Here is a 115,027-nt window from a genome sequence, read left to right as displayed (position 1 = left end):
GATCCCGGGCGCAGCGATCTCGTCGGTACGCATCGAGGGCGTGCTCCATGAGTTCTCGACGATCCCGAAGGTGACCGAGGACGTCACCGACATCATCTTGAACCTGAAAGACCTCGTGATCCGCTCCGAGGCAGAGGAACCGGTCAACGTGTACCTGAAGGCGAAGGGTCCCGGTGAGGTGACGGCCGGCGACGTGGCGCCCCCCGCCGGCGTCGAGATCCTCAACCCCGACATGCACATCGCGACCTTGGGCAAGGGCGCGAGCCTCGAGATGGAGATGGTCGTCGAGCGTGGCGTCGGCTACGTCTCGGCCGAGAAGAACAAGAAGTCGCGTGACCCGATCGGCGTGATCCCCGTCGACTCGATCTACTCCCCGGTGCGCCGGGTGAGCTACGCGGTCGAGAACACGCGCGTCGAACAGATGACCGACCGCGACAAGCTGGTCTTGGACGTCGAGTCCGACGGTTCGCTCAGCCCGCGCGAGGCGCTCGCGTCGGCCGGCGGCACGCTGCTCGAGCTCACCCAGCTGTTCGGCGATCTCGCCGAGGCGGACTCCGTCGCGGTGGGCCCGGCCGAGGACGACTCGGCCCCGAGCGACTACCAGATCACGATCGAGGAGCTGAACCTCTCGGTGCGCTCGTACAACTGCCTCAAGCGCGAGGGCATCAACAGCGTCGGCGAGCTCGTGACCAAGAGCGAGCAAGAGCTGATGGACATCCGCAACTTCGGCCAGAAGTCGATCGACGAGGTCAAGGACAAGCTCATCGAGCTCGGCCTGGGACTCCGGGAGGACTGAGCACCGATGCCGACCCCGAAGAAGGGACACCGACTGGGCTCCGGCCCGGCGCATCAGCGCTTGCTGCTGTCGGGGCTGGCCGGCCAGCTGTTCATCCACGAGGGCATCACGACGACCGAGGCCAAGGCCAAAGCGCTGCGACCGTACGCGGAGAAGCTGATCACGTTCGCGAAGAAGGGCGACCTCCACGCGCGCCGGCAGGTGCTCAGGGAGATCACCGACCGCGACATCGTGGCGCGGCTGTTCACGGACATCGGTCCGCGCTTCTCCGAGCGCAACGGTGGGTACACGCGGATCCTCAAGCTCGAGCAGCGCAAGGGCGACGGCGCGCCGATGGCCCGGATCGAGCTCGTCGAACGAACCCAGTAGAGCTCGTCGTGCCGGGTCGTTCCCAGCGATGAGCCGAGTCGTTCGGTTGCTCCTGGCCTACGACGGGACGGGCTTCCGCGGGTGGGCTCGCCAGCGCCGGGATGTTCGCACCGTGCAGGGCCTGCTCGAAGAGGTGCTCTCGCATGCGATCGGTGAGCCCGTCGCGCTGAGCGTCGCGGGGCGGACCGATGCCGGGGTGCATGCGACGGGGCAAGTGGCCTCGTTCGTAGCGCCGCAGCAGTGGCCGGACACGCGAACCCTGGACGGTCTGCGGCGGCGGGTGAACGCACAGACCGCCCCCGAGGTCGTCGTGCGCGAGGCGTCGTGGGCGGCGGAGGGGTTCGACGCGCGGTTCTCGGCGACGGCTCGGGTGTATCGGTATCGGATCGACACGGGAGATGCGCCGGATCCGTTCGCGGCACGGTTCACCTGGCACCGGGTCGGGGCGGTGGGGTTGGGAAGGATGCGTGCGGGGGCTCGGCACCTGGCGGGGGAGCACGACTTCGCGTCGTTCTGCCGGGCACCCCAGGGCGAGGGCACCACGGTGCGCCGGGTCGAACGGCTGACGGTGTCGCGCTCGGGCGAGGTCGTCGAGGTCGTCGTGCGAGCGAACGCGTTCTGTCATCAGATGGTGCGGGCCCTCGTCGGAACGCTGGTGGCTTCGGGGGCCGGCACGCTCGATCCGGAGTCGGTTCCGCGGATCATCGAGGCCCGCGATCGGCACGCGGCACCCCAGATCGCCCCGCCGCACGGGCTCACCCTCGAGCGGGTCGTCTACGCGGGACGATGAGACACGATCGGGCCGACCATGGCCGGTTCCGGCCGGTTCGGGAGACCCCCGACCGAGCCCTTCCGGGCTTTGACGCCGGAGCGTTCCCGCAGGTAGCATGGGGCGTCGGCCCATCCCGGCCGGCATTCTTTCTGTCATGAAGACCTACGCCCCGAAGCCGCGCGACATCCAGCGCCGTTGGTATGTGATCGACGCCGACGGTGCTGTTCTCGGGCGTCTGGCGACGGAGGTCGCGAGCATCCTCAAGGGCAAGCACAAGCCGATCTACGCCCCGAACGCCGACACGGGCGACCACGTGATCGTGATCAACGCGAAGGGGATCCGTGTCACCGGCGGCAAGGAGAGCAAGAAGATCGCCTACCGCCACTCCGGCTACCCGGGCGGTCTCACCGAGACCGGCTACGACGTCCTGTTGAGGACCCGCCCGGCGTTCGCGATCGAGAAGGCCGTGAAGGGGATGCTGCCGAAGAGCTCCCTCGGTCGCTCGATGCTGCGCAAGCTCAACGTGTACGAAGAAGGTCAGCACCCTCACGCGGCGCAGCAGCCGGAGACGATCTCGCTCGGGCAGGTCCCGACCTGGGACGGCCTCCCGGTCCCCGAGGCGGTGAAAGCGCCCGCGACCAAGCCGCCGAAGAGGGCCACCGCGACCAAGCCCGCCGCGGCCGAGCCCGCGGCTGCGCCTGCGAAGAAGTCCACCGCGAAGGCTGCATCCTCGAAGAAGTCCACCGCCAAGGCTGCGCCCGCGAAGAAGTCGACCGCCAAGGCGAAGTCGGCGGCGAAGACGAGCACTAAGAAGCCTACGGCGAAGAAGACCTCGACCGCCAAGCGTTCCACGAAGAAGTAGGGAGACCGAAGTGGCCACACGGACCGTCGCGAAGAGCCCCGTCACGCAGACCACAGGCCGCCGTAAGGAGGCCGTCGCTCGCGTCCGTCTCGTTCCGGGAACCGGCGAGTTCGACATCAACGGCCGCTCGCTCGACGAGTACTTCGGGACGCGCGCGCATCGCATGATCGTGACCGAGCCCCTGCGCCACGTGGGCAAGGAGAAGGACTTCGATGTGGTCGCTCGGATCCACGGCGGCGGCGTCAACGGCCAGGCGGGGGCACTGCGCCTGGGCATCGCCCGTGCGCTGATCGAGATCGAGCCCGAGCTGCGCGGCACGCTGAAGGCTGAGGGGATGCTCTCGCGGGACGCACGCGAGAAGGAACGTCGCAAGTACGGCCTGAAGAAGGCCCGCAAGGCGCCGCAGTACTCCAAGCGCTGAGCGCTGAGCCCCACCCCCCGCGCCGCCGGCTGTTCGGCCCCCCGGCGCGAGCACCGAACGGCCCGCATCCACGATCGTGCGACCAAGACATTGACGATCATCGATGTCCGTGGCACGCTTCCATCAGACATCGACCGATATCGATATCTCGAACGACCACGAGGAGGCCAGGTGAGCGGTTCGACCCGCATCCGCGCGGATCTTCCGGTCGCCCAACGGGCGCCGGCCGTGTGCTGCTCGCCGCTGGCGCAGCCCGACATGACCGGCGCCGAGGCCGAGGTGACGGCGCGTCTGTTCAAGGCGCTGTCGGACCCGAGCCGCGTGCTGATCGTGAACCTGCTCGCCAACAGCGATGGCGCCGTCTGTGTGTGCGATCTCAACGTGCAGATCGATCTGTCGCAGCCGACCCTGAGCCATCACCTCAAGAAGCTGGTCGCGTCCGGGTTGCTGACCCGGGAGCAACGCGGAGTGTGGGCGTTCTACGACGTCGACCGGGCGGCACTCGCCCGGCTCGGCACGGTGTTCCAGATCGATCGTGCGACCGAAAGGAGCCTGACGTGAACGAAGTGCGGGAGCAGGTGCGGCGGAACTACGCGGAGGCGGCCAAGGCCGCGGCGAGCGGGGCGGCCGCCTCGTGCGGCCCCGGGGGTTGCGGGTGTTCGGATCCAGGGGTGGATGCCGGCGAAGGGTTCGGCGCGCAGCTCTACCAGGCCGGCGAGCTCGACCGGCTCCCCGATGCCGCCGGCCTCGCGAGCCTCGGATGCGGCAACCCGATCGGGGTCGCCGAGCTGCAGGAGGGCGAGACGGTGCTCGATCTCGGTTCGGGCGGAGGGATCGATGTGCTGTTGTCGGCCCGCCGGGTCGGCCCCACGGGTCGCGCGATCGGTCTCGACATGACCGACGAGATGCTCGAGCTGGCGCGACGGAACGCCGCCGAGGCCGGCGCGGAGAACGTCGAGTTCCTCGAAGGAGCGATCGAGCAGATCCCGGTCCCCGATGCAAGCATCGACGTGATCATCTCCAACTGCGTGATCAACCTGTCGACCGACAAGCCGCGGGTGCTCTCGGAGATGTTCCGCGTGCTGAGCCCCGGCGGGCGACTCGGGATCACCGACGTCGTCGCGGACGACGCGCTCACGCCCGACCAGCGGGCCGAACGGGGAAGCTTCGTCGGCTGCGTCGCAGGCGCGCTCTCGATCGGCGAATACGAGCGCGGGCTGCGCGAGGTCGGGTTCATCGATGTCGGGGTCGAGGTCACCCACGACGTCGCCGACCGAATGTACTCGGCGATCGTGCGCGCCAAGAAGCCGCCCGAGACGGAGGGTGCCCGTTGAGTGCCGCTCCCCAGGTGCTGTTCGTGTGCGTCCACAACGCCGGACGCAGCCAGATGGCGGCGGCCCTCCTCGAGCGCTACGCGGGCGATCGGGTCGACGTGCGATCGGCCGGGAGCGCTCCGTCCGACGAGATCAACCCGGCCGTGCTCGAGGCGATGCGCGAGGTCGGGATCGATCTCGCGGGACGGCGGCCGAAGGCGCTCACCACCGAGGCCGTCGAACGCTCCGACGTCGTGATCACGATGGGCTGCGGTGATGCGTGTCCGGTGTTCCCGGGGGTGCGCTACCTCGACTGGGAGCTCGACGACCCGGCGGGCCGGGAGCTCGAGGAGGTTCGGCCGATCCGCGACGAGATCGATCGCCGCGTTCGTGCCCTGGCGGAGGAGCTCGTCGCCGCGGATGCGTGAGGGAGACCTCGGGCGGCGCGTGCTCGCAGAGGCGCTCGGAACGGCTCTCCTGCTGATCGCGATCGTCGGATCCGGTATCTCCGCGCAGCGACTGACCGATGACGTCGGCGTGCAGCTCCTCGTGAACGCGGCGGTGACCGGGATCGCGCTCGCCGTGCTGATCTCGGTGCTCGGGCCGATCTCCGGGGCCCATTTCAATCCGGTCGTGACCGGCGTCGACCGGATCCTCGGCGGGATCGAGACGATACCCGCGAGCGCCTACGCCGTAGCGCAGGTCGGCGGCGCGATCGCGGGCACGATCGTCGCGAACGTGCTGTTCTCCCTGCCGGGGGTCGATGCCTCGTCCACGGTCCGAACCGGCGCCGGCCTGTGGCTCGGCGAGGTCGTGGCGACGTTCGGCCTCGTGATGGTGATCTTCCTCATGGTGGGAACGCGACGCTCGACCGCGATCCCGTTCACGGTCGGCGGCTATGTCGCGGCGGCGATCTGGTTCACCTCGTCGAGAGGCTTCGCGAACCCTGCGGTCACGATCGGACGCATGTTCACCGATTCCCTCACCGGCATCGCGCCACGTTCGGTCCCCGCCTTCGTCCTCGCCCAGGCGCTCGGCGGTGCCCTCGCTCTCGCCACCGTGCTGGTTCTCCGGCCGGGGGTGCGCAGGGTGGCGGCCGAGGTCCTCGTCGACGGGTAGGGCTGTCACAGGACTAGGCTCGACCGACATGAACCTGCGTCGACGGAACATGAGGAGTTCTGATGGTGGAACGACGTATCCGAGCTTCGATCGTGACGGTATTGCTCGCGTCCTCGCTCGTGACGGTCGGGGGAGGGCCCGCCTCGGCGGCGTGCGCGCATCCCGAACGGACGCTGGGTGAGATCATCGACAGCGGAGATACGGGGAGCACCTACAGCGACACGCTCTTCGTCGGACGCGTCCGACAGCTCCGGAGGGCGAGGGACGGCATGGTGCCCGCGCGGTTCCGCGTTCGGGCCGTCGCCGCGGGACACGCCGCGGACCGCGTCACGGTCTGGGGCGCAGACCCCGATGACAACATGTCGATGTCGGAAGAGGTCGTGTTCCGTGACGGTGGGCGTTACGTGGTTCAGGGTCACAAGCTCCGGTCCGGAGGGTTCACGACGAGCGCCTGTACCCATACCCGGCGTATCTCCCGGGAACGGATGCGCGAGCTGCTCCGCCGCATCCGGCACGCGTAACCCGGAACGCGGTGTAGCCTTCGGCTCCACATGGGAGAACTGCTCTTCGGCACCGACGGTGTCCGCGGCCTCGCGGGCAGCGATCTGACCAGGGAACTCGCGTTCGATCTCGGGCGTGCTGCCGTCGGCGTGCTCGGCCGTCACGGCGAGGGTCGTCCCACGGTGGTTGTCGGTCGCGATACGCGTGGATCCGGGGAGTGGCTCGAGGATGCCCTCGTCGAGGGCATCCTGGCCGCGGGGGGAGACGCGATCCTTGCCGGGGTCGAGCCGACCCCCGCGATCGCCTACCTCACGACCTCGCTCGGAGCCGCGGCCGGGGCGGTGATCAGCGCCTCGCACAATCCGCCCGAGTACAACGGGATCAAGTTCTTCGACCGTTCCGGAACGAAGCTGCCCGACGCGCTCGAGGACGAGATCGAGACCGCGCTCGGTACGGCGGTGCCCGGAGGGATCGAGCCGGGTTCCGTCCGCCAGATAGACGGTTCGGAGCACACCTATCTCGATCACCTCGTCTCGGCGTCCGAGGCGCGCCTCGATGGGATGACCGTCGTCGTCGACTGCGCGAACGGCGCGGCGTCGGCCGGCGCTCCGCAACTGTTGCGGCTGCTCGGCGCTTCGGTGCACGCGATCTATTCGTCGCCCGACGGGACGAACATCAACGATGGCTGCGGTGCGCTGCACCCCGAGGTCGTGGCCGCCGAGGTGGTGCGTATCCAGGCGCACGCCGGCGTCGCGTTCGACGGAGATGCGGATCGCGCCCTGTTCGCCGACGGCGAGGGGAACGTGATCGACGGGGACCAGGTCCTCACCGCGTGCGCACTCGATCTTCACGAGCGAGGCGCCCTTGCGAACGACACCCTCGTGGTGACGGTGATGTCCAACCTCGGGCTTTTCAAGGCGATGGAGCGGGCGGGGATCGACGTGATCGCGGCGAGCGTCGGGGATCGCTACGTGCTCGAGGAGATGCAGCGCACCGGTGCGGAGCTGGGCGGAGAACAGTCGGGACACGTGATCTTCTCGCGACACGCGACCACGGGTGACGGGCTGCTGACGGCCGTTCGTTTCCTCGGGCTGTCCGCGCGTACGGGCGCCTCGCTCGCGGACCTCGGCGCCCGCATGCATCGGTTCCCCCAGGTGCTCGTGAACGTGGAGATCGCCGATCCGAGTAGGAGCGAGGCGTCGCCCGAGGTGGCCGAAGCGGTGCGAGCGGCCGAGAAGGACCTGGGCGCGGGCGGCCGTGTCCTCGTCCGGCCGTCGGGAACCGAGCCGCTCGTGCGTGTCATGGTCGAGGCCGAGGCGGAGGCGGTTGCCCGGCGCCACGCCGAGACGATCGCCGACCACGTTCGCAGCGCGCTCGGCTGAGACCGTCGCCTCCCACCGGGTCCGGAGGGTGTCCCGCAGGCTCGTACCGGGTCCTAGTACCGGGTCCTAGTACCGGGTCCTAGTACCGGGTCCTAGCCTGAGGGATACACAGCGCCGGTTCCGTTGCGCGGGTACGCGACCCAGGCACGACCCACTGGTACGCTCGACCTCTATGTGCGGCATCGTCGGGTACGTGGGTTCCGACGAGGCGCTCCCGATCATCCTCGAGGGCCTTCAGCGGCTCGAATACCGTGGGTACGACTCCGCGGGCGTGGCGTTGGTCGAGGACGACCTCACCGTGATCAAGCGCGCGGGCAAGCTCGCCGAGCTCCGAGGTGCGCTCGATGGCGAGTCCCACCCGGCCAAGATCGGCATGGGTCACACCCGCTGGGCCACCCACGGCGAACCGAACGACGACAACGCCCACCCTCACCTGGACTGCACCGGACGGGTCGCGGTGATCCACAACGGCATCGTCGAGAACCACGGCGAGCTGCGAGGCCGGCTCGAGAAGCAGGGCCACTCCTTCCGCTCCGACACCGACACCGAGGTCCTCGCCCACCTCGTCGAGGAACACCTTTCCGCCGGCGCCTCCACGGTCGCCGAAGCCGTCCGCCGGACGCTCGCCGAACTCGAGGGCGCCTATGCACTCGTCGCGCTGCTCCTCGACGAGCCGGGAACGATCGTCGGTGCCAAGGTGAGCTCACCGCTCATCGCGGGCGTCGGCGACGGCGAGAACCTCCTGGCCTCCGACATCCCCGCGGTGCTCTCGCGCACCCGCACCGTGATCCCGATCGAGGAGGGACAGGTCGTCGAGGTCCGCGCCGACTCCGTGCGGATCACCGACTTCGACGGCAACGAGCTCCCGGTCGAGCCGCTCGAGGTCGACTGGGACGTCGCTCAGGCTCAGAAGGGCGGTTACGACGACTTCATGCTGAAGGAGATCCACGAGCAGCCCCACGCGGTCCGCGACACGCTCGTCGGGCGCACCGACGCGAGCGGCAGGCTCGTGCTCGATGAGCTGCGGATCCCCGACGACGTCTTCCGCGAAGTGCACAAGGTGTTCGTCGTGGCGTGCGGCAGCGCGTTCCACGCGGGGCTCGTGGCGAAGTACGCGATCGAGCACTGGACACGTCTGCCCGTGGAGATCGAGATCGCCTCGGAGTTCCGCTACCGCGACCCGGTGCTCGACCCGACCACCCTGACCCTCGCGGTCAGCCAGTCGGGCGAGACGATCGACACGCTCGAGGCCGTCCGCCACGCGAAGGACCAACGCTCTCGGGTGCTCGCGATCACGAACACGGTCGGCTCGTCGATCGCGCGCGAGTCCGACGGCGTGCTCTACACGCATGCCGGGCCGGAGATCGGCGTCGCCGCGTCGAAGACGTTCTCCACGCAGATGGTGGCGCTGCACCTGACGGCGCTGTTCCTGGCGCAGGTGCGGTCGCCGTCGATGTTCCCCGAGGAGGTCGCTCGCGAGGTCGCACGGCTGCACGAGCTCCCGGAGCAGATCGAACGAGCGCTCGCCCTCGATCCCCAGGTGCGCGCACTCGCCGAGCGGTACGTCGGCCACGACGACGTGCTGTTCATCGGACGGCACACAGGCGTTCCCGCCGCGCTCGAGGGTGCGCTCAAGCTGAAGGAGATCAGCTACGTGCACGCGGAGGGCATCTCGGCCGGCGAGCTGAAGCACGGAACGATCGCGCTGATCGAACCCGGGTTCCCGGTCGTGGCCGTCGCGACGCAGAGCCACGTGTATCGCAAGCTCCTGTCCAACATCGACGAGGTGAAGGCTCGCGGCGCCGACGTGATCGCGGTGGCCTCCGAGGGCGACCGCGAGATCGAGTCTCACGCGGACCATGTGCTCTTCGTCCCGCAGACCCCGGAGCTGTTCAGCCCCGTCGTCGTGAGCGTGCCCCTGCAGCTCTTCGCGTACCACGTCGCCAAGCTCCGCGGCTGCGACGTCGACCAGCCTCGCAACCTGGCCAAGTCCGTCACGGTCGAGTAGCCGGCGCCCGCCCCGCAGTAGGCTCACCCCGTGGAGATCGTCGGGCTCGGGGTGGACATCTGCGAGATCGCCCGGATGGAACGGGCCCTCGCCCGGCACCCGACGATGGCCGAACGGGTGTTCACGCCGGAGGAGCGCGCCTACTGCGATGGCAAGGCGAGGCCGGCGGAAAGCTATGCGGGCCGGTTCGCCGCGCGGGAGGCGACGATCAAGGCACTCGGCGGCTACCGGGGGCGCGGATGGCAGGACATCTCCGTGGCCCGCCATCCCAGTGGCAAGCCGGTGATCTCGCTGACCGGCAACGCGAAACGTCGCGCGGACGCGATCGGCGTCACCGACGTGTTGATCACCTTCACCCACGAGAAGACGAACGCGGTCGCGTTCGCGGTGGCGGTCCGCTCATGAGGCCGCTCCTCTCGCCCGATCAGGCCCGCGAGCTGGACCGCGCCACGCAAGAACGGGGCACGTCCGCGGACACCCTGATGGAACGCGCCGGGCGCGTCCTCGCGCGTGCCGCGCTCGACCTGACCGGCGGTGGATACGGACGCCGGGCGGTGCTCGTGTGCGGACCCGGGAACAACGGGGGGGACGGGTTCGCCGCGGCGCGCCACCTCGCGCGCGAGGGGATGCGGGTAACCGTCGTGCTCGTCGAACCGGACCGCGCTCCCGCCGGGCCCGCGGCCTCGAACCTCGCACGGTTGTCCGAGGCCGATGTCCGCGTCCGGCACTGGTCCACCTCGACTACGCCAGTAGAGCTGGCGCGTGCCGACGTCGCGATCGACGCGATCCTCGGAACGGGGTTCCGCGGGGAGCCCGAGGGCGCCTACGCGGAGGCGATCGACGCGTTGAACGACGCGCCGGCCCCGGTCGCGGCCGCGGACATCCCGTCGGGCGTGGACGGCGCGACGGGCGCGGCGGGCACGGCGGTGGCCGCCGACGTCACGATCACGTTCGGGGCCGAGAAGGCAGGGCTCGTCCTGTTCCCGGGCGCGGCGCTGGCCGGGTTCGTTGAGATCGCCGATATCGGCTTCGCCCCAGAAGAGGTTCCGCGCGGCCTCGGGGTGATCGAGGCCGCGGACGTCGCCGCCGTCTGGCCCGCCCGCTCGGAGGAGTCGCACAAGCGCTCGTCGGGCGTCGTCCTGGTGATCGCCGGTTCCCGCGACATGACCGGAGCGCCTCGACTCGTCGCCCGCGCCGCCGCCCGGGTGGGAGCGGGGCTGGTCCAGGTCGCAGCGCCGACAAGCGCCCTCCCGGCGATCCAAGCCGGGCTCGTGGGCGCAACCTTCCTCGCTCTGCCCGAGACCGAGGACGGCACCCTCGCACCGGGAGCGATCGAGGCTCTGAAGGAACACCTCGAAGGCGCCGACGCGGTGGCGATCGGCCCGGGTCTCGGCCGCCACCCCGACACCGACGGCACGGTCCGGGACCTCGTCCAGGCCCACACCGTTCCCACGGTCGTCGACGCCGACGCGCTCAACGCGTTCGAGGGCCGCGTCGGCGCGCTGATCACCAACCGGTCGGGGATCGTGCTGACGCCCCACGCCGGGGAGGCTTCGCGCCTGCTCGGCGTTCCGGCCGGCCAGATCGACGCCGACCGTGTGGGGTCCGTGCGCGCTCTGGCCAACCACGCGGAGGCGGTCGCGTTGCTGAAGGGGAGGCGCACGGCGATCGCAGAGCCGGCCGGAAAGACACGGATCAACGAGACGGGAACGCCGGTGCTCGCGACCGGCGGGACGGGAGACGTGCTCACGGGCGTGATCGCCGGCCTGCTCGCGCGTGGGACGTCCTCGCTCGATGCGGCGAGCGCCGGAGCGTTCGTCCACGGGATCGCGGGCCGGCTCGCCGGCGAGGAGCTCGGGGAGGGCACGACCGCCGAGGATCTCGTCGAGCTGCTCCCGGCGGCGGTCGAGGAGGTGCTCGCGCCGTGGTGAGCCCTCCGCCACGCCGGTACCGGCCGACCGAGGCCGTGATCGACCTCGACGCGATCCGCGCGAACGTCCGGACGCTCACCCCGCCCGGGGGCGCGTTGCTCGCGGTCGTGAAGGCCGACGGGTACGGCCACGGCGACGTCGAGGTCGCTCGCGCCGCGCTCGAAGCCGGCGCCTCCCGGCTCGGGGTGGCGCTCGTCGAGGAGGGCATCCGGCTGCGCGAAGCCGGGATCGACGCACCTGTGCTCGTGCTCTCGGAGCTGCCGCGGGGCTCGGAGGTCGACGCCCTCGCGCACACGCTCACCCCGACGGTCTGCACGCCGGACGGGCTCGCGGCTGTGGCCGTCGCGGCCGACGCCGCGGGGCGGGACCGGGGTGCGGTCCCGGTGCACATCAAGGTGGACACGGGGATGCATCGCATCGGGCTGTGGCCGCCGGATCTCCTCGGGGCCTTCGCCGGCGACGTGGCCGGCACCGGGCTCACGCTCGAGGGTGTGTGGACCCATCTGGCCCGTGCGGAGGACGACGAGGCGACGACGAAGGAGCAGCTCCATCGGTTCGACGAGGCGCTCGCCGGTCTGCCGACGCGCCCGCCAATGCTCCACGTGGCGAACAGCGCGGCCACGATCGCGTACCCCGCCGCGCACTACGATCTCGTGCGGCCCGGGATCTCGATCTACGGGATCGAGCCCGCGCCCGGGATCGGCGAAGGCTTGGGGCTGCGCCCGGCGCTGTCCTGGCGATCCGCGGTCGTGATGACCAAGCGTCTGTCCGCCGGCGAATCGATCTCCTACGGGCACAGCTACACGCTCGACCGCGAGGCGACGATCGCGATCGTCCCGGCCGGGTACGCCGACGGGTATCCGCGCCGGCTCTCCTCGATCGCAGAGGTGTTGATCGGGGGTCGGCGCCACCGGGTCGCCGGTACCGTCACGATGGATCAGCTCATGGTCGATTGCGGTGATCACGAGGTTCGGCAGGGCGACGAGGTCGTGCTGCTGGGACGCAGCGGCGACGAGGAGATCACGGCCGCCGAGCTCGCCCAGCGATCGGGCACGATCGCCTACGAGATCCTCACGTCGGTCGGTGCGCGCGTTCCCCGCGTGTACACGGGGGCGTCCGGGTGATCACGCGCGTGCCGGGTATCCGGGTCGGGCAGGTCACCGACCTGGAGGGAGGAACGGGCTGCACGGTCGTGCTCGCACCGCCGGAGACCGTCGGGTCGGGTGAGGTCCGGGGCGGCGCGCCGGGCACCCGTGAGACCGACCTGCTGCGCCCGGGCATGCTGGTGGACCACGTGCAGGCGGTACTGCTCACCGGCGGCAGCGCGTTCGGCCTCGCCGCCGCGGACGGTGTGATGCGCCGGCTCGAGGCGGCCGGTCTCGGGTTCGACGCCGGTCTCGCCCGGGTGCCGATCGTTCCCGCCGCGGTGGTGTTCGATCTCGGGCTCGGCGACGCGTCCGCCCGTCCGACCTCGCAGGATGGGGAACGCGCGGTCGACGACGCCGCAGACGGGCCCTTCAGCGAGGGGAACGCCGGCGCGGGGACCGGCGCGACCGTGGCGAAGCTCTACGGACCCGAGTACGCGGTGAAGGGCGGTCTCGGGTCCGTCGCCCTCGAAGGGGACGACGGGGTGCTCGTCGGAGCGCTCATGGTCGTGAACGCGGTGGGCGAGGTCCTCGACGAGGCGGAGGGCGTGCTCGCCGGCTCGCGCGCCCCAGCTGATGCCCGCCCGGACGCGCCCGAGTCGGTCGCGGGCAACACCGTGATCGGCGTCGTCGTCACGAACGCGCGCCTGTCGAAGGAGCGCGCGAACCTGTTGGCGATCGCCGGGCATGAGGGGATCGCGCAGGCCGTTCGCCCGTCCCACACGCGCCATGACGGCGATACCCTGTTCACCCTCGCCACGGGCGAGGTGGACGCCGAGCAACCGGCGGTCGAGGCGCTCGCCGAACGCGCGGTGGCCGAGGCGATCCGCCGGGGGGTCCGTCTCGCGACCGACCTGCACGGCGTTCCGGCGATCGGGGGAGGCGACCGGACGTGACCGAGACGCTCGAAGAGCTCGCGGCAGAGGCCGCGACGTGTACGCGGTGCCGCCTCCATGAGACGCGCACCCAGGTCGTGTTCGGCGTCGGGAACCCGTACGCCGACCTGCTGTTCATCGGCGAGGGTCCGGGGTTCCACGAGGACAAGCAGGGGGAGCCGTTCGTCGGCGCCGCCGGCCAGCTGTTGAACCGGATGCTCGGTGAGATCGGCCTGCGGCGCGAGGACGTCTACATCGCGAACGTCGTGAAGAGCCGTCCGCCGGGCAACCGCGATCCGCGGCCGGACGAGATCGAGGCCTGCACCCCCTGGCTCACCGAGCAGATCCGATTGATCGATCCACGGATCGTGGTCACCCTCGGTAACTTCGCGACCCGCTACATCCTCGACACGACGGCTTCGATCAGCCGGGTGCGGGGCCAGCGGTTCGACTGGCGGGACCGGACCGTGATCCCTACGTTCCACCCCGCCGCGATCCTGCACGGGGGCGGGGAGAAGTCGCGCCAGTTCCAGGCGCTGCAGGAGGACTTCGCCGAGGTCCGCCGCGCGCTCGACGAGCCGATCGTGGTGCCCGAGGCCGCCCCCGAGCCCGAGCCCTCGAGCCCGGGCGAGGACGCCGGGTCCGAGCAGCTCGGCCTGTTCTGAGGCGTGCGTCGGTGCGACTCGAGCTCCACTCCGTCTCCGCGGACCGGACCCGGGCGATCGGGGAAGCGATCGGGGAGCTGGTTCGCGCGGGCGACGCGATCGCGCTGACCGGCGAGCTCGGAGCGGGAAAGACGACGCTCGTCCAGGGCCTGGCCCGGGGTCTGGGGATCGACGATCAGATCGTGTCGCCCACCTTCACCCTCGTGCGGGAGTACCGGGGGCGGCTGCACCTGCTGCACGCCGACGTCTACCGGCTCGAGCGCGTGCAGGACGTGATCGACCTCGGTCTCGACGAGGACCTCGCCGAGGACGGTGTGCTCGTCGTGGAGTGGGGCGACGCGATCGACGCTCTGTTGCCCGAACACCACCTGACGATCGAGCTGACGACCGCCGCGGCCGACGGGTCCGCGGGCTGGCAGGACGAGCCCCGACGGCTCGTGCTCGCGGGCGAGGGCTCGTGGGACGAACGCCTCACCGGGCTCGCCGGGACGTTCGAGGGAGGAGGCCGCCGCCCGTGATCGTGCTCGCGATCGAGACCTCCACACCGCAGTCGTCGGTCGCGTTCGGAAACGAGTCCGAGATCCTCGCCCAGGTCTCGATCACCGGCCGCACGCATCAGGAATCGGTGTTCCCGGCGCTCGAGCAGCTCCGGAGCTGGGCCGGGGTCGAGCTCGATCAGCTCGGCGGGATCGCGGTGGGCGTCGGCCCCGGGCTGTTCACCGGCCTGCGGGTCGGGATCCAGGCGGGCAAGTCGCTCGCACAGGTCCTCGGCGTCCCGATCGTCGGCGTCACCTCTCTCGACGCGCTCGCGTTCTCAGTGCGGCACACGGATCGAGCGATCTGCGCGGTGATCGACGGGCGCCGGGGCGAGGTGTTCCACGCGCTGTACCGGCCGGTGCCCGGAGGGGTGGTGCGCCAGACCGAGCCGGCGGTCGCCGCTCCCGACCACCTGATCGCCGACCTCGAGGCCCTCGGCGAAGAGGTGTTGCTCATCGGGGATGGTGCCATCCTGTATCGGACAGAGATCGAGGAAGCCCTCGGCGCAGAGGTCGACCTGGCCTCCGACCTGCGGCAGCGCCCGCAGGCGGCGGCGCTCGTCGAGCTCGCGGTGCCGCGGTTCCTCCGGGAGGAGCACGACCGTCTGACCGACGTCGTGCCCCTGTACCTACGGAGATCGGATGCGGAGATCGCTTGGGATCAGCGAGCCCGAGGCGCCACGTCTTGAGGTCGCCCGGATGCGCCGCCGCCACCTGCGCGGCGTGATGGCGATCGAGCGGCGCGTCTACCCGCGTCCGTGGAGCCCGAACCTGTTCCTCAACGAGATGATGGAGACCTCGAACCGCTGCTATCTCGTCGCGCGCGTCGACCGCGCGATCGTCGGGTACGGGGGGTTGATCTCCTACGGCGACGAGGCGCACGTCACCAACATCGCGGTCGCGCCGGAACAGCAGCGCCACAAGGTCGGGACGCGCCTGCTGCACGACCTCGTGTTCGGGGGGATCGAGCTGGGTGCCGAGGCGATCTCGCTCGAGGTGCGCGTGTCGAACTGGGGTGCCCAGCGGCTGTACGGATCGTTCGGGTTCCGTCCAGTCGGGATCCGCAAGAACTACTACCAGGAGATCAACGAGGACGCGCTGATCATGTGGGTCGACGACATCCGCACACGCGTCTACGCGGAACGGCTCGAGGCGATCGCCGCGGAGCTGCCCGAGGGCGTCCGTCCGTGACGCTCGTGCTCGGGGTCGAGACCTCGTGCGACGAGACGGCGATCGCGATCGTCGAGGACGCCTTCGTGGTGCGCTCGAATCTGATCGCGAGCCAGGTCGATCTGCACGGCAAGTTCGGCGGCGTCGTTCCGGAGGTGGCCGCACGCGCGCACGTCGAGGCGCTCACGCCGCTGACCGAGCAGGCGCTTGACGAGGCCGGCGTCCGGTTCGGCGATCTCGACGGGGTCGCCGTCACGGTCGGGCCGGGACTGGTCGGTGCCCTGCTCGTCGGGATCGCCGCGGCCAAGTCGATCGCGATCGGTACGGGAGCGCCGCTGATCGGGGTGAATCACCTCGAGGGGCACGTGTGGGCGAACTTCCTCGTCCACGGGCCGCCGGAACCGCCCTATGTCGCGCTGATCGTGTCGGGCGGCCACACGATGATCGTGCACATGCCCGACGATCATCGGTTCGAGGTGCTCGGCCAGACGGTCGACGACGCGGCGGGTGAGGCGTTCGACAAGGTCGCCCGGCTGCTCGGCCTCGGGTTCCCGGGCGGCCCGGCGGTCGACGTGCTGGCCCGCGAGGGCAACCCCGACGCCGTGCGGTTCCCACGGGCGATGGCCGACTCGCTCGACTTCTCGATGTCGGGACTGAAGACGGCGGTGCTGCGGCACGTGAAGGCTGAGCAGGCGGCGGGACGCGAGATCGACTCCGCGGACCTGGCGGCCTCGTTCCAGGAGGCCATCGTCGACGTCCAGGTCACCAAGACGATCCGCGCGGCCACCGAACGAGGCGTGGGAACCGTGCTGCTGGGTGGCGGTGTCGTGGCCAACTCACGCCTCCGCGAGCGGATCGAGGCCGACGGGACCGGCGCCGGATTGCGGGTGCTGTTCCCGCCGATCGAGCTGTGCACCGACAACGGGGCGATGATCGCGAGCGCCGGGGCGCACCGGCTCGCGCGCGGGGAACGCACCTCGCTCGACGTCGGCGCCGACCCGAACCTGAAGCTGGCCTCGTGAGGGCCGATGGCACCGATCACCGGGTGTCCCGGTTCCGTTGCGTGACAGTGCCCGTGGATGCGGGCAGGATGGGACGATGACGACGATCCTCGTGACCGGCGGCGCGGGGTTCATCGGCTCCCACCTCTCGGATCGACTCCTCGCCGAGGGGCACCGCGTGATCGCGGTCGACGACCTGACGACGGGCCGCATCGCGAACCTCGGCGAGGCCCGCGGCTACGGCAAGGAGTTCACGTTCTTCAACATGGACGTGCGCGCCGACGGCCTGTTGCCGATGTTCGAGCGCCATCGTCCCGAGTTCGTGATGCATCTCGCCGCTCAGTCGGGGGTCCGTCCGTCCCTGACCGATCCGGTGACCGACGCCGACATCAACGTGATGGGACTGTTGAACGTGCTCGAGTGCAGCGTCAAGGTCGGGGTGCGCAAGGTGATCTACGCCGCCAGCGGCGGCACCCTCTACGGTGACGCGCGACGGATCCCGGTGAAGGAGAGCGCCGCCCAGGGCTCGCGCCCCGCCTCGCCCTACGGCGTCAGCAAGAAGGTCGCGATCGACTACCTGAGCTACTACTCGCGGTTCCGGGGGCTGGATGCGACCTCGCTGGCCCTCGGGAACGTCTACGGCCCGCGCCAGGACCCGCACGGGGAGGCGGGCGTCGTCTCGATCTTCGCGTCGAAGCTGCTCGCCGGCGAGACTCCCGCGGTGTTCGGCGACGGGAACCAGACCCGTGACTTCGTGTTCATCGACGACGTCGTCCACGCGTTCGCGCTCACGCTCGAGCGCGGCTCGGGCAAGCTCGTGAACATCGGGACGGCCCTCGAGACGACCGTGAACCACCTGTACCGGATGATCGCCGACATCGTCGGCGTCTCGACGGACCCGCAGCAGGGTCCGCCGCCGCCGGGGGAGATCCGCAGGATCGCCCTCGACAACGCGCTCGCCGCCCAGGCGCTGGGCTGGCGCCCCTGGACCCACCTCGAAGACGGCCTCGGGGAGACGGTCGCCTACCTGAAGGGGATCTGACCCGGTGGGCGGCGAGCTCGCGGGTGCCGAGGGACGACTCGACTCGCTCGTCGCCCGTCACGTCGCCGCGCACGGAGCTCCGGGCGTCGCGGCCGGAGTGGTCGTCGGCGACGATCTCGCGTGGGCTGCCGGACACGGGTTCGCCGAGCTCGAGGGAGCGAGCCCGGTCGATGCGGACACCCTGTTCCGCGTCGGGTCGATCACCAAGACCTTGACGGGGACCGCGATCGTTCAGCTCCGAGACCAGGGGTTGCTCCGCCTGGACGATCCGCTCGTCGCCCATGTGCCGGAGTTCGCGGGTGCGACGAATCCGTGGGGGCCGATCGAGGAGGTCACGCTGCGGCGGCTGCTGACCCACGAGGCCGGGCTCCCGGTCGAGGCGCCCACGCTCGATTGGCGAGCGGGCACGTTCCCGACGATCGACGAGGTCGTCGCCGCGCTCGACCGGGTCGAGCTCGCGCTCGCTCCCGACGCCGGGGCGAAGTACTCCAACCTCGGATACCAGCTGCTCGGCGAGGTCGTCGCGCGGGTCGCCGGCCGGCCCTATCGCTCGCAGGTTCGCGAGGCGCTCCTCGACCCGCTCGGGATGCGTCGCAGCGGGTTCGAAGGCGAGCTCCCCGGCGAGGCTCCCCGCGCCAGCGGGCACTACCCACGGACGTTCACCGACGCGCCCCCGGTCTCGCCGACCCGGATGAAGGGGACCGACGCCGAAGGCGGCTTGGTCTCGAGCGTGCGCGATCTCGCGTGCTGGGCGTCGGCGCAGTTCCGCACCGACGCGGCCGAGCGGCGCGGCGATCGGGTGCTGGTGGGAACCTCTCTCGCCGAGATGCACCGGCCGCGACGGATCGTCGACGCCGCCTGGACCGAGGCACAGGGCTTGGCGTGGTACTGCACCCGCACCGACCACGGTGTCGTGGTCGGCCACGCCGGTGGAACGTTCGGGTTCAGGAGCCGACTCGTGTTCGATCCTCGGACCCGCGTGGCCGCGATCGCGCTCGCGAACGGCGAGGGTCCCGCGGGAACGCTCGCACTCGAGCTCCTCGAGGTCGCGGCCGATGCCGTCGAGGCGCATGCGGTTCCCGTGCCGAGCGTGCCCGTACCCGTCCCGGAGGCGTACGTGGAGCTGCTCGGCCTCTACGCCTGGGAGGACCTCGGAGAGCCCGCGCGCGTGGTGTGGCGCGAAGGGCGGCTGGCACTCGCGTGGTCGCCGGACGACCTGCAGACATTGGAACCGACCGAGGCTCCGCTGGAGTTCGTCGTCCGGGGCGGGTCCGAGTCGGGGGAGCGATGCGCGTTCCGGCGCGGGGTCGACGGAACCGTCACGGGGTTGCAGATCTCGGGCTGGCCGCTCGTGCGCCTGCTTCCCGCGGAATAGCCGGGTCCGGACGTGCGGAGGGCCCGAGCGCGCGGCCCGGGCCCTCCGGATCGATCGGCGGTCTCAGGCGTTGGGCGCGTGCTCGATCCGCGGCTTCGGGATCGCCTCGAGGTCCGGAACCTTCCCCGTTCCGTTGAAGGGAACGAAGATCACTTCGATCGAACGGCTCGAGGCACTGAGGCCCTTGTTCGCGTCGATCATCAGCCGGACCGTGTGCTGGCCAGAGGGAACGACCCAGCCGACGTTCGTGCTGCAGTCCTCCTCGTTGTTGCCGGTGGCGTGCTCCATCCAGCGGCCGGACCCGTCGATGAAGGCCCCATCGATCGTGATCCAGCACTGGGTCGTGTTCGGGATGTCCCCTCGCCGCGCGAAGATGCCGGCGAACACGTCCGCTCCGGCGGTCACCATCAGGTAGCCGCGCCGCGGCGCCGTCACCTTCGTCTGGATCAGCTGGGCGCCGTCGCCGCCACGCAGCGCGGTCACCTTCGCGAGGCCGCCGGTGTGGTTCGCGGAGCCGCGGATCAGCTCGTTCGCCTTCCGTCCTTCGAGCTTGTCGGCGTTGATCACCTGGCCGGCGACGGCGACGCCTCCGGCGGTCACGGCGGCGGTCACGAGTGCCACGACGACCGTCGTCAGGTTCTTCCGGAGCAGTGCGAGCATGCAGCCCTCCTGTTTCCTCGGCGTCGGCGGCGGGCGCCGCCGCGTGCGAGGGAAGTGTCCGGGGGCAGATGGTCGGCCGCAAGCACCCCGCCACGAACGACGTGGACAGGAGCGTGGTCGCCGGCGTCCGGGGGCTCGCGTTGACCCTTGGCACTCGGCTGTCTATGCTGTTAGCACTCACAGCAGCAGAGTGCTAACCCGCTCCGACCCGTACGGACCAAGCACAAGGAGGCAAGGCATGGCGGACTTCAACCTGAAGCCCCTGGAAGACCGGATCGTCGTGAAGCCCGGCGAGGGCGAGGAAACGACCTCCAGCGGCATCGTGATCCCCGACACCGCGAAGGAGAAGCCCCAGGAGGGCGAGGTCGTCGCGGCGGGCCCCGGCCGGTTCGAGGACGGCACCCGCGTGCCGCTCGACGTGGCCGTCGGCGACAAGGTGATCTACTCGAAGTACGGCGGCACCGAGGTCAAGGTCGAGGGCCAGGAGTACCTGATCCTGTCGGCCCGCGACGTCCTCGCCGTCCTCAACAAGTAACCCGAGCAAGCGAAGGAGCCACCGTATGGCAGCCAAGCTTCTGAAGTTCAGCGAGGAGGCCCGGCGCGCGCTCGAGGCCGGCGTCAACAAGCTCGCCGACGCGGTCGCGATCACGCTGGGGCCGAAGGGCCACAACGTCGTCCTCGACAAGAAGTGGGGACCCCCCACGATCACGAACGACGGCGTGACGATCGCGAAGGAGGTCGAGCTCGACGACCCGTGGGAGAACATGGGCGCCCAGCTCGCCAAGGAGGTCGCGACGAAGACCGACGACGTCGCGGGTGACGGCACGACGACGGCGACCGTGCTCGCGCGGGCGATGGTACGTGCCGGCATGAAGAACGTCGCTGCGGGTGCGAACCCGATGGCGCTCAAGCGCGGGATCGAGAAGGCCGTCGTGAGCGCCGTCGAGGCGATCGAACAGCAGGCCAAGGAGGTCGAGGGTCGCGACGAGATCGCGAACGTCGGCGCCATCTCCGCGGCCAGTGCCGAGGTGGGCGACGTGCTCGCCGAGGCGCTCGACAAGGTCGGCAAGGACGGCGTCGTCACGGTCGAGGAGTCGAACACCTTCGGCATGGAGCTGGAGTTCGTCGAGGGTATGCAGTTCGACAAGGGCTACATCTCGCCGTACTTCGTCACCGACCAAGAGCGGATGGAGGCTGTCCTCGACGAGCCGTACATCCTGATCGTGAACAAGAAGATCTCGAGCGTGCAGGAGGTCCTGCCGGTGCTCGAGAAGGTGATGCAGGCGGGCAAGCCGCTCGTGATCATCGCCGAGGACATCGAGGGCGAGGCCCTGGCCACGCTCGTGGTGAACAAGATCCGCGGCACGTTCAACGCCACGGCCGTCAAGGCTCCGGGGTTCGGCGACCGCCGCAAGGCGATGCTCGAGGACATCGCCGTTCTCACCGGAGGCGAGGTCGTCTCCGAGGAGGTCGGCCTGAAGCTCGAGAACGCGGGACTCGAACTGCTCGGTCGCGCGCGCAAGGTGGTCGTCACCAAGGACGACACGACGATCATCGAGGGCGGGGGCGACAACGAGAAGGTCAAGGGCCGCGTCGGGCAGATCAAGGGTGAGATCGACAACACCGACTCCGACTGGGACCGCGAGAAGCTCTCCGAGCGCCTCGCGAAGCTGTCGGGCGGTGTCGCGATCGTCCGCGTCGGCGCGGCGACCGAGGTCGAGCTCAAGGAGAAGAAGCATCGGATCGAGGACGCCCTGCGCTCCACGCGCGCGGCGATCGAGGAGGGGATCGTTCCCGGAGGCGGCGTGACGCTGCTGCGGGTCGAGTCCTCGCTCGACAAGCTCGACCTCGAGGGCGATGAGGCCACCGGCGCGAGGATCGTACGCTCGGCGCTGTCCGCGCCCGCGCGCGTGATCGCCGACAACGCCGGCTACGAAGGCGCGGTGATCGTCCAGCAGATCCGCAGCGAAGGCGACTCCGGCCAGGGCTTCAACGCCGCTACCGGCGACTGGGTGGACATGGTGAAGGCCGGGATCATCGACCCGGCCAAGGTCACCCGCTCGGCGCTGCAGAACGCGGCGTCGATCGCTGCGCTCGTGCTCACCACCGAGAGCGCGGTCGTCGAGAAGCCGGAAGAGGACGAGTCCGCCGCTGCAGGTGGCGACGGACACATGCACTGAGCGTCGTTCCGAGACGTGCACGACCTTCGAGGGGGCCGGGGAACCGGCCCCCTCGACGCGTTCCCGGCGTCGGGGTCGACATCGTTGGCGTGGGTGGGCGATGCTGCGTCCATGACCGATCCGGTGCTCCGCGACTGGGACGGCGAGTCGCTGACCGTGCGCCGCGTCCCATCCACGGGCGTGTGGATCGTGGTCGCGGTGCATTCGACCGCGCTCGGCCCCGGGATGGGCGGAACGCGCATGAAGGTCTATCCGGGCGGGGTCGACGAGGCGGTCGGCGACGCGGTGCGCTTGTCCGGGGCGATGACCGCGAAGAACGCGCTCGCCGAGCTGCCTTTCGGCGGCGGCAAGGCGGTGCTCGCCGTCCCGCGGATCCCGGAGGGAGACGACCGACGCGCACTGCTGCTGCGCTACGCGGACGTGCTCGGATCGCTCGACGGCAGCTACGTGACGGCCTGCGACATGAACACGACCGAGACCGACATGGACGTGATCGCGGAGCGCACGTCGCACGTGCTGGGCCGCTCGTCCGGCAACGGTGGATCGGGCACCAGCGCCCCCGCCACGGCGATGGGCGTGTTCCACGGGATCCGCGCGTGCCTCGAGCACGCGTTCGGCTCGCCCTCGCCCGCGGACCGAACCGTGGTCGTGCAGGGAGCGGGAGCGGTCGGGTCCGGGCTCTGCGAGCTGCTCGCCGAAGCGGGAGCGCAGGTGTTCGTGTCTGACGTCGTGGCCGACCGCGCAACCGCGCTCGCCGACCGGATCGGCGCGAAGGTCGCGGCGCCCGACGACGCGCTCGTTACGCCGTGCGACGTCCTCTCGCCCTGTGCGACCGGCGGGATGCTGAACGAGGAGACCGTGCCGCTCCTGCGCTGCCGGGTCGTCGCCGGCGCGGCGAACAATCAGCTCGCGACGCCCGAAGACGCTCGTCGCCTGCGCGAGCGCCACATCCTCTACGCGCCGGATGCGGCGATCAGCGCTGGCGGCGTGCTCGCGCTGGCCGGTCGGGAAACCCTGGGCTGGAACGAGCCGCAGCTGACCGCGCGCCTGGAGCGGATCGGCTCGACCCTCCGGGAGTTGTTCGCCCTCGCCGATCTCCAGGGTCTGACGACCGACGAGGCCGCCGCGTTCGTCGTGCGGCAGCGGCTCGCCCAGGCCCGCGGCGACCGCTGAAGGTCAGTCCTCACCCACCTGCACGTCGGGAGGCCGTTCGATGCCGGCTCGCCCGATCGCCCACAGCAGCATCCCCGCGAGCGCGACCGCGATGAGCCCGAGCAGCCACCACGAGAGCGAGGACGCGCCGTCGGGGACGCCGAAGGCGGCGTTGAACACCGAGATGGTCGCGGTCCCGGCGAACACGACGCAGAACGCCCAGGCCCACCACCAGCGATCCTCGACGTTCTGACCGACGAGCACCATGAGCAGCGCGATCCCGATCGCCTGAACGCCTCCGATCCGCATCCACGCTCCGTCCGGGTGTGGCGCCTGATCGAGCACGTCGACGAACAGGACGCCGGGGGCGATCACGAGCGCCGCACCGAGCAGCGCGAGGGCGACCGCCTCCCAATACAGGACCCGTCGCAGGAACGTCATCGCCGGGCATCCTAGCGGCCGGGGACGCGACCGGGCTGCGACCTGCGGGTTTGGTAGGCTACGCGCCGCTGTATCGGGCATCGAAGGCGGCTCCCCCCGTGCGCCGGGCCCGTTCCGTAGTCAGACCCTCTAGTCCACGAGGTGGATGCATGACGAACGACCTCCGTGTCGCGGTGATCGGTATCGACTGCGGCGCGCCTCAGCTGCTGTTCAAGGATCTCGCGGCCGAGGTTCCCAACATCGCGAAGCTGATGGGCGAGGGGATGTACGGCACACTGGCGAGCATCACGCCTCCCATCACCGTTCCGGCATGGGCCTGCGCGATGACCGGATCGACCCCCGGACAGCTCGGGATCTACGGGTTCCGCAACCGCAAGGACCACACCTACGACGGCCTGTCGATCGCCCACAGTGGCTCGATCAAGGAGCCCGCCGTATGGGACAAGCTCGGCGAGGCGGGCAAGCGCTCGGTGCTGATCGGCGTTCCCCCGAGCTTCCCCCCACCGAAGGAGTTCCCCGGCTGGCGGGTCGGATGTTTCCTGACCCCGCCCTCTGCCGAGCATTTCGCCTACCCGCGGGAGCTCGAGGTCGAGATCACCGACGAGCTCGGCCCCGACAACCCCTACATCTTCGACATCCCGAACTTCCGCAAGGCGGGGTTCGACGTCACGCTCGACCAGGTCTTCAAGATGACCGAGCGCCGGTTCCAAGTGGGGCGTCGGCTGATCCAGAACAAGCCGTGGGACTTCTTCATGATCTGCGACATCGCGCTCGACCGTCTGCATCACGTGTTCTGGCAGTACTTCGACCCACGCCACCCCCTGTACGAAGAGGGGAACCGGTACGAGCAGGTGTTCCAGGAGTACTACCGGTTCCTCGACCAGCAGGTCGGTTCGTTGCTCGAGCTGATCCCCGACGACGCGGTGACGATGGTGATGTCCGACCACGGCGCGCGTCCGATGATGGGTGGCCTCTGCTTCAACGACTGGCTGATCCAGGAGGGCTACCTGAAGCTCGCCGAGCCCGTCTCGGAGCCCACGCCGATCTCGAAAGCCTCGGTCGACTGGACGAACACCGCAGTCTGGGGCGACGGCGGCTACTACGGGCGCTGTTTCCTCAACGTGAAGGGCCGCGAGCCCAACGGCACGGTCGACCCGGCCGAGTACGAGAACGTGCGCGACGAGCTGATCCGCAAGCTCGAGGCCGCGCCCGGACCCGATGGGCAGCCGCTCGGTACGAAGGTGTTCAAGCCCCAGGACGTCTATACGGAGGTGAAAGGCGTGGCACCGGACCTGATCGTCTACTTCGGGGATCTGGAGTGGCGGTCGGTCGGCTCGGTCGGCAATCCGAGCATCTACACCTACGAGAACGACACCGGTCCCGACGGGGCCAACCACGACCGTGACGGCATCTTCGTCATGGCCGGCCTGCCGGACCAGAAGACCGGCGAGGTCTCCGGACTCAACCTCGTGGACGTCGGCCCGACGATCCTCGACCTCTACGGCATCGAGGCGCCCGCGGGCGCCGTCGGAAGGAGCTTCCTGTGAGCGAGCAGCAAGGGTTCACCGTCTGGTTCACCGGCCTCTCGGGGTCGGGCAAGTCCACGATCGCCGAGATGCTGCTGCACGAGTTCCAGGCGCGCGGACTGAAGGCGGAGATCCTCGACGGCGATGTCGTTCGTCAGAACCTGTCGAAGGGGCTCGGCTTCTCGAAGGAAGACCGCGACACGAACATCGCGCGGATCGCGTTCGTCGCCGACCTGCTGACCCGCAACGGCGTCGCGACGATCTGCTGCCCGATCTCCCCGTACAAGGCGACACGCGACGACGCGCGCGAGCTGATCGGCGAGTTCGTCGAGGTCTACGTGCACGCGACGGTCGACGAGATCGCGGCCAACCGCGACCCGAAGGGCCTGTACAAGAAGGCGCTGGCCGGCGAGATCACCGGCTTCACCGGGGTGGATGACCCCTACGAGGTCCCCGAGAACCCCGAGCTCGTGGTCGACACGCTCGCCGAGAGCCCCGAGGACTCGCTGCAGAACGTGCTCAAGAAGCTCGCCGAGCTCGGCCGGATCGACGACGCCACCGTGCTCGTGGAGGGCGATCGGGCGCACTCCGGCCAGACCGACCTGCGCGTCACCGACTCGGGGAACGTCAAGAAAGAGCACTGACCGAGCGCAACCACCGGCGGGGTCTCTCCGCTGGTACCGTTGCACTATGGAACGCTTCGACGCCCGCCCGAGCCTGGGTGGGCGTTCTGCGTTCGTGGGTGGGTAGACGGCGAGCACGGGGGAGATGCCTGGCATGGAGTACGAGATCGGGATCGGCAAGACGGCGCGACGCGCCTACGGGTTCGACGAGGTCGCGATCGTGCCCAGCCGCAGGACCCGCGATCCCGACGACGTCGACATCTCCTGGCAGATCGACGCCTACAAGTTCGAGCTGCCGATGATGGCTTCGGCGATGGACGCCGCCGTCTCGCCGGCCGCCGCGATCGAGGTCGGCAAGCTCGGCGGCCTCGCGTGCCTCAACCTCGAGGGCCTGTGGACCCGCTACGAGGACCCCGACGCGGTCTACCAGGAGATCGCCGAGCTCCCGGAGGAGAAGGCCACGCGGCGGATGCAGGAGCTGTACGCCGAGCCGATCAAGGAGGACCTGATCGGGCGCAGGATCCGGGAGATCAAGGATGCGGGCGTGATCAGCTGCGCGTCGCTGACGCCCCAGCGGGTCGAGGCGTTCTCCAAGCTCGTCCTCGAGGCCGAGCTCGACATCCTCGTGATCCAGGGAACGGTGGTCTCGGCCGAGCACGTGTCGACCCACACAGAGCCGCTGAACCTGAAGCAGTTCATCGCGACGTTCGACCTGCCGGTGATCGTCGGCGGCTGCGCGAGCTATTCCACCGCCCTGCACCTGATGCGGACCGGCGCGGTCGGGGTGCTCGTCGGCGTCGGTCCGGGCAACGCGTGCACCTCGCGCGGCGTGCTCGGGATCGGCGTTCCCCAGGCGACGGCGATCGCCGATGCGGCGGCCGCCCGGCGGGAGCATCAGCACGAGACCGGCCGCTACTGCCACGTGATCGCCGACGGCGGGATGCGCACCGGCGGCGACATCTCGAAGGCGATCGCCTGCGGCGCCGACGCGGTGATGATCGGGTCGCCGCTCACCCGCGCCTACGAGGCGCCCGGTCGCGGGTACCACTGGGGTATGGCGACGTTCCATCCCACCTTGCCGCGCGGCGCTCGAGTGAAGACGAACCAGGTCGCGAGCATGCAGGAGATCCTGTCCGGCCCCGCCCACGAGAACGACGGGACGCTGAACCTGTTCGAGGCCCTGCGCACCTCGATGGCCACGACGGGCTACGCGAACGTCAAGGAGTTCCAGAAGGCCGAGCTCGTCGTCGCTCCCTCGATCAAGAGCGAGGGCAAGACCTATCAGACGGCACAGAACATCGGGATGGGCCACAAGACGTGAGCGACTCGTGAGCGACGCGCCGCGGCCGATCCTCGTCGTCGACCTCGGTGCGCAGTACGCCCAGCTGATCGCGCGGCGTATCCGTGAGTGCCACGTGTACTCCGAGATCGTCCCGCACGATGCGACCGCCGACGAGCTCCGCGCGAAGCGCCCGGCGGGGATCGTGCTGTCGGGAGGTCCCGCGTCGGTCTACACCGAGGGCGCGCCGGCCGTGGACCCGGAGGTGTTCGGGCTCGGGGTACCCGTCCTCGGCATCTGCTACGGACACCAGTTGATGGCGCGCGATCTCGGCGGCGAGGTCGCCCCGACGGGCCAGCGGGAGTACGGCGGCACGCGCATGCAGGTCGAGATCCCCGGCGTGCTGCTGGCGGACCAGGCGGGAGAGCGGACCGTGTGGATGAGTCACGGCGATGCGGTGACGCGCGCCCCCGACGGTTTCCGGGTCACGGCCCGAACCGAGCAGATCCCGATCGCCGCGATGGAGGATCCCGAACGCGGTCTGTACTCGGTGCAGTTCCACCCCGAGGTCTCCCACACCGATCGCGGGCAGGAGGTCTTCAAGCGGTTCTGCTACGACGGGTGCGGCCTGCTGCCCGACTGGACGCCGACGAACATCATCGACGACGCCGTGGAACGGATCCGCGCGCGGGTCGGTGACGCCGAGGTGCTCTGCGCGCTGTCGGGCGGCGTCGACTCCAGCGTCGCCGCACTGCTCGTGCACCGGGCGATCGGCGAGCAGCTCACCTGCGTGTTCGTCGATCACGGGCTCAACCGCGAGGGCGAACCCGAACAGGTCGAAGAGACGTTCGCCCGCCACTTCAAGGTGCCGCTCGTCCATGTGAAGGCCGCCGACCGATTCCTGGCCAAGCTCGCCGGTGTCACCGATCCCGAGACCAAGCGCAAGCTGATCGGCGAGGAGTTCATCCGGGTCTTCGAGGAGGTCGCGCGAGACCACACGGGGGCTCGGTTCCTCGTGCAGGGCACGCTGTACCCGGACGTGATCGAGAGCGGGTCGAAGACCGCGGCGAACATCAAGAGCCACCACAACGTGGGCGGGCTGCCCGAGGACATGGACTTCGAGCTGATCGAGCCGCTGCGCGACCTGTTCAAGGACGAGGTGCGCACTGTGGGCTCCGAGCTCGGTCTCCCCGAGGAGATCGTGCAGCGCCAGCCGTTCCCGGGCCCGGGCCTGGCGGTGCGGATCGTGGGCGAGGTCACCCCGGCGAACCTCGCGATGGTTCGCGGCGCCGACCACATCGTCCGTGAGGAGATCCGCCGCGCCGACCTCGAAGGAGCGACGTGGCAGGCGTTCTGCGTGCTCCTGGCCGACGTGCAGTCGGTCGGCGTGATGGGGGACGGGCGCACCTACGAACATCCGGTGATCGTGCGGGCGGTGACGAGCGAGGACGCGATGACGGCCGACTGGGCGCGGCTGCCCGCCGAGGTGCTCGACACGATCGCGAACCGGATCGTCCGCGAGGTTCCCGGCGTGAACAGGGTCGCCTACGACGTCACGAGCAAGCCACCCGGCACGATCGAGTGGGAGTAGCTCGCCTAGGTCACCCGGTCGGCCGTGACGATCAATCGCTCGGCGCTGGAGAACATCGGATGGCAGGTCGTCAGCACCAGGGTCGGTTCCTCAGTTTGCTCCAGTACCCGTCCCGACCCCTCGGACGGGATCACGAACACCCGTGTCACCTCGTAGTCGAACGTTCCGAACCGCGTCCGCAGACGGATCGCGTCGCCCCGGTCGAGGTCATCGAGGTCCTGGAACGGATGCAGGTACGTCGTTCGGTGACCGGCGATCCCTACCCTCCCACGGTCCTCCCAGGGCATGGCCGTCTCGACGTAGTGTCCGGGACCCTTCTTCAGGTCCTCGATGCCGGTTCCCTGCACGACGACCATGTCGAGGTCGATCTTCGGGATCTGGATCTGCGCGACGGCGCTCCCGGGTGGGGGTCTGCTCGCGTCCGTGCCGGGCGCCGGAACGGTCGGATCGTCGACGATCTGTTGTTCGAAGCTCGAGCGGAGCTCCTGTTGCGCGGCCGCGGTCTCGATCCCGGTCCCGTACAGGACCCACCACACGTACCCGGCGATACCCGCCGCGGCGATCAGCAGGGCGGAGCCGATGATCCGCAGCCAGAAGCCGGGCGGTCGGGGCGCCGGACGAACCGAGGGTCCGGGCGCCGGTAGCACGTCGGGATCGGCCGACACGGCATCCTCGAGGGTCGTGGTCGCGTCTGGAGGTTCGCGACCTGGAGGAACGAGGGTACGAGGGGCGGTCCACGAGGGCAACGGATCGTCCCGGCTCCTCCCCGGTTCGTCCCTGCCCGCGGGGTATCGTCGCCGCGTGCGGAGCCGAGCACGATGAGCGCCCAACACCCTGCGATCGAGCCGACCGACGGGCCGCAGCCGGCCTGGATCGAGCGGTGGCCCCCGCCCTCCTACTGGGTCCGGGTCTCGGTCGCGGTCGGCCTGACGCTGTTCGTGTTGTCCCGGGTCCGCGACGCCGAGCACGTCGTGATCCTGCTGCTGGTCGCGATCGTCCTAGCGGTGGGCATGGACCCCGCGGTCCGGATCCTGTCCCGGCGGGTGCATATGCGCCGTGGACTCGCGGTGCTCACGATCTTCATCCTCGCGTTCGCGGCGATGACGCTGTTCGCGTTCCTCGTGATCCCTCCGTTGATCAGCCAGATCACCGAGCTCGCCAAGAGCATCCCGCACATCGCCGGCGACCTATCGAACGCGGGCGGGCCGATCGACGACCTGATCGGCAGCGACAAGGTGCAGCAAGAGATCCAGTCGTTCGTCGACAAGGTTCCCTCGCTGATCTCGAGCTCGTTCGGATCGATCCTCGGCATCACCGGCAAGATCGCCGGCGCGATCTTCAACGTGCTCACCCTGTCGATCCTGACGATCTATTTCATGCTGATGCTGCCCAAGATGCGATCGGGCGCGGCGCTGCTGTTCGCCCGCCCCCGGCGCGCCCAGGCCGAGCGCATCATGGACCGGTCGATCCAGCGGATCGGCGGCTACGTGTCGAGCATGGTCGTCCTGTCGGTGGTCACCGCGATCGTGACGGGAGTGGTGCTCGAGCTGCTCGGGGTGCCCTACGCGGTGCCGCTCGCCCTGTGGGCCGGGATCGCCAGCGTGATCCCGGTGGTCGGGGCCTACATCGGCGGGATCCCGGCGATCGCGGTCGCGTTCAGCGGCTCGACGTTCGACGGGATCGCGGCGATCGCGTTCTTCCTCGTGTGGCAGCAGGTGCGCGACTACGTGATCAGTCCCCGGATCCAGGGCGACAGCGTCGATCTGTCGGCGGCGGCCGTGGTCGTCGCGACCTTGATCGGCGGAAGCATCGAGGGCTTCCTCGGCGTGTTGCTCGCGCTGCCGATCGCGGCGACCCTGAAGGTCGTGATCAACGACGTGTTCCTCGACCGCCGTCGCCGCGAGGCCGAGGCCGACGCCGACGCCGACGCTGACGCTTCCGACGGCATCGCGACCGACCCGGCCGCGCCCGACACTGGCTGACCCGGCGTCCGACACGGGCTGACCCGGCGTCCGACACGGGCTGACCCGGCGTCCGTCGCATCCGGGCGCGTCCCTCGCCGCGCGTAGGATGGGCGCGTGACCCCGGAAACCCCCCAACCGTCCCTCGAGGGCATCGGCGTGGACGAAGGCCGTCGGAGCCCCCTGCTCGACGGGCTCAACGATGTGCAGGCCGAGGCCGTCTTGCACACGGAGGGGCCGGTGCTGATCGTCGCGGGCGCCGGCTCGGGCAAGACCCGAGCCCTGACCAACAGGATCGCCTATCTGATCCGCGAACGGCGTGTCTCGCCCGGTTCGGTGCTCGCGATCACGTTCACGAACAAGGCGGCGAACGAGATGGCCTCGCGTGTCGAGGGCCTGCTCGGCGGGCGCGTGGCCAAGGGCATGTGGATCCTCACGTTCCACTCCGCGTGCGCACGGATGCTGCGGCGCGAGCACGAGCATCTCGGGTTGCCGTCGAGCTTCACGATCTACGACGACGGCGACACCGAACGATTGCTCGCACAGGTTCTCAAAGATGCGAACGCCGACCCCAAGCGGTTCGCGCCCCGTGCCGTCGCCGCGGCGATCGGACGGGCGAAGGACAACGTGACCGACGCCGAGACCTACGCCCGTGCTGCCGGGACCTTCTTCGAGCAGGTGGTGGCCGAGGCCTACACCGAGTACGAGAAGCGCAAGCACGCGGCCGGCGCGCTCGACTTCGACGACCTGATCGCGCTGGTCGTGCGCCTGTTCCGCGAGCACCCGGAGGTGCTCGAGCACTACCAGGAGCGGTTCCGCTACGTCATGATCGACGAGTACCAGGACACGAACCGAGCGCAGTACGAGCTCGTGAACCTGCTCGCCGCGAAGTACCGCAACGTCTGTGTAGTGGGCGACGCCGACCAGGGTGTCTACAGCTGGCGCGGGGCGACGATCGCGAACCTCCTCGACTTCGAACGCGACTATCCCGACGCCGCGGTGTTCCTGATGGAACAGAACTACCGGTCGACGCAGAACATCCTCGCGATCGCGAACGCGTTGATCGAGCACAACGTGCAGCGCAAGCCCAAGAGCCTGTGGTCGGAGATCGCAGGCGGGGATCTGGCGGTGCGCTACCTGGCCAACGACGAGCACGAGGAGGCCGCGTTCGTCGCCGAGGAGGTCCAGCGCCTGAGCACCGAGGAGGGCCATCGGTACGCCGACATCGCGGTCTTCTACCGGATCAACGCGCAGTCGCGTGTCCTCGAGGACACGTTCCTGCGCGCGGGCATCCCCTACAAGGTCGTCGGGGGCGTGCGCTTCTACCAGCGGCGCGAGATCAAGGACGTGCTCGCCTACCTCCGGTTGCTCGTGAACCCGCAGGACGTCGTGTCCGCCCGGCGCGTGATCAACGCTCCCAAGCGCGGGATCGGCGACGCGACGGTCGCCGCGCTGGAGTCGTTCGCCGCCGACGAACAGATCCCGTTCCTCCTGGCGTGCCGGCGCGTGGACGAGATCTCCACGCTCGCCGCTCGTGCGAAGGGCGCCGTCGCGGGGTTCGTCGAGATCATGGACAAGCTCGCCGCGGCGCACGCCGACGGCGCCGGTCCCGCGCGGATGGTCGACGCCGCGTCGGAGGAGTCCGGCTACCTGTTCGAGCTTCAGGCCGACCGCACGATCGAGGCCGAGGGACGTATCGAGAACCTCCGCGAGCTCGTCGGGGTCGCGGCCGAGTTCGAGCAGCGCGACCCGGACGGATCCCTGCCGGACTTCCTCGAGTCGGTCGCGCTGGTCGGCGAGCAGGACGAGTACGACGGCGACACCTCGACGGTGACGCTGATGACGATGCACAACGCGAAGGGCCTGGAGTTCCCGATCGTGTTCATCGTCGGCCTGGAGGACGGCGTGTTCCCGCACTACCGGTCGATGGGCGACGCGAACCAGCTCGAGGAGGAACGTCGCCTCGCCTACGTCGGCGTGACCCGCGCACAGCAGCGTCTCTACCTCTGCCACGCGTGGAGCCGCACGCTGTTCGGACAGACGAGCTATAACCCGCCGAGCCGGTTCCTCGGCGAGCTGCCGGAGGACCTCATCGAGTCGATCGAGTCCGAGAGCACGAGCCGTACCTGGGGGCGCCGCGACCCCGAGCCCATCGCTCAGCGTTCCGGAGGCGGCGGGATGAGCGGACTCGCGGGAACCTTCAGCGCGGCGAACGCCGTCGCGTCCGGCCGTGGTGTCGCTCAACCCAAGCGCGAGGTCGTCGACGTGGCAGCCGGCGATACGGTCGTCCACGAGCGCTGGGGGGAAGGCGTCGTCCTGGACATCCAGGGCCGCGGACAGGAGGTCCAGGCCACGGTCCGGTTCGAGCAGGTGGGGGAGAAACGCCTGCTCCTCGCCTACGCCCCGATCACGAAGAAGGCGGACTAGCCCCGGAGGGCGAAGAAGCCGGCGACGAGGATCAGGATGCCTGCGACGAGCGGGGCGACGACCCAGGCGACGCCCATCCGCCCCCGGAACGGTCCGAGCGTGCCGACCTTCGTGGTCTGCTTGAGCCCGGGTGGTCGGAAGCGGATCCGTTTGCTCCCCATGGTGGCGAGTGTACGAGCGGACGCCTAGGCCGACAGGCGGTCGAGGACGTTGCGGGTGATCCGTCGCACCGCTGCGTCTCCGCCCTCGATCCCGTAGGCCCAATCGGTGCAGCCCGCGGTGAACACCGTGCCGCCGTTCGGGACACCGAAGGTGCCGATCACCGCATGGTTGTTCGTCACGTGTCGCGCGTGCTGCTCCCAGTCCTCGCCCCACAGCGCCATCGCGACGTGCTCGAGCTCGCCGGGCTCGTGGGAATAGCGGCTCGGTTGCTCGTCCTGCTTCCAGAGCCGGGCCGGCGCGGTCGCGAGGACCTCGAGGCTCTCGGGGGCCGCGTCGGCGTGGGTGGGAACGGGCAGACCGTCCACCAACTGGAGCTCGCAGCCGTCCAGCTCGTAGGCCGCGATGGTGTCGGCCCCGCCGAGCAGATCGCCGTAGCGGAGGTCGGATCCCTCGAAGGCCCAGTGATCCGGACGCCACACCGTGAAGCCGCCGGAGGCCCGCGGGACGCCGAGCCCGTAGCGCGAGTACCCGCCGCGGGTGAACGACAGCCCCGTCATCGCGTTCTCGGGACGGGCGATCCGGCGGTCGGACCATGCCCCCGAGAGCCGCCGCTCGTCGTCCGTGCCGATCACGGGGTCGTCGTCGGCCCCGTATTTGAAGCAGGTCATCGCGCGGAACCCGTCTGCGGGGCGAACCTGCCAATAGGACGTGTTCCCCGTGAGGAAGACGGCGTTCCCCCCGTCCGCAACGAAGCCCTCGACCGCGTCGCGCATCGCCCACGACCAGTACTCGTCGTGGCCGACCGACGCGTAGAGTCGGTGGCCCTCCAGTACCTCGGGATGCAGCTCGAGGTCCTGCGAGACGGCGATGTCGACCGCGAATCCCTCGGCCTGTGCCCACGCCAGGAACGGTCGTTCCCAGTTCCACCACCCGCTGCCACCGCTCCACACCGACAGGCCGTTCGGTTCGGCCCATTCGAAGTAGTAGCGGGCCTCGCGGTCGGGATCGGGCTGGGTCTTCTTGCGCGCCGGTTCGGGTTTGTGGACGAAGCCGGTCGCGAGCGGGCGGTCGAACGAGACGCGTGTTCCGCCGGTGTACAGGGACGGCCCGCCCCAATCGTTGTAGGCGTTGTAGGTCGCGGTGGACAACACGAGCACGATCGGCGCCGGGTCCGCGGGATCGGGTCGGACGACGAAGAACGTCTCGGCCCGCTCGTCGCCCGCCGAGACGGTCACCGTGTACATGCCCGAGCGGTCCGGCGCCTCGACCGAGGCGGCCGGCTCCCAGTCGCAGCCTCCGGCCGAGGCGTCGTCCGGGATCGCCTGCGGCGCTGCCACGATGCCCTCGAGCTGCCGGACGATCTCGGGCGTGGCTCCTTCACGGCGGACGGCGACATCGACCCGGTCCGCGTCGCTCGAGATCCGCAGACCGACGCGTTCCCCGGGGCGGTAGCTCTGCGGCCAGACGTAGGCTTCAACCATCGGCGAGGAGTCTAGGGCGTTTCGCTACACTGCCCGCGCCATGCCCCGGCGCACCCGAGTGATCGTCGCGAAGCCGGGCCTCGACGGGCACGACCGCGGGGCCAAGATCATCGCGCGCGCCCTGCGTGACGGAGGCTTCGAGGTGATCTACACAGGTCTGCACCAGACGCCCGAACAGATCGCCGAGACCGCGATCCAGGAGGACGCCGCCGCGGTCGGCCTTTCCTCGCACTCCGGCGCGCACATGACCCTGTTCCCGAAGGTGGTGCAGCAGCTCCGCGCGCGCGGCGCCGAGGATGTCGTGGTGTTCGGCGGAGGGATCGTCCCCGCCGAGGACATCGAGCAGCTCGAGACCGCGGGGATCGAGAAGATCTTCACCCCGGGGGCCAGCACCACCGACATCGTGGACTGGCTGCACGAACGCCTCGACTAGGAGACCGATGGACCTCTACGAGCATCAAGGCAAGGAACTCTTCGCGCGGCACGGGATCCCCGTTCCCCGCGGCATCGTGGCCGAGGCCGTCGACGAGGCCCGCGCGGCCGCCCGCGAGCTGGGTGGCGGCGGCGTCGTCAAGGTGCAGGTGCAGGCCGGCGGCCGGGGCAAGGCCGGGGGTGTCGTCGTCGCCGGGACGGTCGAGGAAGTCGCCGACGCCGCGGGAACGATGCTCGGCACCGAGTTCAAGGGTCTGCCCGTCACCCGGGTCCTCGTCGAGGAGCTGCTGCCGATCGCGCAGGAGTTCTACACGTCGATCCTGCTCGACCGATCGACGAAGGACTACCTCGCGATGCTCACGGCCGAGGGCGGGATGGACATCGAGACCCTCGCGGAGGAACGGCCCGAGGCGATCCGGCGCGTGCACATCGACGCGATGCTGGGCCTGCGCGGTTACCACACGCTGCGGCTGACCGGAACCCTGCCCACCGAGGCGCGTGCGGGGGCCACCGACATCCTCCACCGCCTGTGGTCGGTGCTCCGCGACGCGGACGCGACCCTCGTCGAGGTGAACCCGCTCGTCCTGCTGACCGACGGGCGGGTTGTCGCGCTCGACGCGAAGGTCACCGTCGACGACAACGCGCTGTACCGCCAGGCGGAGATCGAGGGGTTGAAGGACTCGTTCCCGGTCGATCCCGTCGAGCAGCGGGCGCAGGACGCCGGTCTGCAGTACGTGAAGCTCGACGGCACGGTGGGGATCATCGGCAACGGCGCGGGTCTGGTTATGTCCACGCTCGACGTCGTCGACCAGGCGGGAGCCAAGGCCGCGAACTTCCTCGACGTCGGGGGCGGCGCGAGCGCCGAGTCGATGGCGACCTCCCTCGAGGTGATCCTGTCCGATCCGAGCGTGCGGTCGGTCTTGATCAACATCTTCGGCGGCATCACGCGGGGCGACCTGATCGCGCACGGGATCCTCGGGGCGCTCGAGAAGGTCGAGGCGAAGGTGCCCCTGGTGGTTCGGCTGGACGGCACGAACGCGGAAGAGGGACGGCGGATCCTCACGGAGGCCGCGAACCCGAAGATCGTTCCGGCCGCCACGATGCTCGAGGCGGCGCAGCAGGCCGCCGATCTGGCGAAAGCGGGGGTGTGAGCGATGGCGATCCTGATCGATCGGTCGACCCGCGTCGTGGTGCAGGGGATCACGGGCCGGGAGGGAACGTTCCACACGCTGCGCAACAGGGACTACGGCACGAACATCGTGGCGGGGGTCACCCCCGGCAAGGGCGGGCAGGACGTCGAGGCCATCCCGGTCTTCGACACGGTCGCCGACGCCGTGGCCACAGCCGAGGTGAACACCTCCCTGATCTTCGTTCCTCCGCGCTTCGCGGCCGAGGCGATCCGCGAGGCGGCCGATGCCGGCGTTGAGCTGATCGTGTGCATCACCGAGGGCATCCCCGTCACCGACATGGCCGATGTCGCGAGTTACCTGCGGGGCAAGGGATCGGTGCTCGTCGGACCGAACTGTCCCGGGCTGATCTCGCCGGGCAAGGCGAACGTCGGCATCATCCCCGGCGAGGTGTGTACGCCCGGCCGCGTGGGTCTCGTCTCGCGTTCGGGAACGCTCGTGTACCAGATCGTGAACGAGCTCACGCAGCGGGGGCTCGGGCAATCCACGTGCGTCGGGATGGGGGGCGATCCGGTCAACGGGATCGACCATATCGGCTCGCTGGCGCTGTTCGAAGACGACCCCGAGACCGATCTGATCGTGATGGTCGGCGAGATCGGCGGCGATGCGGAAGAACGCGCTGCCGCCTACATCTCCGAACACGTGACGAAACCGGTCGTCGGCTACATCGCCGGGTTCACGGCCCCGGCCGGCAAGCGGATGGGGCACGCCGGTGCGATCGTCACCGGGTCGTCGGGAACGGCGCAGGCCAAGGCCGAGGCGCTCGAGGGGTCGGGCGTGCGGGTCGGGCGGACACCCACCGAGGTCGCCGAGCTCGTGGCGTCGACGACGGGGTGAAGCCGGCCGCCGTCCCGCGATGGATGCGGACGGCGCTGGTCCGTGGCGCGCTCGCGTTCGCCGCGGTGACCCTCGTGGGCCAGGCGGTCGCGCTCGCGGTGTGGATCGGCGGTGGGCCCGGTTCGCTCGGCACCACACCCAGGATCGGCTGGCTCTACACGTGTTCCTTCCTGGCCGTGCCGCTCGACCTCCTCACCCGCGCGAGCGGGGCCCAGGCGGCGCCGCTGTCGGGGGGCGTGGCCGTCACCCTGCTCACCGGAACGGCGGTGCTGGTGTGGGCGGCGTGGGATTCGGGCCGGCGGGCCGCCCGCGTCGCGGGGGAAGGGTGGGTACGGGTGGTCGCCGGGGCGTCGGTCGGTCCCGTCGTCGGCGTCCTGACCCTGGCGGGCTGCGTCGTGGTCGGGCACCTGATCGGGATCTCGGTCTCCTTGCCGCGGAACCCGGTCATCAACGACGTGCAGGTCCAGCCCGAGCTCCTGGCTGCGTTCGTGTGGCCGACCCTGCTCGCCGGCCTCGCGGGCGCGGCGGGCGGGCTCTCGGCGACCTCGCCTCGCGGTGGGGACGGGCGAGCTCTCCTGCGTGTCGCCGTGGAGGCGGGAACGAAGATGCTTCTGATCGCGATGCTCGGCGCCCTTGGCTTCGCGCTGCTGATCGCGGCGACCCGTCCGGACGCGACGGCTGCGTACGTTCGGACGGTGACCGGCTCGTCGGGGGCGGTGACGGCGGCCGCGGTGGGTCATCACGTGCTCGCGCTTCCGAACCAGTCGGTCTGGCTGCTCGCCGTCGCCACGGGTGGCTGCGACGAGATCGTCTCGGCCCGCGTGAACATCGACGCGGTGTGCCTGGACACGCTCCCCGAGGAGATCTCCCTCGATCTGCTCACGCCGGGAACCGGGAGCTCGCCGGCCACCCGGGGCGCGCCGTGGGAGTTCCTGCTGCTGCCGCTCGTGCCGCTGGCGGCCACGGTCGCGGGCGGGGTGCACGCCGCACGCGCGAGTTCCGCGCGCTGGCCGCCGGCCGTGCCGGGAGCGGCGGCGGGCGTGGTCTTCGGGCTCACGCTCGGCGTCGCGTCGCTGCTGAGCGGCGTGACCCTGTCCGGAGCGCTGCTCGCCGGCGTGGACGGATCGGTCCGCTACGGGCCGGACCCGTGGATCGCCTCGATCCTCGGGCTCGCGTGGGGTCTCGTCGGAGGCGGGGCCGGATCCTGGCTCGCCGCGCGGTACCGACCGCAGCGTTGAACGGCCGCTCGCGACCTCACCCGCCGATCCCGACCTCCACGCTGTTCGGCTCCCACGCGACGAACTCCTGCCAGGCTTGGCGCCATCCGGCGTCGGTGCGCGGGTAGCGGCGCACCGGCTCGGAGAGCTGGTTGCGGTCCCAGATCCCGAAGAAGTCGCCCCCGTAGCCGAGTAGGTAGCGCTGCCCGGAGTGGGTGTACTGGGTGGCGGCCGATCCACTCGTCTGGGACACGCCCGCCGACTGGATCGGCGCCGTCGCCCCTCCGGCGGGACCTCCGCCCGCGTTCCCCACGATTGCGGCGGGGTCGGTCGTCGTGGCGGGCTGTGCGGTGCCGGTCGTCGGGGTGGCCTGGGTCTGCTCGACGGCGACGTTCCCGGGTTCGAGAGCGGCGTACCGCTGCCAGGCCTGCCGCCAGCCGTCGTCGGTCCGGGGGAACCGTTCGGCCGGGGTATCCGGTGTCTGCCGGTCCCAGATCCCGAAGTGGTCGTCTCCGTAGCCGAGCACGTAGCGCTGTCCGGTGTGGGTGTAGGTGATCGTCGCGCCGGGTCCCTCGGCGGGTGAGGCCGCGGCCGTGCCGGCGCTCTTGACGCCCCACATCTCATCGCCGGTGCCCGCGCCGGTCACGCCGGTCGCGGTCGCCCCGGTTGCCCCGGAGGTCGAGGCGCTGGGGGTCACCGGACTCTGCGTCGTGGGGCTGTCACCCGGTTGCGCCGCCGGCTCGGTGGATGTGGCGTCCGACGTCGAGGTCGGTGTGGTGGTCCCCCACGAGGTTCCCGATGGCGCCGCGGCTCCCCGGCCCGTTGCGGCGGGGGGTGCGGTCGCAGGGCCGCCGCCGGCGGCGGGCGCGGTTCCCTTCCCCTGGGGGAACGGGGCCGACAGATCGCTGTGGCAGTAGCGGCACAGGATCGCCTCGTCCTGGATCTCCTCTGCGCAGTACGGACACTTCTTCACGGTCGGGTCCCTTCCGTCGCGGTGCGGTTTCCGTGCATGAGGCTACCCCAGGCGGGGCCGCCGAGGCGCGCCGGCACGGCGACGCGCCGCGATCGCCGCCCCGAGCGCGATGACCCCGGCCGCCAGCGCGACGAGGTGGCCGAGCCAGGGTCGAGCGAACGCCGGAGGTCGCACCAGGGCGAGCACCGAGGCCGCCACCCCCGTCGCCGCGAGGACGAGCAACGCCTCCGCGATCCGGGCCGACGCGATGCGTCCCGGGCGGGAGCGGTCCACGACCCACACGAGGGCTCCGAGCGCGAAGGCGATCGCCGCGACGCCCGCCCAGGTGGGGTTCCAGGCCCCGAAGATCCCCGATCCTCGGCCGAACCGGGTCCAAGGAAGGAACGTCGCTAGCGTGGCCACGCCGAGCGCGATGCCCGCGAGGCGCAGGGCCGGGTCCGAGGGTGGGCGAGGTGCCGGGGACTCGGTCCGTGCGTCGGCGACGTCCGCGGGCAGGCACTCCGCACCGTAGACCAGCCCTCGGACGGGGGTGGCGCAGGCGATACAGAGGGCTCGGCCGCATCCGTCGCAGGACGCGACCGACTGCGTTCCCGGATGCTCGCTGCAGCGATCGGTCCGGCCGGCGGTGACCCGGTTCTCGGTCGGCATGGTGCTCATCGTACGGGGCGTCCGGTCGTGCGTGCCGGCGTGGCGTTGACGCCCTCTCACTCGCCCGCCTAGCGTGCGCTGCGTGGACGAACCGAAGATCGCGGTCCTCGCCTCCGGGAACGGGACGAACCTCCAGGCCGTGCTCGACGACCCCGTGGTCGGTGCGTGGGTCGTGCTGGTCGTCTCCGACCGCCCCGACGCTCGGGCGCTCCGGCGGGCCGCCGATCGGGGGGTGGAGGCGGTGCACGTGGATCCCGAGGCGCATCCGGGGATCGACGCGTACGCCGCGGCCCTGGTCGAGGTCCTGCGCGAGCGGGAGATCGGTTTCGTGGCGCTCGCGGGATTCATGCGGGTCCTGGGACCCGAGGCCGTCGAGGCGTACGCGGGACGGATCCTCAACGTGCATCCGTCGTTGCTCCCGGCCTTCCCCGGTGCGGACTCGGTCGCCGATGCGCTCGCGTGGGGCGTGAAGATCACCGGCGTCACGGTGCACCTGGTCGACGAGCAGGTCGATCACGGTCCGATCGTGGCGCAGGAGGCGATCGTGGTGCGCGGCGACGACGTCTGGTCCACCCTCGAGGAACGCGTTCACGAGGTCGAGCATCGGTTGCTCCCCGCCGCGCTCCGCGCGCTCGTGGAGGGGCGGATCGACGTGGACGACCGCCTCGTCCGGGTCGCGGAGCCGTCGACGGGGGCGGGGACGTGAACGACATCGTGCAGGTCCGGCGCGCCCTCGTCGCCGTCGCCGACAAGGCCGGGCTCGAGCGGCTCGGGCCGGCGCTCGCGGAGCTCGGCATCGAGATCGTCTCCTCCGGCGGAACCGCGGAGGCCCTGCGCGGGCTCGGCGTGCCCGTGACACCCGTACCGGAGGTGACCGGGTTCCCCGAGATGCTGTCGGGGCGCGTGAAGACGCTACATCCGAACATCCACGGGGCGATCCTCGCCGACCGTCGCAGCGACGAGCACCTCCGCCAGCTCGAGGAGCACACGATCGCGCCGATCGATCTCGTCGTCGTGAACCTCTATCCGTTCCGCGAGACGGTCGCGTCGGGCGGCGAACCGGACGAGGTCGTGGAGAACATCGATATCGGTGGTCCGGCGATGGTGCGCGCCGCCGCCAAGAACTTCGAGTCGGTCGGCGTCGTGGTCGATCCCGCTCGCTACGACGGGCTGATCGACGGGCTCCGTCGCGAGGGCGGACTCGGCCGGGCGGCCCGCCGGGGCCTCGCGGCCGAGGCCTTCGCGTATACGGCGGCCTACGACGTTGCGGTCGCGGCGTGGTTCGCACGGCAGCACTCCGGGGACGGGCCGCCCGAGTCGCTGGCGCTCGCGTTCACCTCGGTCGGCCGGCTGCGGTACGGGGAGAACCCGCACCAGCGCGCCGCGCTCTACGCGGAGGTCGCCGGAGCCGGCCCGCTCGGCGGGGCGGAGGTGCTCGGGGGAAAGGAGATGTCCTTCAACAACTGGCTGGACGCCGAGTCGGCGGCCGGGCTCGTCGCGGAGCTGCCTGCGCCGGCGTGCGTGATCGTCAAGCACAACAACCCGTGCGGCGCGGCGACCGGGATCTCGGCCGCCGACGCCTACACGAAGGCGTTCGCCTGCGACACGGTCTCCGCCTTCGGGGGGATCGTCGCCTTCAACGTCGACGCGGACGCCGATGCGGCGGCGGCGATGCGCGAGGTATTCACCGAGGTCGTGATCGCCCCGGGCATCGACGTCACGGCGTTCACCGAGCGCGGGAACCTGCGTCTGCTCCGCGCGCCGATCGCCGAGCCGGGCGACCTCGAGGTCCGGCCGATCCGTGGCGGTGCGCTCGTCCAGGACCGGGACCGGATCGACGAGGTCCGCGAGCGGATGCAGATCGTCTCCTCGCGCGCCCCGACCGAGCGGGAGTGGGACGACCTGTTGTTCGCTTGGGCTGTCGCCGCGCGGGTGAAGTCGAACGCGATCGTGTTCGCCAGGGACGGTGCGACGGTCGGGATCGGCGCGGGGCAGATGTCGCGCTTGGACGCGGCGTGGATCGCGGCGCGGAAGGCGGGCGAGCGCGCGGCCGGCGCGTCGATGGCGAGCGACGCGTTCTTCCCGTTCCCGGACGCGCTCGAAGTGGGCGCCGAGGCAGGCATCACGGCCGTGATCCACCCGGGTGGCTCGGTCCGGGACGAGGAGGTCCTCGCGGAGGCCGATCGGCGGGACATCGCCGTGGTCGTGACGGGTCGCCGACACTTCCGCCACTGAGGTCGGACGGCCCTGGTCAAGCTCCGGGTCCAGCTTGGTCGCGGACGGCGCCTCCCGGTAGGATTCCGCCCCGATGAGCGCCACGATCCTCGACGGGAAAGCCGTCGCCGCACAGATCAGGTCCGAGGTCGCCGAACGCGTTCGTGAGCTGTCCGATCGTGGGGTCGTGCCGGGGCTCGCCGCGGTGCTCGTGGGCGACGACCAGGCCTCGCGGATCTACGTCGGCGCGAAGCACAAGGCCTGTGCGGACGTCGGCATCCGTTCCGAACAGGTCGACCTGCCGGCGTTCGTCACCGAGGCGGAGTTGCTCGCCACGATCCGTAGGCTCAACCGAGATCCGGAGATCCACGGCATCATCGTTCAGCTTCCGGTTCCGCAGCATGTCAACGAGCTGCAGATCCAGCAGACGGTGCTCCCCGAGAAGGATGTCGACGGGCTGCATCCGACGAACGTCGGCCTGATGGTACGAGGCGAGCCCGCGTTCCCGCCCGCCACGCCCTACGGCATCGTGGAGCTGCTGCTGCGCTCGGGTGTTCCGCTCGAGGGCGCCGAGGTCGTCGTCATCGGGTTCGGAGAGCTCGTGGGCGCGCCGCTGTCGATCATGCTCTCCCAGGACTCGATCCGTGGGAACGCCACCGTCACGACGACCCACATCAAGACCCGCGATCTTGCCGCGCACACGCGCCGCGCCGACATCCTGGTCGCCGCTGCGGGCGTTCCCGAGATGATCACCGGCGACATGGTCAAGAGCGGCGCCACGGTGATCGATGTTGGGGTCCATCGGACCGAGGCCGGCATCGTCGGCGACGTCCTGTTTGCGGAGGCGGCCGAGGTCGCCGGTCACATCACACCCGTGCCGGGCGGGGTCGGGCCGATGACGGTCGCGATGCTGCTCGTGAACACCGTCACGGCGGCGGAGGCGGCTACCTTCCGCGCGTGAGCGCGACGCAGCCCGTGACCGCTCGCCCCCATCTCCGCGACCTCCCGTCCCATCTGGCGCAGGTGCTCGCCGCGGGGCGGTTCGCCGTGACGGCCGAGGCCGTCCCGCCGCGTTCGGGTGACGGCGCCGCGATGCAGCGTCAGGCCCGGGCGCTCGTCGGTTACGCGGACGCCGTGAACGTGACGGACAATCCCCGCGCCTCCGCGCACATGAGCGCGGTCGCCGGAGCGGCGTTCCTCGCGCGCAGCGGGATCGAGCCGCTGGTGCAGATGACCACACGCGATCGGAACCGGCTCGCACTGTCGGCCGACCTGCTGTCGGCATGGGCGCTCGGGGCGCGGGGGCTGCTCGTCCTCTCCGGCGACCGGCTGCGTGCCGGCGACCACCCGGACGCCGTTGCGGTGTCGGACCTGACGGTCCTCGAGCTCGTCGGGCTCGCTCGGCGGCTCCGGGACGAGGGAACGTTGCTCAGCGGTGTCGAGGTCACGGAGGCTCCGCGGTTCCTGATCGCCGTCGCGGACGCGCCGCTCGTCGAGGGATACGACCCTGCCCGGCTCGAGCAGAAGCTCGATGCGGGGGCCGACCTCGTGCAGACCCAGATCGCCTACGACCTCGAGGCGCTCCGATCCTGGGCCGAGGTGATGCGGTCTCGGGGCGTGTTCGAGCGGGCCGCCGTGCTGATCGGCGTGACGCCGCTGAAGAGCGCCAAGATCGCCCGGTTCATGGACGAGAAGCTCTACGGCGTCTCGGTCCCGCGAGCGATGATCGACGAGCTCGAGGCGGCCGGGGAGGATGCACCCCAGGTCGGCGTGCGGCACGCGGTCGACCTCGTCGGGCAGATCCGGTCGATCGAGGGCATCGCGGGTGTGCATCTGATGGGCGTCGGCGCGCAGGACGTCGTCCGCAGCGTCGTCGAAGGCGCGGGCCTGTTCCCGCGTCCCGGTCGGTAGGCGTCCGGGCTAGGAGCGCAGCTCGATCGGCACGTACGTGCGATCGCGCGGACCGACGTACTCCGAACCCGGGCGGATCACCTTGTTGTCCGCGTACTGCTCGCGGACGTGCGCGGTCCAGCCGGCGGTGCGGGCGAGCGCGAAGATCGGGGTCATGAGGTCGGTCGGGATCCCGAGCGCGTTGTAGACGACGGCGGCGTAGAAGTCGACGTTGGGGTAGAGACCTCGCTCGTCCAGGGTGACGCGCTCGATCGCCTCGGCGGTCTCGAACAGGTGTGTGGTGCCGGCCCGCTCGGCCGTCTGCCGCGCGAGATCGCGCAGGACCGTGGCGCGTGGATCGAGCGTCGTGTACACGGCGTGGCCGAAGCCCATGATCTTCTGCTTGCGCGAGAGGCGATCCTTGATGTAGGCCTCGGCGTTCGCGGCCTCGCCGACCTCCTCGAGCATCTTCATGGCCTCTTCGTTCGCCCCGCCGTGCAAGGGACCCTTGAGCGCACCGATCGCGCCGGTCATCGCCGAGTGCAGGTCCGACAGGGTCGAAGCGATGATGCGCGCGGTGAACGTCGAGGCGTTCATCGTGTGGTCGGCGTAGAGGATGAACGTGGTGTCGAGCGCGTGGGCGGCGTCCGGATCGGGCTCCTCGCCGAGCAACATCGTGAGGAAGTTGGCTGCGTGCCCGAGCTTCGGGTTCGGAGGGATCAGCTCGTCGCCGCTGCGCGCGCGGTGGTACATCGCGATGAACGAGGGCATCAGCGCGACGAGCCGCAGCGCCTTGCGGAGGTTCGCCTCCTCGGAGAAGTCCCAGCCGTCGGGATCGTAGGTCGAGGCCGACGACACGCTCGTGCGGAGCATCGACATCGGCGAGGTCTGCTGGGCCAGCGTCGGCATCAGCTCGGTCTGGAAGTGCGAGGGTTCGCGTTCGTCGATCAGGAAGGTGTTCAGGGTCTCGAGCTGGGCCTCGTTCGGGAGCTCGAGGTGGTGGAGCAGGTACACGACTTCCTCGAAGGTGGCGTGCTCGGCAAGATCGGCGATCTCGTACCCGACGTACCAGAGCCTGCCCTCGGCACCGTCGATGTCGGAGATCCGCGTCTGCGCGGCGACGACCTCGCGAAGTCCCTTCTCGGCCACGTGACGAACCCCTCTTCGTCCAGGAGTTTGAACGGTCATTCAAACTCTAGCAGGCGTGTCGTGCGCGGTCGACCCGCCGTGCTGTCGTGCTCCGGGGCGCGTCGGCGCCCACTCTGGCAGGATGTGCGCCGCGTCGTCCTGAGCGGTCGGCGACCGCCGGTCGCGCCATTATCCATGCATCGGCACGAGCGGAAGGCACCGTGAGCTACGACATCACCCTGGTCCCCGGCGACGGCACGGGTCCCGTGCTCACCGCGTGCGCCCGCCGAGTGCTCGAGGCGGCGGGCGTGCCGATCTCGTGGGACGTCCAGGACGCAGGACAGGGGACCTTCGAGCGCACCGGCGACCCGCTGCCCGAGCGAGTCCTGGCGTCGATACGAGCGAACGGCGTCGCGTTGAAAGGTCCGCTGTCGACGCCCGTCGAGGCGCCGTACCCGAACGTGAACCTCACGCTACGTCAGGAACTCGACCTGTACGCCGGCGTGCGCCCGTGCCGGTCGTTCCCCGGCGTTCCCAGCGCCTACGAGGATGTCGACGTGATCGTGATCCGGGAGATGACCGAGGGGATGTACACGGGGATCGAGTTCGAGGAGGGAACGGTCGCGACGAAGGAGCTGATCGGCTTCATCGAGGAGGAGACGGGCCGGCGTATCCGCGACCGCTCCGGCATCTCGATCAAGGACATCTCCGTGCACGGGACCGAGCGGATCGTCCGGTTCGCGATGCGCTACGCGATCGACCACGCGCGTTCGAAGGTCACGGCGTCCCACAAGGCGAACATCATGAAGTTCTCGGACGGCTTGTTCCTCGAGACCGCACGACGCGTCGCGTCCGAGGAGTTCGGGCAGGTCCCGTTCGAGGACCGGATCATCGACGCGTGCTGTATGCAGCTCGTGAGCACCCCCGAGCGCTTCGACGTCCTCGTGCTTCCGAACATGTACGGGGACCTCGTGGCCGACCTCTGCGCCGGGTTGACCGGAGGGCTCGGGCTGGCTCCCGGTGGCACGCACGGGGACGGGGTGGCCGTGTTCGAGGCGGTCCACGGCACCGGTCCCCGGATCAAGGACCCGGATCGTGCGAACCCCAGCGCGTTGATCCTGTCCGCAACGTTGCTGCTGCACCACATCGGGGAGCCCGAGGCCGCCGACCGGGTCGAGCGCTCCGTCGCGGCGGTCCTGGCCGAGGGGCGCAGCGTGACCTACGACGTGAAGCCCTCGCGGAACGACCCCACCGCGGTGACGGCGGCCGAGATGACCGAGGCGGTGATCGCGTCCCTCTAGGCAGGGCGCTCGCCCGGCCTGTCGGTAGGATTGATCGCTGTTCAACCCGGCAATCGAGGAGCGATCGCGCATGAAGGTCACCGTCGTCGGCAGCGGCTTCGTGGGTCAGACCACGGCCCTGCGCATCGTGGAGAAGGCTCTGGCAGAGGTCTGCCTGATCGACATCGTCGAGGGACTGCCCCAGGGTCTGGCGCTCGACATCAAGGAATCGGCCGCCGTCGAACGCTTCGAGCCGAACATCACCGGCACGAACGACTACGCGGACACGGTCGGGTCCGACGTCGTCGTGATCACCGCGGGGTTCCCGCGTCAGCCCGGGATGAGCCGGATGGACCTGCTCGGGAAGAACGCCGCCATCATGCGCAGCGTCGTATCGCAGGTCGTCCCCGGATCGCCCGACGCGATCGTGATCGTCGTGTCCAACCCGCTCGACGAGATGACCTTCCTCGCCGCGCAGGAATCCGGATTCCCGAAGGAACGGGTCGTCGGGATGGCCGGCGTCCTCGACTCCGCCCGCTTGCGCTACTTCATCGCCTCCGAGCTCGGGGTCTCCCCGCTGTCGGTCGAGGCGATGACGCTCGGCTCGCACGGAGACGCGATGGTCGCGCTTCCACGGCAGGCGACCGTCGACGGCAAGCCCTTGCCCGAGCTCGTCGACGAGGCCACGCTCGAGCGGCTGTTCCAGCGCACCCGTGACGGCGGCGCCGAGATCGTCGCCCTGTTGAAGAAGGGGAGTGCGTACTACGCCCCGAGCGCCTCGGTCGTCGCGATGGTACGTGCGATCGCCGAGGACTCGGACGAGGTGCTGCCGATCTGCGCTTGGGCGACCGGCCAGTACGGCATCACCGATGTGTACGTCGGTCTGCCCGCCAAACTCGGCCCCGGTGGTCTGAAGGAGGTCGTGGAGCTCGACCTGAACGAGGACGAGCTGACCAAGCTCCGCGAGGCAGCCGAAGGCATCCGCACCAAGTGCGAGGACCTCGCGAAGCTCTAGCCAGGTCCGCGCGCGACCGCGAGCGGTTCGTCGACCAGCACCGAACCGTCGGGTCGCCGGAACACCGTTCGTCCCTCCACCAGCTCCAGAGCGAATCGCGTGTGCACCAGCCGATGGTGACGCCGGCACAACAGCAACAGGTTGTCGATCGCGGTCGAGCCGCCGTCGGCCCAGTGCTTGATGTGGTGCGCGTCACACCACCGGTGCGGTCGGTCACACCCCGGGAAGCGGCATGCGCGATCGCGCGTGATTACCGCGCGGCGCATCGCAGTGGGCACGACCGGTGTGGCCCGTCCCACGTCCAGCGGCTGGGAAGTGCCGGACAGCACCACGCGGGTGACCGAGGCATCACAGGCAAGGGCGCGCACCGTGGATGCGCCCACGGAACCCACGTGGTCGAGCTGACCGACCACCGAGCTCCCCGACAATGCGGCGGCATCGACCGTCAGGGTCATGTGTGGGCGCTCCCCAGCCACCTCGGGGCGGTCGGAGCGGTCCAGGTGCCTCCGACAGATCTCCCCGAGCGCGTCGGCGCGACGCTGGGCCGGGGTGCGCCGATCGTGCGCCCCGGTCCGTGACTCGGCGTCCAGCACCGAGGCCAGCGCGGTGAGCAGACTTTCCCCCGTCTCGGGGTCCAGGTCACCGTCCACGCGCACCATCCCGGCCAGAGTGACCGACGCGTGCAGCCGCCGTCGCGTGAGGGCTCTGTCCCGCGCCTCGGGTATCCGTTCGGCCTGTACCCGTTCGCGCCACAGGGCCACCACCCGGGCCAGCTCTGCCAGCGGATGGGTCCGCGCGGCCTGCACCAACAGCTCCTCGGACGTCGTGAAGGCCTCCGGATCGTCGAGGTGGGCCCGCACGAGCACCTTCGCGGCGCTCATCGCAACCTGGCCGTCGTCCACGGCGCGAGCGGTCACCGGCATCGCGGCGAACGCGCGCCCGAGGCCCACGGCTGTGCGAGCGGCGCTGACCGAGGTCCCGCAGCGTGCCGCGTGCCAGGACGCGCTCGACAGATGCCCCTCGCGCTCGCAGATCCCGCGACGCTCGAGGTCGACAGGCTTCGCGCCACCTCGGCCTCGAGCTGTTCGTGGGCGCGGTGCAGCTCGGCGAACCGCTCCTCTACCACAGCATCGGACAGCTCGGCGAGCACCTCGGCCCGCAGCGTGGTAACCACCGATCCCAGTTCGCCCATCGTCTCCTACCTCCCGAACGTACGTTCGATAGGGTAGTCCGAGGGTCCGACACGCTCGTGTGGGTAAACCAGCTGGGACGCAAGGTGTGACGCACATCACGTCGTCGAGGCTAGCGTGTCGGCGGCATTCCGGACGTCGCCTCAGCACCGCCCTCGGGCGACGATCCGTGCTGATCCTGTTCTCGCGTCGCTGGCAGCGGAGCGTTGGATGCCCACACGAGACCGAGCACGCCACCGGCAACCGCCAACGCACCGCCCGCGACCGTCAGCCACAGACCGGGCTCGACCGTGACGGTCGTGACGGCGACCTCCTGCAACCGTTCGACAACCTGATCGACGGGAAGCCCCGTCTGATCGGCGATCGGCTGCGCGGCGTCCTCCAGCGCTTGATTCACCCCGTCATCGAGTCTCGTGTCGGGGGCGAGGCCGGACCAGAGCGCGAGGCCTCCCCCCACGAGACCGAGGATGATGATGGCGATCGCCCACGCGCGCCGGCCCCGATGGGTCAGCGCCTGGCGCATCGCCGGGATCCCGAGCAGGGCGAGGATAGCCGCCCCGAGCGCGATCTTGCCGGCGAGAACGTCGATCCCCGGAACGGGCTCGGCCGGGAAAGCTCCCCCCACCGAGCCGATCTCCACCGAGGCCCACGACAGGATCGCGCCGACGCCCAGCAGGGTGCCACCGAGGATCGTGACGAGGAACCCCCACAACCGCAGGGGGCTCGGGCGGGGACGCAACCCCTCTCCGGGAAGCGGTTGCTCGGCGGATGCGACGTCCGGATCACTCATCGGCGTCATCGTCGCATCGGGGCGCGCCCGGTCCAAGCACCCCTAGCTGAGTCCCGCCATCCCCAGGGCGCCGGCGATCGTCTCGGCCACCTCTATCGTGCTGGCGGTCCCGCCGAGGTCGGGCGTCCGGACCCGGCCTTCACCCAGGACGTGGTCGACCGCGCGCTCGACGTTGGTGGCGGCGGTCATCTCGCCGAGGTGGCGCAGGAGCATCGCTCCCGACAGGATCATCGCGATCGGGTTCGCCAGCCCTCGTCCGGCGATGTCGGGGGCACTGCCGTGGACCGCCTCGAACACCGCGTACTCCCAGCCGAGGTTACCCCCAGGCGCGAGGCCGAGGCCGCCGACGAGTCCGGCGCAGAGGTCCGACAGGATGTCTCCGTACAGGTTCGGCAGCAGCAGGACATCAAGATCCTGAGGCCGGCGAGTGAGTCGCATCGACAAGGCATCGATCTGCGCCTCGCGGTACTCCACGTCGTAGTGGTTCGCTGCCTCCTCGCGCGCGGTCTCGAGGAACAGCCCGTCGGAGAATCGCATGATGTTGGCCTTGTGCCCCACCGTCACGAGGTGGCGTGCGTTCCAACGGGCATAGTCGAACGCGAAGTAGACGATCCGCTGGGTTCCGGCGACCGAGATCGGCTTCACCGTGACCCCCGCGTCCTCGGGGATGTCGCCGTGGCCCGCCGGCGCCAGCGCGGCCACCCGCTCGCGCAGCCGTTCGAGCGATGCGGTGCCCCGTTCGAACTCGATCCCTTGATAGAGGTCCTCGGTGTTCTCGCGGATCACCACCAGGTCGACACCGGGATGGCGGGTGGGAACGCCGGGCAGGCTCCGTGAGGGCCGGACGGCGGCGAACAGATCGAGCTCCTGGCGCAGGGCCACGTTCACGCTGCGGAACCCCGTTCCCACCGGCGTCGTGATGGGTCCCTTCAGGGCGAGGCGGGTGTCCTTGATCGCATCGAGCGTCGCATCGGGAAGGGTGGTGCCGTGTTCCTCCAACGCGCCGGCGCCGGCCGCGGCCGGGCTCCAGTCGATACCGACGTTGGTCGCCTCGAGGACGAGCTGGGTGGCGGCCGAGACCTCCGGACCGATCCCGTCGCCGGGGAGCAACGTCACCCGATGCGCCATCGCGTCCTCGTCTCGGAACCGCACGTCGTCGCGGCGCCGGGTCGCCTGCCGGGGAACCGATGGGATATCGTGCGCATGTGGAAGCGCATCCTAGCGGAGCGGTCCGGCGCGGCCGGGCGAGGCGAGGCTTCGGACGCGGGGCCTTGGTGCTCGCCGCGGCGACCCTAGCGATCGCAACGCTCCCGGGAACGGCCACGGGCGGTGCCGCCGCGGTCGGGGTCGACGACGACTTCTTCGACCCCGACGAGAGCGCGTACCACAGTCCCGCACCGTTCCCCTGGAACTGGCAGGACACGGAGAACGCCCACACCGTTCGGCAGAACAAGATGCTGTTTTCCTCGGGCGCACCGCGAACCGGGAACCATCAGTTCGTCGTGCGGGCGAGCTCGGGCACGTTCCCCTACTACTGCTCGGTGCACGGGAGCCCGGGAGGCGGGATGCGCGGCCGGATCCGGGTGGGGATCCGGATCGAGGAGATCGACGAGGAACGCTTCCGCGTCCGATGGGCGTTCTCCGACAGCGAGACGGGAAACGTGTACGACGTGCGCTACCGGGTGGGGAGCGGGAAGTGGAAGAACTGGAAGGTCGACACGAAGCAGCGTGCAGTGATCTTCGGTCGCAACGATCAGCCGGTGGCGGTCGATCCGGCCACGACCTACCGCTTCCGTGCTCGCTCACAGGCCAAGGCCTCGACGCCGAAGCAGGTCAGTGGTTGGTCGCCGGTGAGGGAGAGGCTGGCCGCTCTCCCTCCCTAGGGGTCGAACCCGCCGATCAGAAACGTTCGAACAGGATCGAGCGCTTGACCTCTTGGATCGCCTGCGTGACCTGGATCCCGCGGGGGCAGGCGTCCGTGCAGTTGAACGTGGTCCGGCAGCGGAACACCCCCGTCTTCTCCGACAGGACCTTCATCCGTTCCTCCGCGGCCTCGTCCCGGCTGTCGTAGATGAACCGGTGCGCGTTCACGATCGCCGCAGGGCCGATGTACTCTTCGTCGCCCCAGAAGATCGGGCAGCTCGTCGTGCACGCCGCGCAGAGGATGCACTTAGTCGTGTCGTCGAAGCGGGCACGCTCCTCGGGGGACTGCAGCCGCTCGGTGTCGGGCTCGCCCGAGTCATTCACCAGGTAGGGCAAGACGGTCTTGTAGCCGTTGAAGAACGGCTCCATGTCCACGATCAGGTCCTTCAGGACCTGCATCCCGCGGATCGGCTCGATCGTGACCTTCGGCGCGACGTCCTGGACGAGCACCTTGCACGCGAGCGCGTTCTTGCCGTTGATCAACATCGCGTCCGATCCGCAGATCCCGTGGCCGCACGATCGGCGCAGGGCGAGGGTGCCGTCGTGGTGCCACTTGATCTCGTGGAGCGCGTCGAGCAGCCGGTTGTTCGGCATCATCTCGATCTCGAACTCGTCCCACCACGACTCGTCGGAGACCTCCGGATTGAACCGCCGGATCCGCACGGTCAGCTTCGTCCGCGCGACCTCGCGCGCGGGCTCGGAGCGCGCAAGCACTTCGCCCAACCCCGGACCGCCGGTCGACACCTCGGTGGCCATCAGTACTTCCTCTCCATGGGCACGTACGGTCCCATCTTCACGGGCTTGTACTCCAGCCGGATGCTGCCGTCGTCCTGCTTCGTTGCGAGCGTGTGCTTCAGCCAGTTCGCGTCGTCGCGCAGGGGATGGTCTTCCCGGTAGTGTCCGCCGCGGCTCTCGTCGCGGGCGAGGGCGCTCGCCACGAGCGCCTCGGCGCAGTCGAGCAGGTAGCCGACCTCGACGGTCTCCATCAGATCGGTGTTGTAGATCGCTCCCTTGTCGTCGATCGCGACGCGGTCGTACCGCTCACGGAGCCCCTTCAGCAGGTCCTGCATCTTCCGCAGGCCGTCCTCGGAGCGGACCACGAACGCGAGATCGAACATCTCGTCCTGCAGCTCGGTCCGGATGTCGGCGGCGTTGTCGCCCTCGCTCCGCGTCAGGATGCCGTCGAGCAGGTCGAGCGTGCGCTCGGCCGGTCGCTCGGGAATCTCGGGGAGCTCGTTCCCGGCGGCGAACCTCGCCATGTCGCGGCCGCCACGCTTGCCGAACACCACGATGTCGAGCAGGGAGTTCGTTCCCAGCCGGTTGGCGCCGTGCACGCTCACGCACGCGCACTCTCCGGCGGCGTAGAGGCCGGGCACGGGGGTCTCGTCCTCGCCGACCACCACGCGGCCGTCGACGTCGGTCGGGATCCCGCCCATCGCGTAGTGGGCCGTCGGTTGGATCGGCACGGGCTCCCGGGTCGGTTCGACCTTCAGATAGACGCGGGCGAACTCGGTGACGTCGGGCAGCTTCTCCTCGATCACCTCGGGGGAGAGGTGGCGCACGTCCAGGTACACGGCGTCGCGCTTCGGGCCGACACCGCGGCCCTCCTTGATCTCCTGGTAGATCGCCCGCGAGACCATGTCGCGGGGAGCGAGGTCCTTCACGGTAGGGGCGTAGCGCTCCATGAACCGCTCGTCCTCGCCGTTGAGGAGGATGCCGCCTTCGCCCCGTACGGCCTCGGAGAGCAGGATCCCCATCGAGTACACGCCGGTCGGGTGGAACTGGAAGAACTCCATGTCCTCCAGCGGGAGTCCACGCCGGAACACCACGCCGGGCCCGTCGCCGGTGAGCGCGTGCGCGTTCGAGCTGATCTTGAACATCCGGCCGTAGCCGCCGGTCGCGAACAGCACCGACTTCGACCGGAAGACGTGCAGCTCCCCGGTCGCGAGCTCGTAGGCGACCACACCCGCCGTTGCGCCGTCGTCGGTGCGCAGCAGATCGAGCACGTAGAACTCGTTGAAGAAGCGGACGTCGCGCTTGACGCACTGCTGGTAGAGGGTCTGCAGGATCATGTGCCCGGTTCGGTCCGCCGCGTAGCAGGCACGCATCACGGGCGCCTCGCCGTGGTTGCGGGTGTGCCCGCCGAAGCGGCGCTGCGCGATCTTGCCCTCCGGCGTCCGGTTGAACGGCAGTCCCCAGTGTTCGAGCTCGTAGATCGCGTCGACGGCCTCCTGGGTCATGATCTGCGCGGCCGGTTGGTCGACGAGGTAGTCGCCGCCCTTGACGGTGTCGAACGCGTGCCACTCGGGGGAGTCTTCCTCCATGTTCGCCAGGGCCGCACACACGCCACCTTGGGCGGCTCCCGTGTGGGAGCGCGTCGGGTAGAGCTTCGAGATCACGGCGGTGCGCACGTTGCCCGACGCCTCGATCGCAGCACGGAGGCCAGCACCACCGGCGCCGACGATCACCGCGTCGTAGGTGTGTGTCGTCGTCACGAGCCGAAGACGGTGGCGGGGTCGAAGGTCAGAACGACGACGGTGCCGAGCAGGAACAGCGCGAAGCCGAGGACGTAGAAGAACATGTTCACGGCGAACCGCCACTGGGGCCACTTCACGTAGTCCTGGATGATCACGCGCAGCCCGTTGATCCCGTGGATCAAGGCGAGCGTGAGCAGCATCCAGTCCCACACACGCCAGAACGGGGTCGACCAACGCTCGGCGACGAAACGGGAGTCGATCCGGTCGATGCCCTCCTCGAGCACGGTCATGATCAGCACGTGACCGACGGCGAGCAGCACGAGGAGGATCCCGGAGATCCGCATGAACAGCCACGACCACAGCTCGAAGCCCCCGACCGGCCGATCCCGGCCGGACATGTACCCGTGCGAGCTGCCGCCGCTCCCGCCCCCGCTGTCGGGTGAGCGAGGCGTCGGACGGACCTGTGTGGTGGCCATCAGTCGAACAACTCGATCGCTTGCTTGGTCATGATGTAGGCGATCGGCGCGAGCATGAGCACCACGATCGTCATCGTGCCCAAGAACAGCGGCCGTTCGTACCTGGCGGCCTTGGGCCAGAAGTCGATCGTGATGATCCGGAGCCCGTTGAACGCGTGGAAGATCACGAAGCCGACCAGACCCAGCTCGACCAGCCGGACCACGGGGTTGTGGTAGACGGAGGTCACGCGGTCGTAGGCCTCGGGACCCCACCCGATCATCGCCGTGTCGACGATGTGTGCGAACAAGAAGAAGATCAATCCGACACCGGTGATCCGGTGCGCGATCCACGCCCACTGGCCGGTGCGACCTCGGTACATCGTGCCGAGATCCGAGCCCTTCTTGCCTAGCCGCGTTGCCATCTCACCCTCAAGGGTAGCGCGTCGGGTTCGCTCCACAGGTGGCCGATCCGGTGCACGGCCGCGCGGAGTCTACCCCGAACCGGCCGAGACCGACCGCTGTTGAGGCGCGGGCTCGCGTCACGCCATGCGGAGTGCCACGAGCAGTCCGTCGCGTTCGGGGTCGATCACCGACAGGTAGCGTTCGTCTGCGGCCACGGCGGTGTTGTGACGGCGGATCGTGTCGGTGACCGGGTCGTCGGGTTCGGCTCCTGCGACCCGGCCGAACCACAGCACGTTGTCGCAGACGTACAGACCTCCGACGCGGATCCGGTCGCGGGCGGCGCGCCACGCGTCCGTGTAGCCGTGTTTGTCGATGTCGTCGTAGACCACGTCGAACTCGCCGTCGAGTCCCCCGAGCGTCTCGACCGCATCGCCGACGTGGAAGCGCACGGGTCCGTCGAGCCCGGCGCGGCCCAGGTAGTCGAGGGCTCTCCGTTCGTTCTCGGCGTCCCCGTCGGTGAGGTGCAGCTCGGCGGGCGCGTCGCCGCTCGCGAGCACCGCACGCGCGTGCCAGAAAGCGGAGTAGCCGAACCCGGAGCCGAGTTCGATGATCCGGCGGGCGCCGATCGCGCGGGCGAGCAGCTCGAGGGTTACCCCGACCGTCCGGCCCACGATCGGGAATCCCGCTTCGGCGGCGGCCGACTCCATCTCGAGGAGGACCGGGTCGTCGTGTCGATCGAGCAAGCTGCGCACGTACGCCGTGTTGGTGGGGTCGACGATGTCCATGGGCCAGGATGCTAGTCGCGGCAACCCCGGCGGCGCGAATCGTCCCGCCGGCTACGCGCCGGTCGTGGCGGCGGGTTCGGCCTGGGGCACGGGAGCGGTCCACCAGCCGTCGCGGTCGACGAGCTGGCGAACTCGCCATCGAGGATCGTGCTCGGGGAAGTCCGCCCGGAGGTGGCCGCCGCGGCTCTCCTCACGACGCAGGGCGGCTTGGGCCAGCAGCCACGCGACGAGGGTCGCCGAGCGGTTGCCCTCGCGGGCCCCGTTCGCGGGCAGCCGCGCGAGGCAGGCGCGCAGTCCGTCACCCGATCGCTCGACCCCGAGGAGTTCGTCGGCGAGCCCGCGCACCCGTTCGAGAGGCGCTCCGGCCGCGGGCGGGGCTCCCGCGAGCTGGCGCCGCTTCCCTGCGGCGGAGAACGCGGCGGCATCGTCGTCGGCCTCGGCCGCCCGTTCGCCGAAGACGAGCGCTTCGGCCAGCGAGTTGGATGCGAGCCGGTTCGCCCCGTGCACGCCCGTGCACGCGACCTCACCACACGCCAGGAGGCCGGGCACCGAGCTGCGTCCGTTCGTGTCGGTCCGAACGCCGCCGGTGAAGTAGTGCGGAGCCGGTGAAACGGGAACCGGCTCGGACGCCAGGTCGAGTCCCGCCGCTCGGCACGCCGCGACGGCGGTCGGGAACCGCCGGATCAGGTCGATCACCCGCGTGGCGTCCAGACGCACGGGCACCCCCTGATCGCGCGCGATGCGATGGATCGCGCGCGCCACGACGTCGCGCGGTGCCAGCGAGCCCCGGGGATCGAAGCGCTCGACGAATGGCTGCCCGTCGGCGTCGATCAGCACCGCGCCCTCGCCGCGGAGGGCTTCGGTGAGCAGGCGCGCCGGTTGTCCGCGGACGTCGAGCGCGGTCGGGTGGAACTGCACGAACTCGAGATCCGCGAGCACCGCGCCCGCGTCCCACGCCATCGCGATCCCGTCGCCGGTGGCCTGGTCCGGACCCGTCCGTCGTCCGAAGATGCCGCACGCACCACCGGTCGCCAGCACGACGCGGTCGGCGGCGAGCTCGGTCCCGTCCTCGAGCGTCACGCCGGCGGCGCGCCCGTGCTCCACGGCGATCGCGCTCGCCGACCCGGCGATCCGATCGACCCGTTCCTCCCCGTCGATCCGGTCGACCAGGAACCCCAGGAGCGCACGGCCGGATGCATCCCCGCCGGCGTGCAGCACGCGGCGCGCGGCGTGACCCCCCTCGAGTCCCGGGGAGCTTGCGTCGTCGAACCGCATCCCGAGCGCGGTGAGGGCCGCGATCACCCCGGGGGCGTCGCGCGCGAGGATGCCGACGGCCTCCGGGTCGCAGAGCCCGTCTCCGGCGCCGAGGGTGTCGGCGGCATGCTGGGCCGGAGAGTCGTCGGGTCCCACCGCCGAGGCGATCCCGCCCTGTGCCCAGTCGGTCGCGCTGCGCGACCGGTCGTGTGGAGCGATCACGTGCACGGGACCGCGCTCCGCGGAGCGAAGCGCGCACCACAGGCCTGCGGCGCCGGCTCCCACGACGATCGTCCGCACGGTTAGGACGGCACGGCGGTCTCGGCGTTCCCCGGCACAGGCGGACCGGCGGTCCGTCCGGAGGATGTCGCTCCCGGTCCCAGCTCGATCATCCGCGCAACCGCGCGCCGCGCTCGGACGGCGATGTCGGCAGGGACGTCGATCTCGTGGACACCGTCTCGCAGGGACACGAACAGGCGCTCCGGGGTGATCGTCTTCATGTACTTGCACACGGCCGTCTCGTCGACCGGCTCGAACACCTTGTCGGGGCTCTGCTTGTGCAGCTGGTGCAGGATGCCCGTCTCCGTCGCCACGAGGAACCGTGAGGCCGGCGAGTCCTTCGCCTCGGCGACCATCCCGCCCGTCGAAAGCACCTTCGTTCGATCGGCCGGCAGGTCGCCCTCCGACAGCTGCCACAGCACCTGGGTCGTGCAGCCGCACTCGGGATGCACGAGCAGCTCGGTGTCCGGCTGGGACGCGACCTTCTCGCGCAGGCCGCTCGGGTCGATCCCGGCGTGCACGTGACATTCGCCGGCCCAGATCTCGAGGTCGCGTCCCGTCTCGCGCTCGACGTGCGCGCCGAGGAACATGTCGGGCAGGAACAGGATCGTGCGGTCCTCGGGGATCGATCGCACCACGTCCGCGGCGTTCGAGGACGTGCAGCAGATGTCGGACTCGGCCTTGACGGCCGCCGTCGTGTTCACGTAGGCGACGACGACGGCCCCCGGATGCTCGGCCTTCCACGCGCGCAGCTGGTCGGCGGTGATCGTGTCGGAGAGGGAGCAGCCGGCGCCGAGGTCGGGGAGCAGCACCGTCTTGTCGGGCGACAGCAGCTTGGCGGTCTCGGCCATGAAGTGCACGCCGCAGAACACGATCGTCGACGCGTCGGTCCGGGCGGCCGTCCGGGAGAGCGCGAGGGAGTCGCCCACGAAGTCGGCGACGTCCTGGATCCAGGGCACCTGATAGTTGTGCGCGAGCACGACGGCGTTGCGCCGTTCCGCGAGTCGTCGGATCTGTTCGGCCCACGCCGCGTAGCCGCGTGCGATCACCGACGTCGCCTCGGGGTCGAGGGGCGCGTGGGGCGGCATCGCGGCGGGCTCAGCCATCGGCGGCGACCACCTCGAGGGACAGATCCAGCGAAGGAGCGGAATGCGTCAGGGCTCCGACGGACACGATGCGCGCCCCCGCGGCGACGAGCGCGCCGACCGAGTCGAGCGAGACCCCACCGGAGATCTCCAGCCGCCGTGGATCTCCGGTCCGTTCGACGCAGCGCCGGACGAGGTCCGGGGTCGGGTTGTCGAGCAGAATCCGCTCCGCGCCAGCCTTCAGGGCCTCGTCGAGCTCGTCGAGGGTCTCGACCTCGACCTCGACCGGCATGCCGCCGACCCCGGCTCGCTCGACCGCCGCAACGATGCTGCCGACGACGCGCAGGTGGTTGTCCTTGATCAACACGGCGTCCGAGAGGGACGCGCGATGGAGCGATCCCCCCCCGGCGGTGACGGCCTCGCGTTCGAGGGTCCGCAGGCCAGGGAGGGTCTTGCGGGTGCACAGCACCTGTGCCGGAGCGGCCGCGTCCACGAACCGCCGGGTCAGGGTCGCGACCCCCGACAGGTGGGCGAGCAGGTTGATCGCCGGGCGCTCGGCCCGCAGGATCGTGCGCGCGTTGCCCCGCAGGACGAGGACGACATCGCCGGGTGAAACCCGATCGCCGTCGTCGGCCTTCGGATCGATCGCCAGGTCCGTGTGGTCGTGCTCGGCGGCCGAGGTGAACACCGCGAGGGCCGCGCGGGTCCCGGCGAGGACGCCTGCCTGCTTCGCGCGGAGCTCCGCGGTGCAGGCCGCACCCGCGGGGATCGTCAACTCGCTCGTGCGGTCGCCGTCGGGAGCGTCCTCGGCCAGCGCCCTTTCGGCGAGGTCTGCGACGGGGTCGGCGGCTGCGGACATCGGTAGGCTGACGGCGCGGCCGGTCTGCACGAGCCGAACCCGCGACGTGTAGGAATCATAGGCGCTTCCGCACGTGACGCCGACCGGCAACCCTGACGGAACCGGCCGGGAACAGGACCAGCTCGGCCGCCGCCGCGAGGAGCGTGGGAGCAGTGAGCGAGGACCGACGGGTCACCGATTCGGGGATCGAGGTGCGCCCGGTCTACGGCCCGGAGGACCTCGAGGGGTTCGACGCAACGGCGCGCCTGGGTACGCCCGGGACCCCGCCGTTCACCCGGGGCATCTACCCGACGATGTACCGGGGCCGGTTGTGGACGATGCGCCAGTACGCGGGGATGGCCACGGCCGAGGAGACGAACTCACGGTTCCGGTACCTCCTCGCCCACGGACAAACGGGATTGTCGACGGCGTTCGACCTGCCCACGCAGATGGGTCTGGACTCGGATCACCCCCGCGCGGACGGCGAGGTCGGGCGCACGGGCGTCGCGATCGATTCGGTCGAGGACATGAAGCGTCTGTTCGACGGCATCCCGATGGGTGAGGTCTCGACCTCGATGACGATCAACGCGACCGCCTCGATCCTGCTGCTGCTCTACGAGCTCGCGGCGGAGGAACAGGGGGTGGCCCCCGATCGGTTGTCGGGGACGGTGCAGAACGATCTGCTGAAGGAGTACGCGGCCCGAGGAACCTACATCTACCCGCCGCGTCCCTCGATGAGGGTGATCACGGATCTGTTCGCCTACTGCCACGAGCGGATCCCGCGCTGGAACACGATCTCGATCAGCGGGTACCACATGCGCGAGGCCGGGGCGACCGCGGCGCAGGAGGTCGCGTTCACGATCGCCGACGGGATCGCCTACGTTCAGGCCGCGATCGACGCCGGACTCGCGGTCGACGACTTCGCGCCGCGGCTGTCGTTCTTCTTCGCGTGCCATATGCAGTTCTTCGAGGAGGTCGCGAAGTTCCGCGTCGCCCGGCGGATGTGGGCCCGGATCATGACCGAGCGGTTCGGAGCGAAGGATCCGCGCAGCGCGATGCTGCGGTTCCACACCCAGACCGGGGGAGCCACGCTCACCGCGCAGCAACCCGAGAACAACATCGTTCGGACGACGCTGGAAGCTATGTCCGCGGTGCTCGGGGGAACGCAGTCGCTCCACACGAACGCCTTCGACGAGGCGCTCGCGCTCCCGACCGAGCACTCGGCGACGATCGCCCTGCGGACCCAGCAGGTGATCGGTTACGAGTCCGGTGTCGCCGATTCGGTCGATCCGCTGGCGGGGTCCTACTTCGTCGAGTCGCTCACCGACGAGCTCGAGGAGAAGGCGAACGCCTACCTGGAGAAGATCGACGGGATGGGCGGTGCCGTCGCGGCGATCGAGGCCGGGTTCTTCCAGGACGAGATCCACGAGGCCGCCTTCGCGATCCAGCGCGCGATCGAGACCGGCGATCGCGTCATCGTCGGCGTGAACCGGTTCGAGTCCGATGATGAGCGCGTGCTCGAGCTGCAGAAGATCTCCGTGGAGGAGACGCAACGGCAGGTCGAGCGCGTCCGCGAGCTCCGCAGGACCAGGGACGGGGCGGCAGTCGACCGATCGCTGGCCGAGGTGCGCGGCGCCGCCGAGGGAACCGGGAACCTGCTTCCGCCGATGCGACAGGCGCTGCGGGCCCGGGCAACCCTCGGCGAGGTCTCCGACGTCCTCCGGGACGTGTTCGGGGAATACCACCCGAACCGCTGAGTCACGCCCCGACCGGCTCGATGCGCGCACCGATAGGGTAGGTGCGCGTGGACATCGCCGTGATCGGGGGAACGGGGGCGGAGGGCTTCGGGCTCTCTCTTCGGCTCGCCGCGGCCGGGCACCGTGTCGTGATCGGTTCCCGGGACGCCGGGCGCGGCGCGGCTGCCGCGGAGAAGGCGGCCGGAGCACTCGGCGAGCAGGCGCGGGTGGACGGAGCCGCGAACACGGACGCGGCGGGATCGGCCGAGGTGGTCGCGGTCACTGTTCCCTTCGTCGGTCAGGCCGATCTCTACCGCTCCATCAAAGATGTCGTGCGTCCCGGCGGGGTGGTGATCGACGCGACGAGTCCGCTCGCGACCGCCGTGGGCGGCAGGGCCTGGCAGGTCCTGCGGCCGTGGCACGGATCGGCGGCGGAGCAGGCCGCCGCGATCCTCGGCGACCGGGTCCGCGTGGTCGCGGCCTTCCACACGATCGCGGCCGGCGCGCTCACCGATCTCGATCACCCGGTTGACAGCGACGTGTTCGTCTGCGGCGACGATCCGGAGGCGAAGGGCGTGGCCGGCGCGCTGATCGAGCAGATCCCCGACCTGCGCTGGGTCGACGTCGGCACGCTGTCGATGGCGAGGATCGCCGAGTCGCTCACGGCGTTGCTCGTGTCGGTCAACCGAACCTACAAGGTGCGCGGTGCCGGATTCCGGGTGACCGGCCGGCCGTCCTGGGGGGCGCCGGGACCCGCGGCGGGGGGCGGCGGGAGCGCACCGGATCGTTCCGGGGGCGCGCCGGAGGCACCACCCGGTTCCTGAGGGGCCGGTCGTGGCAACAGGACGATGCCCGCGGCCGCCCCGATCAGCATGACGCCGCCGGCGATCGCGAGGACGTCCTGCACGGCGAGGGCCGCACCCACGGCGACCGCGATCAGCGCGCCCGCGACGAACGCCGAGTCGCTCACGGCCTCGATCGCCGCGAAGACCCTCCCTCGGAACTCATCGGGGGTGCGTTCCTGCAGCAGTGTCTCGTAGGACACGTTGCCGAGCGCGTTCGCCCACCCTGCCACGAGCCAGGCGAACAGCACCGTGGAGAAGTCGTCGGTGCGCGACACGACGAGAACGGCACATCCGACCACGGCGATGCTGATCGGCAGGAGCCGTTCACGCGCCCAACGTCGGGCGATGCCCGGTGCCGTTACCGATCCGAGGACCATGCCGAGTCCCCAGGCCGCGGTGATCAGTCCGAAGATCCGGCCTCCCGTTTCGAGCGCGCCGTCGGCGAGCACGTCGCGCACGTAGAGGGGCTCGAGCGGCGCCTTGGTGGCCGCTCCGAGCGAGACGAGGCCCAGGACCACGATGATCCCGCGCGTCAACGGGTTCGACGCGACGTAGCGCAGGCCCCGGCGGACGTCGGCGAACCGCGGTCCGGGAGCGAGCGCCCGCACTGCGGGGCCGGCGATCGGCACCGTGGCGATCAGCAGCGCCGACAGGACGAAGGTCGCCGCGTTCACGGCGAAGACGGTTCCCGCTGCGTACCGCGCGACGAGGAAGCCTCCGATCGCCGGGCCGGCCACGATCGCGATGTGCGACGTCGCACCGATCAACGACTGGGCGGGAAGCACACGGTCGCGCCTCACGATGTTCGGCACCGTCGACAGCAGCGCAGGTTGGAAGATCGCACCGAAGATGCCGAGCACGAGTGCGACGGCGTAGAAGTGGAGCAGGTCCGGCTCCCCGGCCAGCAGCAGTGACGCGATCGCCACCGCGCGCGCCAGATCGGCGGCGATCATCAGGGTCCGCCGAGACCGGCGGTCCACGAGCGGCCCCGCGAACAGAGCACCGAACACGGCGGACGGGACGTACTGCACGACGAGCAGTGTCGCGAGGACGGCCACCGCATCCGGGCCGTCCACGCGGTCGGCGAGCAGCAGCGCGACCGCGATCGCGTACACCCAGTCACCGAGGCTGGAGACGATCTGCGCGCCCCACAGCCGAAGGAAGGTCCGGTCGCGCACCACCGGACCGAACTCCCCTTGCCCCTCGGGGACCAGCCGGGAACCGGTCGCGCGGTGGATCGTGACGGCGGCGCCGAGCACGATCAACAGGTCGCCGACGCTGAACACGTTCGCCGCGGGGATCGACTTCGGCAGCGCGAAGATGTCGCCGAGCACGAGCAGGTTGGGATCGGGGAGCGCCGCCGAGTTCTCGAACACGGTGACGGTGTCCACCGGCAGACCCGCCGTGGCGAGCGCATGGGCCGCCGCCGGCATGATCCCTCCGTTCGCCGTGATCGCGATCAGGTTCAGCGCCGCCCCCAGCCCGATCAGCCATATGCCACGGACCCCTCGATTGCGGTAGAGGAACGCGAACGCGAGCAGGTACGAACCGAAATGGGCGGCGGTCTTCAGCGTCGTCTGCGGACCCTCGGCGCCGAACAGCACGATCTGCACCGCGAGGGCCGCCACGAGCATCCACGTGCCACGGAACCGCAGCTGGGCGAGCTTGCGCAGGGAGCCGCCGAACAGCGGCACCGCCGCGATCGCGATCACGAGCGCGATCGTCAGCATCCGCGAGCCGAGCTCGAGGGAGCGTCCATCCTGACCCGTATCGGCGGCGGTCCCTCGGTGCCTGAGCTGGACGGTCTGGTGCCGGCCGACAACGTGGTTCCGGGTGACCGCGGGGAGGCGGAAGCGCCGAAGGACCTAAGTCTGAAGGTGCCGGAGGAAATCCGGCGCGCGGGGGAACGTTCCCGTCCCAACGTCGGATGCTTCGGGTACCCCGCGAAGCGTACGGTGCTCTACGCAGTACCGGAAGCGGACCGTTCGTCTTTTCTTCAGGCGGCGGCAAGAGGAGCCGATGCTGGCAACGCGGCACTCACCGAATGCATCGGATCGCGGCCCGCGCCCGGAGTCTTGTGCCCAGGAACGACCGAGGACGCGGGGAGGAGGTGACTCGCTTTGAAGGCTCGGATGATCCGCTGGTTCTACAGCGTGGCGACCTTGGCAGGACTCGTGATGGTCCTGAGCGCCGGCAGGAAGTGGAAGGTGCCCCACTGAGCACTTTCCACTGGGGATGGGTGAGCTGAGATGACCTCACGGGATCTCGACACTCACGATCCACTTCCTGCTCGCGGGTCGGATCCTTCCGAACCCGAACCGAGTCCCCTCGTCCATCTGGGCGAGCGGCCGGCGGTGGCGCGCTATGTCGGCGCGGTGACACTGTTCGGCCTGGGGCTCCTCGGTGTCCTGATCGGCACGCACGGCGTGGAACTCGGCCGCGGCCCGTACGGCGCGGCCGGGTTCTGGTTGTTCTCCGCGCTGCTCGTGGTGGCAGAGCTGTTCCCGATCGGGGTCCAGCGCGACGATGAAGTCGACGAGATCACCACCTCGACGACGTTCGCGTTCGCGCTGGCGATCGCCTACGGTCCCGTCCCCGCGGCGCTCGCGCTCGTGGCGGGGTCGGTGATCGGCGACGTCGCCCGGCGCAAGCCGATGTGGAAGACCGCGTTCAACGCGAGTCAGTACGCGATCTCGGTGATCGCTGCGGGGGTCGTGTACGGATACCTCGCCTCGGGACCCCCGCACGGTCCGGAGGCGTTGCTGCCGCTGTTCGCGAGCGCCGCCACGTTCTTCTTCCTGAACACGATCCTTCCCGGCGTCGGTCTCGCCCTCGTCAACGGGGGCCCGCTCGTCCGTCAGGTCGCGCACGACTTCCTCTTCCAGGCCTACACGGCACCCGCGCTGCTGGCCCTCTCACCGATCCTGCTGTTCGCCGCCGACCAGAGCCTGGCCTTCGTTCCGCTGATCGTGATCCCGATCGGAGCCGTCTACTGGGGTGCGAACGCGGCGCTCGAGAACGTCCGGCTGGTGGAACGGCTGCAGATCAACCTCGCACGCGCCAAGGAGCTCAACCGGATGAAGGACGATTTCGTCGCGGTCGTGTCCCACGAGTTGCGCACCCCACTGACCTCGATCCAGGGCTACATCAAGACCGTGCTCCAGCTCGGCGACGAGCTCGAGCCGGGGCAGCGCGAGGCGTTCCTCGAGGCTGCCGACCGGCAGAGCGAACGTCTCCGCCGCTTGATCGAGCAGACGCTGATCGTCGCCCGCCTCGAGAGCCATGTCGAACCGCTGACGCTGCACGAGGTGGCCGTACAGTCGCTCGTGGACGTGGTCGTCCACGAGCTCTCGCCGATAGGACACGGGCACACCTTCGACGTGCGCGTTCCCGCCGATCTCGACCCGGTCCGGACCGATGAGGGCAAGGTGCACCAGATCCTGTCGAACCTCGTCGAGAACGCGCTCAAGTACTCACCGCCCGACACGCGGATCACGATCCGGGGAGAGCCCGGCGTCAACGGGATCCTCGTGGCCGTCGAGGACGAGGGACCCGGCATCCCCGAAGAGGAGAGAGATCGGGTCTTCGATCGCTTCTACCAGGTGGACGGCACCGCGACGCGGCAGGTGGGCGGCACCGGCCTCGGGCTGTACATCTGCGCGAAGCTCGCGGAGGAGATCGGCGCTCGTCTGTGGCTCGAGACGACGGACCGTCCCCGGGGATCGATGTTCTGCCTCTTCCTTCCCGGCAGCGCGGCGCCGCCGCGCGCGCGGGACGCAGGAGACCCGCAGGCGATCGCCGATCCGCCGGGAGGTCGTCGAGACGGTTCGGACGGTCCCGACGAGCCCGGTCAGTCGATCACCGCGAGCGTCTGACCGGTCTGCACGACCTGTCCCGGCTCGACGGGCAGCTCGGAAACCTTCCCCTCCCGCTGGGCCACGATCGAGTTCTCCATCTTCATCGCCTCGAGGATGCAGACGACGTCGCCGGCCTCGACCTGCTGGCCCGGTTCCACGAGGATCCGCAGGATCGTTCCCTGCATCGGCGCCGAGATCACGCCGTGCACGTGCTCGCCGTGATGGGTCTCGTGCGCCGCGGGAGGTCGAGGCGCCCCCGTCCGCCGTTCGTCGAAGATCCGGATCGGCACCCGCCGTCCGTCGACCTCGAGAAGGAGGTCGGTCGGCCCGGGAACGCCGCTCCCGCTCGCCGGACCCGCCCCGAGCTCGCTCTGCGCGGGGAGGTCGGCCTCCACGAGTGCGCGTTCCAGCCACGCCGTCGTCTGCGTCCCGGCGATGAACTCCTTGGTTCGCAACACCCAGGCGTGGAGCGGGATCGTGGTGGGAACCCCCTCGACGGTGAACTCCCCGAGTGCGCGGAGCATGCGCCGGCGGGCGGTGTCGCGATCGTCCCCGCCGACGATCAGCTTGGCGAACATCGAGTCGTAGTCGCCCGGGATCTCGTGTCCTTCGCCGATCCCCGAGTCCACCCGGACGAACGGGCCCGATGGAGCCCGGTAGGTGTGGACGCGCCCCGGGCCCGGCAGGAAGTTGCGCCCCGGGTCTTCGGCGTTGATCCGGCACTCGATCGCGTGCCCTCGCGGTGCCGGATCGAGGTCGAGCTTCTCGCCGAGGGCGACGGCGATCTGGAGCGCGACGAGGTCCTCCCCGGTCACCATCTCGGTCACCGTGTGCTCGACCTGCAAGCGCGTATTCATCTCGAGGAAGTAGAACGCCCCGTTCTCGTCGACGATGCACTCGACGGTGCCGGCGCCGACGTAGTCCGCTTCCGCGGCGAGCGCGAGCGATGCCTCTGCCAGTCGCGTCCGGAGAGCGTCGTCCACCACGGGGGAGGGTGTTTCCTCGATCAGTTTCTGATGGCGGCGCTGCACCGAGCAGTCACGCTCGCCCAGGAAGTACGCACCGCCGCGCGTGTCGCACAGGATCTGGGCCTCGACGTGATGCGCCCGGTCGATGTAGCGCTCGAGGAACACCTCGGGCCGCCCGAAGTAGGCCTCCGCCTCGCGTGCGGCGCGCTTCAGGGCGTCGTCGAGCCGTTCGGGGCCGCGCACGATGTGCATCCCGCGGCCCCCGCCACCGAACGCCGCCTTGACCAACAGTGGGAAACCGATCCGCTCCGCGTGCTTGGCCGCATCGCCGATGTCGATCGGATCGGGGGTGCCCGGCACGATCGGAACACCGACGCGTTCGGCCGTGCGTCGCGCCGCCGCCTTGTCTCCCATCGTCTCGATCGCCCGCGCGGACGGTCCGATGAAGGTCGCGCCGAACTCGGAGACCGCCGAAGCGAAGTGCGCGCGCTCGGAGAGGAACCCGTATCCGGGATGGATCATCGTCGCCTCACCGCGGCGCGCGGCCTCGAGGATCGCCCCGATCGACAGATAGGAGTCAGCGGCCAGCGCCGGTCCGATCCGGTAGGCACTGTCGGCCATCTGCACGTGGAGGGCGTCGCGGTCGGCATCGGAGTACACCGCGATCGCGTGGATACCGAGCTCGCGGCACGTTCGTATGATCCGCACGGCGATCTCACCGCGGTTCGCGATCAGGATCCTCGGTTCTGCCACGCGCGCTCCGTCGTCTGCGATGCTGCCCGCGACGGCGGCGACCTGGTCCGGCCGCGCGCCGGGCGATCCCGCCGGAAGGAGGGTACGTGGGCAGCACGCCGCTCTCGCTCGAGACGCTGGCCGGCATCTGGAACCGCGCCGGGCTCGAGGCCCCCGTCCGGTTCGATGAGGTTACCGGGTCGACGAACGCCACGGCGTCCGAGCTCGCGCGTCACGGTGCCCCCGAGTGGGCGGTCGTGGCGGCGGCGCATCAGACCCGTGGGCGGGGGCGGCTCGGCCGGGTGTGGGCAGACCGTCCGGGCGCATCCTTGCTGTGCTCGATCGTGCTGCGGCCTGCGATCCGGCCCGCGGAAGCGGGGGTCGTGTCGCTGCTCGCGGCCGTCGCGCTCGCCGAAGCGGCGGATGCGTCGGCAGGAGCCGCGGCGGGATGCAAGTGGCCGAACGACGTCCTCGTCGAAGGCCGCAAGGCCGCGGGGATCCTCGTCGAGGGTGCCGTCGACGGCGAACGCGTCGATCACCTCGTGCTGGGGTTCGGGGTGAACCTCGACGAGCCCCCCGTGGAAGGCGCAGGAGCGATACGCGCCGGCCCCGCAGTGGTTCTCGATGCGTTCCTCGAGGCCTTCGTCCCGCGGTACCGGCCCGCCGATCCGGACTTCGCACGGACGGTGGTGGGTCTGTACCGGCCCTGGTGCTTGACACTCGGTCGGCTCGTCCGCGCGACGATCCTCGACGGCGACACGATCGAGGGCGAAGCGGTCGACCTCGACGATCGGGGAGGGCTGCTCGTCGAGTCCGGGGGCCGCACGGTCACCGTCGCGTTCGGTGAGGTCGAGCACCTCCGACCCGGCGCCGGCTTCGTCGTTCCCGGGGTGGAGTGATGCACACGAGGCGCGCGCTTGCAGGTGACGGGTGGCCGGGGTAGCTTCCGCCCGTGACGTTCCCCAAGCGCCTGCTGATCGACGACGAGCAGCTCGTGATCGATACGCGACCCCACTGGATCGCGCTCGTCGCCCCCGTCCTCGTGATCGTCCTGGTCGTCCTCGCGTGGATCATCGCGCTGCCGAACCTGCCGGACGGTTCCGCGGGGGACGTTCTGCGGTGGGTCCTGATCGGCGCGGGCGTCGTCGTGATCGCGGCCTTCTCGGTCCGGCGGATCGTCGATTGGCTCACCGACAACTTCTGCGTGACGAGCGACCGGATCATCCACCGGCACGGTCTGATCGCCAAGAAGTCGATGGAGGTTCCGCTCGAGCACATCAATGACGTGCGGTTCCAGCAGAAGATCTGGGAACGGATGATCGGTGCCGGGACGATCGTGATCCACTCCGCGAGCGAGGCCGGACGACAGGAGTTCAAGAACGTGCGCAATCCCGAGCATGTACAGAAGACGATCTATCACGAGGGTGAGAAGAACCAGCAGCGGATGCGCGGCGGGCTCCAGGTGCCGCAGGCGCCCACGGTGACGAGCGAGCTGCATCGACTCGCCGATCTGCGGGATCGAGGCGTGCTCACGCCCCAGGAGTTCGAGGAGCAGAAGGCGCGGATCCTCGGCGGAACCACTCCCGCTCCGTAACCGGCGTGCGCATCGAGGGACTCGACCACGTGTACTACTGGACCGCGAACATGGATGTCGCGGTTGCGTTCTACCGGGACGTTCTCGGGCTGGCCCTGCTTCGGCGTGACGGAGACGTCTGGGCCGAGTTCGACACCGGTCCCGCCCGGTTCGCCCTCCACGGCCGGGAGGGGGTCCCGGCGATGCCCGGGGGCACCGCGGTGTTCCGCGTCGCCGACCTCGATGCCGCCAGGCTCGCCGTTACCGATCACGGCGTCCGGATCGAACGTACCGGCGAGGTCGAGGGACGCGCGAGGTTCGCCGCGCTGCGTGACCCCGACGGGAACCCGGTGCAGTTGATCGAGCATCTCCCCGCACGCTGAGGGCTCTGCGCGGGAACCCGCGAGGCACCCGCGGGTCCGCGTGCTGCCCCGCGGGACAGGGCCCTCGTCGGAGCGTGGGCGACGCTCCGTATGCTGACCGTGATGGAGCCCCGGACCTGCGAGCGTTGCGGCCACGTCCTGCCAGAGGACGCCCGGTTCTGCCCGAACTGCGGGCAGCCGGTCGGGCTGTCCCAGTCCCAGGACCGCAAGGTGGTCACGGTCCTGTTCGTCGACCTGGTGGGATCGACCCGGCTGTCGGCCGAACTGGATGCGGAGCGGTTCCGGATGGTTCTGGGCGCGTTCTACGAGCTCGTCGGGGACGAGATCTCGACGCTCGGGGGACATCCCTCCAACTTCGCCGGGGATGCCGTGGTCGGGGTCTTCGGGATCTCACAGTCGCGCGATGACGACGCGCTTCGCGGTGTGCACGCCGGACTGCGGATCGTCGAACGCACCGAGCGATTGGCTTCGGAACTCGCGCTGTCCGAGCCGCTGCAGGTGCGGGTCGGAGTCAACACGGGGACGACCGCGGTCGGCGAGAATCCGATCGATCGCAACGTCGTGATCGGCTCCGAGGTGCACCTCGCCGCGCGGCTGCAGCAGAACGCGGAGCCGGGAGAGGTGCTCGTCGGCGAGACGACGTGGCTGCTCACGCGCGACGCTGTCGAGTTCGGCATCGAGCGCAAGATCGAAGCGAAGGGGTTCGGAGAGTCGGTCGTGGCTTGGCCCGCGCTCCGGCTCGCGCGCGGCGCGGCACGCCGGCGGATCGCGATGGTGAACCGCCAGCGCGAGCTCGCCCTGTTGAGCGACACCTACGAGCGCGTCGTCGAGCATTCGCGATCGCACCTGGTGACCTTGCTCGGCGAACCCGGGATCGGCAAGAGCCGTGTGGTCGACGAGTTCCTCGGCAAGCTCCCGTCGTCGACGACCGTGCTCCGCGGCCGGTCGAGCGCGTTCGAGGAGGACGCGACGTTCGCTCCGATCTCGCAGATGGTGTTCGACGAGCTCGCGATTGAGCCGAGCGAGTCCGACGAGGGGATCCGCGCGCGGCTCACCGAGGTCGTCAACGGTCTGGTTCCGGACGGTGACGGCAACGGTGAAGCGGCCGGGGAACAGTCGCACGGCCAGGTCGTCGACCGGCTCGGGCTCGCCCTGGGGATCGGGGAGGAGTCGGGGGAGGAGCGGCGCTACCGCAGCGGAGAGATCCGCGCGGGGTTCCTCGCCTTCCTCTCCGGGCTGGCGCGCCGGGGGCCGATCGTGCTCGTGTTCGAAGACCTGCACCTCGGGCGCGAGACCCTGCTCGAAACGGTCGAGCTGCTCGTGAAGGAGGCGCGCAGGATCCCCCTGCTCGTCCTCGGGGTCGCGCGTTGGGAGTTGCTCGACCAGCGCCCGAACTACGCGGGCGGGTTGGCCGACGCCGTGACCTTGTGGGTCGAGCCGCTCTCGGTCGGCCACGCGACCCAATTGGCGCTCGAGGCGGGCGAGAGCTTCACCGACGACGAGGCCGAGCGGGTCGCGCGCCATGCGGGCGGCAACCCCTTCTTCATCCTCGAGACGAGCGCGATGCTTCGCTACGAGGGCGAGGACCTGCCGCCGACCGGCGGCCTCCCCGCGCGGCTGCTGCCGGCGACCGTCCAGGCCGTCGTCGCCGCGCGGATCGACCATCTGCCGCCGGAGGCGCGCGATGTGATGCGGAAGGCGTCGATCTTCGCGCGTTCGTCGTTCGACCTCGACGAGCTCGGCTTGATCGCTTCGCCCACCGCCGAGGTGCTCCACGTGCTCGAGGACGAGGAGATCCTCGTCAGCGACCCGGATCGACCGGCCGTCTGGCGGTTCCGGCATGACCTGCTCCGCGATGTCGCGTACGAGGGCGTGTCGAAGCGCGAGCGGCAACGGTTGCACCTGCGGCTGGCGAACAAGCTGTCCGAGCCCGAGCGAGCGGATCGGTACCCGCGCACGATCGCCTATCACCTCGAGCAGGCGGCACGCAACGCGCTCGATCTCGATCCCGGCGACCGCACGCTGGCCGAACGCGCCGTGAAGGCGCTCGCCCACGCGGGGGATCTCGCCCGCCGCCAGCTCGAATCGCAGGCTGCGGTCGATCTGTACGACCGCGCCCTCTCGCTGTCGGGACCGGAGTCCGGCTGGGGCGAACGGGAAGCGTGGATACTCTCGCTGCGCGGCGAGGCGCAGTACTGGCTCGGAGAGTTCCCATCGGCCGAGGATTCGCTCGCGCACGCACTCGAGCTCGACCCGCGCAGCGTGCTGATCCGAGCGCACGCGTCGCGGTACCTCGCGGACATCTCGCTCACGATCCGCGGCGAGCGCGAGCGGGCGGCCGAGCTCTTCGACGCCTCGCTCACGGCGTCGCGCGAGCTGGGCAATCCGGCGGTCCTCGCGCGCACCCTGTTGATGGCGGGGTGGGTGCCCTATTGGGGGAACGATCTCGACCGCGCCCGCGCGATGTTCGAGGAGGCCCTCGAGGTCGCGCGGGTGAACCCTCGGTCGGACGCCTGGGCCGAGGCGCGGGCGCTGGTCGGGTTGTCGTCGATCACCTCGCCCGTCGGCGACGAGGTCGGATCGCTGGCGCTCGCACAGGAGGCGCTCGAGATCGGTCGCACGAGCAACGATGCCTTCACGGCCGCGGTCGCGCACGAGAACGTCGCGAACTCCCTGCGCCGCCAGTGGCGGCTGGACGACGCTCTCGAGCACGCCGAGGAGGCGATCCGGGCCTTCCGTGAACTTGGTGCCCGGTGGGAGCTCGCCAGCGCGCTCGGCGACCGAGGGGTGATCCGGCGGCTGCTCGGGCACCCTGAGGAGGCCGTTCCGGATCTGCGTGAGGCCTATCGGATCTGTCGCGAGCTCAACGAGCGGGCGCTGATCTCCTGGACCGCCGCCGAGCTCGCTCGGGCGTTGATCGTCCAGGACGAGGTCTCCGATGCCCGCCGGCTGCTCGAGGAGCCGGCGGCGCGTCTCGCTGCCGACGAGCCCGGGTCGGCCGCCTCGATGCTCGCGGCCGAGAGCCTCCTGGCCCTCGCCGAGGGCGACCGCCAAACCGCTCGAGCCAAGGCCCTCGAGGCCCTCGAGCTCGAGCGTGCCCAGGGCTGGCCCAATCCCGTCCACACCCAGATCGTGTGGATCGGTCGCCTGCTCGGCGTGGAGGACGCCGGTGGGGACGAGGCGGTCCGGGCCTCGCGAGAGGCCTTGCGCCGCAATCATTGGATCCAGGCACTCGAGGAACCGGACCAGCTTGCCGAAGCTGTTGAGTGATGGGTGCACCGCGTCGGACCCCGGGTAGGCTGGGCTACCCCGGGCCCACAAGCCATATGCGACCTCCCCGACCTCCCCACGCGAGCTCCGGCCGTGGGCGCGGATCCCGCGCCCCGATGCCGCGCGTCCTCGTTGCCGCCGTGCTGGTCGCCGCCGTCGCCGTGCTCGCGCCCGCGTCGCCGGCCGCATCGGTGACGAAGAAGCAGGTCAGCGAGGCGAAGGCCGAGTTGGGTCGGATCGCTGACGCGATCGCCGACAAGCGCGCGCAGCTCGACGAGATCCAGGCGGATGCCGCAGACCTCGCCTTCACGGTCGACGAGGCGAACGGCGAGCTCGCCAACGTCCAAGCGCAACTCGCGGGCCTCCGGGAGCAGCTCGATGAGGTTCGCACCGCGTACGAAACGCGGGTCGGTCTGCTCGAGGACCGGGCCCGCGAGGCGTTCATGTCGGGTTCGGGCTCGAACCTCGATTTCATCCTCGGCGCGTCCTCGATCACCGACCTGTCGGACCGCGCGGCGTTCGTGGACCAGGTGACGGCCGCCGACTCGGACATCGCGGCCGAGGTCGCGCTCCTGCACGAGCAGCTGGAACTGCGCGCCAGGGAGCTCACGAAGCTCGAGAACCAGCAACGGCGCGCGATCGACGCCCTGTTCGAACAGCAGACGCTGCTCGAGGCGCAGTTCGATGCGCAGCAGGACATCCTCGACGCGATCGAAGCCGACAAGGCCCGCCAGGAGGAGGCGGTCCGCAAGCTCGGGAAGCAGTACCGAGAGAAGCTGCTCGCCCAGCAGGGGTATTCGGGGAAGATCGGGAACGGCGTGCTGAAGGTCTGTCCCGTGGACGCGCCCGTGGCGTTCGGCGACTCGTTCGGCGCTCCCCGCTACACGGGTGGTTACCATCCACACGCCGGCAACGACATGTTCGCGCCTGTCGGAACACCGATCCGCGCCACATTCCCGGGGATGGCGGTCGATGCGACGAACACGATCGGAGGACTGTCGGTCAAGGTGCTCGGCGAAACGGGAGAGACCTACAACGCGCACCTGTCCGCTCTGGGCAAGCTCGGACCCGTCCAGACGGGCGACATCATCGGGTATGTCGGAGCGAGTGGGAACGCGGCCGGCACGCCCTCCCACAACCACTTCGAGTACCGTCCGAAGACGATCCCGTCGCCGTGGCCGGAGAGCACCTACGGGTACTCGGTCGTCGGAGACTCGATCAACCCGTACCCGTTGCTGACCGCGGTCTGCTGAGGCCGGTCACCGTTCGGCGCGCAGCCGCAGCAGTATGCCCGCGCCCACCAGCAGCGCGCTGAGGGCCCCGACCCCGATCACGATCAACAGCGTCGAGGAACCGCTCCCGGAGCCGGCCGGGGAGGGGGCCGGCTTGGGACGGCCACCGACGAGCAGATAGCCGGGACGCGCGAGCGCGCTCTCCGCTTGCGAGAGCTCCGGGGCATCGCGCGTTTCGAGCCGCTCCCATGCTGTGCCGTCCGGTGAGAACAACACCACGTGCCCCTCGCCGTGGATCGTGGGGAGTTGGGGGTACACCAAGATCACGCTCGCCGTGCCGTCGCCGAACCGACTGAGGGGCGGTCCCGGGAGGAACCGCGCCTGGATCCGAACGACGTTCCCGGCGGCCACGAACCCGTCGGGGACGGGCCCGAAACGGGCCGGGTCCAGCGGCTCGATCGTGACCTCCGCGTCGCCGGCTCCCGCGCGCGGAGGGATCAGGGCCTTGGACGCGACGAGGGTCGTCTGCAGATCCTTCGTGGCGAGCACGTCCGCAACGGAACCCTCCGGTCCCAAGGGGAGTCGGAACCGCTCCGGCGTGGGGAGCCGGTTCGTGTTCCGCAACAGGGGAGGGGGTTGCACCCAGCGGTAGGGGATCACGGGGCCGATGCCGTCGAGCAGCGGCCTGCGGGCCACGGGGGAGATCGAGCCGGACAACGCCGCCCCCCCGAGGGCGATCGCCACGACGACGATCGCGGACAGCGTCAGGCGGGCGCGGGAGGTCATCGGGTCGACAGGAGCGAGGGATCCACGACGTCGGTCGCGTACGGCGCCGGCCACACGACGACGTGTTCGTCGGGGTCGAGCCACTGCCAGATCACGCTCGCCGCCCGGAGGTTGGTCCCGGCGTCGGGGGTGCCGGCCCTCCCGAACGCGAGCCCGCTGCCGTTGGGAAGGGACCCCGCCGGAAGGTCGGCCGTCCGCGCGGCCTCGCCGACCGCCGCGGGGGTCGGAGATCCGGCCGCCGGGAGGACCTCGTGCAGCAACGCCCACGCGCCGGAGAACCCCGTCAACGCCGGAGCGCTCATCGGCTCGTCGAAGCGCTGCTCGTACGCGGCCGCGGCACGCGCGAGCAGGGTTCGGCCCTCGGCTGTCAACCCCGTCGGATCGATCGCCTGGGCATCGGGCTTGTCCGAGGCGAACGTGCCGATCGCGTCCCGGCCGAGCGCGGCTCCGAACTCCGGCATGCAGTAGCTGGACGAGGTCCCGATCGCGGCGACCAGGGGGAGGCGCTGCCGGGCGATCTGCCGCTGGATCGCCACGCCGTCGGTCAGGTACGCGGAGACGAAGACGACGTCGGGGCGCGCACGCGCCACGTCGGCGATCAGGCGTGCCGCGTCGAGCCGGGTCTCGTCGTAGTCGAAGGTCCCCACCAGGTGCAGTCCGCGTGCGTCGAGCTCGTCGAGGGCGCCGGCGGCCACCGCGCGGCCGTAGACGTCGTCCACGTTCACGACGGCGAAGCGGAGCTCGTTCGGATCGCGATCCACGCCGGGGGCGAGCTCGTCCGCGACGAAACGGATCGCCTGGCGGCCGAGGACTCCGCCATCCGCCGGGACGCGGAACACGAGTTCCCCGGCGCCCCGACCGGTCATCTCGCCCACCGCTCCCGTCTCCCAGAACACCATCCCGCGCCGGGCCGCCTCGTCCGCTGCCGGGAGCGAGATCGTGCTGCCGTAGCTGCCGACGAGCAGCTCGATCCCCGCCGCGTCCAGCTGCGCGACAGCGGCCGCCGCGCCGTCGGAGCTCGGGACGTCGATCGGTTCGAGTTGCACGTCACGACCGCCTACGCCGCCGTCCGCGTTCACGAGGTCGGCCGCGAGTTGCACGCCCCGGAACTCGTCGATGCCTCCCGGCCCCTGCGATCCGTTCAGTGGATAGATCGCACCGATGCGGATCGAGGTCGCCTCGCCCGAGCAGGAGGAGGCGGCGATCGATGCGATCAGGGCGAGCGCTCCGCAGACGCGGAGCACGGCGGCTGCGTGCGGGCGGCGCACCCGCGGACGGATCACACGAGCACCGCCACGAGGTTGAAGGCCACGTGCGTCGCCGCGGGCAGCAACCACGAACCCGACACCGATCGTTGCCACGACAGCAGGAGCCCCGCCCCGAGGTCGAGCGGCAGGGCGGCGGTGCCGTAGAGCGGAACGTGGATCGCCGCGAACAGGACCGCCGTCGTGAGGAGGGCTGCGACCGTTGCCCAGGGCCAACCGATCGCCCGCTCGATCGTGCCGAACATCGCGCGGCGGAAGAACGCTTCCTCCGCGATCGCCGCCAGGAGTGCGAACGGGACGGCCGCTACGATCGGCGGCAGCGGGACGATCGGCGGGAGCAACAACGCGCCGAGCACGAGGGTCGCGACGCCGGCACCCGCAGCGACCATCGCCCCGCGCGCCCGGATCCGCTCGGGCGACGGCACCAGGAGAGAGCCGGCGAGCAGTGCCGAGAACAGGATCGCCGTCAGCGCCGTTCTGGGTACGGCCGGATCCAATAGGAGACGCCGCGACAGCAACAGGCCCATGCCGCCCAACAGGACCACGGCGACAGCGGCGAAGGTCACGAGCGGGGGCCCGCTCGCAACCCATGGACCGGTGGCCGGAGGGCGGAGGGACGGAGCGTGCCGGATCTCGGTCACGTCGCCTCGAAGACGACGTCGGAGACGACACGAGGATCGAACGGCGCGTGATCGGAGGCGACGAACTCGACGCGTAACACGTGCTGGCCCGGTCCCACGTCGGGGAGCCTACCGCGCAGTCCCGACGTCATGTCGAGCAGCTCGTCGTCGAGCAGGATGTGAACGTGCCCCTGGTCGGGGCGCACGTCGGTCGACGCGGTGTCGACGAGCTCGGCGCCCTCGAGCGCGATCCGAAGGGGCACGTCGCCGACGTCGACAACGTCCCCATCCGATGGGGACTCGACCGCCAACTCAGCCGTGCTCGTGGGTCGAGGGATCACGGACGGTCCGCTCGGAGACGTGGGCTCCGGCTCGTCGCCGGAGCTGCATCCGGTGAACGCGAGGATGCAAGCCAACCCCAGCGCGAGCGTGACGGGAAGGAAGGCTCGAGCGGGGTTGCTGCCGTGTCGGCTCCTCATCCGGAGACCTCCTGTTCGTAGGCAACAGATAGTGATGCGCCCGTTCGCGGTTCGGCATCGAGCTCGAAGCCCCACGTCCCGGCCGTGAGTGTGACCGCCGCGACGAAGTGCCCGGGGGACAGGCGGATCGCGTCCAGATCGACCTCGTCGCCCGCGGGCGGGGTCGCGGTCAGGCTCGCCCGGGTCAGCGGCAGCTCCTGCCCGTCCGCATCGAAGGCGGTCACGTGGACCTGTCCTGGACCCGGAACGTCCGGATCCAGGTACGCCTGCACCGATCGCCCGTCGCCGAGCTCGATCGTCGTCAGGTCCGGCAGCTCGCCGGTCCCGGGCGTCACCGTGACCCGCTGCGGCGCGCTTTCGATCGGGATCTCGAGCGGGACCTCTACCGAATCTCGGGAGCGCTCGATTAGCATCGGACCCTCCCATAGTCCGGCGATCGACAGGCCCGTCGATGACGCAGCCCATGTGGACCCGTCCCGGGTGAGCGCGACCTCGATCGGCTCCAGACCGGCGGAGCCCGCGAGTGCGAGCCGTAGCGTCACGCGTTCCGCTTCGATCGGTGCACCCGTGTCGAAGTCGACGACGTCGGCACGGAACAGGTTCGGTCCCGGGCGGGCCGGCGTAACCGTCAGTCGTACCCGCACCGAGGTCGCGAAGTCGCGTCCTTCGACGACGACCTGAGGTGGGGGTGCGGGCAGGACCGCGCGCGCTTCGTCGGCCGGTGGAAGTCCCGCGAGCACTCCGGTCACGCCGAACACCCCTGCCGCGAGGAGCACTTCGAAACCGACGTTGCGAACGATCCTGCCTTCCCCGCGTTCGCCTCGGGTGCCCAGGCCCGGGAGTTCGCGGAACCGGTTCCAGGCGCCCAATGCCACGAGCGTGGCCACGACGGCGAGCTTGATCGCGAGCGTCGTTCCCCAGGCGGTGGCGAGGATGTCGGCGATCTCGCCGAATCCACCGAGCAGATCGATCGACCGGAGCGATCCGGTGACGAACACGAGAACGAGCGCGATACCCGCGAGCCGGGAGAACCCGCGGATCGCGTCCGGCCGTGTGACGGAGTCGAGTCGCCGAGCCCCGAGTACGAGCCACCCGAGTCCGCCGGCCCAGACGCCGGCGGCGACCACGTGCACCCATTGGACACCGACCGCGAGCCAGCGCGCGTCACGCGCTGCGCCCGCGTGCCCGCCCAGCGTGTGGAACAGCAACGCCACAGCCGCCGCCCCGCCGACGACCGCGACGGTTCGGGCCGACGGATGCCGGATCGCGGCGACGACGGCACCGCCGCACACCAGAACGGCCAGCCCTTGACGAACGAACGCTCCGCCCGTGGAGGATCCGATGAACGCGGCGAGCGTCGTATCGGCCGCCGAGGCGGCGGCAGCCGTCACCGCGACCGCCCCGGCGGCGGCGACGATCCACGAGACGACGAGCACCGGGACCAGGCCGGGTGGCCGACGGCGGAACACCAGGAACCAGGACGAGGTCGCCGATACGAGCATCGCGAGCCCCACGTACAGCAGCCAGCGCCCGGCCACCGACAGTGGGCTCGGCGACGGTGTTCGGAACGAAGGCGCCGTGGATGCCGGAACCCCCGGCGGCTGCCCGATGCCGAACGTCAGCGCATCCCCCGTGGTGTGGCCGTCCACCGTCGAGGTCACGCGGTATCCGAGGGTGTAGGAGCCATCGCCGAGATCCGGAACGGGGAGCGTCACGACGAGGCCGTTCCCGGGTGCTCGTGGGCCGCCGAGCTCGATCGATCCTCCGGAGGCGTCGAGCAGGTCGAACTCGGAGATCCCGAGATCCGGTGGCTCGCTGAACCGCAGGAGGATCTCGGAGGGCGAGGTCTCGAGGATCGCGCCGTCCCGCGGCGTCGAGGACTCGAGGGCCGCGTGTGCGGACGCCGGTGCCGCCCACAGACCCGTGAGGACGACGGCAAGTGCCGCGACGAGCGCCGAACGAACCGGCCACCCGGGGCCGCGGATCCTCGAGCGGCTCATGCCTGTCCCCGACTCGCGGCATCATCGACCACGAACTCGGTGCTCGACCGCACGCGAGGAGAGAACGGCGCGTGGTCGGCGGCGACGAACTCGGCCTCGAGACGGTGTTCACCGGGCGCGAGGTCGTCGAGTTGCACCGGCGCGCCGTCGTAGGTCATGTCGATCAGCGCTCCGTCCAGCATGAGATGGATGTGCCCTTCGTCGGGACGGACCTCGGTCGTCGTCGCGTCGACGACCGACCCGTCGCGCAGGTCGATCCGGACGTCGACCTCGGGACCGGTGACGATAGCGCCTGCGACCGGTGACGCGATCGCGAGCCGTGCCGGGGATGCCGGCCGGGGGCCGCTCAGCGGGGTCGGGCCCCAGATCGCGGTGGGGACGAACACGGCCGATGCGAGGAGCACGACCGCGGCGCCCAGCACGATCCACGCGCCCGGACGCGGCAGCCGGCGGAACCCGCTGCCGAACAATCGGCTCCACGCGACCCATCCCGCCCAGAGGGCGACGAGGACGAACGCCGTCGCGGCGATCTCGTCCGCGCCCCCCGCATGGGCCAGACGCACCCACGAGGAGGAGCGGACCGAGGTCGTGATGTCCATCGGCGCGGCTCCTACGCGGTCCCAGACTTCCTGGACGCCGCCAGCGCGATGCCGCCGACGATCAGGCCCAGCACCCCGACGACGATGCCCACGATCGCGAGCGTGCGCGCGGACGACACCTCGTCCGAGGTCGATGTCGACGAGGCGACGATCTCCTGGTTGAGCCGTGGCACCTCGCGATCGAGGCGCTCGGCGAGCTCTCCGGTCGTCGGATCCTGTACCGGGAAGCTCTCCGCCCCGGTGTCCAGGACGTCGCTGAACGTCTTGGGACCGGAGGTGAGTTCCTCGTTGACCCTCTTGCCTGCTAGCTCCCCGAAGATGCGGAACGTGTACTGCCCCGCGCGACTCGGAACGAACCATGCTCGGTAGTCGCCTTCCTCGCCGTACACGCCGGGGAGGAAGTTCGGCTCGAGCGGTATGGTCGTCGACTCGTCGCCGTAGGTCACCTCGACCTGAAGCTCGCCCTCGAGCTTCGTGACGGGCTCCCCGTCGTGGTGGGTGATGATGACCTGAGCGCTGTTCGGGAACCCCTGATAGGCGGGTTCGGTTCCGAACCCGATCGTGAACTCGTGCTCGCCCGAGCTCGCGGATCCGTGCGCGGACGCAGGGCCGGTCAGTGCCCCGAGCACCGTCAGGAACAGCACGGCGGTCCCGGTCAGGACCCCCAGGCGGTACAGAGATCCTCGCATGCAGCATCGACTCCTTCGGCTCGAGCCGGTGGCCATCGTGCAACGGGGCACCGGCGTCGGAGATGGATCAGGGGCCGAACGAAGGAGGAGGACCACGGACACCGGCGGCCCCGGAGAGCAGCGGGGGCGCGGGCGCCACCACGAACCCGGGCCGCAGGGGAGATCGAACGACGGGGCGCGCACGGTGCCGCGCGATCGCGGTGAGCACGACCCCCACGGCTCGATGGAACCAGCGGAGGGCGAGAGCACCGAGCAGGGCGGGAGCGACGAGCGCAAGCAAGCCGACCGACAGGATGCTGCCGCCGGCCAGCTCCCCGAGCGGAGCGCCGACGACGAGCCGCTCGAGCACCTCGATCGAGACGAAGACGATGGCCTGGGTGACCCACAGGGCCGCGACCAGCGACGCGATCGTGTCCGGTCCGCGGTCGCGGAACGGACCCCGCGCGCACACGCGCAGCACCAGCGTCAGCGCGCCGGCCAGGAGCAACGCGAGCACCACCTTGCCCGCGGACGGCAGGTAGTCGTGTCCGGTCCGGGCGAGCGCCGCGTGACGATCGTCCGCGCCGGGATGGGCGAGGAGGTAGGTCAGGTGGTGGCCCACCAGCACACCGGCCGTGGCCACGGCGAACGTCGGAAGGCCACGCACGGGGGTCCGAGAGCGCCGGGTCCGCGGTCGGGTGATTCGAGCTCGCATCCAGCATCGATTGTACGCTTGCGCGCCGACGAATCCGGACACGGCGCAGGTCTCACGGGAGACCGCGCCGCCGGCAGGGGGCAGGCACGCGGTGGAAGCGAGCGATGTGAACAGGGTCGGCGTCGTCGGAGCCGGCACGATGGGCGCCGGCATCGTCGAGGTCGCGGCCCGCGCGGGGATCGAGGTGGTCTACCTCGAGGCGACCGACGAACTCGTCGACGCGGCGCGCGCACGGATCGACGCGTCCCTGGGGAAGGCGGTCGAACGCGGCAAGCTCTCCGACGACGAGCGCGAGGCGATCGCGGAGCGGGTGTCGGGAGTGACCGACGTGGCCGAGCTCGCGGGGGTCGATCTCGTGATCGAGGCCGCGACCGAGGATCGGGACGCGAAGCTCGGGATCTTCCGCCGGCTCGATGCGGTCCTGGACCAGGAGGTCGTCCTCGCCTCGAACACCTCGTCGATCCCGATCGGAGAGCTCGCGGGTGCGACCGGCCGCCCCGACAGGGTGATCGGCATGCACTTCTTCAACCCGCCCCAGGTGATGCGCCTCCTGGAGTTGATCGCGGCCGACACCACCTCGGAGGAGACCTTCGGACTCGCGCGCGGCGTCGGGGAACGCCTCGGCAAGACGTGCGTCCGGAGCGTCGATCGAGCCGGGTTCATCGTGAACCGGCTGCTGATCCCGTACCTGAACGATGCCGCGCGTGTGTTCGAGGAGGGTCGCGCGACTCGGGAGGACATCGACACCGCGATCGAGCTCGGCCTCGGCCATCCGATGGGACCCTTGCGCCTGGCCGACCTGATCGGGATCGATGTCGTCGTCGCGATCTGCGAGGTGCTCGAGCGGTCGCTGGACGACGAGCGGTACGCACCCGCTCCCGTGCTGCGACGGATGGTCGAAGAAGGCCGGCTCGGCCGGAAGAGCGGCGGCGGCTTCTACGACATCCCATGAGTCGCCGGGACGGCGCTCAACGACGTCCGCGACGCTTGGCGATCTGCCCGGCGAGGAAGCCGGCCATCTTGGCCAGGTCCACGAACGCCATGAGGACGGGAACCGCGACGGCGGCGGCCGTCCGGTTCCTCGGATCGGTGAAACGCGCGAGCGCCCGGCGCACCGGTGTCGCCGCGTACGCCGCCCCGGCCGCGATCGCGAGGACCTTCGGCCAGCGCCGGCGCGACGCGAGCGCCGCGATCAGTCCCGCGTACACCCCGAACCGGAGCGCGTGGCGGTCGGTGTACATCCCCGCGATCGCATCCCCGCGCGCGTAGCGGAAGTATTGGCGCCAGGTCGCGGCGGGCCCGGGCCGCAGACGCCAGTGGACGATCGCGTCCTGCGCCGCCCGCAGGTCGAGTCCGAGATCGCGCCAACGGTGGTTCACGTACATGTCCTCGCCGATGTCGAGCCACTCCGGGTAGCCACCCGCAGCATCGATCGCGGCCCGCGTGTAGGCGACCGATCGCGCCGAGGGCATGAACATGTCGGCGTCGATCTCCTCGGGCGCGGGAAGGTTCACCGATGCCATGCACTCGGAGAAGAAGGAATCGGTGATCGGTCGATAGGCGCCCATCGCGACGTCGGCCCCCGCCTCGATCGGCGCGAGGAGTCGCTCGAGCCAGTCGGGCTCGAGGACGCAATCGGCATCCGAGACCGCGAGGACCTCGTGGGTCGCCGCGGCGATCGCGATGTTGCGGCCGCGGGAGATGTTCGCCTTCGACTCCTCGATCAGCACGATGTCGTCGGCGCGCCGCAGCAGCTCGCGGGTGCCGTCGGTCGAGCCGCCGTCCACGACGACCACTTCGTCGGGCGGGCGGCTCTGGACCCGCACCGACGCGAGGAACTCCTCGACGTGCTCGGCCGAGTCCTTCACGGTGGTGATGAGCGAGACCTTGATCGGTCCGCGTTGCCCGCTCACGCGCGAACCCTCCTCATACGTCGATCGCCTTGTCGTAGACCTGCAGGGTACGCCGGGCCGTCTCGTCCCACGTGAACCTCGCCGCGCGCTCGATCCCTTTCCGCGAGAGCTCGGAGGCGAGCTGCTCGTCGGTCAACACCCGTTCCAGCGCGTCGGCCAGCTCCGCGACCGATCGCGGGTCGACGAGGATCCCGGCATCGCCCACGACCTCGGGAACGCTCGACGCGTTCGAGGCGATCGTCGGGGCGCCCCGGCCGAGCGCCTCGAGCACCGGGAGGCCGAACCCCTCGTAGATGGATGGGTAGGCGAACACCGACGCGCCCCGATAGAGCACGTCGAGATCCGCGGGGGAGACCGGTCCGGTCAGGACGACCTCGCCCGGGCCGGGAAGGGCCAGTTCCCGCAGCAGGGCGGCCGGCTGCCAGCCCATCGGGCCGGCGAGTACGAGCGCGTGCGGGAGGCCCGCGCCGGCGACCCGACGGTACGCGCGCACGAGCGAGACGAGGTTCTTGCGTGGTTCGAGGGTTCCGACGAACAGCGCGTACGGCTCGGGCACCTTGAGTCGCTCGCGGACCGGGATCGGATCGGCTGCGTGGTCGCCGAGCGTCGCCGCGAGCGGCACCACGTGGACGCGCTCGGGCCGGACCTTCGTCCGGGACACGAGGTCCTCGGCGGTGCTCCTGGAGGGCGTCAGGATCGCGTCGGCCCGGCGGACCGCCGCCCGCAGCCCGAGCCGGTACAGCAGACGCCACCGGCGAGGGAACAACTCGGGGAAATGCTCGAACGCGAGGTCGTGCACCGTCACCACGAGCCGCTGGCGGCCCGCGGCCGGGGGGATCGCCGAGGGGTTCGTCGCGTGCAGCACGTCGGCGGATCGCAGGCTCTCGGGCAGGGCCGGGCGGCCGAACAGGTCCCACCGCGGGTACAGGGTGGTGATCTGGTCTCCGAGCTCCTCGACCCAGTGATCGCGCAGCCACCGCTCCGGCGGGCCGGCGACGACGAACCGGGAATGGAACAGCTTCAGATCGAGCGACGGGTCCTGGCGCAGCAACGCCGGGGCGAGTTCGCGGACGTAGGTCCCGATCCCGCCGGGTGCTTTGAAGAAGAGCTGATCGACATGGAACGCGACCGAGGTCATCGACGGCGCCGGCCTACCGGACGTCGGCGCGGCCCCACAGGGACACGCTGCCCCTGCGTGCGAACGCCAGGCGCGTGGGTGCGCCCCACGGCGCGTCCATCAGGCGCCGGGTCTGCAGCGCCCCTTGACCCGTGGACTCGATCCTCCCCGCGAGGCACCAGGCGGGAGGGCGGCGCGCCTCTCCGTGCAGGTAGCGCTCGAGCGCCGCGAGCGTCACGCGCTCCTCGTCGGGGGTGAGGGCCTCGGGGAGCTCGTACCGGGGTGCGGGCCGCTCGGCCTCGGGCGCGCCGTTGGCCCGATGTTCTTCGTGACCGTTCGCCTCTGGACTCATCGAGCCGCGGCTCCGCGTCTCACAGGGGGATGTTCCCGTGTTTGCGGGCGGGGACCGACTCCCGCTTCGTCGAGAGCATCTTGAAGGCCTTGATCAGGGTCGCCCGCGTGTCGGCCGGCTCGATCACGTCGTCGATCGAGCCGCGTTCGGCCGCCGCGTACGGTGTGGCGAACGTCCGCTGGTACTCCGCGATCAGTTCCGCTCGCCGTGCCACGGGATCGTCGGCCTTCTCGATCTCCTTGCGGAACACGATGTTCACCGCCCCCTCGGGACCCATGACCGCGATCTCGGCGCTCGGCCACGCGAACGCGAGGTCGCCGCGCATCCCCTTGGAGTTCATCACGATGTACGCGCCGCCGTAGGCCTTGCGCGTGATCACCGTGATCCGCGGAACGCTCGCCTCCGCGTACGCGTAGGCGAGCTTCGCGCCGTGCCGGATGATCCCGCCGTACTCCTGGCTCGCTCCCGGCAGGAAGCCCGGGGTGTCTTCCAGGGTCAGCAGCGGGATGTTGAAGGCGTCGCAGAACCGGATGAACCGCGACGCCTTCTCGCTGGAGTCGATGTCGAGCGTCCCGGCGAGCACCTTCGGCTGGTTGGCCACGATGCCGATCGTGCGCCCGTCCAGGCGCGCCAACCCGGTGAGCACGTTCATCGCCCACAAGGGGAACACCTCGAGGAAGTCTCCCTCGTCCACGAGCGTGCGGATCACCTCGTGCATGTCGTAGGGCGCCCGCGAGGAGTCGGGCACGATGTGGTTCAACGGTTCCCCCCGGCGCTGGGGATCGTCGGTCGAGGCGTAGCCGGGCGGGTCCTCGAGGTTGTTCGACGGCAGGAACGACAGCAGGTAGCGGACCTGGGTGAGACATTCCTGTTCGTCCTGCGCGACGAACGAGGCGACGCCGCTGCGGCCGGCGTGGGTCATCGCGCCGCCCAGTTCCTCGAAGCTCACGTCCTCACCGGTCACGGTCTTGATGACCTCGGGCCCGGTGATGAACATGTGGGAGGTCTCCTTCACCATGAAGATGAAGTCGGTGATCGCGGGCGAGTAGACGGCGCCGCCGGCGCACGGCCCCATGATCACGCTGATCTGGGGGATCACGCCCGAGGCGCGAACGTTCCGCTCGAAGATCGTTCCGTACCCGTCGAGCGCCGCCGCGCCCTCCTGGATCCGCGCGCCGCCCGAGTCGTTGATCTGCACGAACGGAACACCGGTCGACATCGCGAGATCCTGCGCCTTGCAGATCTTCGACGCGTGGCGCTCGCCGAGCGAGCCCCCCATCACGGTGAAGTCCTGTGCGCTCACCACGATCCGGCGTCCGTCGACCGTGCCGTAGCCGGTCACGACGCCGTCTCCGTCGGGTCGTTTCCGGTCCATGCCGAAGTCATGTGCCCGGTGTTTGGCGAAGGGCTCCAGCTCGGTGAACGATCCCCGATCGAGGAGCAGATCGATCCGCTCGCGGGCGGTCAGCTTGTTCCGTGCGTGCTGCCTGTCGGCGGCGTCGGGGCCGCCGGGCGACATCGCGGCTTCGCGGCGCTCCCGGAGCTCTTCGATCCGCTCGTGCACCGTGGGGATCGGGACCTCGAGAACGTCGTCGGAGCGCGGCTCGGGGATCTGGATCCCCTCGTCGGTGGTAGCCATGGCCCCCGAGTCTAGCGCCCGAGACCCTGGGAGGATCCGCGTGCCTGGGCGCGGCCCAGGATCCGGCGTCAAGCGTGGCAAGATGCGCGGATGCAGATGCTCCACCTGCGGGTCGTGAGCCCGGCAGAACGCACCCGTTCGGTGCTTACGGTGCTGGAGCTCCATGACGAAGTGCGTCACATCGCGTGCCTCGAGGGAGTGGTGCGCGATCCTGCCGGCGATCTCGTGACTGCGCTCGTTCGGCACGAGATCACCGACGAGCTCGTGAGCGAGCTGGAACGGCTCGGCTCCTGGGGCGAGGGGATGGTGTCGTTCACCGACGTCGATCTCGCTCTCGTGGATCCCCTCCTGGGTGACCTCGCGGGAACCGAAGACTGGGACGAGAGCGCCGACGTCGTGGTGATCGAACAGGTGAAGCAGCGGGCCCGCGAAGACGCTCAGGGATCGTGGAACTACGTCCTCACGATGGTGGCGGCCGGTGTGATCGCGGGTGTGGGTCTGCTCACCGATCAGCCGGTGCTGATCGTCGGGGCGATGGCCGTCAGTCCCGATCTCACCAGGATCACGGCGGTCAACGTCGGCGTGGTGACCGGAGACGTTCACCTGGCGCTGCGTGCGCTGAGGACACTCGCGCTGGGGCTGCTCGTGGCGAGCGTCGTGAGCGCGATCGTGTCCGCCCTCGCGCGGACCGCCGACCTGAGCCCGTCCGGGTTCTCGCTCAAGGGACTCGACGAGGTGGCGTTCGTGACGAGTCCCGACCTGTTCTCGGTGGTGGTCGCCACCGCGGCAGGCGTCGCCGGCATGCTGGCTTTCGAGAACACGAAGTCGGGGGCGGCCGTCGGCGTCGCGATCTCGGTCACGACGATCCCTGCGGCGGCTGCGATCGGTGTGGCGATCGCGATCACGACCTCTGCCGAGGCAGCCGACGCACTGACCCAGCTCGCGGTGAACGTCGTCTGCCTGGTCGTGGCCGGGAGCCTCACGCTCGCCGTCCAGCGGGCCGTGCGCCGCCGCGGTCGCGATCGTGAGGGCGCGCGCTCGGGCGGGGCGTGAACGGTCGACCGACCGTCAGCCGATCGCACACCCGCGGCCGCGCCACGGGTCCCAACCGTGGCGGCCTCCTCGGTGCACCATACGCATCGTGACGATCGCGGCCGTGCGGCCGTTGAGAGCGTCGTTCTCCAGCCGCCAATCAGGTTGGGTCGTCGCGTCGTAGCGAGAGGGCCAGTAGCGTTTCGCGTGCTGGTAGAGCCCGAGGTAGCGGCCGTCGGCGGACACCGCCCGTGGGATCAGGCCGCTCTCGCGCTTGGCGATGCACAGCGCCTTGTCCACCCCACCTCGGACCGGCCAGTGCGCAACGGCGCAGCGGATCAGGCGCTTGGAGAACGACCGGACGTCCTCGTTCGATCCGCGACCGAGGGCGCATGGTCCCGGCGCGGTGGCGTCTCCCGTCTCGGCCGACGGCGCCGCCCCGACCGTCGCGACGGGCCCGATCAGCAGCCCGACGACGAGCGTGGCCGACACGGTCGCGGCGAGTCCACGCGCGGGCCGAGCTCGGGGCGTGTGTGGGTGTGTGGGCATCGTGGGTGTGGGTGGGTGCGCTCCGGACGGCGAACGACCGCCGACGCCCGTCCGGAACCTCGTTGCGAGGCCTGTATCGAGGAAGTGTTCGGCGGCCGGCTCCACCCTAGCGAGCCGCCCGGGGCGCGTCCACCCGCTCGGAGACCGTCGTTCGCGGGCGTGTCGGTGCGCGCCGCTAGCATCGCGCGCATGGGCACGCACGATCGTTCGTCGCCGACGGAAACTCCCTCCCTGACGCTGGTGCAGCAGCGGACGGCCGACCAACTGATCCGCGGCGGGCGGCGCTGGGACGCGCCCGAGGATCTCGCTGAGGTCATCGCGCAGCGCCTCGAGACGGCGGTGTCGGTCGCCGCGATCGACGAACCGTTGGTGCTGACGAAGGCTCGGCTCTCCGATGCCGGGCGGTGCGACGGTCGGTTCGAAGCGGGTCTGCTGCGGGAGGCACCCCCGTTCGCCCACTCGACCAAGACGGCGTCCGGCCTGCTGTTGCACAAGGCCGTCGAGCTCGACGTCGGCGGGCGGCTCGAGCGCGATCCTTACGAGCTGACCGTCCTCGCGTCCGATCGGCTCGTGGACGACGACGCGGCGTTCGGGCGGCACTGGGGCGAGCTCCCGGAGGTCGACCGCGACCAGCTCCTGATGCGGTCGGTGACCGCGCTCGAACTGTTCCGGACGACGTTCCCGCCGCTGCGGTCGATGCGAACGACGCTGGCCCCGATGACCGAGTGGCGCTTGCGGGCCGAAGTATCCGGCGGCCGGCTCGTGCTCGACGGCCGGATCGATCTGTCGCTGGGCCGGCCGGCCGGCCCCGAGGGGCGGCTCCTGCTCGACATCAAGGGCGAGGGAGCGTGGCCCGAGCACGCCGAGGATCTGCGTTTCTACGCCCTCGTGCACACGCTCCGCTTCGGGGTTCCGCCCTCGCGCGTGGCCAGCGTGTTCCTCGCGTCCGGCACGTGGCAGGTCGAGGACGTCACGCAGCGCGTGCTCGACAGGGCGATCGAGCGGATCGAAGGGGCGATCGCGCTCGCCGGGCGTCTCCGCGACGGCGACGAGCCCTCGCTGCGACCGGGCCGGTACTGCGCCTGGTGTCCGAGGGTGCAGCGGTGCCCCGCGGCCGCGCGGGCAGCCGAACCTGCCGTGCCTGCCGCCGGATAGTCCGTTCGATCCAGCCCCGTTCCGGCAGAGGTGCTTCAGCAGCCGAGCATCTCCGGCCGATACTGCTCACGGACCGTCCGAGCAGACCGAGGAGCAGGAGGCAGCGCCATGGGTTCGATCAGCCGCGGGTTCCGGCTCGCGAAGCAGAGCTGGTACGTCGTGATGCAGGAGCGATCGTTGCTGGTGCTCCCGGTGCTCTCGTTCCTGTGCATCCTCCTGGTCGCGGGCGCGTTCGGCGGAGGCGCGTTCGGGATGGGCCTGTTCGACGACGCCACCACGTCCGGATCCGGCGGCGGTGGGTCCAACATCAGTCCGGTCGCGTACGTGCTCCTGTTCTGCTTCTACGTGATCACCTCGTTCATCGCGATCTACTTCAACGCCGTCGTGATCGGCGTCGCGATGAAGCGGCTGCACGGCGAAGATGCATCGCTGGGTGACGGATTCGCGCTCGCCAACCAGCACCTCGGCAAGATCTTCGTGTGGGCAGTGGTCACCGCGACCGTCGGCATGGTCCTTCGCATGGTGGCCGAGCGGGCGGGGTTCCTCGGCGCGATCCTGATCCGGCTCGTCGGCGTGGCGTGGGGGCTGATCACCTTCTTCGTCGTGCCAGTGATCCTCTACGAACCGCTCGGCGTCGGGGCGTCGATCAAGCGTTCGGCTTCGCTCTTCAAGCAGAAGTGGGGCGAGCAGGTCGTCGGGAACGCGACGATCGGTCTCGCGATGTTCGTGGCGGGTATCGGCGTTGCGCTCGTGTGCGCGGGCATCGGGTTCGCGATCCCCGCGGCGATCCCCGCCGTCGTGGTCGTGGGCGTTCTGGCGCTCATCGTCCTCGCGGCCCTTGGCTCGGTGCTCTCGGGCGTGTTCAATGCCGCGCTGTACCGCTACGCGACGACGGGCGACGCCGGCGGCGCGTTCAGCGAACAGGATCTCGCCGGGTCGTTCCGGCCGAAGAAGGGCCTGCGCGGCAACCTCGCGTAGTCAGGTCCAGACCCCGGAGGTGTGTCGGTTCCCCGGAGCCGCGGGTATCGTCGTGGCCGCCGCGTACCGCGGCCACACGAGAGTCCGGCCACGGCGTTCGCCGGGCCGAGCCGAATCACTCGATGGGGTGAGAGCGATGGGGAAGGACCTGTACGACGTCGGTGAGCTGCCTCCGATCGGCGATGTACCGAAGCAGATGCACGCCCAGCTGGTGCGCCCCGATCGGTACGCCGAGCCCGAGAAGGCGATCCAGGATGAGGTCATCGACATCCCCGAGCTCGGGCCGCACGACGCGCTCGTGATGGTCATGGCAGCGGGTGTGAACTTCAACAACGTCTGGGCCGCGCGCGGGGTGCCGGTCGACGTCACGAAGTCGCAAGCCAAGTGGGGCGAGCCGACCGACTTCCACATCGTCGGATCCGACGCGAGCGGTGTCGTGTACGCCGTGGGATCCGACGTGACGAACGTCCGGGTGGGCGATCGTGTGATCGTCCACGCGGGGCAGTGGAACCACGACGACCCCTGGGTGGTTGCCGGCAACGATCCGGGACTCGCGGCGAGCTTCCGGGTCTGGGGCTACGACAGCTGCTGGGGCTCGTTCTCCCAGTTCGCCAAGGTGCAGGCGCACCAGTGCTTGCCGAAGGCCGACGCTCTCACCTGGGAGGAGGCTGCCGCGCCGACGCTGACCGGTGCCACGGCGTACCGGATGCTGTTCGGCTGGCCTCCGCACACGGTGCAACCCGACGATGTCGTGCTCGTATGGGGTGGCTCCGGTGGTCTCGGCTCGATGGGGGTCCAGCTCGTGCGCAACGCCGGAGGCAAGGCGGTCGCCGTCGTGTCCTCCGACGATAAGGGCGAGTTCGCGAAGCAACTCGGCGCGGCCGGCTACGTCAACCGCAAGGACTTCTCCCACTGGGGCGTGCCGCCCGCATGGGACAGTCCCGAGTGGAAGGATTGGTTCGCCGGCGCGAAGGCGTTCGGCAAGGCGATCTGGGACGTGCTCGGCGAGAAGCGCAGTCCGAGGATCGTGTTCGACCACCCCGGTCAGGACACGATCCCGACCTCGATCTTCGTGGCCGATCGCGGCGGCATGGTCGTGATCTGCGCGGGGACCTCCGGCTACGACACGATGGTGGATGTGCGCTACCTGTGGTTCATGCAGAAGCGCTACCAGGGATCGCACCTGTTCAACGACGAGCAGGCCGCGGCGTTCAACGATCTCGTCCGGGAGGGAAAGATCCGCACGGCGCTCGGGGCCACCTACCCCTACGAACAGAGCGGGTACGCGCACCAGCTGATGGCGGACGGCAAGCTCCCCGAGGGAAACGTGTCGGTGCTGATCAACGCTCCGCGCGAGGGCCTGATGGATCTGCCGTAGCGGCTTCCTGCACGAGCTCCACGAGCACACCTCCGAAGCTGTTGGGATGCACGAACGCGATCGTCGTTCCGCGGGAGCCGGGCCGAGGTGTCTCGTCGACCAGCCGGGCGCCCGACGCACGCAGATGATCGAGCGCGGCGACGACGTCGTGCACGCGGTAGGCGACGTGGTGCAAGCCGGGGCCCTTCGCCGCGACGAAGCGCCCGACCGGGGTCTGCGGTCCCAGTGCTCCCAGCAGCTGGATGTAGGAGGAGCCGATGGCGAACAGCACCTCTTCGACCCCCTGGTCCGCGACGACCTCGCGGTGGACCGGTTCGATCGCGAACGAGGTGCGATACAGCTCGACGGCCGCGGCGAGGTCCGCGACGGCGATGCCGACGTGGTCGAGATCCGTGAGCACCCTCAGCCCTTCGCCGAACGGCGCTTCGAGACCGTAGGCTGCATCCGTGAGATCAGGTCCTGTGCTTCGGTGACATGGTAGGCGGGGAGCGCGAGCGCCCGTACGACGGCCGCGACGCCCTGTGCCCGCAGGTCCGCCTCTGGCTTCGCGTCGGTCGTCGGCGAACCGAGGACATAGAACTCCACGAGCTCGAGGAACTGTTTCAGGCTGGGAACCAACCCGCCGCGCTCGTACGCGTAGATCGTCTGGCGGGCCGCGGGTGAGCCCTTCGTCGCCGCCGCCTTCTCCACCGACCGGTACCCGGCCCCCCGACGAAGCTCGCGCAACAGCCCGCCGAGGATCTTGCGATCCTCCGCGGAGACGGGCGGCTGTTTCTTGCGGGCCACGAGCACGCTCCTTACGCAGAAGCACCGGTGCATGTCTGTACGGAGCAGGTGTCCCGGCGGCCGGCGAGAACCCGCCCGCGGCAGCCGGGAGCGTGCGGGTACGGTACCGACCGCCGGGGCGACACGTCGGAGATCCGCTGAAATCGTTGGCGGGGAAGGGGCCCGAGCGAGCTCGAGGCCGGCCCGGAACCACCGCCTCGACCGGTGCGCGTGCCTGCCGGGTCGGCGAAGGGCGCAGGCTCACCCCGTCGAAGGTCCGATGCGCGAATCCCCCGCCCTCCGTACGATGCCCCTGAGCGGACTAGGCACGCCCGAAGGGTCGATCGGCGGCTCGCCGGGTCGCGTGCGCGGCCGAGGAGGGAGGCGCCGATGAAGGAGAAGAACGAAGCCGCGGCCGCCCCCGCCCTCGAGCAGGACGTGCTCATGCGGGCGGGCCGCGCCGATGTCTTCAAGGTCCGCGACCGCTCCCGCCGAAAGAGGATCATCCGGCTGGTCGCGATCTTCCTGCTGATCGACGGGTATCTGTGGTGGCGCTACGCCACCTATCCCCCGGAGGAACGTGGGTTCGGGTTCCCGAGCCTCGGACCCGACGCCTGGATCTTCATCCCGATGGGCCTGTTGTTCGCGGCGATCGCGCTGACGGCGATGCTGCCCCTGTTGAACGGGCGCTCGCCACACCTGTTCGTACGACCCGAGCAGATCGAAGTGGGCATCGACGACGTCCGGGGCCTCGACACGCAGGTGGACGAGGTCCGCCGCTCCCTGGATGTGTTCATGGGCTACGCGACCTTCCGCGAGGAGCTCGGGGGGAACCCGCGGCGCGGGATCCTCTTCGAGGGGCCCCCGGGAACCGGCAAGACCTACCTCGCCAAGGCGATGGCCAAGCAGGCGGGTGTGCCGTTCCTGTTCATCGCGGCGCCCGCCTTCCAGTCGATGTGGTTCGGCGCCACGGCCCGCAAGATCCGCAGCTACTTCAAGGCGCTCCGCAAGGTCGCGCTCAAGGAAGGTGGCGCGATCGGCTTCATCGAGGAGATCGACGCGATCGGTGGGGCCCGCGCCGGCATCGCGTCCTCGGTGGGGGACGGGTCTTTCCTCCAACGCGCGATCGCCCACGCCGGCATGCCGGGCGGCGGGGACTCCGGCATGGTGAACGAGCTGCTGATCCAGATGCAGTCGTTCGACCAGCCGCCGCTGCGCGACCGGATCCGGACCCGAACGATCGAGTGGGTGAACGGGTTCCTCCCGCCCGAACGGCGGTTCGCATCGTCCAAGCTGACGTACAACAACATCCTGCTGATCGCCGCCACGAACCGGGCTGATTCGCTCGACCCGGCGCTGCTGCGCCCGGGACGGTTCGACCGCCGCCTGTACTTCGACGTTCCGACGAAGACCGAGCGGCGAGAGTTGGTGGACTGGTTCCTCGAACGCAAAGCGCATCACGAGCAGCTCGATGCCGACGAAGCGCGCGAGAAGCTCGCCCACGACACGCTCGGCTACACGCCGGTGATGATCGAGCACATGTTCGACGAGGCGCTGCTCGTCTCCCTACGGCAGGGGCGCCGGCAGATGAACGTGGCGGATGTCTACGAGGCCAAGCTCACCGAGGAGGTGGGGGTCAAGCAGCCCGTCGTCTACACCGACGACGACCGCGCATCGGTCGCCACCCACGAGTCCGGGCATGCGACGGTCGCCTACTTCCTGGGCAAGGGCCGGCGCCTCGAGGTGCTGTCGATCATCAAGCGGCGGCAGTCGCTGGGCCTCCTCGCCCACGGCGACGAGGAGGAGCGGTACACACGATCGCGCTCGGAGATCGAGAGCGCCGTCGCGATCGCCCTCGGCGGACTCGTGTCCGAGGAGCTGTTCCTCGGCGAGTCGGGAACCGGCCCGGCGGCCGATCTCGCGAGCGCGACCGAGCTCGCGGCGAAGATGGTCGGGGCGTTCGGGATGGCGGGGTCGCTGATCTCCTACGAAGCGCTGCAGAATGGGCCGCTGTCGAGTTCGAACCTGGTCGCGAAGGTCCTCGGGGACGCGGACGGTAAGCAGCGCGTCGAGGACATCCTCACCCAGCAGAAGCAGGTCGTCACCGCGCTCCTCGAGGAGAACCGCGACGTCGTCATGGCCCTGCGGGACGCGCTGCTCGACGAGGACGAGCTCCTCGGGCGGGACATCCTGACGGTGATCGAGAAGGCGCTGGCGAACCGCAACTGAGGAGGATCTCAGTCCTGCGCGCCGAGCGAGGTGACCAACGCGATCGCGCGATCGAGGTCTGCGTCGGTGGTCATCGGGTTCATGAACCCGGCCCGCAGGTAGGTGCGCCCCCGCAGACGGGTCGTGGACACCCAGGCGTCACCGCCGGCGGCGAGGGCCTGCTGCAGCCGGTCCTGGTGCGCGTCGAGCGCATCCGGCTCGATGTCGGCCCGGTCGATCCCTCCGGGGACGTGCCGGAAGCACACGACCGACAGCTCCGGGTCGGAGGGAACGGGCTCGAGGTCGGGGTGGTCACGGCACCGCTGCGCGAATCCCGCCGCGAGATCGTCGGTGATCTCGACCAGGCGGCCGAGTCCCTCGGTCCCGAGATGTTTCCAGGACAGCCATAGCTTCAGGCCGCGGAAGCGGCGTGTTCCCTCGAACGAGTATTGGTACCAGTGCAGGGGGTCGGACTCCGGGTCGGAACTGCGGTAGTACTCCGGCGCGCGATGGAACGTGGCGAGCAGGTCGTCCCGACGCCGAACGAGCAGTCCGCCGATGTCGTAGGCCTGGAAGAACCACTTGTGCGGGTCGACCGTCACCGAGTCGGCGCGCTCAAGGTCGGGGACGCGCCCGGCATCCCGCTCGGACAGCCGTGCCGCGCCGCCGTAGGCCGCGTCGACGTGCAGCCAGAGGCCCTCGCGCCGCGCGAGGTCCGCGAGCTCTCCCGTCAGGTCGATCGAGCCGGTGTTCGTCGAGCCGCCGACGGCGGCGATCGCGAGCGGAACGAGCCCCGCGGCGCGGTCCTCGTCGATCGCCCGAGCAACGGGCTCGCCGTGCAGCCGGAACCGCTCGTCGGATCCGATCACGCGCAGGGTGTCGTCGGGGAACCCGAGCGTCGACAGCGCCCGCGCGATCGAGAAGTGTGCTTGGTCGGATGCGTAGACGCGCACGCCGTCCAGGTCGGCGGCGCGCGGCTGCCGATCGAGGTCCCGGAGCCGCCGCAGGTGCACGTCGCGGGCGACGGTCATCGCCATCACGTTCGCCATGACGCCGCCCGAGGTGAGCACCCCCCAGCCGTCCTCGTCGAACCCGACGAGCTCGCGGAGCCACGTGGTGACCTCCTCCTCGACGAACGCGGCGACGGGCCCCGCGTGCCACACGTCGACCCCCTGGTGGGTCCACTGGCTCAGCACCTCCCCGGCGATCGAGGAGGGGAGCGGCGGGGGCGTGAAGTAGCTGAACGCACGAGGGTGCTGCGCATTGAACATCGCCGGGGCGATCCGATCGCGGAACTCATCGAGCAGCGCGGCGAACGGCACCGGTCCCTCGGGGGCGGGTGCGGGCCGTCCTTCGGGCCCGAAGTAGCGACGTCGCGCCTCGGGATAGGTGTCCGGCCCGACCGGCCGTCGCATCGCCTGCTCGTAGAGGAAGTCGAGCGCGGTGTCCCACGTCGCGCTGCCCATCGCCTCGAGTGCAGCGCGCGCCGCGGCCGGGTCGCGGTAGTCGAGAAGTTCCGGCTCGGGATGCCAGGAGAATCGATCTGCAGCGTCCGGGGTGCCGGGCCGTTCGTCGCGAACCTCGTCGCCCACGCGGGCGAGAGTAGCAGTGGCCGCGCGCCCGTAGACTGGGCGGTATGACGTCTCGTTCCGTGATCGTCGCCGGTGCGCGGACCCCGATCGGGCGGTTCCGCGGCGCCCTGTCCGGGTTCACCGCGATGGAGCTCGGCGGCCGTGCGATCGCCGAGGCGCTCTCGCGATCCGGCGTCGCACCCGTGCAGGTCGACTACGTGCTCATGGGTCACGTGCTCCAGGCCGCGCAGGGGCAGATCACCGCACGGCAGGCCGCGATCGAGGCCGGTGTCCCGAAGGAGGTGCCCGCCGTCACGATCAACAAGGTGTGCCCGTCGGGGATGACGGCGATCGCGATGGCCGATCAGGCGATCCGGGCCGGCGACATCGAGATCGCCGTCGCCGGTGGGATGGAGTCGATGACGAACGCTCCCTACGCGCTGCCGAAGGCGCGCGACGGGAACCGCCTCGGGCACGCCGAGCTGATCGACACGATGCAGCTCGACGGGCTCACGTCGCCGTTCTCCCGCCTGTCGATGGGCGAGGACACCGATGGGGTGAACGTGGAGCTCGGGATCTCGCGCGTGGACCAGGACGCGTGGGCCGCGCGCAGCCATCAACGTGCGCATGCCGGCTGGGAGAGCCGTGTGCTGGAGGACGAGGTACTCGAGATCGAGGTCGTTCAGCGGCGCGGCGATCCGATCCGGCTCTCCCGCGACGAGGGGATCCGCCCGGAGACCACGACCGAGGTGCTCGGAGGGCTCCGCTCCGCCTTCGGCGGATCAGGAACGGTGACCGCGGGCAACGCGTCGCAGATATCCGACGGTGCCGCGGCGGTCGTCGTGATGTCCTCGGAGAAGGCAGCCGAGCTCGGTCTCGAGCCGCTCGCCGAGATCGTCGCGTACGGCATGGCGGCGGAACGGTTCCCGTACCTGCACACGGTTCCCGCTCTCTCGCTGCAACGGGCGTTGAAGCGGGCCGGGCGCGATCCGAGCGACCTCGAGGTGATCGAGATCAACGAGGCGTTCGCCGCCGTCGCGGTGCACTCGACGAAGATGCTCGGGGTCGACTCCGAGATCGTGAACCCGAATGGGGGAGCGGTCGCGATGGGGCACCCGATCGGAGCGAGCGGCGCCCGGCTCGTCCTGACCCTCGCTCACGAACTCCGCAGGCGCGGTGCGAGCCTCGGCGGCGCGGCGATCTGCGGCGGGGGCGGCCAGGGCGACGCGCTCCTGCTCCGGCGTCCCTAGTCCGCGACCCGGCCGGCGGGCCGTCGGCCGATCACCGTGCGACTGCCCCGGCCGGGCGATCGCGATCAGGGGGCGGTGAGACCGTGCGGTGACGTCTCGGGGAGCATGATCGTGACGTCGTCACCGCCGTCCGGAGCTGCGTCCGCGGCATGGTCGGGGAGGAACACGCGGAACGCGGAGCCGCCACCCTGGCGCCCCTCGACGATGGCCCACCCGCCGTGCACGTCGGCGAAGCGGGCGACCACCGGGCTCATGCTGGCATCCGAGGAGGGCTCGTCGTCCTCGACGCTGAGGAGCGCTCCGCCGTCGGATCGTTCCAGGCGCACGAGGATCTCGGCGCCGGGTCGGGAGCGGGCCACCGCGTTCGCGACGAGCGCGGACACGATCTCCTCGACCCGGAGCGGGTCGACCCCGAGTTCCACCGGCTGCGTACGAACCTCGATCGGGTGCTGGTCCCGGTCGAACGGGGCATCCTCGACGACCCGGCCGACCAGCTCGGCCAGCTCGGTGCGTCGGTAGGCGAGCTCGACGTCGCCGCGTGCGAGGTCGTCGGCGTGGAGCAGGTCCTGTACGAGGTGGTCGAGCTTGCCGGCGTGCGTCCGCAGCTTCTCGACGAGGGTGGTGTCCTCGGGCTCGGGGCGCCGGTGTTGCATCGCGATCAGCGTGCCCTGGATCGCCGCGACCGACGCGCGCGCATCCGTCGACAGCTGCTGCACGAAGGGCGCCGATGCTCGACGGTCCTCGATGGGCTCGTTCGCGCCCGCGCCGACCTCAGCCGCAGCGGGCGCAGGGCTGTCGCCGTTCGCGGTGTCATCCGCTCCCGCGTGCAGGTGGCGGAGGGCATCTTGGAGTTTCTCCCGTCGTTCGGCCGCCTCCAGTCGCTCGGCGAGATCGGCCGCCTCCGCACGCGCGATACCGAGCTCGTCCTTCGTGCGATCGAGCTCGAGTTGCAGCCGGTCGGCGACACTGTCGCCGTCGGAGGGTTCGGTCGCGCGCGCGAGCGCGCGTTGCAGCTCCGCGCGGGTGTCGTTGGCGTCGGTCAAGGATCGTTCGAGCTCGATCGTGCGGCTCTCGAGCTCTGCCCGCGCTGCCTCGGTCCGCTCGGCGCGCTCCTCGGCGGCAGCGAGTCGCTGGGTCGTGTTGGGGTCGGCGACCGGTGTCGCCGCACGCTGCGCGAGCTCGGTTCGGATCTGTTCGGCCCGCTGAAGCTGCCCGGTGAGGTGGTCGCGCTCGGCTTCGAGGAGCCGAACGCGGTCACCGAGCTCGTCGAGTGCCTCGAGCTGCCCGGACGCTTCGTTGTCGCGGACGCTGATCGAGCCGGCCCGGATGCGTTCGAGCTCGGACTGGGCGACGGCGAGCCGTCGGTTCGTTTCCTCGGCCAGCCGCTCGGCTCGCGCGGCCCGCTCGTCGGCGAGACGGCGGGCTTCGACGGCCTGTCGGAAGTCGGGGTGCAGGTAGGCCGGATCCTGGCGGGTCTCCTCCGGTCCCTGTTTCGCGCCGGGCGCGGCGGGCTCCGCGATCCGTACGAGACCCGGCTCGGGTGCAGGCGCGGGTTCGGGTGTGGATGCGGACGGGTTCGGTCGCAGCACGCGGCGTCGACCGCGACCGAACCCGTCCCGGAAGGTCAGAGCGAGCAGCGCGAGCGAAGCCAGCAACAGGGCGGCGAGAACGATCGTGCCGATCCTCCACGGACGGCTCGCTCCGGCCCACAACGGTTCGTAGGGTCGGGTGACCTCCACGACCCCGAGGATGGGGCCGTCGGCCTCGAGCCGGAGGGGGACGAAGACACGGAACGCGGAGTGATCCACCACGCTTTCCCGTCCCTGCTCGGCGACGCGGGCGATCCGACCTCGCTCGTTGGGCTCGCGGCTGCCGATGTTCGCACGGTCGGTGTCGAACACGACGGTTCCGTCCCGGCGATAGATCGCCAGCGCGTCCGACGGCCCCGCGGAGAGGAGCCGCTCGGTCACCAGCGCGCCGAGTTCCGCGGCGCGACGGGCGGTGACCGGCTGGGCGACGTCGGACGACGACAGCGCGGGCGCGAGGACCTCCTGAACGGCGCGTTGCGCCGAGGCGGCGGCGGAGGCCTCCGCGCTCTGCCGGGCAGAGCTCGCGAGCACGAGCGAGAGGAGCATGCCCGTGGCCAGAAGGGCGGAGACGGCGGCCCACAAGGGTCGCTGGCTGCGACGGACCTCGATCCCGACCATCGTTCCCCCCTCCGGACTCGAGACTTCTCTCTCGGTATCGGCCGGAGGAGGGCATGAGCTTGAGTCGGACGTACGGCCGATAGCCCGAGTTGACTACGCCGTCGGGGCTACACGCCCGCCGAGATGGCCCGGGCACCACGCACCACGCGCGTATCGCCGGTGACCGCGTCTTTCGCGAGCTCGATCAGGTCCTCGATCGAGTCCTGCATCTCCCGCACGTGGCTCACGAGCACGACGAGCCGGTCGGGGTCCTCGGCGACCAGCCGGCCGATCCCCTCCATCGCCAGGGCCAGATGCTCGGGGTCGAGCCCGCCGAAGCCCTCATCCAGGAAGAACGAGTCGAGGCGTCCGCCGCCCCGCGCGACCATCTCGGCCAGGGCCAATGCCAGCGCGAGCGAGGCCAGGAACGTCTCGCCGCCGGAGAGGCTGTCGGCCTTGCGGGGGCGTCCGGCCGCGTTCATGTCGCGGACGTCGAACCGATCGTCCTCGCTGAACCGATACCCCCCGGCAGTCAGCTGTTCGAAATGCTCGCTCCCGAGCTCCGCGAGCTCGGCGCGCTCCTCCTCGAGCAGGAAGCCGAGGAACCGGGACGGACGCAGGTCTTTCTCCAGCCGCAGGAGCAGGGTGCGTCGCGCCTCGTCACTGCTCACGCGCTGCTCGAGATCGGCTCCGCGTTCCACCTCGGCCTCGAGGTCGACGACCCGCTGCTGCGTCGACCCGCGCTCCGCGCTCGCGTGCGCGAGCGCATCACCGAACATCTCGAGATCGGAGATGTCGAGCTCAGCGGCGATCTCATCGAGCCGTTTTCGGCCGGCGTGTTCTCGGGCGGTGACGTCCGACACGAGTCCGCCGACCTCGCTGCGCCGGTCGTCGATCGCCCGTAGCAGCTCGGCGCGCTCCTCGCCGAGCGATCCGGGATCGGCGACCGGCTCCCGGATCTCACCGAGCCGTCCCCAGCAGCCGACGATCCGTGCCGCGAGGGCGCCGGTCGCCTCGAGCGCCGTCGTCGCGCCGTCGGTGACGCTGATCGCGTCGGCCTCGGCGCGCTCGAGCTCGGCTCGTGCCTCGTCGAGGTCGCGCTCGGCCGTCTCGAGCAGGCGCATGCGTTCGTCGAGGAGGGCACGCGGGTCGCCCTCGCCCAGCCGTTCCACGAGCTCTTCGGAGACCCGGGCGAGCTCTTCCTGCGCCGCGGTCGCCTGGCCGGCGGCCGTGGCAGCACCGGCGGTGCTCGTCTCGAGCTGGGTCCGGGCGGCCGCGAGGTCGTTCTCGGCCCGCGTGTGCTGTTGGCGGGCGCGCAGCTCCGCCTTGCGTGCCTTCTCGAGCGCAGCTTTCGCGCTCTTCACCGCCTTCTCGGCCGCGGTGGTCTTCGGCGCGGCCCTGCGGCGCGGGGTGGAATCGACGGCGCGTTCGCACACCGGGCAGGGATCGCCCACGGCGAGATGCGCGCGGAGCTCGTGTGCCATCTCGGCGCGATGCGCCGCGCGCCGCTCGTCTTCGACCCGCTCGAGATCGGCTTGCGCCGTCGCGACGGCCGCCTCGGTCTGGTCGTGTGCGGCCGCAGCGGCGTCCGCCTGCGCCTGCGCTTTCTCGGCGTGCCGCTCGGCCTGCTCGGCGGCGCGCGCGGCGACCTCGGCCTGTCGCTCGCTCGCCTCCAGGCCTCGGACGGCCGCCTCGCGCCGCTCGACGAGCGCGCCGAACGATCCGAGCTGCTGGGGGTCACCGAGCCGCTCGACGAGCTCGGTGCGCGCTCGCTCCCGTTCCGAGCGCCGTCGCGCGGCCTCGTCGACCGCTGCGCGTGCTTCGTCCACCTGAGCCCTCGCCGCACCCGCTCGCTGCACCGTGTCGAGAACGGCATCGTCTGCCGGCGCCTGGCCTGCGATCGACGCCAGCTCGTCGGTCGCCGCTCGTGCCTGCTCGAGCGCGCGGCGAGCTTCCTCGCGATCGGCGCGCAGGGAGGCGACCTCCTCGGCGTGTCCGGAGAGCAGGTCGGCGCGCTCGGCGGCGGCGACGGCAGCCGGCCGCGCCGTCGCCAGTTCCGCGATCACCTGCTCGAGGCGGGTTCGATCGGCGGCGAGGTTCGACAACCGATCGGTGACGGCCTCGAGCCGGCGCTTGGCGACCCCGTGGGCCTGATCGAGCCGCTCGAACCCGAACACGCCCTTGAGCACCTTGTCGCGTTCACCGGCCGAGGCGCGAAGGAACTCCGAGAAGCGGTTCTGCGCGAGCAGCACGGACCGGCAGAAGGTCTCGAAGTCCATCCCGAGCAGTTCCTCGACCCTGCGTTTGGTCGCGTCGTCGCCCGTGATCGGGTCCAGTTCCGCCGCATCCGATGTGTCGTCGGCCAGCCGCACGAGCTTGTGCCCGGCTTGCCCTCTGCGGCGCAGCGCGCGCTGGATCTGCCACACGTCCTCGCCGACGGCGAACCGCAGTTCGACGTGGCAGTCGTCCCGCAACTGGTGGATCAGCGACTTCGTGTTGCTCGCGATCGTCGGCGTCTTGCCGAACAACGCGAATGCGATCGCGTCGAGGACCGAGGACTTGCCGGATCCGATCTCGCCGACGATGCCGACCAGCCTCCGATCACGGAACTCGAAGGTCTGCGCGGTCCGGTACGAGCGGAACCCGTCGAGCGTCAGCTCAAGCGGACGCATCGCCGGCCTCCTCGAGGACCGAGCGGAACTCGGCGAGCAGATCCTCGGGCGCTTCGTCGTCGGTCTCGCGCCGGAGGAACTCCGCGTAGAGGACATCCCACGACCGGTGCTGCTTCGCGAGCCGGGCCCCGACATCCCGCTCGGGACGCTGTGCGCGCACCCGGACGAGGAACCCGAACGCCTCGTGGGCGCGGTCGGCCAGACTCGTGTCGATCCCCGCGGCTCGTACGGTCAGATCCAGATAGCTCTCGGCCAGCTCGTCGCGTCGTCGTTCGATCGCCTCCCACGTGTCGGTGATGCGCACGAGCGGCCGTCCCGCCGAGAGCGGAACGGATTCGGCGACGGCGAGTCGGCCGGGCTCGGCCTCGACCACGACGACCCGCTTGGCCTCGCCCGCCTCCCCGAAGTCGAGTGGGAGGAGCGACCCCGCATACTCGGCGGGCACCGCGGCCCCCGGAACCGGTTGGGGCGCGTGGATGTGACCCATGGCGACGTACTGGGGACCGGCCGGGATCGCCTGAGAGGTCGCCGCGTACGCATCGCCCATGTGCAACTCGCGCTCGCCGCGCGGAGCCGAACGATCCACGCGGACGCCGCCGACGAGGAAGTGCGCGGTCAGCAGCGGGACCAGGTCGCTCCCGGCGGCGGCGACGAGCGCCTCGCTGTACCGCCCGCACAGCGCGCGCACGCGGTCGGCGTAGGCCCTGTACCAGCTGCCCGTCTCGGCCATGAAGTCGACGACACGTCCCTCGCGCAGGAACGGGAAGCACGCCACGACGGCCGGCACGCCGAGCACGTCGGGGCCGAGGAGTCCGCCGGCCTCGGGCCGCTTGATCCTTCCGACGAGGTGTACCCCCCGGGGCGCGAGCAGCGGCGCCAGGGTCTCGAACAGCTCAGGTGAGTCGTGGTTGCCCGCCACGGCGACGACCGGACGCGACGCAGCCAGCCGTACGAGCCGATCGAGCCCCAGGCGCAGCGCCTCGATCGGGGGGATCGGACGGTCGAACACGTCCCCGGAGACGAGCACGAGGTCGACCTCGCGTTCGTCGGCGATCGTCTCGACCTCGTCGAGAGCCTGTTCGAACTCCTCGGTCCGGTCGAATCGGTCGAGCCGTTTGCCGATGTGCCAGTCCGAGGTGTGGAGGATCCGCACGGGCTACAGGCCCTCGAACGGATCGCCCTCGGCATCCCGCGCGACCTCTTCCTTGCGCGTGGCCCAGGGCGGGAACGGGAACTGCACGACGAGCGGCACCGGGATCGCCGGCTGGGAGAGCACCATCGTCCCGGGCTTCAGCAACCGGGCGCGGGCGCGGGTCGAGGGCAGCATCCATCCGTACTCGGCGCGCTCGGCCTCGGCGCTGTCGAGGCGGCCGGTGACGCGGATCGCGGCGTTCTCGAGCACCTCCGACGCGACGCGCGACGCCGTCTGCTGCGCTCCGACGAGCAGCACGCCGAGCGACCGGCCGCGCTGGGCGATGTCGATCAGCATGTCCTTCAGCGGGCTGTCTCCCTGCCGCGGCGCGTACTTGTTCAGCTCGTCGAGGACGACGACCGACAGGGGAAGGCGCTCGCCGCTGAGCTCCTTCTGTTTGAACGTCTCGTTCAGCAGCGCGCCCACGACGAACCGCTGGGCGAGCTCGGCGAGGTTCTGGATCGCGACGACCGTGATCGAGGCCTTCGCACGATCGATCCGCCGGCTCTCGCCGGCACGGATCAGGTGCCCGAGCTGATTCGACGCGTAGTGCATCCGGCGCATGAAGGCGGCGATCGTTCCGCCGGATGCCTTTCCGCCCCAGACGTAGTCCGGCTCGCCGCCGTTCTCGGGTTCGAGGAAGGACGCGATCGCGTCCACGAGCGAGGGCAGATCGCGCACGACGATCTCGTGCGGCTCGGGTCGTGCTCCGCCAGCGTCCGCCTCGTCGTGGTCGGCGGGGTTGCGCAGGACGATCGCTCCGGGTTCGCCCGCGACGTCGAGCGCGAACCTCCGCAGCTGCTGCTGGACGCGCTCGCGAACGAACGGGATCTGGTTGCGGTTGTCGCTCGCGTCGGTGAGCACGTACCGCAGCAGTTCCTCGTCGACGAACTCGCGGGGCGTCCAGGTGAACACGTCGACGCCCTCCTGGCGCCCGCCGGTATCGGGAACGATCACGTCAGCCGAACGTCGCCGCGGCGGGGCCCAGAACCGGACCGAGGGGAACGGCTCCGGTGCCACACCGAGCGTCGCCCATCCCTCGGCGGCCTCGTCGTCGAAGTCGGCGTTCGGCTTGTCGAGCCAGAGCAGGTCCTCGCCCTTCACGTTGAAGATCAGCACACGCAGGTTCGCCGCACCCTCCCCGAGGATCTGCGGGTTCGCCGTCAGCATCCGCAGGAAGAACAGGGCGTAGGAGGTCTTCGTCGCGACGCCGCTGATACCCGAGATCGACATGTGCCCGCCCTTGCGACCGTCGAAGAAGTCGAGGTCGGCGTAGGCGGGCTCGCCGTCGCGGCTGAGGCCGACGGGCAGCGGCCGCGTCATCTCGTCGGTGTAGAGCGCCTTCGCGCGTTCGGCACCGGTCGCGCGAGAGGCGATCTGGCCGGGGTCGGGACTCACCCACGTCTCCGGATCGACGCGCGTCACCGCGACCTGGGCCGAGCGCACCTTCGCGGCGGGAAGGATGCCGAGCTCGGCCACCCGGTGGGTGTCCGATTCGTACGACGCGCCCTCGTAGATCGCCTCGACCTCGGTCACGACTCCGTAGGTGGCGACCTCGCCGGCCTTCGGCACGTCGGTGCGCACCACGATCAGGTCATCGAGCTGCACGTATTCGTCGTCCTCGAGCACGATGCGGAACTCCTGCGTGTTCGTGTGCTGGGAACCGAGGACCCGTCCCACCCGGGAGGCGTCGGTCACGACGCCTCCGCGTGCACGGCAGCCCGCAGCGCGCGGAACACCAGTCCGGGGTCGCCCATCAGGTGCCGCAGCTCGCGTTCAAGCGCGGCGATCGGGACGAGGTTCTGCGGCGCGCGAGGATCGAGATGGGGCTCGGAGGCGACGGCCGGCAACAGGGCGGCCGTGCGGTCGGCGGCGGCGACCGCTTCGGGGAGGGGAACGTGCGCGGGAGTTTCGCAGCGCACGATCCCGGTCCAGGAATGTCCACCGCGCAGCGTCGCCAACCGCACGTACCACGCGTACCGGCGGTGGTTCGAGATCGTGAACAGCGGCGTCCGCTGACCCGACCCGAGGCGGCCGACGACCCGGTTCTCGGCGGGTTCGAGGTAGGTCACATGGTGGCGCTTGATGCATCCGACGGTGACGGGTGAACGCTCGTGCACCGGTCCGTCGACGATCACCGAGCAGGACTCGGCGAGCCGGGCCGCGATCCGCCGCTCGGCTGCCTGGCGCAGGTCGCCGAGGGCCTGCATCAGCTGGGCCGGATCGTCGGACGAGGAGCGCGTCGTGCGATAGCCCGGGTGCAGGTCGATCACCGGCAACGACTCGGACCGACCCGAGCCCACGATGGCCCAGCGTTCCACCTCGGCCGCCTGGATCGTCGAGACGGGAACGCCGCGTTCCCAGACCGTCGCGCCGGCGGCGATCGTGCCGCACAGCCCGGGGACCGGTCCCTGCTCGGGGTCGTCGATCGTGAGACGAGCGTCGACGCGTTGCACGCCGTCGACGAAGGCGATCACCGCCTCGCCGTCGTCGCGTCCGTCGATCGGCGACCAGGCAACGCCCTCGACCGTGTGGTCCACGGACCCCTCGGCCGGGCGGAGCTGCTCGTCGTTGTCGAGAGGGGAGCCGTACTCGGGGGCCCAGCTCTCGACGAAGATGTCTGCCACGCGCCGTATCCTATGCGTCCCTCCGGACACCCGGCGCTCGGGTCCAGGTGAGGGGATCGCGTTCGGAATCCAGGGCGACCCCGTGCGTGACCGTGGTTGCAGTTGACGCCTCCGGTCCGTCGTCTGCGAGGATTGGAGCGAAGCGAGCACGCACGAGCACGCCGCCCGTTCGATCGTTGGACGACGAGAGCGAGGATCTCGACCCCCATGCCCAGTGACCTGACCGGCGCCCGGTCGCGGCTCGACGCCGCCGCCGGCTCCCTCGAGTTGTATTCGCTCCCGTGGCTCGCCGACGCGGTCGGCGCCGACGTCTCCGGCCTGCCGCACACCGTGAAGATCCTCCTGGAGAACCTGCTCCGCCGCGCCGGATCGCGCGACGTCCGTGACCACGACGTGCGTGCGCTCGCCGGGTGGCCCGGGCCCGCCACCGACATCGCGTTCATGCCGGCGCGGGTGCTGATGCAAGACTTCACCGGCGTCCCCGCCGTCGTCGATCTCGCGGCGATCCGGTCGGCGGTCGCCCGATCCGGGGGCGACCCGCACCAGGTGAACCCGCTCGTGCCGGTCGACCTCGTGATCGATCACTCGGTGCAGGTCGATCGATTCCGCACCGAGGACGCGTACCAAGCGAACATCGACTGGGAGTACCGCCGCAACGGCGAGCGGTACACGTTGCTGCGGTGGGCGCAACAGGCGTTCGACGATCTGCGCGTGGTGCCGCCGGGGGCGGGGATCTGCCACCAGGTGAACCTCGAGCATCTCGGCAGGGTCGTCCAGGTCCGTGAGGGTGTCGCGATCCCCGACACCCTCGTCGGCACCGACTCGCACACGACGATGATCAACGGACTCGGCGTGCTCGGTTGGGGGGTGGGGGGGATCGAGGCTGAGGCCGCGATGCTGGGCCAGCCGATGTTCCTTCCCCAGCCCGTGGTCGTGGGCGTTCGAGCCTCCGGTGCATTGCCGGCCGGAACGACCGCGACCGATCTCGTCCTCACCCTGACCGAGAAGCTCCGCGCGCACGGAGTGGTCGGCTCGTTCGTCGAGTTCTTCGGCGACGGACTCTCGAGCCTGGAGCTCGCCGACCGGGCCACGCTGTCGAACATGTGCCCCGAGTACGGAGCCACCGCGGCATTCTTCCCGGTCGATGACGTCACGTTGACCTACCTGCGGTTCACCGGCCGCGGCGATGCCGCCGACCTCACCGAGCGCTACACGAAGGAGCAGCAGCTCTTCCGTCGCGACGGCGATCCCGAGCCCGTGTTCTCCGAGGTGCTCGATCTCGACCTGGCGTCGATCGAGCCCTCGCTCGCCGGGCCACGGCGGCCCCAGGACCGCGTCGCGCTCTCGAACGTATGGAGCTCGTTCGTCGAGGCGTACCGGGATCACCTCGAGCCCGGGCCGAAGCCCTCCGAGATCGGGCGATTCGTCGGCGAGGGCGGTCAGCCCGAGCCGGAGGAGGCACTACCGGGCGGCGAGGTGGACCCGGCCCAGACCGCGGGCGAGGCGACGATCGGTGACGGCTCGGTCGTGATCGCCGCGATCACGAGCTGCACGAACACGTCGAACCCCTCGGTGATGCTCGCGGCCGGGCTGCTCGCGAAGCGAGCCGTCGAGGCCGGCCTGTCGGCCAAGCCATGGGTGAAGACGAGTCTCGCACCCGGCTCACGCGTCGTGACGGACTACCTGGACGCGGCAGGGCTCACCCCCTACCTCGACAAGCTCGGATTCGGTCTCGTCGGGTACGGGTGCACCACCTGCATCGGCAACTCGGGTCCGCTGCCGGATGAGGTCGCCGAGCAGATCGAGGAACGCGACCTGACGGTGGCCGCCGTTCTGTCGGGGAACCGCAACTTCGAGGGACGGATCCACGCCCTCGTTCGCGGCAGCTACCTCGCGTCCCCACCACTCGTCGTCGCGTATGCGCTCGCGGGCCGGGTGGACGTCGATCTGACCACGGAGCCGATCGGACACGCCGACGGCACACCGGTGTTCCTGCGCGATGTGTGGCCCTCTCCGGACGAAATCACCGAGGCCGTCACCCAGGCCGTCACCGCAGAGCAGTTCCGAGCCCAGTACGCGCGGATCTTCGACGGCGACGAGCGGTGGAACGCCCTCGATTCCCCGACGGGAGCGATGTACGCGTGGGACCCGGACTCGACCTACGTACAGGAACCCCCGTTCTTCGCCGGCCTCGACCAGGCCGATGCGGAACCGACAGACGTGATCGGCGCCCGGGTGCTCGTGAAGGTCGGTGATTCGGTCACGACCGACCACATCTCACCGGCCGGGGCGATCAAGCCCGACTCGCCGGCCGGGCGGTACCTCCTCGAGCGCGGAGTCGGCCAGCCCGACTTCAACTCCTACGGGTCGCGTCGTGGGAACCACGAAGTGATGCTGCGCGGGACCTTCGCGAACGTCCGGCTCCGCAACGAGCTGGCGCCCGACACCGAGGGTCCGTGGACCACGCACCTCCCCGGCGGCGAGGTCACGACGATCTACGACGCCGCGACGCGCTACCGGGACGAAGGCGTTCCGCTCGTGGTCCTCGCCGGCAAGGAGTACGGGTCCGGATCGTCGCGCGACTGGGCGGCCAAGGGTCCCTCGCTGCTCGGGGTCCGCGTCGTGATTGCGGAGAGCTACGAGCGGATCCACCGCAGCAACCTCGTCGGGATGGGCATCCTGCCGCTCCAGTACGAGGCCGGCTCCTCCGCCTCCTCGCTCGGCCTCGACGGCACCGAGACCTATGGCGTGCGCGGGATCGCGGGCGCACTGCAGCCGGGGCTCCAGGTAACCGTCGACGCGACGCGCGCAGACGGCTCGGTCGTGTCGTTCCCCGCGACCGTGCGGATCGACCAGCCCGCAGAGCTGGAGTACTACCGCAACGGCGGCGTCCTCCGAACGGTCGTGCGCGGCCTTCTCCCCTGAGGCCCGGCGCGGAGCGAGCGCAGCGAGCGAACGTAGACCCCAGCAGGAACGGGGTCTGGGGTCTCAAGCAGTGAGCGAGCGCAGCGAGCGAACGTAGACCCCAGCAGTACAAGTATCCTCGGGCGGTCCGAGGTCCGAACCGGGCGAGGAGACGACGATGAAGGGACTGGGCGAAGGCAGGGTCCTCGTCGGCAGCGACGGGTCCGATCGTGCCGCCGTCGCGGTCGCGCAGGGGGCGAGGATCGCCGCCCTCACGGGGGCCCAGCTCGACCTGGTCTTCGTCCTGGACGTGGGACGGCCCCACGACGGCGAGCTCGAGGCGGAGGCCCTGAGCGTCCTCGACGAAGCGGTGGATCTCGCCCGCGCGTTCGGGGCCGAGGGAACGCCGTCGGTGATCGCCGGCGAGCCGGCGCGGGCGCTGGTTCAGGAGGCCTCCGACCACCAGGTGGAGTTGATCTGCGTCGGGGCGGACGCCGGGCTGCTCGAGCGGCCGCACAAGATCGGGCGGGTCACCTCTCACGTCGTCCAGGAGTCGAACAGCTCGGTCCTCGTCGCCCGGCCCGGCCCGGATGGGTTCCCCGCCCGGATCGTCTGCGGCGTCGACGGGTCTGAAGCCTCGGCGCACACGGCGGGGATCGCGGCCCAGATCGCCGGCCTCGCGGAGGCGGAACTTCGCATCATGCACGTGATCCCGGTCTTCCGTGGCAGGGGCGAGGAGTGGACGATCGACCCAACGACCGACGAGATCTCCGAGGAGCTCGCCCCCGCCTACGAGACTGCGCGCGCCCAGGGGGTCGAACCCTTGCTCGAGATGGCGATGGGCCGGCCCGAGAGTGCGATCGTGAAGGTGGCCGAACGCGACGGCGCCGACCTGCTCGTGATCGGCCACCGGGGGATCTCCGGTATGGCGCGCCTCCTCCTGGGCAGCGTGAGCGAACACGTGACCTCGCACGCCGCGTGCTCGGTGCTCGTCGTCCGTCCCCCGGACGCCGGGACGATCGACGGCGACGACCCGGATTGGTAGGAGCCCCCGCCCGGGGTCGGCACGGCCACGACGGATCCGCTCCCGCTCGCGGTCAGAGCAGCGACGCCGTCGCGATCGGATCGGTCGTCGGCGCGGCCGGGCAGGACGACGGCTCCACGGTCACCGCCATGACCTCGGTCGAGGCCATCTCGGCATCGACGAGTTCGGCGATCGATCCATCCGGACCCGGCACGAGGCACCCGCCCGAGGTCGGTGTGTCGTCCTCGATCATCCACAGGCCGTAGACCTTGTCCACGCCGGGGGAGGGCAGATCCGAGCCGAGGATCAGGACGCCCGGCTTCCCCGGCTCGTAGGCCATCGAGAGGGTCCCCGCCTGGGCGTCGAAGTCCACGACGCGCGCCGACCGCAGATCGATCGGCGAGTCTTCGCGCAGCGCACTGCCCGCGATCCATCCTCCCGCGAACAGCGCGAACGCCGCGGCCAGCGCGACGGCCGTCCGCAACCAGGTGCCTGGGCGGTCTTCCTCCCGCGCGGCCCGCGGACGCTCCAACGCCCGGACCCGGGCAGTTCCCTCATCGGGATCGGGGCGACCGTCGATACGTGCCCTCGCAAGGATCTCGTCCTCCACGCCGGCGCGGACCGGCGATGGGGGGAGCGCGAAGGCCATGCGGCCGGCCACCTCGTCGAACTCGAGACGCAGTCGGTGACAGTCCGCGCATGCGGGACCGTGCGTCCCCAGCTCGCGTTCGAGCGCGTCCTCGTCGGCGGGATCCAGCCCATCCAGGGCTCGGGCCGCGAGCAGTTCTTCGATCCGGTCGTGGCCGTTCATCGTTCGATCCCCACCAGCGCGGTGCGCATCCGCCGCATCCCCAACAGGGTGCGGGACTTCACGGTTCCGAGCGGCAGCGACAGGTCCTCGGCGATCTGCGACTGCGATCGCCCGCCGAAATACATCAACTCGAGCACCCGGCGCTGCTCCGCGGGCAGCTCGGCGAGTGCGCTCCGCACGATCGTGCGTTCCTCGGGCAGACCGATCTCCTCCGGAACCGTCACCCCCGGGTCGTCGGAGACATCCACGATGTCGGGGATCGCCTCGCGGGCGCGCCGCCGCTGTGCCTCCTCGCGCCGGACGGCGTCGACCGAACGGTGATGGACCATCCCCATCACCCAGCTCTTGACCGACCCACGGTTCGGGTCGTGCGCGAAAGGATCGCGCCACACGGCGAGGAACACCTCCTGCACGATCTCCTCCGCGAGGAACGGCTGTCGGAGGATCCGGTGCGCCAGCGACTGCGCGGTCGGGGCATACCGACGGAACAGGCGCCGGAACGCATCCTCGTCCCCGCCCCGGATCGCGGCCATCAGGTCCGCGTCGTGGATCTGGGGAGGATCAGGCATGCCCGGCCCCGTCGGATCCGGTCCGGCGGCCGGCCGCTGCAGCACCTGCGTCGCTCCCGTCACGTGCGGTCCCTCCGCTCACCGTGTGTTCGCGCTGGAAGCCCATGCGGATCACGCCTGGTCCTGGGGCGAGGGATCGGGATCGCCGGGCCGCTGCTCGGCCATCCTCGCCGCCGCTTTGTCGATCAGCTCGTCGAGGCTCCGCCCACTCGTGGGCTGGTATCTCGCGCTCCCGATCGAGACCGAAAGGTCGTAAGGACGCCGCGCCGCCGCGTTGCGCACTGCCAGCCCCTCGACGACCCGGGACAGCACCGCGGCTTCGGCACCGGCCGCGTCGCCGGTGAGCAGCATACAGAACGCGTCCCCGGACAGGCGCGCCGCGAGATCGGAATCGCGTGTCGCGTTGCGGAGGACCTCCGCGGTCTCGACCAGGAGTTGGGAACCCGCCTCATGTCCGTACGCCTCGTTGATCTCCTGCCGACCGTCGAGGGTGAGGAACAGGAGGACGATCGGAACGCCGGCTCGGTCGGCGAGTTTGAGGTGGTGTTCGGCGAGCGGAGTGAACCCGCGCCGGTTGCGGAGGCCCGTCAGCTCGTCGGTCGTCGCGAGCTGGGCGAGCTCACGTTGCAGCCGGTGCCGGTCCAGGGCGTACCGGATCGCGCGTCCGAGACCGTCGGGGTCGGTCCGTTCCTTCACGAAGTAGTCCTGGGCGCCGTCGCGGATCGCCTCGATACCGATCCCGCGGTCGCGCTCGGCGACCATGACGATGACGGGGACGTCGAGCGATCGGAGGACATCGTTCGCGTCGGCGGACCCCTCGTCACTCGGAACGGACAGGTCCGCGATCACCAGGTCGATCGGTTCGGACGCCAGCGCCTCCGGGGCCTGCGCGAATGCCTCGACGCGCCGCGCATGCACCGGTGGGGTCTCGAGGGTGTCGAGCGCATGTTGCACGACCGCGGCCGCGGCGTCGTCGTGTTCGATCACGAGGATCTCGATCTCTGGTGTGCTCATCCCTGCTCCCTGCGCCGTCGGGCCCGCTGCCGAACTCCGCCGGTCGGCCCCCGACGTCTCCGTCGCCCGGATTGTCCAGTGGTCCGGACTGCCCCGCAAGCGTCACGGGGTCGCCACACGATCGCCACCGTCCCGGCCTAGGGGTGCCCGTACCCTCCCGGTACCCTGTGGCGCATGGCAACCCGCAAGCTCACGCCCGGTGGGCGCTTCACTCGAACCGTGCTGGTCCTCACCGCGTTCGCCGCGATCCTCGTTGCGATGGGAGGCGGCGTCGGGATCGGCACCTACGTCTGGGCCGCAGGCGAGTTGAACGTCCCGCCACCTCCTCCTACGGAGCCCGGCGGCCGGGATCTCGGCAGGGCGATCAAGGGGAACTGCGACGAGGAGTCGTGCAACTACCTCCTGCTCGGCAGCGACGATCGCGCGGGACTCGATGCCGAGGATCGCGAGGCGTTCGGGACCAACAGCGACATCGGCGGGGAGGAACGATCCGACACGATCATCGTCGTTCACACCGAACCGGACCAGGAACGCGCGACGATCCTGAGCTTCCCCAGGGACCTGTGGGTCCGGGTTCCCGGCGAGGGTCTGGGCAAGATCAACTCCGCGTTCGTCGGGGGGATCCGGGAGGGCGGTGCGCACCGCGTCGCGCAGACGATCACGGACCTGACCGGACTGGAGATCCACCACATGATGTATGTGAACCTCGCGGGGTTCCAGGACGTCGTCGACGCGGTGGACGGCGTGGACATGTGTTTCCCGACCGACATGGTGGATCCGCTGGCCGGCCTCGATCTGCAGGCAGGTTGTCATCATCTCGACGGCAAGACCGCCCTCGCCGTCGTGCGCACGAGGAACCTCGAAGGGGACTGCATCCCCGACTTCGCGCGGATCACGCGACAGCAGCAGTTCTTCCGTGCCCTGATGTCGGAGCTGCTCTCGCCCGCCGCGATCGGGAGCCTGCCCGATCTCGTCTCGTCGGCGGCGCTCAACCTGTGGATCGATCCGGGGCTCACACCCGCGGATCTCGGCTACCTCGCGAGCCAGCTCCGGGGGATCTCCACGGGCCAGGCGGACTTCCGCGCGGTTCCGGGATCGGTGGACTACATCGACTACACGCCGAAGTTCCCCAACGGTGTCAGCATCGTTCGCCTCGACCCGGTGGCGGAGGACATGTTCCTCGCGCTGCGCGAAGGACGCTCCCTCGGCGACATCGGCAAAGAGCTCGAGTCGACCCCCCTGTCACCCGCGAACGTCGTGACCGGTGTCTACGACGACCGGTCGGAGGGGAAGGCGGCGTCGGTGCTCGAGGTCGTGACGCAGGGTGGGTTCGACGTCGACCTGCTCGTGCGGGACGCCGCGGAGCTCGACGTCGACGTCACCGGCTCCGCGATCGTGTACGAGAAGGGATCCGAGCAGGCGCGTGACGTCGTCGAGAGCTACGTGGGCGGCATGAAGACGGTCGAGGTCCCGAAGGGCTCTCTCGGCGCGCTCGACGTGGCGCTCGTGGTCACCGACGGCTACGAACCCGTGGAGCCCGGCGAGGGCGACGAGCCGCCGGCGTCAGAGCCGGAGTGCTGATGCGGGCGCTGGTCCTCGCCGGCGGCGAAGGGTCGCGCCTGCGCCCGATCACCCACACGCAAGCCAAACAGCTGATCCCGATCGCGAACCGACCGATCCTGTTCTGCGCGCTCGAGGCGATCCGCGACGCGGGCATCACCGAGGTCGGGATCATCGTGGGCTCGACCGCGGAGGAGGTCCGTGCCGCGGTGGGGGACGGTGCCCGATGGGGCGTGTCGGTGACCTACATCCCGCAGACCGCGCCGCTCGGCCTCGCGCACGCGGTGCTCACGGCCGAGGACTTCGTCCGCGGTGAACCGTTCCTGATGTACCTGGGGGACAACGTGCTGCTGGAAGGTCTGGCGGGATTCGTCCAGGAGTTCGATCGGCATCGGCCCGACGCGCAGATCTTCCTCGCGCGCGTTCGCGAGCCCGAGCGCTTCGGTGTTGCGGTGCTCGACGGCGACCGGGTCACGCGGCTCGTCGAGAAGCCGGCGCAGCACATCTCCGACCTCGCTCTCGTCGGCGTATACCTGTTCGACGACTCGATCCTCCAGGCCGCCAAGGCGATCCGTCCGAGCGGCCGTGGCGAGCTCGAGATCACCGACGCGATCCAGCAGCTGATCGACACGGGCAAGACCGTCCGCGCGTCGATGGTCTCCGGGTGGTGGAAGGACACCGGCAAACCCGAGGATCTGCTCGAGGCGAACCGCATCATGCTCGAGGTACAGCAGCCGGACGTGGCGGGAACGGTCGACGATGCATCCACCCTCGAGGGCAACGTGATCGTGGCCGCGGGAGCGAAGGTGCATCGATCGACGCTCCGCGGACCCGTCGTGATCGGCGAGGGCTCCGTCGTCGAGGGATCGGTGCTCGGTCCGAACACGTCGGTCGGCGATGCGTGCCGGATCTCGGGATCGCACGTCGAAGATTCGATCGTGCTCCAGGGTTGTTCGATCCGTGACGTTCGCGGCCTGACCGGGTCGATCCTCGGCAAGGGGGTCGAGGTCGTCCACACGGGCGGAACGGGGATGCATCGATTGATCGTCGGCGACCAGAGCCGCGTCGAGGTCGACTGAGCTCCGATGTCGCCGCCCAGGGCCCGGTCCCGACGATGGACGGCGGTGCCTCGGCCCACGGTAGGCTGCTCCTCCGATGCGAGTGGCGATCGATGCACGACCGGCACTGGACGCGCGCAAGACCGGCGTGGGCTACTACGCGCAGCACCTGATCCACGCCCTGCCGCACGCCGATCCCGAGGGCCGGTACCTGGCCTGGTACCTGCATGCGAAGGGTGTGCTCCGCCCGCGCAGCTTCTTCGGCGAGGTCGGCGCGCCGAACTTCGCGGAGAAGAGCACCCCGTTCCCCGCCCGCCTGTTCGAGCCGCTCGCCTCGCGCACCGGCGTGCCGAAGCTCGAGTGGTTCTGCGATTTCGACGTGCTCTTGGCGACCAACTTCGTCCCGCCGGCGACCGCGAGCCGCGGCGTCGTGCTCATGGTGCACGACCTCGCGTTCCGCCTGTTCCCCGAGACCGCACCGCACACCGACGGGCGATGGCGACGCCGGTTCCGACGGTGGCTCGACGACGCCGCGCGGATCCTCGTTCCCTCCGAGGCGACACGTCGCGATCTGATCGCCTTGTACGACGTGGATCCCGAGCGGGTCGACACGGTGCATCACGGGGTCGATGCGGATGCGTTCCGCCCCGCCCCCGACCGGGCGGTCGCCGAGGTCCGTCGCCGCTACGGGATCGACGGTCCCTACCTGT

The 115,027-nt window shown here is 70.3% G+C and carries 105 protein-coding genes and 4 pseudogenes (2 of these 109 cut by a window edge); 63 read left to right on the top strand and 46 right to left on the bottom strand.

Features of this window, described 5'->3' with window-relative positions; genetic code table 11:
* The 23 genes and pseudogenes from WEF05_11850 to WEF05_11740 all read left to right on the top strand — a co-directional run.
* Window positions 1–790: pseudogene (locus tag WEF05_11850) on the top strand (DNA-directed RNA polymerase subunit alpha) (it extends 134 nt beyond the left edge of the window).
* Between the two features lie 12 nt (window positions 791–802).
* Window positions 803–1,153 (top strand): annotated as a pseudogene (gene rplQ, locus WEF05_11845) (50S ribosomal protein L17).
* Window positions 1,154–1,193: 40 nt separating this feature from the next.
* Window positions 1,194–1,955 (top strand): tRNA pseudouridine(38-40) synthase TruA, encoded by a 762-nt coding sequence (truA, locus tag WEF05_11840; protein MEX1102571.1) that lies wholly within the window; start codon window positions 1,194–1,196, stop codon window positions 1,953–1,955.
* A gap of 136 nt (window positions 1,956–2,091) precedes the next feature.
* Window positions 2,092–2,502: pseudogene (gene rplM / locus WEF05_11835) on the top strand (50S ribosomal protein L13).
* A 307-nt stretch (window positions 2,503–2,809) separates the two neighbouring features.
* Window positions 2,810–3,220 (top strand): 30S ribosomal protein S9, encoded by a 411-nt coding sequence (gene rpsI / locus WEF05_11830; GenBank protein MEX1102570.1) that lies wholly within the window; start codon window positions 2,810–2,812, stop codon window positions 3,218–3,220.
* Window positions 3,221–3,391: 171 nt separating this feature from the next.
* A complete protein-coding gene (locus WEF05_11825; protein MEX1102569.1) occupies window positions 3,392–3,781 on the top strand; it encodes a metalloregulator ArsR/SmtB family transcription factor in 390 nt (129 codons plus the stop codon).
* Complete coding sequence (gene arsM, locus WEF05_11820) at window positions 3,778–4,554, top strand: arsenite methyltransferase (GenBank protein MEX1102568.1); 777 nt, start codon at window positions 3,778–3,780, stop codon at window positions 4,552–4,554. The genes WEF05_11825 and arsM overlap by 4 nt, the downstream gene beginning before the upstream one ends.
* Window positions 4,551–4,961: an arsenate reductase ArsC gene (locus WEF05_11815; protein MEX1102567.1), complete on the top strand. Its 411-nt coding sequence runs from the start codon at window positions 4,551–4,553 to the stop codon at window positions 4,959–4,961. The genes arsM and WEF05_11815 overlap by 4 nt, the downstream gene beginning before the upstream one ends.
* On the top strand, window positions 4,954–5,652 hold the full coding sequence (locus WEF05_11810) for an aquaporin (GenBank protein MEX1102566.1): 699 nt from the start codon (window positions 4,954–4,956) through the stop codon (window positions 5,650–5,652). The genes WEF05_11815 and WEF05_11810 overlap by 8 nt, the downstream gene beginning before the upstream one ends.
* Window positions 5,653–5,714: 62 nt before the next feature.
* Window positions 5,715–6,173 (top strand): hypothetical protein, encoded by a 459-nt coding sequence (locus WEF05_11805; GenBank protein ID MEX1102565.1) that lies wholly within the window; start codon window positions 5,715–5,717, stop codon window positions 6,171–6,173.
* A 30-nt stretch (window positions 6,174–6,203) separates the two neighbouring features.
* The gene (gene glmM / locus WEF05_11800; protein ID MEX1102564.1) at window positions 6,204–7,535 is read left to right on the top strand and encodes a phosphoglucosamine mutase; all 1,332 of its coding nucleotides are present in this window, start codon (window positions 6,204–6,206) and stop codon (window positions 7,533–7,535) included.
* Between the two features lie 172 nt (window positions 7,536–7,707).
* Complete coding sequence (gene glmS, locus WEF05_11795; GenBank protein MEX1102563.1) at window positions 7,708–9,543, top strand: glutamine--fructose-6-phosphate transaminase (isomerizing); 1,836 nt, start codon at window positions 7,708–7,710, stop codon at window positions 9,541–9,543.
* 30 nt (window positions 9,544–9,573) lie between these two features.
* Complete coding sequence (locus WEF05_11790; protein MEX1102562.1) at window positions 9,574–9,948, top strand: holo-ACP synthase; 375 nt, start codon at window positions 9,574–9,576, stop codon at window positions 9,946–9,948.
* A complete protein-coding gene (locus WEF05_11785; GenBank protein ID MEX1102561.1) occupies window positions 9,945–11,474 on the top strand; it encodes an NAD(P)H-hydrate dehydratase in 1,530 nt (509 codons plus the stop codon). Before WEF05_11790 ends, WEF05_11785 begins: the two co-directional genes overlap by 4 nt.
* Complete coding sequence (gene alr, locus WEF05_11780) at window positions 11,471–12,598, top strand: alanine racemase (protein MEX1102560.1); 1,128 nt, start codon at window positions 11,471–11,473, stop codon at window positions 12,596–12,598. Before WEF05_11785 ends, alr begins: the two co-directional genes overlap by 4 nt.
* 8 nt (window positions 12,599–12,606) lie before the next feature.
* Window positions 12,607–13,515 (top strand): P1 family peptidase, encoded by a 909-nt coding sequence (locus tag WEF05_11775; protein ID MEX1102559.1) that lies wholly within the window; start codon window positions 12,607–12,609, stop codon window positions 13,513–13,515.
* On the top strand, window positions 13,512–14,159 hold the full coding sequence (locus tag WEF05_11770) for a uracil-DNA glycosylase (GenBank protein MEX1102558.1): 648 nt from the start codon (window positions 13,512–13,514) through the stop codon (window positions 14,157–14,159). The genes WEF05_11775 and WEF05_11770 overlap by 4 nt, the downstream gene beginning before the upstream one ends.
* A gap of 11 nt (window positions 14,160–14,170) precedes the next feature.
* The gene (gene tsaE, locus WEF05_11765) at window positions 14,171–14,677 is read left to right on the top strand and encodes a tRNA (adenosine(37)-N6)-threonylcarbamoyltransferase complex ATPase subunit type 1 TsaE (GenBank protein MEX1102557.1); all 507 of its coding nucleotides are present in this window, start codon (window positions 14,171–14,173) and stop codon (window positions 14,675–14,677) included.
* A complete protein-coding gene (gene tsaB / locus WEF05_11760; protein ID MEX1102556.1) occupies window positions 14,674–15,384 on the top strand; it encodes a tRNA (adenosine(37)-N6)-threonylcarbamoyltransferase complex dimerization subunit type 1 TsaB in 711 nt (236 codons plus the stop codon). Before tsaE ends, tsaB begins: the two co-directional genes overlap by 4 nt.
* The gene (gene rimI, locus WEF05_11755; protein MEX1102555.1) at window positions 15,338–15,886 is read left to right on the top strand and encodes a ribosomal protein S18-alanine N-acetyltransferase; all 549 of its coding nucleotides are present in this window, start codon (window positions 15,338–15,340) and stop codon (window positions 15,884–15,886) included. The genes tsaB and rimI overlap by 47 nt, the downstream gene beginning before the upstream one ends.
* The gene (gene tsaD / locus WEF05_11750) at window positions 15,883–16,887 is read left to right on the top strand and encodes a tRNA (adenosine(37)-N6)-threonylcarbamoyltransferase complex transferase subunit TsaD (GenBank protein ID MEX1102554.1); all 1,005 of its coding nucleotides are present in this window, start codon (window positions 15,883–15,885) and stop codon (window positions 16,885–16,887) included. The genes rimI and tsaD overlap by 4 nt, the downstream gene beginning before the upstream one ends.
* 76 nt (window positions 16,888–16,963) lie before the next feature.
* A complete protein-coding gene (locus WEF05_11745; GenBank protein ID MEX1102553.1) occupies window positions 16,964–17,908 on the top strand; it encodes an NAD-dependent epimerase/dehydratase family protein in 945 nt (314 codons plus the stop codon).
* A 4-nt stretch (window positions 17,909–17,912) separates the two neighbouring features.
* Window positions 17,913–19,283 carry a serine hydrolase domain-containing protein gene (locus WEF05_11740; protein ID MEX1102552.1) on the top strand — a complete coding sequence of 457 codons (1,371 nt, stop codon included), beginning with the start codon at window positions 17,913–17,915 and terminating at the stop codon, window positions 19,281–19,283.
* 63 nt (window positions 19,284–19,346) lie between these two features.
* Here the strand turns inward: WEF05_11740 and WEF05_11735 are convergent, their stop codons facing one another.
* Window positions 19,347–19,943: a hypothetical protein gene (locus tag WEF05_11735; GenBank protein ID MEX1102551.1), complete on the bottom strand. Its 597-nt coding sequence runs from the start codon at window positions 19,941–19,943 to the stop codon at window positions 19,347–19,349.
* A gap of 238 nt (window positions 19,944–20,181) precedes the next feature.
* Between WEF05_11735 and groES the strand changes: the two genes are divergently transcribed.
* From groES to WEF05_11720, 3 genes are all read left to right on the top strand, one after another.
* Window positions 20,182–20,478, top strand: coding sequence for a co-chaperone GroES (gene groES / locus WEF05_11730; GenBank protein MEX1102550.1), 297 nt, complete (start codon window positions 20,182–20,184; stop codon window positions 20,476–20,478).
* A gap of 25 nt (window positions 20,479–20,503) precedes the next feature.
* Complete coding sequence (gene groL, locus WEF05_11725; GenBank protein MEX1102549.1) at window positions 20,504–22,123, top strand: chaperonin GroEL; 1,620 nt, start codon at window positions 20,504–20,506, stop codon at window positions 22,121–22,123.
* Between the two features lie 111 nt (window positions 22,124–22,234).
* Complete coding sequence (locus tag WEF05_11720; GenBank protein MEX1102548.1) at window positions 22,235–23,296, top strand: Glu/Leu/Phe/Val dehydrogenase dimerization domain-containing protein; 1,062 nt, start codon at window positions 22,235–22,237, stop codon at window positions 23,294–23,296.
* A gap of 3 nt (window positions 23,297–23,299) precedes the next feature.
* On the opposite strand, the gene WEF05_11715 is transcribed toward WEF05_11720, so the two are convergent.
* Window positions 23,300–23,716 carry a hypothetical protein gene (locus tag WEF05_11715; GenBank protein ID MEX1102547.1) on the bottom strand — a complete coding sequence of 139 codons (417 nt, stop codon included), beginning with the start codon at window positions 23,714–23,716 and terminating at the stop codon, window positions 23,300–23,302.
* A 149-nt stretch (window positions 23,717–23,865) separates the two neighbouring features.
* On the opposite strand from WEF05_11715, the gene WEF05_11710 reads away from it, so the two are divergent.
* The 4 genes from WEF05_11710 to guaA all read left to right on the top strand — a co-directional run bounded on the left by WEF05_11710 (window position 23,866) and on the right by guaA (window position 28,735).
* Complete coding sequence (locus tag WEF05_11710; protein ID MEX1102546.1) at window positions 23,866–25,263, top strand: alkaline phosphatase family protein; 1,398 nt, start codon at window positions 23,866–23,868, stop codon at window positions 25,261–25,263.
* Complete coding sequence (gene cysC / locus WEF05_11705) at window positions 25,260–25,886, top strand: adenylyl-sulfate kinase (GenBank protein MEX1102545.1); 627 nt, start codon at window positions 25,260–25,262, stop codon at window positions 25,884–25,886. The genes WEF05_11710 and cysC overlap by 4 nt, the downstream gene beginning before the upstream one ends.
* Before the next feature lie 133 nt (window positions 25,887–26,019).
* Window positions 26,020–27,186, top strand: a complete 1,167-nt coding sequence (locus WEF05_11700; GenBank protein ID MEX1102544.1) for a GuaB3 family IMP dehydrogenase-related protein — start codon at window positions 26,020–26,022, stop codon at window positions 27,184–27,186.
* 7 nt (window positions 27,187–27,193) lie between these two features.
* Window positions 27,194–28,735, top strand: coding sequence for a glutamine-hydrolyzing GMP synthase (gene guaA, locus WEF05_11695; protein ID MEX1102543.1), 1,542 nt, complete (start codon window positions 27,194–27,196; stop codon window positions 28,733–28,735).
* Window positions 28,736–28,740: 5 nt separating this feature from the next.
* Here the strand turns inward: guaA and WEF05_11690 are convergent, their stop codons facing one another.
* Complete coding sequence (locus WEF05_11690; protein MEX1102542.1) at window positions 28,741–29,400, bottom strand: sortase; 660 nt, start codon at window positions 29,398–29,400, stop codon at window positions 28,741–28,743.
* Between the two features lie 153 nt (window positions 29,401–29,553).
* On the opposite strand from WEF05_11690, the gene WEF05_11685 reads away from it, so the two are divergent.
* Both WEF05_11685 and pcrA read left to right on the top strand, forming a co-directional pair.
* Window positions 29,554–30,717 (top strand): AI-2E family transporter, encoded by a 1,164-nt coding sequence (locus WEF05_11685; GenBank protein ID MEX1102541.1) that lies wholly within the window; start codon window positions 29,554–29,556, stop codon window positions 30,715–30,717.
* A gap of 96 nt (window positions 30,718–30,813) precedes the next feature.
* Complete coding sequence (pcrA, locus tag WEF05_11680; protein MEX1102540.1) at window positions 30,814–33,123, top strand: DNA helicase PcrA; 2,310 nt, start codon at window positions 30,814–30,816, stop codon at window positions 33,121–33,123.
* Here pcrA and WEF05_11675 read toward each other — a convergent pair.
* Window positions 33,120–33,284 carry a hypothetical protein gene (locus WEF05_11675; GenBank protein MEX1102539.1) on the bottom strand — a complete coding sequence of 55 codons (165 nt, stop codon included), beginning with the start codon at window positions 33,282–33,284 and terminating at the stop codon, window positions 33,120–33,122. The genes pcrA and WEF05_11675 overlap by 4 nt on opposite strands.
* A 24-nt stretch (window positions 33,285–33,308) precedes the next feature.
* A complete protein-coding gene (locus WEF05_11670; protein MEX1102538.1) occupies window positions 33,309–34,766 on the bottom strand; it encodes a N,N-dimethylformamidase beta subunit family domain-containing protein in 1,458 nt (485 codons plus the stop codon).
* A 40-nt stretch (window positions 34,767–34,806) separates the two neighbouring features.
* Here WEF05_11670 and WEF05_11665 point away from each other — a divergent pair, with 40 nt between their 5' ends.
* The 4 genes from WEF05_11665 to WEF05_11650 are packed head-to-tail and all read left to right on the top strand — an operon-like array spanning window position 34,807 to window position 38,460.
* Window positions 34,807–35,199, top strand: a complete 393-nt coding sequence (locus WEF05_11665; GenBank protein ID MEX1102537.1) for a cobalamin B12-binding domain-containing protein — start codon at window positions 34,807–34,809, stop codon at window positions 35,197–35,199.
* Between the two features lie 7 nt (window positions 35,200–35,206).
* Window positions 35,207–36,349 carry an ADP-forming succinate--CoA ligase subunit beta gene (gene sucC / locus WEF05_11660; GenBank protein MEX1102536.1) on the top strand — a complete coding sequence of 381 codons (1,143 nt, stop codon included), beginning with the start codon at window positions 35,207–35,209 and terminating at the stop codon, window positions 36,347–36,349.
* 3 nt (window positions 36,350–36,352) lie between these two features.
* Window positions 36,353–37,222: a succinate--CoA ligase subunit alpha gene (gene sucD / locus WEF05_11655; GenBank protein MEX1102535.1), complete on the top strand. Its 870-nt coding sequence runs from the start codon at window positions 36,353–36,355 to the stop codon at window positions 37,220–37,222.
* Complete coding sequence (locus WEF05_11650) at window positions 37,219–38,460, top strand: hypothetical protein (GenBank protein MEX1102534.1); 1,242 nt, start codon at window positions 37,219–37,221, stop codon at window positions 38,458–38,460. Before sucD ends, WEF05_11650 begins: the two co-directional genes overlap by 4 nt.
* Window positions 38,461–38,476: 16 nt before the next feature.
* On the opposite strand, the gene WEF05_11645 is transcribed toward WEF05_11650, so the two are convergent.
* Complete coding sequence (locus WEF05_11645; GenBank protein ID MEX1102533.1) at window positions 38,477–39,412, bottom strand: hypothetical protein; 936 nt, start codon at window positions 39,410–39,412, stop codon at window positions 38,477–38,479.
* Window positions 39,413–39,454: 42 nt separating this feature from the next.
* Window positions 39,455–40,060, bottom strand: coding sequence for a hypothetical protein (locus WEF05_11640; protein ID MEX1102532.1), 606 nt, complete (start codon window positions 40,058–40,060; stop codon window positions 39,455–39,457).
* Window positions 40,061–40,142: 82 nt separating this feature from the next.
* Between WEF05_11640 and purN the strand changes: the two genes are divergently transcribed.
* The 4 genes from purN to WEF05_11620 all read left to right on the top strand — a co-directional run bounded on the left by purN (window position 40,143) and on the right by WEF05_11620 (window position 44,185).
* Complete coding sequence (gene purN / locus WEF05_11635; protein MEX1102531.1) at window positions 40,143–40,766, top strand: phosphoribosylglycinamide formyltransferase; 624 nt, start codon at window positions 40,143–40,145, stop codon at window positions 40,764–40,766.
* Window positions 40,763–42,295, top strand: a complete 1,533-nt coding sequence (gene purH, locus WEF05_11630; GenBank protein MEX1102530.1) for a bifunctional phosphoribosylaminoimidazolecarboxamide formyltransferase/IMP cyclohydrolase — start codon at window positions 40,763–40,765, stop codon at window positions 42,293–42,295. The genes purN and purH overlap by 4 nt, the downstream gene beginning before the upstream one ends.
* Window positions 42,296–42,368: 73 nt before the next feature.
* Complete coding sequence (locus tag WEF05_11625) at window positions 42,369–43,235, top strand: bifunctional 5,10-methylenetetrahydrofolate dehydrogenase/5,10-methenyltetrahydrofolate cyclohydrolase (GenBank protein MEX1102529.1); 867 nt, start codon at window positions 42,369–42,371, stop codon at window positions 43,233–43,235.
* Entirely contained in the window at window positions 43,232–44,185 is a 954-nt protein-coding gene (locus WEF05_11620) for a methylenetetrahydrofolate reductase (protein ID MEX1102528.1), read from the top strand. Before WEF05_11625 ends, WEF05_11620 begins: the two co-directional genes overlap by 4 nt.
* A 9-nt stretch (window positions 44,186–44,194) precedes the next feature.
* Here the strand turns inward: WEF05_11620 and WEF05_11615 are convergent, their stop codons facing one another.
* Complete coding sequence (locus WEF05_11615; protein ID MEX1102527.1) at window positions 44,195–45,313, bottom strand: citrate/2-methylcitrate synthase; 1,119 nt, start codon at window positions 45,311–45,313, stop codon at window positions 44,195–44,197.
* A gap of 200 nt (window positions 45,314–45,513) precedes the next feature.
* Between WEF05_11615 and WEF05_11610 the strand changes: the two genes are divergently transcribed.
* Window positions 45,514–46,593, top strand: a complete 1,080-nt coding sequence (locus WEF05_11610) for an isocitrate/isopropylmalate family dehydrogenase (protein ID MEX1102526.1) — start codon at window positions 45,514–45,516, stop codon at window positions 46,591–46,593.
* A gap of 70 nt (window positions 46,594–46,663) precedes the next feature.
* Window positions 46,664–47,587, top strand: a complete 924-nt coding sequence (gene mdh, locus WEF05_11605) for a malate dehydrogenase (protein MEX1102525.1) — start codon at window positions 46,664–46,666, stop codon at window positions 47,585–47,587.
* Here the strand turns inward: mdh and WEF05_11600 are convergent.
* From WEF05_11600 to WEF05_11585, 4 genes are all read right to left on the bottom strand, one after another.
* Window positions 47,584–48,600 (bottom strand): DUF222 domain-containing protein, encoded by a 1,017-nt coding sequence (locus WEF05_11600; GenBank protein ID MEX1102524.1) that lies wholly within the window; start codon window positions 48,598–48,600, stop codon window positions 47,584–47,586. The two genes, mdh and WEF05_11600, sit on opposite strands and share 4 nt — an antisense overlap.
* Window positions 48,501–48,779 (bottom strand): hypothetical protein, encoded by a 279-nt coding sequence (locus WEF05_11595; GenBank protein ID MEX1102523.1) that lies wholly within the window; start codon window positions 48,777–48,779, stop codon window positions 48,501–48,503. Before WEF05_11595 ends, WEF05_11600 begins: the two co-directional genes overlap by 100 nt.
* A gap of 110 nt (window positions 48,780–48,889) precedes the next feature.
* A complete protein-coding gene (locus tag WEF05_11590; GenBank protein MEX1102522.1) occupies window positions 48,890–49,567 on the bottom strand; it encodes a hypothetical protein in 678 nt (225 codons plus the stop codon).
* A 42-nt stretch (window positions 49,568–49,609) separates the two neighbouring features.
* Entirely contained in the window at window positions 49,610–50,695 is a 1,086-nt protein-coding gene (locus WEF05_11585; protein MEX1102521.1) for an isocitrate/isopropylmalate dehydrogenase family protein, read from the bottom strand.
* A 143-nt stretch (window positions 50,696–50,838) separates the two neighbouring features.
* Between WEF05_11585 and WEF05_11580 the strand changes: the two genes are divergently transcribed.
* The gene (locus WEF05_11580; protein MEX1102520.1) at window positions 50,839–51,450 is read left to right on the top strand and encodes a hypothetical protein; all 612 of its coding nucleotides are present in this window, start codon (window positions 50,839–50,841) and stop codon (window positions 51,448–51,450) included.
* 16 nt (window positions 51,451–51,466) lie between these two features.
* On the opposite strand, the gene WEF05_11575 is transcribed toward WEF05_11580, so the two are convergent.
* The 8 genes from WEF05_11575 to nadC form a co-directional block, all read right to left on the bottom strand.
* The gene (locus WEF05_11575; GenBank protein ID MEX1102519.1) at window positions 51,467–52,246 is read right to left on the bottom strand and encodes a succinate dehydrogenase iron-sulfur subunit; all 780 of its coding nucleotides are present in this window, start codon (window positions 52,244–52,246) and stop codon (window positions 51,467–51,469) included.
* Complete coding sequence (gene sdhA, locus WEF05_11570) at window positions 52,246–53,985, bottom strand: succinate dehydrogenase flavoprotein subunit (GenBank protein ID MEX1102518.1); 1,740 nt, start codon at window positions 53,983–53,985, stop codon at window positions 52,246–52,248. Before sdhA ends, WEF05_11575 begins: the two co-directional genes overlap by 1 nt.
* Entirely contained in the window at window positions 53,982–54,443 is a 462-nt protein-coding gene (locus WEF05_11565) for a succinate dehydrogenase hydrophobic membrane anchor subunit (protein ID MEX1102517.1), read from the bottom strand. Before WEF05_11565 ends, sdhA begins: the two co-directional genes overlap by 4 nt.
* Complete coding sequence (gene sdhC, locus WEF05_11560) at window positions 54,443–54,844, bottom strand: succinate dehydrogenase, cytochrome b556 subunit (protein MEX1102516.1); 402 nt, start codon at window positions 54,842–54,844, stop codon at window positions 54,443–54,445. Before sdhC ends, WEF05_11565 begins: the two co-directional genes overlap by 1 nt.
* Before the next feature lie 117 nt (window positions 54,845–54,961).
* Complete coding sequence (locus WEF05_11555) at window positions 54,962–55,609, bottom strand: O-methyltransferase (protein MEX1102515.1); 648 nt, start codon at window positions 55,607–55,609, stop codon at window positions 54,962–54,964.
* A gap of 51 nt (window positions 55,610–55,660) precedes the next feature.
* Window positions 55,661–57,163 (bottom strand): FAD-binding protein, encoded by a 1,503-nt coding sequence (locus tag WEF05_11550; protein ID MEX1102514.1) that lies wholly within the window; start codon window positions 57,161–57,163, stop codon window positions 55,661–55,663.
* Window positions 57,164–57,165: 2 nt separating this feature from the next.
* Window positions 57,166–58,230 (bottom strand): quinolinate synthase NadA, encoded by a 1,065-nt coding sequence (gene nadA / locus WEF05_11545; protein ID MEX1102513.1) that lies wholly within the window; start codon window positions 58,228–58,230, stop codon window positions 57,166–57,168.
* Window positions 58,231–58,240: 10 nt separating this feature from the next.
* On the bottom strand, window positions 58,241–59,086 hold the full coding sequence (gene nadC / locus WEF05_11540; protein MEX1102512.1) for a carboxylating nicotinate-nucleotide diphosphorylase: 846 nt from the start codon (window positions 59,084–59,086) through the stop codon (window positions 58,241–58,243).
* A 143-nt stretch (window positions 59,087–59,229) separates the two neighbouring features.
* Between nadC and WEF05_11535 the strand changes: the two genes are divergently transcribed.
* A complete protein-coding gene (locus WEF05_11535) occupies window positions 59,230–60,822 on the top strand; it encodes a methylmalonyl-CoA mutase family protein (GenBank protein MEX1102511.1) in 1,593 nt (530 codons plus the stop codon).
* A gap of 41 nt (window positions 60,823–60,863) precedes the next feature.
* Window positions 60,864–61,463, top strand: a pseudogene (npdG, locus tag WEF05_11530) (NADPH-dependent F420 reductase).
* A 29-nt stretch (window positions 61,464–61,492) separates the two neighbouring features.
* Here npdG and WEF05_11525 read toward each other — a convergent pair.
* The gene (locus WEF05_11525) at window positions 61,493–63,376 is read right to left on the bottom strand and encodes an MFS transporter (GenBank protein MEX1102510.1); all 1,884 of its coding nucleotides are present in this window, start codon (window positions 63,374–63,376) and stop codon (window positions 61,493–61,495) included.
* A 624-nt stretch (window positions 63,377–64,000) separates the two neighbouring features.
* Here WEF05_11525 and WEF05_11520 point away from each other — a divergent pair.
* Window positions 64,001–65,521, top strand: coding sequence for an ATP-binding protein (locus WEF05_11520; GenBank protein ID MEX1102509.1), 1,521 nt, complete (start codon window positions 64,001–64,003; stop codon window positions 65,519–65,521).
* Here the strand turns inward: WEF05_11520 and WEF05_11515 are convergent.
* On the bottom strand, window positions 65,497–67,224 hold the full coding sequence (locus WEF05_11515) for a biotin carboxylase N-terminal domain-containing protein (GenBank protein MEX1102508.1): 1,728 nt from the start codon (window positions 67,222–67,224) through the stop codon (window positions 65,497–65,499). The genes WEF05_11520 and WEF05_11515 overlap by 25 nt on opposite strands.
* A gap of 86 nt (window positions 67,225–67,310) precedes the next feature.
* On the opposite strand from WEF05_11515, the gene WEF05_11510 reads away from it, so the two are divergent.
* From WEF05_11510 to WEF05_11490, 5 genes are all read left to right on the top strand, one after another.
* The gene (locus WEF05_11510; GenBank protein MEX1102507.1) at window positions 67,311–68,102 is read left to right on the top strand and encodes a biotin--[acetyl-CoA-carboxylase] ligase; all 792 of its coding nucleotides are present in this window, start codon (window positions 67,311–67,313) and stop codon (window positions 68,100–68,102) included.
* Window positions 68,103–68,155: 53 nt separating this feature from the next.
* Window positions 68,156–68,797, top strand: coding sequence for a PH domain-containing protein (locus WEF05_11505; protein MEX1102506.1), 642 nt, complete (start codon window positions 68,156–68,158; stop codon window positions 68,795–68,797).
* 5 nt (window positions 68,798–68,802) lie between these two features.
* Window positions 68,803–69,159 (top strand): VOC family protein, encoded by a 357-nt coding sequence (locus tag WEF05_11500; protein MEX1102505.1) that lies wholly within the window; start codon window positions 68,803–68,805, stop codon window positions 69,157–69,159.
* Between the two features lie 102 nt (window positions 69,160–69,261).
* On the top strand, window positions 69,262–72,429 hold the full coding sequence (locus WEF05_11495; GenBank protein ID MEX1102504.1) for an adenylate/guanylate cyclase domain-containing protein: 3,168 nt from the start codon (window positions 69,262–69,264) through the stop codon (window positions 72,427–72,429).
* A gap of 116 nt (window positions 72,430–72,545) precedes the next feature.
* Window positions 72,546–73,682: a peptidoglycan DD-metalloendopeptidase family protein gene (locus WEF05_11490; GenBank protein MEX1102503.1), complete on the top strand. Its 1,137-nt coding sequence runs from the start codon at window positions 72,546–72,548 to the stop codon at window positions 73,680–73,682.
* 6 nt (window positions 73,683–73,688) lie between these two features.
* Here the strand turns inward: WEF05_11490 and WEF05_11485 are convergent, their stop codons facing one another.
* The 8 genes from WEF05_11485 to WEF05_11450 all read right to left on the bottom strand — a co-directional run bounded on the left by WEF05_11485 (window position 73,689) and on the right by WEF05_11450 (window position 80,745).
* Window positions 73,689–74,447, bottom strand: a complete 759-nt coding sequence (locus WEF05_11485; protein ID MEX1102502.1) for a hypothetical protein — start codon at window positions 74,445–74,447, stop codon at window positions 73,689–73,691.
* Complete coding sequence (locus WEF05_11480) at window positions 74,444–75,715, bottom strand: ABC transporter substrate-binding protein (GenBank protein MEX1102501.1); 1,272 nt, start codon at window positions 75,713–75,715, stop codon at window positions 74,444–74,446. The genes WEF05_11485 and WEF05_11480 overlap by 4 nt, the downstream gene beginning before the upstream one ends.
* A gap of 11 nt (window positions 75,716–75,726) precedes the next feature.
* A complete protein-coding gene (locus tag WEF05_11475) occupies window positions 75,727–76,278 on the bottom strand; it encodes a CPBP family glutamic-type intramembrane protease (GenBank protein MEX1102500.1) in 552 nt (183 codons plus the stop codon).
* Between the two features lie 71 nt (window positions 76,279–76,349).
* Window positions 76,350–76,811, bottom strand: a complete 462-nt coding sequence (locus WEF05_11470; GenBank protein MEX1102499.1) for a hypothetical protein — start codon at window positions 76,809–76,811, stop codon at window positions 76,350–76,352.
* Window positions 76,808–78,811, bottom strand: coding sequence for a copper resistance protein CopC (locus WEF05_11465; protein MEX1102498.1), 2,004 nt, complete (start codon window positions 78,809–78,811; stop codon window positions 76,808–76,810). The genes WEF05_11470 and WEF05_11465 overlap by 4 nt, the downstream gene beginning before the upstream one ends.
* A complete protein-coding gene (locus WEF05_11460) occupies window positions 78,808–79,410 on the bottom strand; it encodes a hypothetical protein (protein MEX1102497.1) in 603 nt (200 codons plus the stop codon). Before WEF05_11460 ends, WEF05_11465 begins: the two co-directional genes overlap by 4 nt.
* Window positions 79,411–79,421: 11 nt before the next feature.
* Complete coding sequence (locus tag WEF05_11455) at window positions 79,422–80,099, bottom strand: hypothetical protein (protein ID MEX1102496.1); 678 nt, start codon at window positions 80,097–80,099, stop codon at window positions 79,422–79,424.
* A 67-nt stretch (window positions 80,100–80,166) separates the two neighbouring features.
* A complete protein-coding gene (locus WEF05_11450; protein MEX1102495.1) occupies window positions 80,167–80,745 on the bottom strand; it encodes a hypothetical protein in 579 nt (192 codons plus the stop codon).
* A 139-nt stretch (window positions 80,746–80,884) separates the two neighbouring features.
* On the opposite strand from WEF05_11450, the gene WEF05_11445 reads away from it, so the two are divergent.
* The gene (locus tag WEF05_11445; GenBank protein ID MEX1102494.1) at window positions 80,885–81,745 is read left to right on the top strand and encodes a 3-hydroxybutyryl-CoA dehydrogenase; all 861 of its coding nucleotides are present in this window, start codon (window positions 80,885–80,887) and stop codon (window positions 81,743–81,745) included.
* 16 nt (window positions 81,746–81,761) lie between these two features.
* On the opposite strand, the gene WEF05_11440 is transcribed toward WEF05_11445, so the two are convergent.
* The 4 genes from WEF05_11440 to WEF05_11425 are packed head-to-tail and all read right to left on the bottom strand — an operon-like array spanning window position 81,762 to window position 85,694.
* Complete coding sequence (locus WEF05_11440; protein MEX1102493.1) at window positions 81,762–82,706, bottom strand: glycosyltransferase; 945 nt, start codon at window positions 82,704–82,706, stop codon at window positions 81,762–81,764.
* Window positions 82,707–82,719: 13 nt separating this feature from the next.
* The gene (locus WEF05_11435) at window positions 82,720–83,844 is read right to left on the bottom strand and encodes a glycosyltransferase family 1 protein (GenBank protein ID MEX1102492.1); all 1,125 of its coding nucleotides are present in this window, start codon (window positions 83,842–83,844) and stop codon (window positions 82,720–82,722) included.
* 13 nt (window positions 83,845–83,857) lie between these two features.
* On the bottom strand, window positions 83,858–84,175 hold the full coding sequence (locus WEF05_11430; GenBank protein ID MEX1102491.1) for a hypothetical protein: 318 nt from the start codon (window positions 84,173–84,175) through the stop codon (window positions 83,858–83,860).
* Window positions 84,176–84,194: 19 nt separating this feature from the next.
* Window positions 84,195–85,694, bottom strand: a complete 1,500-nt coding sequence (locus WEF05_11425) for an acyl-CoA carboxylase subunit beta (protein MEX1102490.1) — start codon at window positions 85,692–85,694, stop codon at window positions 84,195–84,197.
* Window positions 85,695–85,904: 210 nt separating this feature from the next.
* Between WEF05_11425 and WEF05_11420 the strand changes: the two genes are divergently transcribed.
* Complete coding sequence (locus tag WEF05_11420) at window positions 85,905–86,867, top strand: DUF389 domain-containing protein (protein MEX1102489.1); 963 nt, start codon at window positions 85,905–85,907, stop codon at window positions 86,865–86,867.
* 15 nt (window positions 86,868–86,882) lie between these two features.
* On the opposite strand, the gene WEF05_11415 is transcribed toward WEF05_11420, so the two are convergent.
* Entirely contained in the window at window positions 86,883–87,395 is a 513-nt protein-coding gene (locus WEF05_11415; GenBank protein ID MEX1102488.1) for a hypothetical protein, read from the bottom strand.
* A 189-nt stretch (window positions 87,396–87,584) separates the two neighbouring features.
* On the opposite strand from WEF05_11415, the gene WEF05_11410 reads away from it, so the two are divergent.
* The 3 genes from WEF05_11410 (at window position 87,585) to ccrA (ending at window position 90,906) form a co-directional block, all read left to right on the top strand.
* Complete coding sequence (locus WEF05_11410; GenBank protein ID MEX1102487.1) at window positions 87,585–88,550, top strand: PD-(D/E)XK nuclease family protein; 966 nt, start codon at window positions 87,585–87,587, stop codon at window positions 88,548–88,550.
* A 108-nt stretch (window positions 88,551–88,658) separates the two neighbouring features.
* Window positions 88,659–89,528 (top strand): DUF6159 family protein, encoded by an 870-nt coding sequence (locus WEF05_11405; protein MEX1102486.1) that lies wholly within the window; start codon window positions 88,659–88,661, stop codon window positions 89,526–89,528.
* Between the two features lie 136 nt (window positions 89,529–89,664).
* Window positions 89,665–90,906 carry a crotonyl-CoA carboxylase/reductase gene (gene ccrA, locus WEF05_11400; protein MEX1102485.1) on the top strand — a complete coding sequence of 414 codons (1,242 nt, stop codon included), beginning with the start codon at window positions 89,665–89,667 and terminating at the stop codon, window positions 90,904–90,906.
* Here the strand turns inward: ccrA and mce are convergent.
* Window positions 90,869–91,306: a methylmalonyl-CoA epimerase gene (gene mce, locus WEF05_11395; protein ID MEX1102484.1), complete on the bottom strand. Its 438-nt coding sequence runs from the start codon at window positions 91,304–91,306 to the stop codon at window positions 90,869–90,871. The two genes, ccrA and mce, sit on opposite strands and share 38 nt — an antisense overlap.
* Before the next feature lie 2 nt (window positions 91,307–91,308).
* Window positions 91,309–91,692: a hypothetical protein gene (locus WEF05_11390; protein ID MEX1102483.1), complete on the bottom strand. Its 384-nt coding sequence runs from the start codon at window positions 91,690–91,692 to the stop codon at window positions 91,309–91,311.
* 369 nt (window positions 91,693–92,061) lie between these two features.
* On the opposite strand from WEF05_11390, the gene WEF05_11385 reads away from it, so the two are divergent.
* Entirely contained in the window at window positions 92,062–93,900 is a 1,839-nt protein-coding gene (locus WEF05_11385) for an AAA family ATPase (GenBank protein MEX1102482.1), read from the top strand.
* A gap of 8 nt (window positions 93,901–93,908) precedes the next feature.
* Here the strand turns inward: WEF05_11385 and WEF05_11380 are convergent, their stop codons facing one another.
* Window positions 93,909–95,471, bottom strand: a complete 1,563-nt coding sequence (locus WEF05_11380) for a pyridoxal-dependent decarboxylase (protein ID MEX1102481.1) — start codon at window positions 95,469–95,471, stop codon at window positions 93,909–93,911.
* 44 nt (window positions 95,472–95,515) lie between these two features.
* On the opposite strand from WEF05_11380, the gene WEF05_11375 reads away from it, so the two are divergent.
* Window positions 95,516–96,700: an acetyl-CoA C-acetyltransferase gene (locus tag WEF05_11375; protein ID MEX1102480.1), complete on the top strand. Its 1,185-nt coding sequence runs from the start codon at window positions 95,516–95,518 to the stop codon at window positions 96,698–96,700.
* A 65-nt stretch (window positions 96,701–96,765) separates the two neighbouring features.
* On the opposite strand, the gene WEF05_11370 is transcribed toward WEF05_11375, so the two are convergent.
* The 5 genes from WEF05_11370 to WEF05_11350 all read right to left on the bottom strand — a co-directional run bounded on the left by WEF05_11370 (window position 96,766) and on the right by WEF05_11350 (window position 105,377).
* Complete coding sequence (locus WEF05_11370; GenBank protein ID MEX1102479.1) at window positions 96,766–98,907, bottom strand: hypothetical protein; 2,142 nt, start codon at window positions 98,905–98,907, stop codon at window positions 96,766–96,768.
* A gap of 107 nt (window positions 98,908–99,014) precedes the next feature.
* A complete protein-coding gene (locus WEF05_11365; protein MEX1102478.1) occupies window positions 99,015–101,558 on the bottom strand; it encodes an SMC family ATPase in 2,544 nt (847 codons plus the stop codon).
* Complete coding sequence (gene sbcD, locus WEF05_11360; GenBank protein MEX1102477.1) at window positions 101,545–102,711, bottom strand: exonuclease subunit SbcD; 1,167 nt, start codon at window positions 102,709–102,711, stop codon at window positions 101,545–101,547. The genes WEF05_11365 and sbcD overlap by 14 nt, the downstream gene beginning before the upstream one ends.
* 3 nt (window positions 102,712–102,714) lie before the next feature.
* Window positions 102,715–104,448, bottom strand: a complete 1,734-nt coding sequence (locus WEF05_11355) for an ATP-binding protein (GenBank protein ID MEX1102476.1) — start codon at window positions 104,446–104,448, stop codon at window positions 102,715–102,717.
* Window positions 104,445–105,377 carry a hypothetical protein gene (locus WEF05_11350; protein MEX1102475.1) on the bottom strand — a complete coding sequence of 311 codons (933 nt, stop codon included), beginning with the start codon at window positions 105,375–105,377 and terminating at the stop codon, window positions 104,445–104,447. The genes WEF05_11355 and WEF05_11350 overlap by 4 nt, the downstream gene beginning before the upstream one ends.
* A gap of 207 nt (window positions 105,378–105,584) precedes the next feature.
* Between WEF05_11350 and acnA the strand changes: the two genes are divergently transcribed.
* Entirely contained in the window at window positions 105,585–108,302 is a 2,718-nt protein-coding gene (acnA, locus tag WEF05_11345) for an aconitate hydratase AcnA (protein MEX1102474.1), read from the top strand.
* A 157-nt stretch (window positions 108,303–108,459) separates the two neighbouring features.
* Window positions 108,460–109,326, top strand: coding sequence for a universal stress protein (locus tag WEF05_11340; GenBank protein MEX1102473.1), 867 nt, complete (start codon window positions 108,460–108,462; stop codon window positions 109,324–109,326).
* Window positions 109,327–109,378: 52 nt separating this feature from the next.
* Here WEF05_11340 and WEF05_11335 read toward each other — a convergent pair whose 3' ends face one another.
* From WEF05_11335 to WEF05_11325, 3 genes are all read right to left on the bottom strand, one after another.
* Window positions 109,379–110,116: an anti-sigma factor gene (locus tag WEF05_11335; GenBank protein MEX1102472.1), complete on the bottom strand. Its 738-nt coding sequence runs from the start codon at window positions 110,114–110,116 to the stop codon at window positions 109,379–109,381.
* Window positions 110,113–110,685: a sigma-70 family RNA polymerase sigma factor gene (locus WEF05_11330; protein MEX1102471.1), complete on the bottom strand. Its 573-nt coding sequence runs from the start codon at window positions 110,683–110,685 to the stop codon at window positions 110,113–110,115. The genes WEF05_11335 and WEF05_11330 overlap by 4 nt, the downstream gene beginning before the upstream one ends.
* Window positions 110,686–110,796: 111 nt before the next feature.
* Window positions 110,797–111,699: a diguanylate cyclase response regulator gene (locus tag WEF05_11325; GenBank protein MEX1102470.1), complete on the bottom strand. Its 903-nt coding sequence runs from the start codon at window positions 111,697–111,699 to the stop codon at window positions 110,797–110,799.
* A gap of 174 nt (window positions 111,700–111,873) precedes the next feature.
* Between WEF05_11325 and WEF05_11320 the strand changes: the two genes are divergently transcribed.
* The 3 genes from WEF05_11320 to WEF05_11310 all read left to right on the top strand — a co-directional run.
* The gene (locus WEF05_11320; protein ID MEX1102469.1) at window positions 111,874–113,280 is read left to right on the top strand and encodes an LCP family protein; all 1,407 of its coding nucleotides are present in this window, start codon (window positions 111,874–111,876) and stop codon (window positions 113,278–113,280) included.
* Window positions 113,280–114,338 carry a glucose-1-phosphate thymidylyltransferase gene (locus WEF05_11315; protein MEX1102468.1) on the top strand — a complete coding sequence of 353 codons (1,059 nt, stop codon included), beginning with the start codon at window positions 113,280–113,282 and terminating at the stop codon, window positions 114,336–114,338. The genes WEF05_11320 and WEF05_11315 overlap by 1 nt, the downstream gene beginning before the upstream one ends.
* Before the next feature lie 76 nt (window positions 114,339–114,414).
* On the top strand, window positions 114,415–115,027 hold the 5' portion of the coding sequence (locus WEF05_11310) for a glycosyltransferase family 1 protein (GenBank protein MEX1102467.1). It continues 545 nt past the right edge of the window; 613 of the gene's 1,158 nt are visible here — the first part of the coding sequence; its start codon is at window positions 114,415–114,417; its stop codon lies off the right edge, out of view.

It is taken from the genome of Actinomycetota bacterium, from assembly GCA_040881665.1.
Taxonomy (GTDB): Bacteria; Actinomycetota; UBA4738; order UBA4738; family HRBIN12; genus JBBDWR01.
Note: the sequence above shows the minus strand (reverse complement) of the source record. Positions and strands in the feature narration are given on the sequence as shown.

What these genes read in the sequence shown, in the direction of transcription:
- WEF05_11325 (MEX1102470.1), bottom strand. Translation starts at nt 111,699, where the DNA reads ATGAGCACACCAGAGATCGAGATCCTCGTGATCGAACACGACGACGCC.
- WEF05_11430 (MEX1102491.1), bottom strand. Translation starts at nt 84,175, where the DNA reads ATGAGTCCAGAGGCGAACGGTCACGAAGAACATCGGGCCAACGGCGCG.
- WEF05_11810 (MEX1102566.1), top strand. Translation starts at nt 4,954, where the DNA reads ATGCGTGAGGGAGACCTCGGGCGGCGCGTGCTCGCAGAGGCGCTCGGA.
- WEF05_11405 (MEX1102486.1), top strand. Translation starts at nt 88,659, where the DNA reads ATGGGTTCGATCAGCCGCGGGTTCCGGCTCGCGAAGCAGAGCTGGTAC.
- WEF05_11435 (MEX1102492.1), bottom strand. Translation starts at nt 83,844, where the DNA reads ATGACCTCGGTCGCGTTCCATGTCGATCAGCTCTTCTTCAAAGCACCC.
- groES (MEX1102550.1), top strand. Translation starts at nt 20,182, where the DNA reads ATGGCGGACTTCAACCTGAAGCCCCTGGAAGACCGGATCGTCGTGAAG.
- WEF05_11665 (MEX1102537.1), top strand. Translation starts at nt 34,807, where the DNA reads ATGCCCCGGCGCACCCGAGTGATCGTCGCGAAGCCGGGCCTCGACGGG.
- WEF05_11670 (MEX1102538.1), bottom strand. Translation starts at nt 34,766, where the DNA reads ATGGTTGAAGCCTACGTCTGGCCGCAGAGCTACCGCCCCGGGGAACGC.
- WEF05_11555 (MEX1102515.1), bottom strand. Translation starts at nt 55,609, where the DNA reads ATGGACATCGTCGACCCCACCAACACGGCGTACGTGCGCAGCTTGCTC.
- WEF05_11595 (MEX1102523.1), bottom strand. Translation starts at nt 48,779, where the DNA reads ATGGGCGAACTGGGATCGGTGGTTACCACGCTGCGGGCCGAGGTGCTC.
- sucD (MEX1102535.1), top strand. Translation starts at nt 36,353, where the DNA reads ATGGCGATCCTGATCGATCGGTCGACCCGCGTCGTGGTGCAGGGGATC.
- WEF05_11785 (MEX1102561.1), top strand. Translation starts at nt 9,945, where the DNA reads ATGAGGCCGCTCCTCTCGCCCGATCAGGCCCGCGAGCTGGACCGCGCC.
- WEF05_11490 (MEX1102503.1), top strand. Translation starts at nt 72,546, where the DNA reads ATGCCGCGCGTCCTCGTTGCCGCCGTGCTGGTCGCCGCCGTCGCCGTG.
- WEF05_11470 (MEX1102499.1), bottom strand. Translation starts at nt 76,811, where the DNA reads ATGAGGAGCCGACACGGCAGCAACCCCGCTCGAGCCTTCCTTCCCGTC.
- WEF05_11640 (MEX1102532.1), bottom strand. Translation starts at nt 40,060, where the DNA reads ATGCCGACCGAGAACCGGGTCACCGCCGGCCGGACCGATCGCTGCAGC.
- WEF05_11485 (MEX1102502.1), bottom strand. Translation starts at nt 74,447, where the DNA reads ATGACCTCCCGCGCCCGCCTGACGCTGTCCGCGATCGTCGTCGTGGCG.
- WEF05_11715 (MEX1102547.1), bottom strand. Translation starts at nt 23,716, where the DNA reads ATGACGTTCCTGCGACGGGTCCTGTATTGGGAGGCGGTCGCCCTCGCG.
- WEF05_11375 (MEX1102480.1), top strand. Translation starts at nt 95,516, where the DNA reads ATGACGTCTCGTTCCGTGATCGTCGCCGGTGCGCGGACCCCGATCGGG.
- WEF05_11335 (MEX1102472.1), bottom strand. Translation starts at nt 110,116, where the DNA reads ATGAACGGCCACGACCGGATCGAAGAACTGCTCGCGGCCCGAGCCCTG.
- WEF05_11465 (MEX1102498.1), bottom strand. Translation starts at nt 78,811, where the DNA reads ATGAGCCGCTCGAGGATCCGCGGCCCCGGGTGGCCGGTTCGTTCGGCG.
- WEF05_11590 (MEX1102522.1), bottom strand. Translation starts at nt 49,567, where the DNA reads ATGAGTGATCCGGACGTCGCATCCGCCGAGCAACCGCTTCCCGGAGAG.
- glmM (MEX1102564.1), top strand. Translation starts at nt 6,204, where the DNA reads ATGGGAGAACTGCTCTTCGGCACCGACGGTGTCCGCGGCCTCGCGGGC.
- WEF05_11415 (MEX1102488.1), bottom strand. Translation starts at nt 87,395, where the DNA reads ATGCCCACACACCCACACACGCCCCGAGCTCGGCCCGCGCGTGGACTC.
- WEF05_11565 (MEX1102517.1), bottom strand. Translation starts at nt 54,443, where the DNA reads ATGGCCACCACACAGGTCCGTCCGACGCCTCGCTCACCCGACAGCGGG.
- groL (MEX1102549.1), top strand. Translation starts at nt 20,504, where the DNA reads ATGGCAGCCAAGCTTCTGAAGTTCAGCGAGGAGGCCCGGCGCGCGCTC.
- rimI (MEX1102555.1), top strand. Translation starts at nt 15,338, where the DNA reads ATGCGGAGATCGCTTGGGATCAGCGAGCCCGAGGCGCCACGTCTTGAG.
- sucC (MEX1102536.1), top strand. Translation starts at nt 35,207, where the DNA reads ATGGACCTCTACGAGCATCAAGGCAAGGAACTCTTCGCGCGGCACGGG.
- WEF05_11365 (MEX1102478.1), bottom strand. Translation starts at nt 101,558, where the DNA reads ATGCGTCCGCTTGAGCTGACGCTCGACGGGTTCCGCTCGTACCGGACC.
- WEF05_11425 (MEX1102490.1), bottom strand. Translation starts at nt 85,694, where the DNA reads ATGTCGCCCGGCGGCCCCGACGCCGCCGACAGGCAGCACGCACGGAAC.
- WEF05_11720 (MEX1102548.1), top strand. Translation starts at nt 22,235, where the DNA reads ATGACCGATCCGGTGCTCCGCGACTGGGACGGCGAGTCGCTGACCGTG.
- WEF05_11420 (MEX1102489.1), top strand. Translation starts at nt 85,905, where the DNA reads ATGCAGATGCTCCACCTGCGGGTCGTGAGCCCGGCAGAACGCACCCGT.
- WEF05_11575 (MEX1102519.1), bottom strand. Translation starts at nt 52,246, where the DNA reads ATGGCCACCGAGGTGTCGACCGGCGGTCCGGGGTTGGGCGAAGTGCTT.
- WEF05_11460 (MEX1102497.1), bottom strand. Translation starts at nt 79,410, where the DNA reads ATGGACATCACGACCTCGGTCCGCTCCTCCTCGTGGGTGCGTCTGGCC.
- WEF05_11805 (MEX1102565.1), top strand. Translation starts at nt 5,715, where the DNA reads ATGGTGGAACGACGTATCCGAGCTTCGATCGTGACGGTATTGCTCGCG.
- WEF05_11700 (MEX1102544.1), top strand. Translation starts at nt 26,020, where the DNA reads ATGGAGTACGAGATCGGGATCGGCAAGACGGCGCGACGCGCCTACGGG.
- WEF05_11385 (MEX1102482.1), top strand. Translation starts at nt 92,062, where the DNA reads ATGAAGGAGAAGAACGAAGCCGCGGCCGCCCCCGCCCTCGAGCAGGAC.
- WEF05_11455 (MEX1102496.1), bottom strand. Translation starts at nt 80,099, where the DNA reads ATGCGAGGATCTCTGTACCGCCTGGGGGTCCTGACCGGGACCGCCGTG.
- WEF05_11495 (MEX1102504.1), top strand. Translation starts at nt 69,262, where the DNA reads ATGGAGCCCCGGACCTGCGAGCGTTGCGGCCACGTCCTGCCAGAGGAC.
- WEF05_11370 (MEX1102479.1), bottom strand. Translation starts at nt 98,907, where the DNA reads ATGGTCGGGATCGAGGTCCGTCGCAGCCAGCGACCCTTGTGGGCCGCC.
- sdhC (MEX1102516.1), bottom strand. Translation starts at nt 54,844, where the DNA reads ATGGCAACGCGGCTAGGCAAGAAGGGCTCGGATCTCGGCACGATGTAC.
- WEF05_11330 (MEX1102471.1), bottom strand. Translation starts at nt 110,685, where the DNA reads ATGCCTGATCCTCCCCAGATCCACGACGCGGACCTGATGGCCGCGATC.
- WEF05_11320 (MEX1102469.1), top strand. Translation starts at nt 111,874, where the DNA reads ATGGCAACCCGCAAGCTCACGCCCGGTGGGCGCTTCACTCGAACCGTG.
- WEF05_11315 (MEX1102468.1), top strand. Translation starts at nt 113,280, where the DNA reads ATGCGGGCGCTGGTCCTCGCCGGCGGCGAAGGGTCGCGCCTGCGCCCG.
- nadC (MEX1102512.1), bottom strand. Translation starts at nt 59,086, where the DNA reads ATGTCCGCAGCCGCCGACCCCGTCGCAGACCTCGCCGAAAGGGCGCTG.
- WEF05_11625 (MEX1102529.1), top strand. Translation starts at nt 42,369, where the DNA reads ATGAGCGCCACGATCCTCGACGGGAAAGCCGTCGCCGCACAGATCAGG.
- WEF05_11685 (MEX1102541.1), top strand. Translation starts at nt 29,554, where the DNA reads ATGAGCGCCCAACACCCTGCGATCGAGCCGACCGACGGGCCGCAGCCG.
- glmS (MEX1102563.1), top strand. Translation starts at nt 7,708, where the DNA reads ATGTGCGGCATCGTCGGGTACGTGGGTTCCGACGAGGCGCTCCCGATC.
- WEF05_11710 (MEX1102546.1), top strand. Translation starts at nt 23,866, where the DNA reads ATGACGAACGACCTCCGTGTCGCGGTGATCGGTATCGACTGCGGCGCG.
- WEF05_11745 (MEX1102553.1), top strand. Translation starts at nt 16,964, where the DNA reads ATGACGACGATCCTCGTGACCGGCGGCGCGGGGTTCATCGGCTCCCAC.
- WEF05_11340 (MEX1102473.1), top strand. Translation starts at nt 108,460, where the DNA reads ATGAAGGGACTGGGCGAAGGCAGGGTCCTCGTCGGCAGCGACGGGTCC.
- mdh (MEX1102525.1), top strand. Translation starts at nt 46,664, where the DNA reads ATGAAGGTCACCGTCGTCGGCAGCGGCTTCGTGGGTCAGACCACGGCC.
- nadA (MEX1102513.1), bottom strand. Translation starts at nt 58,230, where the DNA reads ATGCCGCCCCACGCGCCCCTCGACCCCGAGGCGACGTCGGTGATCGCA.
- WEF05_11585 (MEX1102521.1), bottom strand. Translation starts at nt 50,695, where the DNA reads ATGGCGCATCGGGTGACGTTGCTCCCCGGCGACGGGATCGGTCCGGAG.
- WEF05_11675 (MEX1102539.1), bottom strand. Translation starts at nt 33,284, where the DNA reads ATGGGGAGCAAACGGATCCGCTTCCGACCACCCGGGCTCAAGCAGACC.
- WEF05_11410 (MEX1102487.1), top strand. Translation starts at nt 87,585, where the DNA reads ATGGGCACGCACGATCGTTCGTCGCCGACGGAAACTCCCTCCCTGACG.
- truA (MEX1102571.1), top strand. Translation starts at nt 1,194, where the DNA reads ATGAGCCGAGTCGTTCGGTTGCTCCTGGCCTACGACGGGACGGGCTTC.
- WEF05_11525 (MEX1102510.1), bottom strand. Translation starts at nt 63,376, where the DNA reads ATGCTGACGATCGCGCTCGTGATCGCGATCGCGGCGGTGCCGCTGTTC.
- ccrA (MEX1102485.1), top strand. Translation starts at nt 89,665, where the DNA reads ATGGGGAAGGACCTGTACGACGTCGGTGAGCTGCCTCCGATCGGCGAT.
- acnA (MEX1102474.1), top strand. Translation starts at nt 105,585, where the DNA reads ATGCCCAGTGACCTGACCGGCGCCCGGTCGCGGCTCGACGCCGCCGCC.
- WEF05_11735 (MEX1102551.1), bottom strand. Translation starts at nt 19,943, where the DNA reads ATGCTCGCACTGCTCCGGAAGAACCTGACGACGGTCGTCGTGGCACTC.